The 115343-nt window shown below is 42.0% G+C and carries 95 protein-coding genes, 1 tRNA gene and 1 other RNA gene (2 of these 97 cut by a window edge); 47 read left to right on the top strand and 50 right to left on the bottom strand.

Annotation, left to right across the window (positions count from 1 at the left end):
* The 4 genes from glpT to BN3283_RS09885 form a co-directional block, all read left to right on the top strand.
* Nucleotides 1–1146, top strand: the 3' portion of a protein-coding gene (glpT, locus tag BN3283_RS09900) for a glycerol-3-phosphate transporter (protein ID WP_059026547.1). 195 nt of this gene lie to the left of the window's left edge; 1146 of the gene's 1341 nt are visible here — the last part of the coding sequence; its start codon lies beyond the left edge, outside the window; it ends in the stop codon at nucleotides 1144–1146.
* Between the two features lie 20 nt (nucleotides 1147–1166).
* Entirely contained in the window at nucleotides 1167–2657 is a 1491-nt protein-coding gene (locus BN3283_RS09895; RefSeq protein WP_041502652.1) for a glycerophosphodiester phosphodiesterase family protein, read from the top strand.
* Between the two features lie 22 nt (nucleotides 2658–2679).
* Complete coding sequence (locus tag BN3283_RS09890) at nucleotides 2680–4035, top strand: porin family protein (RefSeq protein WP_041502653.1); 1356 nt, start codon at nucleotides 2680–2682, stop codon at nucleotides 4033–4035.
* Between the two features lie 176 nt (nucleotides 4036–4211).
* Nucleotides 4212–4862, top strand: a complete 651-nt coding sequence (locus BN3283_RS09885) for a tetratricopeptide repeat protein (RefSeq protein ID WP_059026546.1) — start codon at nucleotides 4212–4214, stop codon at nucleotides 4860–4862.
* 15 nt (nucleotides 4863–4877) lie between these two features.
* Here BN3283_RS09885 and BN3283_RS09880 read toward each other — a convergent pair whose 3' ends face one another.
* A complete protein-coding gene (locus BN3283_RS09880) occupies nucleotides 4878–5477 on the bottom strand; it encodes a MarC family protein (protein ID WP_041502711.1) in 600 nt (199 codons plus the stop codon).
* 199 nt (nucleotides 5478–5676) lie between these two features.
* Between BN3283_RS09880 and BN3283_RS09875 the strand changes: the two genes are divergently transcribed.
* Together BN3283_RS09875 and BN3283_RS09870 are read left to right on the top strand one after the other, a co-directional pair.
* Nucleotides 5677–6456, top strand: a complete 780-nt coding sequence (locus BN3283_RS09875) for a short-chain-enoyl-CoA hydratase (RefSeq protein ID WP_059027233.1) — start codon at nucleotides 5677–5679, stop codon at nucleotides 6454–6456.
* 31 nt (nucleotides 6457–6487) lie between these two features.
* On the top strand, nucleotides 6488–7333 hold the full coding sequence (locus BN3283_RS09870) for a 3-hydroxybutyryl-CoA dehydrogenase (protein WP_041502655.1): 846 nt from the start codon (nucleotides 6488–6490) through the stop codon (nucleotides 7331–7333).
* A 39-nt stretch (nucleotides 7334–7372) separates the two neighbouring features.
* On the opposite strand, the gene BN3283_RS09865 is transcribed toward BN3283_RS09870, so the two are convergent.
* The 17 genes from BN3283_RS09865 to BN3283_RS09785 all read right to left on the bottom strand — a co-directional run bounded on the left by BN3283_RS09865 (nucleotide 7373) and on the right by BN3283_RS09785 (nucleotide 24834).
* Entirely contained in the window at nucleotides 7373–8371 is a 999-nt protein-coding gene (locus tag BN3283_RS09865) for an electron transfer flavoprotein subunit alpha/FixB family protein (RefSeq protein WP_041502656.1), read from the bottom strand.
* Nucleotides 8372–8415: 44 nt separating this feature from the next.
* A complete protein-coding gene (locus BN3283_RS09860) occupies nucleotides 8416–9198 on the bottom strand; it encodes an electron transfer flavoprotein subunit beta/FixA family protein (RefSeq protein WP_041502657.1) in 783 nt (260 codons plus the stop codon).
* A gap of 11 nt (nucleotides 9199–9209) precedes the next feature.
* Complete coding sequence (locus tag BN3283_RS09855; RefSeq protein WP_041502658.1) at nucleotides 9210–10349, bottom strand: acyl-CoA dehydrogenase; 1140 nt, start codon at nucleotides 10347–10349, stop codon at nucleotides 9210–9212.
* Between the two features lie 47 nt (nucleotides 10350–10396).
* Nucleotides 10397–11599 carry an acetyl-CoA C-acetyltransferase gene (locus BN3283_RS09850; RefSeq protein WP_041502659.1) on the bottom strand — a complete coding sequence of 401 codons (1203 nt, stop codon included), beginning with the start codon at nucleotides 11597–11599 and terminating at the stop codon, nucleotides 10397–10399.
* On the bottom strand, nucleotides 11600–12259 hold the full coding sequence (locus tag BN3283_RS09845) for a 3-oxoacid CoA-transferase subunit B (protein ID WP_041502660.1): 660 nt from the start codon (nucleotides 12257–12259) through the stop codon (nucleotides 11600–11602).
* A gap of 93 nt (nucleotides 12260–12352) precedes the next feature.
* Nucleotides 12353–13141: a lysine 5,6-aminomutase subunit beta gene (gene kamE / locus BN3283_RS09840; RefSeq protein ID WP_041502661.1), complete on the bottom strand. Its 789-nt coding sequence runs from the start codon at nucleotides 13139–13141 to the stop codon at nucleotides 12353–12355.
* 120 nt (nucleotides 13142–13261) lie between these two features.
* On the bottom strand, nucleotides 13262–14818 hold the full coding sequence (gene kamD, locus BN3283_RS09835; protein ID WP_059026545.1) for a lysine 5,6-aminomutase subunit alpha: 1557 nt from the start codon (nucleotides 14816–14818) through the stop codon (nucleotides 13262–13264).
* A gap of 135 nt (nucleotides 14819–14953) precedes the next feature.
* Entirely contained in the window at nucleotides 14954–16354 is a 1401-nt protein-coding gene (gene kamC / locus BN3283_RS09830) for a lysine 5,6-aminomutase reactivase ATPase KamC (protein ID WP_070807471.1), read from the bottom strand.
* A 7-nt stretch (nucleotides 16355–16361) separates the two neighbouring features.
* Entirely contained in the window at nucleotides 16362–17417 is a 1056-nt protein-coding gene (gene kamB / locus BN3283_RS09825) for a lysine 5,6-aminomutase reactivase subunit KamB (RefSeq protein ID WP_082667092.1), read from the bottom strand.
* A gap of 17 nt (nucleotides 17418–17434) precedes the next feature.
* On the bottom strand, nucleotides 17435–18676 hold the full coding sequence (kamA, locus tag BN3283_RS09820) for a lysine 2,3-aminomutase (protein WP_059026544.1): 1242 nt from the start codon (nucleotides 18674–18676) through the stop codon (nucleotides 17435–17437).
* A gap of 63 nt (nucleotides 18677–18739) precedes the next feature.
* Nucleotides 18740–19777, bottom strand: a complete 1038-nt coding sequence (kdd, locus tag BN3283_RS09815; protein WP_041502664.1) for an L-erythro-3,5-diaminohexanoate dehydrogenase — start codon at nucleotides 19775–19777, stop codon at nucleotides 18740–18742.
* Between the two features lie 75 nt (nucleotides 19778–19852).
* On the bottom strand, nucleotides 19853–20896 hold the full coding sequence (gene kdd / locus BN3283_RS09810; protein WP_041502665.1) for an L-erythro-3,5-diaminohexanoate dehydrogenase: 1044 nt from the start codon (nucleotides 20894–20896) through the stop codon (nucleotides 19853–19855).
* A 7-nt stretch (nucleotides 20897–20903) separates the two neighbouring features.
* The gene (gene kce, locus BN3283_RS09805; RefSeq protein ID WP_041502666.1) at nucleotides 20904–21731 is read right to left on the bottom strand and encodes a 3-keto-5-aminohexanoate cleavage enzyme; all 828 of its coding nucleotides are present in this window, start codon (nucleotides 21729–21731) and stop codon (nucleotides 20904–20906) included.
* A gap of 4 nt (nucleotides 21732–21735) precedes the next feature.
* The gene (kal, locus tag BN3283_RS09800; protein WP_041502667.1) at nucleotides 21736–22125 is read right to left on the bottom strand and encodes a 3-aminobutyryl-CoA ammonia lyase; all 390 of its coding nucleotides are present in this window, start codon (nucleotides 22123–22125) and stop codon (nucleotides 21736–21738) included.
* 36 nt (nucleotides 22126–22161) lie between these two features.
* The gene (locus BN3283_RS09795; protein WP_041502715.1) at nucleotides 22162–22818 is read right to left on the bottom strand and encodes a CoA transferase subunit A; all 657 of its coding nucleotides are present in this window, start codon (nucleotides 22816–22818) and stop codon (nucleotides 22162–22164) included.
* A 410-nt stretch (nucleotides 22819–23228) separates the two neighbouring features.
* Nucleotides 23229–23762 (bottom strand): CPBP family glutamic-type intramembrane protease, encoded by a 534-nt coding sequence (locus tag BN3283_RS14775; protein ID WP_350308235.1) that lies wholly within the window; start codon nucleotides 23760–23762, stop codon nucleotides 23229–23231.
* A 283-nt stretch (nucleotides 23763–24045) separates the two neighbouring features.
* Nucleotides 24046–24834, bottom strand: a complete 789-nt coding sequence (locus tag BN3283_RS09785; protein WP_147625575.1) for a hypothetical protein — start codon at nucleotides 24832–24834, stop codon at nucleotides 24046–24048.
* Between the two features lie 644 nt (nucleotides 24835–25478).
* Between BN3283_RS09785 and BN3283_RS09780 the strand changes: the two genes are divergently transcribed.
* Nucleotides 25479–26144, top strand: a complete 666-nt coding sequence (locus tag BN3283_RS09780) for an HhH-GPD family protein (protein WP_059026541.1) — start codon at nucleotides 25479–25481, stop codon at nucleotides 26142–26144.
* A 229-nt stretch (nucleotides 26145–26373) separates the two neighbouring features.
* On the top strand, nucleotides 26374–28542 hold the full coding sequence (locus BN3283_RS09775; RefSeq protein WP_059026540.1) for a M1 aminopeptidase family protein: 2169 nt from the start codon (nucleotides 26374–26376) through the stop codon (nucleotides 28540–28542).
* Nucleotides 28543–28621: 79 nt separating this feature from the next.
* Here the strand turns inward: BN3283_RS09775 and kbl are convergent, their stop codons facing one another.
* Nucleotides 28622–29812: a glycine C-acetyltransferase gene (gene kbl, locus BN3283_RS09770; protein WP_041502673.1), complete on the bottom strand. Its 1191-nt coding sequence runs from the start codon at nucleotides 29810–29812 to the stop codon at nucleotides 28622–28624.
* 366 nt (nucleotides 29813–30178) lie between these two features.
* Between kbl and BN3283_RS09765 the strand changes: the two genes are divergently transcribed.
* Nucleotides 30179–33262 (top strand): ABC transporter substrate binding protein, encoded by a 3084-nt coding sequence (locus BN3283_RS09765; RefSeq protein WP_059026539.1) that lies wholly within the window; start codon nucleotides 30179–30181, stop codon nucleotides 33260–33262.
* A gap of 91 nt (nucleotides 33263–33353) precedes the next feature.
* Here BN3283_RS09765 and BN3283_RS09760 read toward each other — a convergent pair.
* Nucleotides 33354–33430, bottom strand: a tRNA-Asn gene (locus BN3283_RS09760).
* Between the two features lie 178 nt (nucleotides 33431–33608).
* Here BN3283_RS09760 and BN3283_RS09755 point away from each other — a divergent pair.
* Nucleotides 33609–33941: a transcriptional regulator gene (locus BN3283_RS09755; RefSeq protein WP_059026538.1), complete on the top strand. Its 333-nt coding sequence runs from the start codon at nucleotides 33609–33611 to the stop codon at nucleotides 33939–33941.
* A gap of 49 nt (nucleotides 33942–33990) precedes the next feature.
* Here BN3283_RS09755 and BN3283_RS09750 read toward each other — a convergent pair whose 3' ends face one another.
* Nucleotides 33991–34374, bottom strand: a complete 384-nt coding sequence (locus BN3283_RS09750; RefSeq protein WP_041502676.1) for an MmcQ/YjbR family DNA-binding protein — start codon at nucleotides 34372–34374, stop codon at nucleotides 33991–33993.
* Between the two features lie 313 nt (nucleotides 34375–34687).
* Here BN3283_RS09750 and BN3283_RS09745 point away from each other — a divergent pair, with 313 nt between their 5' ends.
* The 6 genes from BN3283_RS09745 to BN3283_RS09720 are packed head-to-tail and all read left to right on the top strand — an operon-like array spanning nucleotide 34688 to nucleotide 42500.
* Entirely contained in the window at nucleotides 34688–35743 is a 1056-nt protein-coding gene (locus BN3283_RS09745; protein WP_059027230.1) for an efflux RND transporter periplasmic adaptor subunit, read from the top strand.
* Entirely contained in the window at nucleotides 35743–36348 is a 606-nt protein-coding gene (locus tag BN3283_RS09740) for a TetR/AcrR family transcriptional regulator (protein WP_059026537.1), read from the top strand. Before BN3283_RS09745 ends, BN3283_RS09740 begins: the two co-directional genes overlap by 1 nt.
* Nucleotides 36335–39373 (top strand): efflux RND transporter permease subunit, encoded by a 3039-nt coding sequence (locus BN3283_RS09735; protein ID WP_059026536.1) that lies wholly within the window; start codon nucleotides 36335–36337, stop codon nucleotides 39371–39373. The genes BN3283_RS09740 and BN3283_RS09735 overlap by 14 nt, the downstream gene beginning before the upstream one ends.
* Nucleotides 39370–40665, top strand: a complete 1296-nt coding sequence (locus BN3283_RS09730) for a TolC family protein (protein WP_059026535.1) — start codon at nucleotides 39370–39372, stop codon at nucleotides 40663–40665. Before BN3283_RS09735 ends, BN3283_RS09730 begins: the two co-directional genes overlap by 4 nt.
* A 37-nt stretch (nucleotides 40666–40702) precedes the next feature.
* Nucleotides 40703–41734 (top strand): sensor histidine kinase, encoded by a 1032-nt coding sequence (locus tag BN3283_RS09725; RefSeq protein ID WP_059026534.1) that lies wholly within the window; start codon nucleotides 40703–40705, stop codon nucleotides 41732–41734.
* Nucleotides 41727–42500 (top strand): LytR/AlgR family response regulator transcription factor, encoded by a 774-nt coding sequence (locus BN3283_RS09720; RefSeq protein WP_059026533.1) that lies wholly within the window; start codon nucleotides 41727–41729, stop codon nucleotides 42498–42500. Before BN3283_RS09725 ends, BN3283_RS09720 begins: the two co-directional genes overlap by 8 nt.
* 190 nt (nucleotides 42501–42690) lie before the next feature.
* On the opposite strand, the gene BN3283_RS09715 is transcribed toward BN3283_RS09720, so the two are convergent.
* The 4 genes from BN3283_RS09715 to BN3283_RS09705 form a co-directional block, all read right to left on the bottom strand.
* Complete coding sequence (locus BN3283_RS09715) at nucleotides 42691–42927, bottom strand: hypothetical protein (RefSeq protein ID WP_059026532.1); 237 nt, start codon at nucleotides 42925–42927, stop codon at nucleotides 42691–42693.
* 5 nt (nucleotides 42928–42932) lie between these two features.
* Nucleotides 42933–43544, bottom strand: coding sequence for a hypothetical protein (locus tag BN3283_RS09710; RefSeq protein ID WP_059026531.1), 612 nt, complete (start codon nucleotides 43542–43544; stop codon nucleotides 42933–42935).
* Between the two features lie 174 nt (nucleotides 43545–43718).
* Nucleotides 43719–44120: a transfer-messenger RNA gene (gene ssrA, locus BN3283_RS14200) on the bottom strand.
* 61 nt (nucleotides 44121–44181) lie between these two features.
* Nucleotides 44182–44736 (bottom strand): manganese efflux pump MntP, encoded by a 555-nt coding sequence (locus BN3283_RS09705; protein ID WP_059026530.1) that lies wholly within the window; start codon nucleotides 44734–44736, stop codon nucleotides 44182–44184.
* Between the two features lie 115 nt (nucleotides 44737–44851).
* Here BN3283_RS09705 and BN3283_RS09700 point away from each other — a divergent pair, with 115 nt between their 5' ends.
* A complete protein-coding gene (locus BN3283_RS09700) occupies nucleotides 44852–45838 on the top strand; it encodes a GSCFA domain-containing protein (RefSeq protein WP_059026529.1) in 987 nt (328 codons plus the stop codon).
* On the opposite strand, the gene BN3283_RS09695 is transcribed toward BN3283_RS09700, so the two are convergent.
* On the bottom strand, nucleotides 45828–46358 hold the full coding sequence (locus BN3283_RS09695; protein WP_059026528.1) for an SPOR domain-containing protein: 531 nt from the start codon (nucleotides 46356–46358) through the stop codon (nucleotides 45828–45830). The genes BN3283_RS09700 and BN3283_RS09695 overlap by 11 nt on opposite strands.
* Before the next feature lie 172 nt (nucleotides 46359–46530).
* Here BN3283_RS09695 and BN3283_RS09690 point away from each other — a divergent pair, with 172 nt between their 5' ends.
* The 3 genes from BN3283_RS09690 to BN3283_RS09680 are packed head-to-tail and all read left to right on the top strand — an operon-like array spanning nucleotide 46531 to nucleotide 49272.
* Complete coding sequence (locus BN3283_RS09690; protein ID WP_059026527.1) at nucleotides 46531–47820, top strand: L-cysteine desulfidase family protein; 1290 nt, start codon at nucleotides 46531–46533, stop codon at nucleotides 47818–47820.
* Between the two features lie 53 nt (nucleotides 47821–47873).
* Nucleotides 47874–48575 (top strand): TatD family hydrolase, encoded by a 702-nt coding sequence (locus tag BN3283_RS09685; RefSeq protein WP_059026526.1) that lies wholly within the window; start codon nucleotides 47874–47876, stop codon nucleotides 48573–48575.
* A complete protein-coding gene (locus BN3283_RS09680; RefSeq protein ID WP_181416516.1) occupies nucleotides 48556–49272 on the top strand; it encodes a tRNA threonylcarbamoyladenosine dehydratase in 717 nt (238 codons plus the stop codon). Before BN3283_RS09685 ends, BN3283_RS09680 begins: the two co-directional genes overlap by 20 nt.
* A 32-nt stretch (nucleotides 49273–49304) precedes the next feature.
* Here the strand turns inward: BN3283_RS09680 and clpX are convergent, their stop codons facing one another.
* Both clpX and clpP read right to left on the bottom strand, forming a co-directional pair.
* Entirely contained in the window at nucleotides 49305–50522 is a 1218-nt protein-coding gene (gene clpX, locus BN3283_RS09675) for an ATP-dependent Clp protease ATP-binding subunit ClpX (RefSeq protein ID WP_041502720.1), read from the bottom strand.
* A 3-nt stretch (nucleotides 50523–50525) separates the two neighbouring features.
* The gene (gene clpP / locus BN3283_RS09670; protein WP_041502690.1) at nucleotides 50526–51200 is read right to left on the bottom strand and encodes an ATP-dependent Clp endopeptidase proteolytic subunit ClpP; all 675 of its coding nucleotides are present in this window, start codon (nucleotides 51198–51200) and stop codon (nucleotides 50526–50528) included.
* 367 nt (nucleotides 51201–51567) lie between these two features.
* Here clpP and BN3283_RS09660 point away from each other — a divergent pair, with 367 nt between their 5' ends.
* The 6 genes from BN3283_RS09660 to BN3283_RS09635 all read left to right on the top strand — a co-directional run bounded on the left by BN3283_RS09660 (nucleotide 51568) and on the right by BN3283_RS09635 (nucleotide 59952).
* Nucleotides 51568–52107: an RNA polymerase sigma-70 factor gene (locus tag BN3283_RS09660; RefSeq protein WP_059026524.1), complete on the top strand. Its 540-nt coding sequence runs from the start codon at nucleotides 51568–51570 to the stop codon at nucleotides 52105–52107.
* Between the two features lie 79 nt (nucleotides 52108–52186).
* Nucleotides 52187–53335, top strand: coding sequence for a FecR family protein (locus tag BN3283_RS09655; protein ID WP_059026523.1), 1149 nt, complete (start codon nucleotides 52187–52189; stop codon nucleotides 53333–53335).
* Between the two features lie 119 nt (nucleotides 53336–53454).
* Entirely contained in the window at nucleotides 53455–57051 is a 3597-nt protein-coding gene (locus BN3283_RS09650) for a SusC/RagA family TonB-linked outer membrane protein (RefSeq protein ID WP_059027229.1), read from the top strand.
* 12 nt (nucleotides 57052–57063) lie between these two features.
* The gene (locus BN3283_RS09645; protein WP_059026522.1) at nucleotides 57064–58443 is read left to right on the top strand and encodes a RagB/SusD family nutrient uptake outer membrane protein; all 1380 of its coding nucleotides are present in this window, start codon (nucleotides 57064–57066) and stop codon (nucleotides 58441–58443) included.
* 31 nt (nucleotides 58444–58474) lie between these two features.
* Nucleotides 58475–58681 (top strand): hypothetical protein, encoded by a 207-nt coding sequence (locus tag BN3283_RS09640; RefSeq protein ID WP_146216442.1) that lies wholly within the window; start codon nucleotides 58475–58477, stop codon nucleotides 58679–58681.
* 35 nt (nucleotides 58682–58716) lie between these two features.
* Complete coding sequence (locus BN3283_RS09635; RefSeq protein ID WP_059026521.1) at nucleotides 58717–59952, top strand: hypothetical protein; 1236 nt, start codon at nucleotides 58717–58719, stop codon at nucleotides 59950–59952.
* A 175-nt stretch (nucleotides 59953–60127) separates the two neighbouring features.
* Here the strand turns inward: BN3283_RS09635 and BN3283_RS09630 are convergent, their stop codons facing one another.
* On the bottom strand, nucleotides 60128–61135 hold the full coding sequence (locus tag BN3283_RS09630) for an aldose epimerase family protein (RefSeq protein WP_070807500.1): 1008 nt from the start codon (nucleotides 61133–61135) through the stop codon (nucleotides 60128–60130).
* 131 nt (nucleotides 61136–61266) lie between these two features.
* Between BN3283_RS09630 and BN3283_RS09625 the strand changes: the two genes are divergently transcribed.
* The 7 genes from BN3283_RS09625 (at nucleotide 61267) to BN3283_RS09595 (ending at nucleotide 69833) form a co-directional block, all read left to right on the top strand.
* The gene (locus BN3283_RS09625; RefSeq protein WP_041502704.1) at nucleotides 61267–61641 is read left to right on the top strand and encodes a cupin domain-containing protein; all 375 of its coding nucleotides are present in this window, start codon (nucleotides 61267–61269) and stop codon (nucleotides 61639–61641) included.
* Between the two features lie 339 nt (nucleotides 61642–61980).
* A complete protein-coding gene (locus BN3283_RS09620; protein WP_286137632.1) occupies nucleotides 61981–62562 on the top strand; it encodes an RNA polymerase sigma-70 factor in 582 nt (193 codons plus the stop codon).
* 115 nt (nucleotides 62563–62677) lie between these two features.
* A complete protein-coding gene (locus tag BN3283_RS09615) occupies nucleotides 62678–64003 on the top strand; it encodes an MATE family efflux transporter (protein WP_059026518.1) in 1326 nt (441 codons plus the stop codon).
* 241 nt (nucleotides 64004–64244) lie between these two features.
* Nucleotides 64245–64556 carry an RNA-binding regulator gene (gene rbp, locus BN3283_RS09610; RefSeq protein ID WP_041502706.1) on the top strand — a complete coding sequence of 104 codons (312 nt, stop codon included), beginning with the start codon at nucleotides 64245–64247 and terminating at the stop codon, nucleotides 64554–64556.
* 528 nt (nucleotides 64557–65084) lie between these two features.
* Nucleotides 65085–65354, top strand: a complete 270-nt coding sequence (locus BN3283_RS14770; RefSeq protein WP_082667133.1) for a fibronectin type III domain-containing protein — start codon at nucleotides 65085–65087, stop codon at nucleotides 65352–65354.
* A gap of 589 nt (nucleotides 65355–65943) precedes the next feature.
* Complete coding sequence (locus BN3283_RS09600; protein WP_059026516.1) at nucleotides 65944–66330, top strand: fibronectin type III domain-containing protein; 387 nt, start codon at nucleotides 65944–65946, stop codon at nucleotides 66328–66330.
* A 248-nt stretch (nucleotides 66331–66578) separates the two neighbouring features.
* A complete protein-coding gene (locus BN3283_RS09595; protein WP_059026515.1) occupies nucleotides 66579–69833 on the top strand; it encodes a hypothetical protein in 3255 nt (1084 codons plus the stop codon).
* 427 nt (nucleotides 69834–70260) lie between these two features.
* Here the strand turns inward: BN3283_RS09595 and BN3283_RS09590 are convergent, their stop codons facing one another.
* The 7 genes from BN3283_RS09590 to BN3283_RS09560 form a co-directional block, all read right to left on the bottom strand.
* The gene (locus tag BN3283_RS09590; protein WP_059026514.1) at nucleotides 70261–72918 is read right to left on the bottom strand and encodes a zinc-dependent metalloprotease; all 2658 of its coding nucleotides are present in this window, start codon (nucleotides 72916–72918) and stop codon (nucleotides 70261–70263) included.
* Nucleotides 72919–73004: 86 nt separating this feature from the next.
* A complete protein-coding gene (locus BN3283_RS09585) occupies nucleotides 73005–74093 on the bottom strand; it encodes a thioredoxin family protein (protein ID WP_059026513.1) in 1089 nt (362 codons plus the stop codon).
* Nucleotides 74094–74116: 23 nt separating this feature from the next.
* Nucleotides 74117–75055: a hypothetical protein gene (locus tag BN3283_RS09580; protein ID WP_059026512.1), complete on the bottom strand. Its 939-nt coding sequence runs from the start codon at nucleotides 75053–75055 to the stop codon at nucleotides 74117–74119.
* A gap of 29 nt (nucleotides 75056–75084) precedes the next feature.
* Complete coding sequence (locus tag BN3283_RS09575; protein WP_059026511.1) at nucleotides 75085–76674, bottom strand: RagB/SusD family nutrient uptake outer membrane protein; 1590 nt, start codon at nucleotides 76672–76674, stop codon at nucleotides 75085–75087.
* Nucleotides 76675–76689: 15 nt separating this feature from the next.
* Nucleotides 76690–80301, bottom strand: coding sequence for a SusC/RagA family TonB-linked outer membrane protein (locus tag BN3283_RS09570; protein ID WP_286137630.1), 3612 nt, complete (start codon nucleotides 80299–80301; stop codon nucleotides 76690–76692).
* A 144-nt stretch (nucleotides 80302–80445) separates the two neighbouring features.
* Nucleotides 80446–81612 (bottom strand): FecR family protein, encoded by a 1167-nt coding sequence (locus BN3283_RS09565; protein ID WP_059026509.1) that lies wholly within the window; start codon nucleotides 81610–81612, stop codon nucleotides 80446–80448.
* A 116-nt stretch (nucleotides 81613–81728) separates the two neighbouring features.
* Nucleotides 81729–82346 (bottom strand): RNA polymerase sigma factor, encoded by a 618-nt coding sequence (locus BN3283_RS09560; RefSeq protein ID WP_286137629.1) that lies wholly within the window; start codon nucleotides 82344–82346, stop codon nucleotides 81729–81731.
* A gap of 224 nt (nucleotides 82347–82570) precedes the next feature.
* Here BN3283_RS09560 and BN3283_RS09550 point away from each other — a divergent pair, with 224 nt between their 5' ends.
* The 5 genes from BN3283_RS09550 to BN3283_RS09530 all read left to right on the top strand — a co-directional run bounded on the left by BN3283_RS09550 (nucleotide 82571) and on the right by BN3283_RS09530 (nucleotide 90671).
* On the top strand, nucleotides 82571–83734 hold the full coding sequence (locus BN3283_RS09550) for a FecR domain-containing protein (RefSeq protein WP_059026506.1): 1164 nt from the start codon (nucleotides 82571–82573) through the stop codon (nucleotides 83732–83734).
* Nucleotides 83735–83812: 78 nt separating this feature from the next.
* A complete protein-coding gene (locus tag BN3283_RS09545) occupies nucleotides 83813–87106 on the top strand; it encodes a SusC/RagA family TonB-linked outer membrane protein (protein WP_070807469.1) in 3294 nt (1097 codons plus the stop codon).
* A gap of 23 nt (nucleotides 87107–87129) precedes the next feature.
* A complete protein-coding gene (locus tag BN3283_RS09540) occupies nucleotides 87130–88584 on the top strand; it encodes a RagB/SusD family nutrient uptake outer membrane protein (RefSeq protein WP_059026505.1) in 1455 nt (484 codons plus the stop codon).
* A gap of 12 nt (nucleotides 88585–88596) precedes the next feature.
* Nucleotides 88597–89289 carry a DUF4843 domain-containing protein gene (locus tag BN3283_RS09535; RefSeq protein WP_059026504.1) on the top strand — a complete coding sequence of 231 codons (693 nt, stop codon included), beginning with the start codon at nucleotides 88597–88599 and terminating at the stop codon, nucleotides 89287–89289.
* 26 nt (nucleotides 89290–89315) lie between these two features.
* On the top strand, nucleotides 89316–90671 hold the full coding sequence (locus tag BN3283_RS09530) for a hypothetical protein (protein WP_059026503.1): 1356 nt from the start codon (nucleotides 89316–89318) through the stop codon (nucleotides 90669–90671).
* Nucleotides 90672–90762: 91 nt separating this feature from the next.
* Here the strand turns inward: BN3283_RS09530 and BN3283_RS09525 are convergent, their stop codons facing one another.
* The 5 genes from BN3283_RS09525 to BN3283_RS09505 form a co-directional block, all read right to left on the bottom strand.
* The gene (locus BN3283_RS09525; protein WP_041504130.1) at nucleotides 90763–91314 is read right to left on the bottom strand and encodes a 2-oxoacid:ferredoxin oxidoreductase subunit gamma family protein; all 552 of its coding nucleotides are present in this window, start codon (nucleotides 91312–91314) and stop codon (nucleotides 90763–90765) included.
* Nucleotides 91315–91396: 82 nt separating this feature from the next.
* Entirely contained in the window at nucleotides 91397–92164 is a 768-nt protein-coding gene (locus BN3283_RS09520) for a thiamine pyrophosphate-dependent enzyme (RefSeq protein ID WP_041504131.1), read from the bottom strand.
* Between the two features lie 3 nt (nucleotides 92165–92167).
* Nucleotides 92168–93253 carry a 3-methyl-2-oxobutanoate dehydrogenase subunit VorB gene (locus tag BN3283_RS09515; RefSeq protein WP_041504132.1) on the bottom strand — a complete coding sequence of 362 codons (1086 nt, stop codon included), beginning with the start codon at nucleotides 93251–93253 and terminating at the stop codon, nucleotides 92168–92170.
* A gap of 19 nt (nucleotides 93254–93272) precedes the next feature.
* The gene (locus BN3283_RS09510) at nucleotides 93273–93500 is read right to left on the bottom strand and encodes a 4Fe-4S binding protein (RefSeq protein WP_041504133.1); all 228 of its coding nucleotides are present in this window, start codon (nucleotides 93498–93500) and stop codon (nucleotides 93273–93275) included.
* A gap of 172 nt (nucleotides 93501–93672) precedes the next feature.
* Nucleotides 93673–94992 (bottom strand): aminotransferase class I/II-fold pyridoxal phosphate-dependent enzyme, encoded by a 1320-nt coding sequence (locus BN3283_RS09505; protein WP_059026502.1) that lies wholly within the window; start codon nucleotides 94990–94992, stop codon nucleotides 93673–93675.
* Nucleotides 94993–95245: 253 nt separating this feature from the next.
* Between BN3283_RS09505 and BN3283_RS09500 the strand changes: the two genes are divergently transcribed.
* The 9 genes from BN3283_RS09500 (at nucleotide 95246) to BN3283_RS09455 (ending at nucleotide 106896) form a co-directional block, all read left to right on the top strand.
* A complete protein-coding gene (locus BN3283_RS09500; protein ID WP_059026501.1) occupies nucleotides 95246–96463 on the top strand; it encodes an ABC transporter permease in 1218 nt (405 codons plus the stop codon).
* Nucleotides 96460–97224, top strand: a complete 765-nt coding sequence (locus tag BN3283_RS09495) for an energy transducer TonB (RefSeq protein WP_041504136.1) — start codon at nucleotides 96460–96462, stop codon at nucleotides 97222–97224. Before BN3283_RS09500 ends, BN3283_RS09495 begins: the two co-directional genes overlap by 4 nt.
* Nucleotides 97225–97288: 64 nt before the next feature.
* Nucleotides 97289–97969: a ComF family protein gene (locus tag BN3283_RS09490; protein WP_059026500.1), complete on the top strand. Its 681-nt coding sequence runs from the start codon at nucleotides 97289–97291 to the stop codon at nucleotides 97967–97969.
* A 288-nt stretch (nucleotides 97970–98257) separates the two neighbouring features.
* Nucleotides 98258–98662 (top strand): MSCRAMM family protein, encoded by a 405-nt coding sequence (locus BN3283_RS09480; protein WP_286137628.1) that lies wholly within the window; start codon nucleotides 98258–98260, stop codon nucleotides 98660–98662.
* 182 nt (nucleotides 98663–98844) lie between these two features.
* A complete protein-coding gene (locus BN3283_RS09475; protein WP_041504140.1) occupies nucleotides 98845–100770 on the top strand; it encodes an Ig-like domain-containing protein in 1926 nt (641 codons plus the stop codon).
* A complete protein-coding gene (locus tag BN3283_RS09470) occupies nucleotides 100771–101532 on the top strand; it encodes a DUF3108 domain-containing protein (protein WP_041504141.1) in 762 nt (253 codons plus the stop codon).
* 46 nt (nucleotides 101533–101578) lie between these two features.
* Complete coding sequence (locus BN3283_RS09465; RefSeq protein WP_059026497.1) at nucleotides 101579–102580, top strand: DUF4837 family protein; 1002 nt, start codon at nucleotides 101579–101581, stop codon at nucleotides 102578–102580.
* 19 nt (nucleotides 102581–102599) lie between these two features.
* A complete protein-coding gene (locus BN3283_RS09460) occupies nucleotides 102600–103742 on the top strand; it encodes an exo-beta-N-acetylmuramidase NamZ family protein (RefSeq protein WP_235375098.1) in 1143 nt (380 codons plus the stop codon).
* Between the two features lie 46 nt (nucleotides 103743–103788).
* Nucleotides 103789–106896 carry an AsmA family protein gene (locus BN3283_RS09455; protein ID WP_059026496.1) on the top strand — a complete coding sequence of 1036 codons (3108 nt, stop codon included), beginning with the start codon at nucleotides 103789–103791 and terminating at the stop codon, nucleotides 106894–106896.
* A gap of 7 nt (nucleotides 106897–106903) precedes the next feature.
* Here BN3283_RS09455 and BN3283_RS09450 read toward each other — a convergent pair whose 3' ends face one another.
* The 9 genes from BN3283_RS09450 to BN3283_RS09410 form a co-directional block, all read right to left on the bottom strand.
* Nucleotides 106904–107746 carry a hypothetical protein gene (locus tag BN3283_RS09450; protein WP_059026495.1) on the bottom strand — a complete coding sequence of 281 codons (843 nt, stop codon included), beginning with the start codon at nucleotides 107744–107746 and terminating at the stop codon, nucleotides 106904–106906.
* Nucleotides 107736–108470 carry a hypothetical protein gene (locus tag BN3283_RS09445; protein ID WP_059026494.1) on the bottom strand — a complete coding sequence of 245 codons (735 nt, stop codon included), beginning with the start codon at nucleotides 108468–108470 and terminating at the stop codon, nucleotides 107736–107738. Before BN3283_RS09445 ends, BN3283_RS09450 begins: the two co-directional genes overlap by 11 nt.
* A gap of 45 nt (nucleotides 108471–108515) precedes the next feature.
* Nucleotides 108516–109694 (bottom strand): AIR synthase related protein, encoded by a 1179-nt coding sequence (locus BN3283_RS09440; RefSeq protein WP_059026493.1) that lies wholly within the window; start codon nucleotides 109692–109694, stop codon nucleotides 108516–108518.
* Between the two features lie 171 nt (nucleotides 109695–109865).
* Nucleotides 109866–110579: a LytR/AlgR family response regulator transcription factor gene (locus BN3283_RS09435; RefSeq protein WP_059026492.1), complete on the bottom strand. Its 714-nt coding sequence runs from the start codon at nucleotides 110577–110579 to the stop codon at nucleotides 109866–109868.
* Nucleotides 110580–110591: 12 nt separating this feature from the next.
* Nucleotides 110592–111677 carry a sensor histidine kinase gene (locus BN3283_RS09430; RefSeq protein ID WP_235375099.1) on the bottom strand — a complete coding sequence of 362 codons (1086 nt, stop codon included), beginning with the start codon at nucleotides 111675–111677 and terminating at the stop codon, nucleotides 110592–110594.
* Between the two features lie 68 nt (nucleotides 111678–111745).
* Nucleotides 111746–112966 (bottom strand): ABC transporter permease, encoded by a 1221-nt coding sequence (locus tag BN3283_RS09425; protein WP_041504148.1) that lies wholly within the window; start codon nucleotides 112964–112966, stop codon nucleotides 111746–111748.
* A gap of 17 nt (nucleotides 112967–112983) precedes the next feature.
* Entirely contained in the window at nucleotides 112984–113724 is a 741-nt protein-coding gene (locus tag BN3283_RS09420) for an ABC transporter ATP-binding protein (protein WP_041504149.1), read from the bottom strand.
* 20 nt (nucleotides 113725–113744) lie between these two features.
* Entirely contained in the window at nucleotides 113745–114923 is a 1179-nt protein-coding gene (locus BN3283_RS09415; protein ID WP_059026491.1) for an efflux RND transporter periplasmic adaptor subunit, read from the bottom strand.
* A 17-nt stretch (nucleotides 114924–114940) separates the two neighbouring features.
* Nucleotides 114941–115343 carry the 3' end of a TolC family protein gene (locus tag BN3283_RS09410; RefSeq protein WP_059026490.1) on the bottom strand. Its footprint extends 923 nt past the window's final position, so only the last 403 of its 1326 coding nucleotides appear in the window; its start codon lies beyond the right edge, outside the window — the gene reads right to left on this strand; its stop codon occupies nucleotides 114941–114943.

The following is a 115343-nucleotide window of genomic DNA, read 5'->3' as shown; positions in this document are numbered from 1 at the left end:
GGTGTTGCCATCTCGGCCAACGCTATCGCGTACGGTCTTTCCAAGTTTTTGATGGGAGGTGTTTCCGATCGCAGTAGTGCCCGGAAATTTTTGCCGTTAGGATTGTTGCTTTCGGCTTTGGTGACAATCATCCTGGGAACGGGCTTGGGAATTTCTTCCATCGTGTCGATGTTTATATTGCAATTCCTGATCGGTTGGTTTCAGGGTATGGGATGGCCTCCCAGTGGACGGGTGATGACCCACTGGTTTTCTCAAAACGAGCGAGGAACTAAAATGTCTATATGGAATTGCGCTCATAATGTAGGTGGGGCCGCGATCGGTCCTATGGCCGCTGTCGGTATGGTTTGGTTCGGCTCGTGGCAAGCCGGTACCTTTTGGTTCCCCGCGATTGTCGCTCTTTTCATTGTCGTAATCAGTTTCTTGTTGATTCGGGATACTCCTCAGTCTTGCGGTTTGCCTCCTATCGAGGAGTTTCGGAACGACTATCCGAAAAATTATAGTGCCAAATCGGAAGAGGAGCTGACAACGAAGGAGATTTTCTTCAAGTATGTATTGAATAACAAAACATTGTGGTTTATTGCCATTGCCAATGCTTTTATTTATTTAGTACGTTATGGCGTATTGGATTGGGCTCCGACCTATTTGAAAGAGGCGCGGGATTTCGACATAAAGAGTATCGGATGGGCTTATTTTGCTTATGAGTTTGCGGCCATTCCCGGTACGATTGTTTGCGGTTGGTTGAGTGACCGGGTGTTTAAAGGGCGTCGTGCTTTGACCACTATGATTTATATGGTATTGGTCGCCGTGTTTATTTTCGTTTACTGGCAATTTGCCAGAACTCCGATGGCTATCAGTATTTGTTTGATTGCCATAGGATTCTTGATATACGGCCCTGTAATGCTTATTGGAGTGCATGCGTTGGATTTGGCTCCTAAGAAAGCCGCAGGAACATCGGCCGGATTAACCGGATTTTTCGGTTACTTCTTCGGAACAGCCTTGTTGGCAAATATAGGTTTAGGATATGTTGTTCAACATTTCGGCTGGAATTGGAACTTCATCGTCTTGCTCTTGGCTTGTGCATTAGCATTCCTGTTTATCGGATTTACATATAAAGAGGAACAATATCTTGTTAAAAATAATCATTAACATTCCTAAAAATCGAAATTATGATTAAAAGACTATTTCATGTCGCATGGGCATGCGGGTTAGTAGCCTCCGTGATGTCCTGTGAAGATCAAAAATTTAATGATGTGACAGTTGATGTCGACCGCGTACACGTGGCGACTTTGTCTGAAGAGATGCAAAAAGTTCGGGATTATGTTCCGGAATATGCCGTGATGGCTCATAGAGGTTCTACGTTCTGGACGCCGGAAGAGACAGAAGCCGCTTATCGTTGGGCGAGAGAGATCGGCGCCGATTATTTGGAATGCGATTTGCAGGTGTCGAAGGATGGAGTGGTATTGGCTTTGCATGATACGGATTTGAAACGTACTACTAATATTGCGGATGTTTTCGGTGAGGCTCTTCCCACGGAATTGAGAAAAGAGTATTACGAGAAATTGGGATATACCGCCGCACAAATCGATAGTTTGATGATTGTGGATACGAAAAATTTTGTTCCCAATTATCCTTCTTCTTATACTTACTATGAATTGATGCATTTGGATGCTGGAAGATGGTTCAACGAGAGCAGTTTAGAGCAGGCGCGCGCCGGCTTCGTGGAACAACATCAGTATATTTCGACTTTGGAAGATTTGGTAATGTATTCAAAAGGGTATCGTTTGAAGAGATACAAAGCGGGAGAAACGGATCCTTTTGGGCTTTGGAAGAAACCGGAAGGAGAGCGTGTCGTAACAGGAATGACGGCTACGAACAAAACCATTACCAATCCCATAAATTTTGTTACGGTTGATAAGGTTGTCAAATATGATTTCGAGTATGTCGTAGATACGAAGGCTGACGGAGGTGCACTTAGCGGAAATATTCCGGGTATCTACATCGAATTCAAGGAACCGTGGTTGAATCCGGCGGGATTTGAGCAAATGGTATATGATGAGTTATCGGAATTGCATATGAATATTATTACCGAGCCGGCAAACGAAAATGAACCTTTCTATAAAAATCATAAAGTGAATGTCGGCAATACGAACGGTAAGGTAGTTCTTCAAACTTTCTCTTTACAAAGTTTGGTACAGGTGAGTAAGGTTTTTGAAGGAAAAGTTCCGATGTGTTTCTTGTTGTGGCTGGGAAGTGGGGCTACTGATCTGACATATGACGATCCTACCGGATATGCCTCTTTCATTAATTTGGGAGTACAGTATAAAGCTCATTTCATCGGACCGTGTATCGGTGGAGCTCCCAATAACTATCCGGAATTAAACAAACCCTGGCAAAATCATTTGATTCACCGGGCAAAAATGAAGAATCATCCGTATACTTTCGATACTTATGATCAGATGGCTAAATATTTTGGTCAGTATAATTATGGAGTAGAGGGCGGAGCCGTCTTTAAGGCTCCCTATCTGGATGCGTTGTTCACTAACCACTCGGATATGTCTCTTCAATACATGATTAATTTTAATTGGAGAAGTAAAGATGCTCCTCAAACTGTACCGGATGCACGTCAATTACTGGAAGAGTTGGGTTACGAAAAATAATCACATTTAATTGCATATACAAATGAAGAAATATATATTATTCCCTCTTGTGTTAGTAGCTGCCATGCTGTCTTCTAACGTGATAAAAGCTCAGGATCAGGATGTAGAGCCTTTGTTGAAATATATTAATAAGGAAAACGGACTTAAACTTACAGCCGGTGGTCGTCTTTTTGCCGATTTCGCTTATTATCATACGGAATTTACTCCCATGAAATCGGGGGCCGCAATTACAGATGCCCGCATCCGTACCTCGCTGACTTGGAAAAATTTCTATTTTTATGCTGATTTCGATTTCTCCAAGGGAACCTTCAAGCAGAAAAATATTTTTGTAAGGTATAATTTCAAAGAGTCTGTAAATGGCATTCATAGCGTGAAAGCCGGTTATTTTAATGAACCGTCCACGATGAGTTTGAATACCAGTCTGTATAATTATCACTTTATTTCTCGTCCGGCGGGGGTGAATGCGTTGTCTCCCGGACGAGCCTTGGGTGTTACCTACAAGTACTTTGACCGGAATTTTTTTGCAGATCAGGGCTTTTTTGCCGAAAACAAATACAACGATCAGATTGCAGGATTCCAAGGATTTAGTTTAAGCGGTCGTTGGTTATACAAACCGATCAATAATGACTATATGACGTTGCAGTTCGGTATCGGCATGCGTTACGGACGGATCAACAGCGGTGAAGTTATTAATGATAACGTGTTTAAGACCAACCTGGAAATCGAGGCCAATATGCAAACTTATGTGGATGCAACTACCCGTTTCTTGAATGCAGATGTGGCTTGGGCAAAAAATACGTTGAACGTAAATCCTGAATTATTGTTCAGAACGGATCGTTTCTTCTTCCGCGGAGAATATATTTTCAAAAAAATCTGGAAAGACCGGGATGATTTGACTTTGTTCGAAAATCAATTGGGAGGTCAGCAAAGTTGGCAAACTCTGGTGTCCTGGCAGAATGGAAACCCGATTCGTGCTTCCAAGTTCGATGCCGCGTATGTCGAGTTAGGCTATTTGTTGTGCGGTAAGGCTTATACCTATGATGACGAATACGCTTTGTTGGGAGGAATGAACGATAAAGGCGGACTTGAAGTGGTCGCTCGTTATAGTTACACGAATTTGAATGATATCAATAAGGGTGATGTGTTCTTAATAGGCAATCATAAGTTCTATCCGAATGGAGAGATAAAAGATTACCCGGTGGTTTCAACCAGTATCGGCGGAGGAAGAATGCATGCCGTTACTTTGGGATTGAACTACTCGTTTAATCAATATGTCAAAGTGATGGGTGAGTACCAGTACGCTAATCTGGATAATGTTTATTTCCCCAATGATAAAAATTTCCATCAGCTGCAATTGCGCTTAATGGTTTCTTTCTAATGATAGGTAGGTTTGTAAGAAAGGGATGGCATATGTCATCCCTTTTTTTTAGGAGTAAAGCGAGTTAATTTTATATATTTTCTATATCTTTTTTTGCGTGGGTGTTTTTATTAACAATCGTTTTTTTTATTTTTGACATTGAAATGTTGATGATAAACTGTACCAATTACTGAAATATGAAAATAACCGGTTTAATTATATTGTCTTTTTGGATTGTAACTAAAGGATCTTTCGGTCAGATTGATGTACGTGAAATAAACAAGCCGATCGAATTGCTGAATGAGGCGAATGAGGATATTAAGGATGGTAAGTATAAAGAGGCTGTACCCAAATTACTGGCAGCAGCCAAATTGAATCCGAAATTGAGAGATATTTATATTTCGTTGAATCAGGCTTGTCCTCAGACGAATCAAATATCAATACTAAAGGAGTACCTGAAAAGAGCACAATCTATTTTTATTGAAGATGATGAGATTTGCTATTATTTAGGAAATGTCTATCAAATCGAGAATCGTTTCGCTGAAGCGATAAGAGAGTATACTTCAGCTATCAAATACGCTAAGAAAAATGGCGAAGAGTTTGGCTTGACTTATGCTTATTATTTGAATCGCGGAAATTGTTATTTGAAACGAAGTGAGTTTCAGAAAGCCATACAGGATTATACCTACTCCTTGTCATTGAACGATAAAAGCGGAGCACTCTATGCTAATAGAGGAATTGCTTATTTTAAAACCGGAAAGAGGACAGAAGCTTGCCGTGATTGGAAAAAGGCCAAAACTCTCGGTGTAACGAGTGTGGGGCAATATTTGAATCGCTATTGTAAATAATCGACAAAAGAAGATTTACGGATTCAAGGTCTCGATCAATGAGGTTAAATTACTGGTAAATAATTTTACAGAGATGGCCAGCAAAATGATTCCGAAGAATTTTCTCAGGATGTATACTCCTCCCTTGCCGAATATTTTTTCTACTAAAGAAACATTCTTTATCACCAAGTAGACGACAATGATGTTCAGTATTAAGGCGATAATAATATTGACGGTATGATATTCCGCTTTTAAGGCTAACAGGGTCGTTAAGGTTCCAGCTCCGGCAATAAGAGGGAAAACCAGGGGAACGATCGCCGCAGCATCGGTCGGCCCGTCGTTTTTAAAAATTTCGATTCCGAAAATCATCTCTACGGCTAAAACGAAAATAATCAGGGCTCCGGCAACGGCAAAGGAAGAGATATCCACGCTGAATAATCCTAATAAGGCATCTCCGACAAAAAGAAAACCGAAAAGGATAAGAAACGAAAACAAAGCTGCTTTGGCTGCGTTTAATTTATGATGTTTATTCTGGATGTCGATAATAATAGGAACGGAACCCGTAATGTCGATTACCGCGAATAGAACCATAAAGGCGCTGACGATTTCCTGTATGCCAAGTGTCGAAATATCCATATTGTAAATCATTTATTCACTTGATGTTTTTTATAATCTCTTTTCTTTTTGTCAGAAAAAAATGGGTTAAATGCCAAATAAAAGTATTATTTTTGTCTGGATCTCGTTCATATCTGATGGATAGATACGCTAAGACTCGGCAAAGATACTGAATCATAGGATTTTTTCAAAAAATATGAATGGTAAAGAAAAGATATTTATGGAATATACGAAGTTAATTGTTGAGAAACAGGAAAATATTTGTATTGTAAAAGTCAATAATCCGGAAGCGTTAAATGCTTTGAGTTCCGTTGTGTTGAGAGAGTTAGACGATGTTTTCACGGTAATAGGTAAGGACGAGGCTACGGATATTGTTATTTTGACCGGGGTAGGACGTTCTTTTGTCGCTGGTGCTGATATTTCGGAGATGAGTAATTTGAATGCCGCGGAGGGTAAGGCATTCGGTGAGTTGGGAGCTAAGGTTTTTAGAAAAATTGAGTTATTGAATAAGGTGGTCATCGCTGCCGTGAACGGGTTTGCTTTAGGCGGGGGATGTGAATTGGCTATGGCTTGCGATATCCGGATTGCTTCTTCGAAGGCTAAATTCGGACAACCGGAAGTGGGGCTGGGGATTACCCCCGGATTTTCCGGAACCCAACGATTGCCCAGAATCGTGGGAATGGGGAAAGCGAAGGAGTTGATCTATACGGCGGATGTGATCCATGCCGAAGAAGCTTGTCGGATCGGCTTGGTGAATAAAGTTGTTGAACCCGAAATGTTGTTGGAAGAGTGTTTGAATATGGCCAGGAAGATAGCCTCGAAAGCTCCTTTAGCCGTGCAATATTCGAAAGAAGCTATCAATCGGGGAATGGAGACGGATATAGAGACGGGTATTGCTATTGAAAACTATTTGTTTGGACTTTGTTTTTCCACGGAAGATCAAAAAGAGGGGATGAGGGCTTTCCTGGCAAAGCAAGAGGTGACTTTTCAAAAAAAATAATATATATTAACAAAGTAATTGAAGGTTTAATATGAAAATTTGTGTCGTAGGTACAGGGACGATGGGTAACGGTATTGCCCAGACGTTTGCCCAGGCTGGTCACGATGTGTTGTTGAAAGGGAGATCAGAAGCTTCTTTGGCAAAAGCACATAAAGCCATAGATAAGAGTCTTTCTAAAATGGTAGAGAAAGGCAAAATGGAAGCCGCTCAAAAAGAGGCGATTATCGCGAAGATTAAGGACACCATGGCTTATGAAGATTGTAAAGATGCTGATTTGGTCATAGAGGTGGTGGCCGAAGATATGAACACCAAGAGTGAGATATTTAAAACGTTGGATGCTGTTTGCAAACCTGAGGCAGTATTGGCTACCAACACTTCTTCTCTTTCTATAACCGAGATTGCTGCTACGACTAATCGTCCGGAAAAGGTTATAGGAATGCATTTTTTCAATCCTGTCCCCATGATGAAATTAGTGGAAGTGATAAAAGGACAATTAACTTCTCAAGAAGTACATGATAAAATCATGGCCCTTGCCGCAGAAATCGGTAAGACTCCCGTGAGTGTAAATGAAGCTCCCGGGTTTGTAGTGAACCGTATTTTAATACCGATGATTAACGAGGGGATCGGTATTTATGCCGATGGAGTGGCTTCCAAAGAGGAGATCGATGAGGCTATGAAATTAGGTGCGAATCATCCTATGGGACCTTTGGCATTGGGGGATTTGATCGGTTTGGATGTTTGTCTGGCTATTATGGAAGTTTTGTACCATGAATTCGGAGATTCCAAATACCGTCCGCATCCTTTATTACGTAAGATGGTTCGGGCGAACCTGCTGGGTAGGAAGACCGGAATCGGTTTTTATGATTACCGTAAATAACAAAAATAAAAAAACCGGGAGATTTCTCCCGGTTTTTGTTTATTCTGATTTTTTCAATTTTTCGGTAAGCAAAGGAACGATTTTCCGTACATCTCCCACGATACCCAAGTCTGCTACATTGAAAATAGGAGCATACTTGTCTTTGTTGATAGCGATGATGTATTCTGCTTCTTCCATTCCGGCCAGATGCTGGATAGCCCCGGAAATACCCATGGCGAAATAGACATCCGGACGAACTGTTTTACCGGTTTGTCCTACCTGACGTTCGTGACCGAGAACTCCCGCGTCCACCATTGCACGGGAAGCCGATACCTCGGCTCCGATGGTGTTGGCCATGGCCCGTAACAGATCAAAACCCTCCGTGTTTCCAACTCCGCGTCCCCCGGACACCAGAATATGAGCTTCGGTGATGTCGATCAGATTCTTTTGTTCTTTTACGGTTTCTAACACGCGTACACGGAACTTGGATTTGTCAAAGCGGATCGTAACATCTTCGATCGTACCTTGACGATTCGTGTCTCGCTGTCCGATGCGCATTACACCCGGACGAACGGTTGACATTTGAGGACGATGGTCTTTGCAGATGATTGTCGCCATCAGGTTTCCCCCGAATGCCGGACGCGTCATTAGCAGGTCTCTCTCCTCTGAAATTTCTAATCCGGTACAGTCTGCCGTCAAACCGGTTTCTATACGGGCAGACAGACGTGGTCCCAGGTCCCGTCCGATTGTCGTGGCACCGATTAAAACGATGCTGGGTTTATTTTCCTTCACGATCTGGTAGATAGCCTGAGCGTAAGGTTCCGTTACGTAGGTTTCCAACTCGGGAGCATCTACACGTAAAACCGTGTCGGCTCCGTAAGCAATGCACTCCTGGGCTTGAGTCGATAAGTTGTGGCCTAATAGTATGGCGTATACTTTTTCATTTAAAGCATCTGCCAATTCTCTGGCTTTACCTAATAACTCCAGAGCCACATTTTGGATTACGCCTTCTCTTTGTTCGATAAAGACATAAACGTTTTTATATTGTGATTTATCCATCTGACTATTTAATTTTGAATTTGGAGAAAAGCTCTAAATTCTTATTAGATAATAAATTTCTCTTTTAATTTATTGATAATGATATCGGCGGCTTCCGTCGGTTCTACCTCGTAGATTTGTCCGGCAGCTTTCACTCCCTTCGTGAAGGATTTGTATACCCGGGTAGGAGAACCGTTTAGACCGATCTTGTTTTCATCCACGGTGATATTCGTGTAATTCCATAATTCAATTTCACGATCGTAGGCTTCGACAATACCTCTTACGGACATATAGCGGGGTTTTACTCCCGATGCCAATGCCGTTAATACACAAGGGGCATCTACTTCTACGATTTGGTGGCCTTCCTCGGTGGATTTTTTTATGGTAAAGGTTTTATTGCCGTCGAACTTCAGGTCCTCTACATAGGTTACTTGTGGTAAGTCCAAGTGTTCTGCAATTTGAGGGCCTACTTGTGCCGTATCTCCGTCAATAGCTTGACGTCCGGTAATTACCAAATCGTAATCCAAAGCTCTCAATGCTCCGGCTATCGTGTTAGAGGTGGCTAAGGTATCCGCTCCCGCGAATTTGCGGTCGCTTAATAAAATAGCGCGATCGACTCCCATGGCGAAAGCTTCTCGCAAGATGGCTTCGGCTTGTGGCGGACCCATCGTAATAACGGTTACGTGAGCACCGTATTGATCTTTTAATTGAAGGGCAAATTCAAGACCTCCTTTGTCATCGGGGTTCATGATACTGGGAACCCCGTCTCTGATTAAGGTTCCGGTAACCGGGTCAAGTTTAATTTCCGTGGTATCCGGAACTTGTTTAATACAAACAACTATCTTCATGTCGACTTTTTTTACTTTAATAAATTGGCTGCGATGACCATTCTCTGAACTTCTGAAGTTCCCTCGTAAATTTCAGTGATTTTAGCATCTCTCATCATTCTCTCAACCGGATATTCCCGGGTATAACCGTATCCTCCGTGGAATTGTACCGCTTTGGTCGTTACTTCCATTGCTGTTTCTGCCGCAAACAGTTTAGCCATGGCCGCATCCGCGGAGTAATTCTCTTTTTGATCTTTTTTGAAGGCGGCTTTTCTGACTAACAAACGGGAGGCATTGATTTTAGCTTCTAAGTCGGCCAATTGGAATTGGGTGTTCTGGAATTGACCGAGCGCTTTACCGAATTGTTTACGCTCTTTCACGTACTTCACCGTTTCGTCCATAGCTCCTTGGGCAATACCGAGGGCTTGCGATGCGATTCCGATACGTCCTCCGTCCAATGTTTTCATGGCGATTCCGAATCCCTTGCCTTCTTGTCCCAATAAATTTTCAGCCGGAACAATGCAGTTTTCAAAAATCAATTCGCAGGTAGCCGATCCGCGGATACCCATCTTTTTCTCTTTTTTGCCGATGGAAAAACCGGGAAAATCTTTTTCCACGATAAAGGCGGAGATTCCTCTCGTGCCTTTAGACTTATCGGTCATTGCCATGACAATATATACGTGAGCATATCCGGCATTCGTGATGAATATCTTAGATCCGTTCAATACGTAATGATCTCCCTCTTTCACAGCCGTGGTTTGTTGTGCGGAGGCGTCCGTACCCGCATTGGGTTCGGTTAACCCGAAAGCGCCGATCCATTCGCCGGAGGCTAATTTGGGAAGGTATTTGGCCTTTTGTTCGGGTGTCCCGAATTCCATAATAGGAGCGCCGCATAGAGAGGTGTGAGCCGATACAATAACTCCTGTTGTGGCACATACACGGGATAGTTCTTCTACGGCCATCGTGTAAAGAACATTATTTCCACCAGCCCCGCCATACTCAACGGGGAAGGGAATACCCATAATACCTAACTTTGCCATTTTTTCTACGGTTTCCATCGGGAATCTTTCCGATTCGTCTACTTCTGCCGCTAATGGTTTTACTTCTTTTTCTGCAAACTCTCTTATCATTTGCAAGAAGAGTTGCTCTTTTTTTGATAGACTGAAATCCATTATTATTAATGTTTTTTTAATTGATTGAAGCTAACTGTAATCTTAAATCAGCATTTTTTTAGAATTAATGCCGTTCCCATACCTCCCCCTATACAAAGAGAAGCAAGACCTACTTCAGCTTCACTGTTTAGCATTTCATATACAAGTGATACGATGATGCGATTGCCTGACGCCCCTATGGGGTGGCCTAATGCAATGGCACCTCCGTTGACGTTGGTACGTTCGTTTATCCACTCTCTCGTTACGCCATGTTGTGCCATTAGTTCATGAATTACTCCCAATGATTGTGCCGCAAATGCCTCGTTGAGTTCTATCACGTCAATATCAGATAGTTTTATATCGGCATTTTTCAAAGCATTGGTAATGGCTGGTACGGGGCCCATACCCATAATGGCGGGGTCCACACCACCTTGTCCGACACCGATAATCTCGCATAGAGGGGTTAGGTTGTATTGTTTAACGGCCTCTTCCGATGCGAGCATCACGAATGACGCTCCGTCGTTGATTCCGGAAGCATTACCGGCAGTTACAGAGCCCTCTTTTTTGAAAGCGGGACGTAAGGTCGATAGTTTTTCCAGCGACGTTTTTCTATTGGGGAATTCGTCCGTATCGAATTGTAAAGTTTCTTTTTTTACTTTATACTCGATAGGCACAATTTCAGCTTTAAATTTACCGTTATCGATAGCAGCTATTGCACGCTTTTGCGATTCTAAAGCAAATTCATCCTGTTCTTCCCGGCTGATGGAATATTTTTCTGCTATATTTTCAGCCGTAATGCCCATGTGATACCCTTCAAATGCATCAGTAAGACCATCGAATACCATGTGGTCGATGACTGTTACGTCTCCCATGCGGTGTCCGTCGCGGACATGACCGGGAAGAATGTAACCGGCTTTTGACATGGATTCGGTACCTCCTGCGATAATAAGGTTAGCAAGTCCCGCTTTGATAGCGCTTACACCGTTGAGCACGGCTTTCATTCCGCTACCGCATATCATGTTGATGCCATAAGCCGGTACTTCCTGGGGAATCCCCCCTTTTATGGACGCCTGACGGGCCACTCCCTGCCCTTGTCCGGCAGATAGTACGTTACCTACGATTACTTCATCAATATGGGCAGGATTAATACCGGTTTCTGCAATGATGTTTTTAATTACTGCGGCACCGAGGTCTGCTGCTGACAATGAAAGAGTACTTCCTAAAAATTTGCCAATCGCTGTTCTTTTTGCTGCTACGATATATGCCTTCATTTATTGAGCCATTGGTTTTAAATTTTTAGAAACGAGTAATTCACAGCCCGTTGCTGCTTTGATGTCATCCAAGGTAAATTCACTGTTTAATTCTACCAATTCGATTCCGGCAGGAGTGATGTTCATAACACCCATCTCGGTGATGATCATGTCAACTTCACCCGCGGCTGTTAACGGTAGTGTACATTCTTTCAATATCTTGTGGTTCCCTTTTGCGGTATGTTCCATGGCAAGGATTACTTTTTTAGCACCGACTAAAAGATCCATGGCTCCTCCCATTCCCGGGGCTTTCTTGCCGGGGATGATCCAGTTGGCCAAATTTCCTTTCTCGTCTACCTGTAAAGCACCAAGAATAGTTACATCCACGTGTCCGCCCCGGATGATTCCGAAAGAAGTGGCACTATCAAAGCTACATGCTCCGTCGATAGCCGTGATGTATCCACCGCCGGCATCCGTCAATTCCGGATTTTCTTTACCTTCTTCCGGTTTCGGGCCCATGCCTAATAATCCGTTTTCGGATTGTAGGATCACGTGTACGTCACTCTTCAGGTAGTTGGGGACCATTGTCGGCAACCCGATGCCCAAGTTAACTACGTCGCCGTCTTTTAATTCGAGGGCAACCCGCTTGGCAATAACTTCTCTTACTTGATCTTTATCCATAACCGTTTTAATTTTAAATTGTAAATTTTAGATTGTAAATTGACGATTACCTTTGGCGTGTAATTTAGGATTTAAAATCTAAAATTCTAAATGCTATTTCGTTTTTCTTCTAACAAGTTCTTGTGCAACAAATGAAGCCACATCATCGGCATAGGTGTTCATGCCGAAACCGGCATCGTATCCCAATTCTTTCGCTAACTCATGAGATATGCGAGGACCTCCGCAAGCTAAAATAACCTTATCCCGGAGACCTTCGGCTTCCAGCATCTCTACCAATTCCGTCAGGTTTTTGATATGAATGTCTTTCTGTGTTACTGTTTGTGATACTAACAAGGCATCAGCATGCAGCTCGATAGCCTTGGCGATAAACTCTTCATTGGGAACCTGACTTCCTAAATTATGGGCCTCGATCATGTCATAACGTTCCAGTCCATAGTGTCCGGCGAATCCTTTCATGTTCATGATGGCGTCAATACCTACCGTGTGGGCATCGGTGCCGGTACTGGCTCCGACAACGACAATGGGACGTCCGATATGTTCACGGATGAATTCGTCTGTCTCGTGCATCTCCCATTTGGTCGATTCGACTTTGGGGACATGGATTGCGGTAAAATCGACCGTGGGTGTACAGCTCCCGTAACAGTTAAAAAAGGTATAACCTTCGGTCAATTCTTTACTGAATACGATTTGAGGGTTTTCGAAACCCATTTTCTTCAGCAGTTGTTTTGCAGCCTCGATGGCCTCTTCTCCGGCGGGAACGGGCAGGGTAAAACTTAATTGAGTTTTACCGTCGTTCATGGTATCGCCGTATGGTTTTATCTTTTTCAGATCTAAGGTCTGATCAAAATCATTTTTTTCCGTTGAATATAATCCACCACTCATACTAATTGAAAATTGAAAATGAAAAATTGAAATGGTTCAATAGATCATTTGTTGTTATTATTTTAGGTTACGCGTTCATTGAAACTTTGGGATTAAAATTTAGTCCTCAAATTTCAATTTTCAATTCTTTTTGAGCATAAGCTCAATGAACGGATTGTAATAGTTCGCACCTTTTTCCGCTACTCCGTCTAAACCTTTGCCTCCGTTTTTCGGACGTTTGATATCTGCAAAAATCCCCTTTTCCAGTGCGGTAAACAGCCCTTCGTGTTCGATGTTCTCCAAAAGGGCAATGGCTTTGTCTAAAACCTCTTTGGCCCGGCGTTGAATGATTCCGTCCGTTTTAAACTCTACTTCGTCCCCGATATTTCTCATATTACCGAAAATATATTTTGCATTCTCGATGGAGAGATAGCGGTCTGACATGAAAGGCGTGTGGATAGCCTCTGTCGGCATTCCCAATAATTGAATACCTTGTGAAGTCCAAATACCGATCATGTTGAAAAGAGCATCTTGAATATGACCGCGGAAAATATTTCCCGTCATAAATTTGGTCGGGGGCATGTATTTTAACGGGGCTTTCGGGAAGATTTCGCGGGTCATTTGAGCTTGTGCCAATTCGAATAAGAAACCGTTTTCTTGCATGGGATCCATTTCGAATGCATGTCCTAATCCCATTTGTTCTTCCGGAAGTCCGGCAATGAGAGCTAATTGTTCGTTGATTAAATCGGAGGCTAATACCGTATGTGCTTGTTCGATTGCGTCGGCCGTCGTTAAATAGTTGTCTTCTCCCGTGTTGATAATGACACCGGCGAATCCGTTGATGACACGGGACATGAATTGATCGACCAAGGTCCGTTGCATGTTGATGTCGCGGAAAAGAATACCGTAAAGAGCATCGTTCAGCATAACGTCCAACCCCTCTAAAGCTCCCATGGCGGCGATTTCAGGCATACATAGCCCCGAGCAGTAGTTACATAGCCGAATGTATCGACCTACTTCTTCGCCTACTTCATCCAGGGCTTTTCGCATGATTCGGAAATTCTCCTGGGTTGCAAAGGTTCCCCCGAAACCTTCCGTTGTAGCTCCGTAAGGCACGTAGTCTAAAAGACTCTGTCCTGTGGTACGGATTACGGCGATAATATCTGCTCCCTGACGGGCTGCTGCTTGAGCTTGTACCACGTCTTCATAAATGTTTCCGGTAGCGACGATGACATAAAGGTAGGGTTTGGGACCTTCGCCTATCGTTTTTAAATAGTGTTCTTTCTTTGCTCGACGATCACTGATTCGTTTGATGCTGGCTTCTACGTAAGGTTTCAAGGCCGAGCGAATCTCTTCATTGGAATGGACGGGTAGTTTCGTCATATCCAATTGGCCGTCGGCTACCTTCTCTGCAATTTCCTGGGGAGTCATTCTTGTTTCGGCGATCGTATTACCGAGAAAGAAAAGAATACCCTGATTCAATACCCCTTGTTCTTTGATTTCGTCTACCAAAACATTGGGTAGTGGAACGGTGTTCGCATCCACGCCGTCGATGCCTAAGAGACGGCAAAGAGTCCGCTCTACGGCAACAGTGGTGTAGTGTTCCACGAATTTTTGTACATCATCGGCTATTTTCTTGGACACTTTTTTCGCGTGTGCCACTTTGTCAAAATCCAGCCCTAATTTACTGTTCTGCATAGTTTTTTTGTTACGATTTTACATTCGTTTAGGGAAGAGGGGGAAAGAGGACTCTCTTGCCTTGATCCTCGTTTCTTCTCTTTATTTCCCTGCATTCGAACTTTATTTTCAATTTAATATTATTCTTTCTCTCTCTTATTCTTGGTGCAGATAGATTTCTGCCCGATCCAACAAATTCTCGTCTACTCCCAATATACGAGCAATACGCATCGCCTCCTGCGGCACGGAGGTATCGTTATCCTCGATCAGGGAATAGTCGATGTATTCGTTTATATTATGTATGGTCAACGTGCCTTTTACTTTTTCTTTCATAAATCCTTTTACCCTTAGTTTTCGGCAAGAAGCCTGAATCCCGCTGTAATGGGAGGTGATCAGGGATCGGACCTCGTTTTCCGTGAGAAAATCGAGTACCGCATTCACGATAGCTTTTCCTTCTGCCGGATTGGTCGTCCGTGCTAATTCATCGATAAGGATAAGGGCATTTTTGCCTGCTTTGATGTCTTGGACGATCCGGTTGATCCGGAGCATTTCTGATGCAAAGGAGGATAATCCGTTGAGCTCGCATTGCTCATCTCCGATACAGAGTAAAACCTCATCTACTAAAGCGATCTCGGCCTGAATCGCCGGTACGAAAAATCCGAATTGGAAAAGAGTTTGAGCTAAAGCGACGGTTTTGAGGATAACGCTTTTCCCGGCCATATTGGCTCCGGTAATCAGACAAGCTCCTTTGCCTATTTCGATATCAATCGGTTGATAGGCTTTCTGTTCGCTTTCCAGGATCTTCTTTATCTGTGGATTGAAGATACCCTGATAAGAGGTCGTGTGTGCCGCGATTTCCGGTTTGCAAAGATGCATCTCGATAGCCTGCTTGGCTTTAGCGATAAGGATATCTATTGTCGCGATTCCGGTTAAAGCTTCTGAAACGGAAAGAGCCAATCCACGCAACTGTCCGGAAAGTTTCTCCCGGATCTCGTCTTCCAGTAGAATGCTACGGAAGTATAGTTTCTCCACTTGTTTTTCATCCGCTTTTCCGGATTGTTTCAGTTTCTTTATTTCATTTCGTAAATCGGCCAACTCGGTAGAGTATGCATCGTATATGTAAAAATAAGGAATACGCATCTTGTCCGGATCGAGGATATCGATGACCGGTTCGAGATCGGGAATACGGATGATATCAATCTCTCCCGTCTCTAACAAAAGACGTATATCCATGGCCAACAAGGAGAAGTTCTTTAATTCGAATAATTCGATGTCATCTAAGTTATGATTTTCTTCTATCCGGGAAATCGTACCTCGAATGTCTTTTATTTGCGTCAGTTTTATGCTGATCCTCGAAAGAATATCGGCGTATTGAGTATCTCGAAGGTAAAGACACATTTGTTCCACTCGATTCAATTCGTTGATAATTTCATCCGGGATTTGCTGGTAGGGAGTTGCATAGAGAACCCGTTTCGCCAAACCGGATTGTATTTCCAGTTGATCGATCATAAACCTGAATCCGTTCACTTCTTCTATGGCATTCCTTACTAAAAACATATCTGTTTCAAATTCTTTTTACATTATATACCGGTATTTGTAGGCTTTCCTGCATGGCAGACCTTAATTCATCCGGATCCAAACAATAGCCTTCGGGAGATAAAGGGTTGATACATACGGCAAGCAACTTGCTTTTTTGCAAGACTTTTAACTGTCCCCCTTTTTTCACGAAAGCGTAATAGGACTCCATAGAGGCAAATACCCGGGTGAAGTCCTTGATTAGTAACGTTATTTCCTTTATTTGCTTTTGTGCCCTTAAAAATTGTAATAACTTGTCACTGATTGCCCCGGCAACGAAAAGGGTGTTCCCATGACGGAAAATATCTTCTTTATGCTGTTCCAGCATAAAAACAGAGGGTATATTCAAATCATGAACGACACCCGTTTCATCTATAGACCAAACTCCGTTTTCGATACCGGCTAATTGGTGTGCCGTCATTGCATCCGCGGTATCAAGACAGATCAGGTCGTATATGTATTTTGTTTTTCTGACCAATTGAGGGATATTACAAGAGAGAGCAGCTCCCGTTGCCAGTATCATAGCTTCCGTTACAGCCGGAGAACTGAGACTGAGACGCGATAAGGCTCCGTCTACGATCGTCGTATCCACGTTAAAACGTTTCATCCCTTCGATGAGGTATCGTAAGGAAGCGGTATCCGGAGGACCGGATAACAGCACTTTTCCTTGCGAAACGGCTTTGGCCGTGATCAGTCGGCCTAAAGAGGTTTGACGATTGCTGACATCCATGATTTCGGAAACCAATCTTTTTTCCCGGTAATGTTTTTCGGACGTGATAAAAATCATGCCTTCGTATACTTCGATTTCCGGTTTGGGAGTTTGGCAAACCTGATCCCGATCTTCACCGTCAATGCCAATGGAAGTTAGGGCAAATTGCTTTCCCGTATTCTTAACTCGATTAAGAATATAGTTTAAGCATTCTGTCTTCCCGGCATTTTTTGCCAATCCGACGATAGAAATACTGTTGTATTTTAATATCTCTTCAATAAAAGGCAAAGCGATCGTTGTTTTTAGTCGACGATGGTAAAGGATTCTCTTCACCATCGTCGATTGAAATCGTATTAATGTTTATTTCTTTCGTGACGAGCTAAAACTTTCGGTTCGATAGAGAGCTGATCTCCGTGTAAAAGAGCCGCGATACCTTCTCTGCGAGCCTTTTCACATTCGGGGCAATGACACTCTTCTTGGTAATCCGTCGGTTCCGTATAGGTCGTGATAACGCCTTCGTAATTTCTTAATACTACCCGTTTCGGAGATTGGGAAAGAACATAATTAGGCATGACCGGAGTTTTTCCGCCACCACCGGGAGCGTCCACGACAAAGGTTGGAACGGCATATCCGGAGGTATGGCCGCGTAGATTTTCTATGATCTCGATACCTTTGGATACAGGGGTCCGGAAATGTTCGATACCCATGGAGAGGTCACATTGATAAATGTAATAGGGACGAACACGCATTTTCACCAGTCCGTGCATTAATTTTTTCATCACGTAGGTACAGTCGTTGATACCTCTTAATAATACGGTTTGGTTTCCTAATGGAATTCCGGCATCAGCTAAACGGGCGCATGCTGCTGCAGATTCAGCCGTGATTTCATTCGGGTGGTTAAAATGGGTATTCAACCAAACCGGATGGTATTTTTTCAGCATATTGACCAATTCCGGAGTAATACGCTGAGGGCAAACAACCGGGGTCCGGCTACCGATACGAATAATTTCCACGTGCGGAATAGCTCTTAATTTACTAATAATGTACTCCAAACGATCGTCGCTTACCAAAAGCGCATCTCCTCCTGATAATAAAACATCTCTTACCTGCGGTGTTTTAGCGATATAGTCGATACACTTGTCTATTCTTTCTGTCGGGGATGCACAGTCGTGTTGACCGGCAAAACGTCTGCGGGTACAATGACGGCAATACATGGAACATTGGTCGGTGATCAGGAATAACACCCGGTCCGGATAACGATGGGTCAGTCCGGGAACAGGAGAATCGCTATCTTCGTGTAAAGGATCTTCCAGGTCGGCAGCGGCTTTATGTAGTTCCAAAACAGAAGGTACGGATTGTTTGCGGATCGGACAGTAAGGATCGTTTTTATCGATTAGACTCAAATAATAAGGAGTGATTGCCATTCTTAACGTCTTTAGTGACTCGCGAATACCCTCTTCCTCCTCCGGGGTTAATTCGAGATATTTCTTTAATTGATCAACAGTCTCGATTCTGTTTTTTACTTGCCATTTCCAGTCATTCCATTGCTCATCGGTAACTTCCGGAAAAAATTCTTTTCGTCTGCTTTCTGACATTACTTTTTTATTTTAATTTTAGTTTGAATCTATATAGTGGATTGAAAAAATTCACTCCTATAATTATTTCACGTACAATTTTTCAAATAATTCCCGGATGCACGCTGATTCCCGGACGATATTCAGGGTCAATTCCGCGTGTCCTTTTGCGTAACCGTTTCCCACGATTAAACTTATATCTTTGCCTACACCCTCGGCACCCAAAGCTGCTTTCGTGAAGCTCGTTGCCATAGAGAAGAAGTAAACACATCCTTGTCCTTTGGTGATTAAAATTGATGTCATTTCGGTCGAGGGAACGTTGACGTTATTGATGGTTACTTCGCATCCTCTCTCGCCGGCGATCTCTGTCACCTTTTTATATACGTCCATCACTTTAGTCGCATCTGCGACAATCACGTGAGTGGCTAAATTCATCTCTTTTATCCGTTGTGCATTTTCTTCGGAAAATTCTACAACAATGACCTTTCCGTAAGGTCCCACGTTTTTCATGGCCTGGTAGCAGCATAGGATACCTGACTTCCCGCCGCCTCCGATAATGCAGACCGTATCTCCTTCTTTTACAAGACGGGCTACTTGTGCCGGAGCTCCGGCGACATCCAGAAGAGCCAATGCCAGTTTTTCCGGAATATCATGGGGAAGTATGGCATACAACCCGCTTTCAAATAGAATGGCTTCCGCATCAACGTCTACTTGATCGGAGGCCGGATCTAATTTTTTTATCCGGTGAATTTTTAAAGGTGTCAAAGATAAGGAAACAAGAGTAGCTATTTTATCGCCGACCTTCAGGCTCTTATCCGGGAAGTTCGATCCTATCTCTTTCACGGTACCGATAAGCATCCCTCCGGAACCCGTCACCGGGTTCTGCATTTTTCCCCTCTCCTTTACGATCGCTAAAATCATCTCTTCCATACGGGAGGCATCTCCGTTGCAGGCTTGTTTGATCTGCGTGTAACTGGCAGAGTCGATGTTTAAGGTTTGAACGTCAATGAGTACTTCATTGTCGTATATCTCCATCGTGTTGTCTAACTTTATGGCCGGTTGAGGGAGAGTCCCTTCTGGAGAGATCACTCTATGTGTTCCGTATCTGCATCCTTTTTTCATCGAATAATCTGTTTTTTTGAAAAGATACTGTGACCTGCAAGGAATCTTCGTTGCAGATCACAGTAACATTATTTATTAAGCGTAAAGTTCGGTAAAGATTTTTCTTAGAGCTTCACACTCTCTTAACTCTTGAAGAGTGATCTCTGCATGTCCTTTGGTATATCCGTTTCCAACGATCATGGTTACATCGCTACCTACCCCTTCTGCTCCCAAAGCAGCTTTCGTAAAGCTGGTAGCCATAGAGAAGAAGTATACGATACCGGTATTTTTCGTGCAAAGAATACTGGTCATTTCGGTGTCGGTAATGTTTACGTTGTTGATGGTGATATCACACATCTCTCCGTTGGTCAACTCGCTGATTTTTTCCATTACCGGAACAGGCTGGGTGGCGTCGGCTGAGAACACGTAGTCACAGAATCCGAGTTTTTGTAAACGCTCCGTACTTTTTTGACTGTGGCAAAGACCGATTACCTTACCGGTTACTCCGGCACGTTTTTTAGCCTCGTAGCAGCATAACATACCTGATTTACCACCGGCTCCGATGATTAATACGGTATCTCCCGGTTTTACTAATTTGGCGGTCTGAGCGGGGGCTCCTGCTACATCCAGGGCAGAAAGTGCCAAGTTCTCAGGAAGGTCTGAAGGAATTTTAGCATAAATACCGCTCTCGAATAAAATGGCTTTACCGTCGATATCTACTTGGTCAATATCCGGACGGATATCTTTGATTTTGTCAATGCGAAGCGGGGTTAGGGAAAGAGAAACCAAGGTTGCTATTTTATCTCCCTCTTTCAAATCGATTTTACCTTTCAAAGCATCACCGATCTTCTCCACGGTGCCCAGTAACATACCGCCTGAACCGGTTACCGGATTCCGGTGTTTTCCTTGTTTTTCAACAATGCCCATCATGATTTCGGCAATTTTCTTTTTGTCACCGCCGGCTTGTTCTTCGATCTGCGTGAAGCTGGCAGAGTCGATATTTAAGGTTTGAACATCGATTAAAATCTCGTTGTCGTAGATTTCATCCATGTTGTTGTCAATTTTGTTGGCCGGTTGCGGTAAAACCCCTTTCGGTTCGATCACGCGGTGTGTACCGTATTTATTTCCTTTTTTCTGCATAAAACTTTTATTTTAATGGTTTTAAATTTAAAATTCTTCTTGCTTCTTCCGAAGTCGCGATCTCTCGGCCTAATTCTTTTGCCAAACGAACGACTTTAGCTACTAATTCGCCATTGGATTTGGCGAGCACGCCTCTTTCTAAATAAAGATTGTCTTCAAAGCCGACTCTCACGTTACCGCCCATGACAATCGCGGGAGCTGCCAGAGCAAACGCGTGGCGACCGATTCCGGTAGCCGTCCAGGTTGAACCCGCGGGAATGGCGTTTACAAGCCAGCAGAGATTCTGTACCGTGGCAGGGGTACATCCGGGAACGCCGAGGACAAAATTGAATTGCATGGGAGCACCGGGAACCTGGCCTTTTTTAGCCATGTTTAATACGGTGTCCAAGTGTCCCATTTCGAAACACTCGTATTCCGGTTTGATGTTGTTCTCTAACATCCTTTTGCCGAAATCTCTCATCATGGGCATGGTGTTTTCAAACACGTCGTCCCCGAAGTTGCAAGTACCGCAATCGAGTGTAGCCATTTCGGGGAATAGTTCCGTCGGTTGAAGACGTTCTTCCGCGGTCATACCTACGGCTCCTCCCGTGGAGGGGATGATAATGACGTCGGGGCATACCTTGTAAATGGCATCAATGCACTCTTTGAAACGTGCCTTGCTCTGGGTAGGAGTACCGTCGTCTTCGCGAACGTGAAGGTGAACAATGGCCGCACCAGCGTCTACAGCAGATTTGGCTTCTCTAACTATTTCTTCTACTGTATAAGGAACGGCGGGATTTTGTTCTTTGGTTACTTCTGCCCCGCAAATGGCTGCAGTGATAATTAATTTTTCCATGAGATTATTGATTTTTGCGTTGATCTTCTTTTTTTACCACGCAGGTTCCGCTTGCGCGACAAACTACGATCGGTTCAGCCAAAACATCCGCTGCCGAAGCAGAGATATCAGGTCTGGCAGCAACTACTTTCTTAGCCTCGAAAACCATTTTTCGGGAAGAGTTTCCTACTTTCACGATCTCTCCGGTAGCTTCGATATAATCTCCGGCATAAACGGGCGCTAAGAACTCCACGTTGTCGTAAGCCACGAACAACCCTTCGTCTCCGTCGTGCATGATTAACAATTCCGTAGCCACATCGCCGAACAAGTGTACCATATGAGCTCCATCCACTAAATTTCCACCGTAATGAGCGTCTTTTGCACTCATTCTTAAACGTATCATTGTCTTTTCCATAACTTCTTTGTTTATTATTTGTTAGAGTAAAAGCGTTTACGCTTTGTCTTGTTTTATTATAAAATCTACCATAATGGCAGGGGTCTTTACGTTTTCTGCCGCAATTGCACCTACTTCAACTAACTCCGCAACTTCGGCGATTACCAAATCGGCAGCAGCAGCCATTAACGGGTTGAAGTTTTGTGAAGTGCCTCTGTAAACAAGGTTTCCGGATTTATCTCCTAAACTTGCACCGATCAAAGCAACGTCAGCGCGTAAAGGTTTTTCCAACAGATACTCTTTCCCGTCTACCCGAATGATCTCTTTTCCCTCTGCTACGATCGTACCCAAGCCTGTCTGGGTTAAAATACCTCCTAAACCGTTGCCTCCGGCACGCACTCTCTCGGCGAGACTTCCTTGGGGACAGAACTCTATCTTCAACTCTCCGCTATTCATTTGTTCACTGGTACACGGGTTCGTCCCAATGTGAGAAACATACAGTTTGCTTACTTGTTTATTGGCAATTAACTGACCTACTCCTCTATCCGGGTATGCCGTGTCGTTGCAAATCAACGTCAAATTTTTAACTCCTGATTTTGCCAATGCATCAACAATTTTGTTGGGGGTTCCGTTGGCCAAAAAACCACCTACCATGATGGTCATACCGTCTTTTACTTTAGATACGGCTTCTTCGATTGAAATGAATTTATCCATAGGAAGCATTTTATATTGTTTTGTTAAATATTTAACACATTCGCATTGATTTGTCAAATTTATATCGTTCTAAAGTATAAATGAAATATTTTCAACAAAATCTTTTGCGAATCCCATTATACAGAATGATTATATTTAATTAAAGATATTTTTCTGCTATTCTCTCTTCTCTTCGGCGTTAAAGTTAGTAAATTTATAAACAAGAGAATCGATTTTTGTTAAATTATTTTGGAGATTTGTATTTTGGAAGTAGAAAATAACAGAGTTGATTGTTAGTAATTTGAAAATACTATGTTGAGAAGTGGGCAAAGGTATTTGAATGTTTTATCGACTTCTCGTGTATAGCCTCTTTGAGGGCTTTTTTCATTATTGAAATGCTGAATTTAGCACTTTAACCCCGTCCCCAAGTGCTATTTAAGCAAGGAGTGTGCCCAGGCTGCAAGTGCCGTTATAGAGTTCCACAGCATATGGAGTGCGATGACGTAACCGAAACCCAAACGAATCCGGGTATACCCGAAGAATAGAGCTCCTGTAAAATAGAAAAATATGAATCGGGTCGGCATATTGAAGTGGTAAATGGCGAAAATAATGGCGTATAGATAGAAAATAATAGGGAAGTATTTGTTCCACTTATTTTCAAACAATGCGATTTGTTTGTTTAATAAATTTGTGGCAAAGAAAAGGATAGTGGCAACTGAAAGCATTGTACCGTGTAAAATAAGAAAATACCAGATGTAATTTGAGCCACAAAGTTCTCTAAATTTATACACGTATAGAAAATAAGAGATATAAAACGAAATGATCAGGCTTAACGAGATTTTAATTTTATTGAGATTAAATCGACCGAGCGCATAGCGGCAACTAAATTCTTCTATGATAGGACCCAATAGGATCAATTGGAATAAATACCATCCATTGCCGGGATTAATATGATCGAGTGTCATGTCGGGTCTTGTGGGATGACCAAATAGGAAGAATTCTACTATATTAATCAGGAAATTCATTACGTACCAGATGAGTAGAAGCCATAAAAATATAACAAAGAATAGTTTTATTTTATTTCGGGATTTATCCTGAATAGGTTCAAAATCAGGTCTCTTTAAAAACTGGAAAATGTCAGTGATGGTTTTCATGTTTTAACTGCTTGTTAGTTGGAAATAAGTTCTGAATTTTAGCCGAGAAAAAGAGTGAGATTTTATTTGTGGGAGTGATTATAAATTTATTCAATTAAAGTAAATCTCTATCTCTAGTTTGATAATAACGGGATAAGCCGTGATCACGCCTATACCAGCTAAATGGCCCTTGTTCACAATATCTCACGCGAGCGATACCATTTCTTACAGCAACATATTGATGGATACCTAGAGAGGGAGATTTGCAGGGATATAGTCCATCCGGTAAGCTTGTCTGAAAAGAATCTCCGGCAAATAATATGCGCCCATTGTATGGTGTGCTTGGAGGTAATAAAGGACCTGGCCATAAAAAGGGTGAAAAAAAGTACTCGAATGCTGATATTGCTGCTATACCAATTATCCTACTAAAATAGTAAATTTGGGCATCCGATATATTGTTCCATGTGCCGATAATTTCATTCCATAGATAGTTTAATTGTCCGTATACCCATTGATCATAATCGCAAATAGGATAAGATTTTGCTGATGGTAATTTACCTTCAGTATTTTCTATGCTCATGTTTATTTTTTTATTTTTAAATCCTTCTATTTGTCCTCGATATTTTAATGATTTAGTAAGTAGGTTGAAAAGGTCTTCACTGATTCTTATATCGGAACCTTTGTTGATTGAGGTTTTGTAACCCTTATTTTCGTCTTTATAAACATGTTCATCAAAGCGCTTGCTTGCTTCAATGAAAAGCTGTAGATTAGCTTGATAATTTGAATTATTAAAATTAATTTCAATGTAATCTGGATATAGATAGTCCATTTTTTGATCTTCAGTACATCTTACTCCGAATAAGCTACAGATAATAATAGCCAGACAAAACATTTTATTTTTCATATTTAATTATTTGGGGGAGGTTAATAATTATTGTATTTGTTGGTTGAATCAGCTTTTTCGTATTGGCAATAAGTTAAATCATTAAGATTTTGTAATCACGTCATGAATTAATTCTTATCCTAAGTTTATAATGTTCCTGTATATTATGATATCGTTTTTCTTTTTTGGAAAATTGTCATTCAATCAGTATCGATTATTTGACTGGATATTCCGGTAATGATTTAATTTGTTGATATTGTTTTTATCTGTGTGTGTTAACATCCGCACTATTGCAATGTGATATACAAATATAACAATATGTTTTTATATTGAAATAAGAACGGTTAATATTTTAATAATTGTCGAATGATTGGATTTTTTTTTGATGATTCGAGTATTACTTTCTTATTTTGCTGCATCTGCTTGCAATACAGGATCGAAAGGTTTGTTTATGAGGAGTTATAAAGGTTATCGATGACTATTTGCAAATAACCAGAGTAATTTCTATCATATAACATATCCGCAGATTAAATAGTGGGCAGATTAGGGAAGTTATATTTGATCGACTCCTCTGACGGATTATCGTGTATCCAAAAGATTTTTTGTTAGCTTTGTCTTATAAATCGTTTTGTAAAATATAGGATCATTTATCGATTGAGTGAAGGATGAGAGAAGTAATGGTGCAATATTTGCAGCGAAGGCTGCTGGAGTGGTTTGACCGCAACAGGCGTTCGTTTCCTTGGCGGGAGCCGGGTGCGACCAAATACCAGCAGATACTCTCCGAGATATTGCTGCAACGAACGAAGGCTGAGACCGTTGCTGATTATTTCAATACCTTCTTTTCAAAATATCCGGATTGGAAAGCTTTGTCGGATGCAACTCTGGAAGAATTGGAGGAGATCATGCGGCCTTTGGGATTGTACCGTCACCGGGCAAAGCGGTTGTATAAGTTGGGACAGGATCTGAAACAAAAACAGGGAAAGTTGCCGGAAGATTCCAACCAGTTGGCCGATTCCGGTTTTATCGGGTTGTATGTGACAAATGCCTACGAGTTATTTGTTTTGTCGAATAGAAAACCCTTGTTGGATGTGAATATGTCCCGTTTGTTGAAGCGTTATTTTAAACCGGGAGAGTTTATCGATGTGCGTTTTGACAAAGAGATTCAGAATTTGGCAAATGATATTATCGAAGTCTGGAGGTGCAAAGAATTGAATTGGGCTATACTCGATTATGCCTCGGTGGTTTGTAGGAAAAAGAATCCCCTTTGTGAAGAGTGTGTTTTAAATAAGTACTGTACGTTTTATCAACAGGAAAACAGAGAGAGACGATAAGAGATATTCGTTGCAATTCTTGTAAATGAACATTAGTAACGATCGTTATCTGTTTGCTGTTCTCAAATCCTTCCATTCGTAATATGTGGATAGAAACCTTAAATATCTTCCTTTGTATAATAAAAGCATGTGTTAATATAGTATAAAAATGAATCATGTTGTGAGCTAACTGTCGCCCTGTTTGATCTTTTATTCGTTTTAGGGGAACTTGAACCTAAATTTTGAAAAGATGATTACAGTTTGGCTTATTGCTTTATATGAATGTAAATTGATTTTACGTCGAAAATTGTGTTGGCTTTTGGCTCTTGGCGTGATTACGGGTATTGCTGTTTTTCAATGGGATTTGCAAGGAAATGAATGGGCATCTTGGGTGAATGCGGCTATACCTTGTAGCATCCCTTTGGTTAATGCCTGGTTATTTAATGTTTCGCAGATTTTTTGGGTGGTCTGGTTAGGCATAGATTGTTGTTGGAGAGATAAAAAGTTCCGGGCGAATGAGGTTTTTACCGTTCGGCCGTTCACGAATGTGACTTATCTTTTCGGGAAGGTGTTAGGGATTGCAATCGTATGCCTCCTGTTGAATCTTATCAGTATTTTGATTACTCTGGGAATCCATTTGCTTGCGGCGAGGGGTGACGTATTTCAGCCGTTATTCTATCTGTTTTATCTCCTGACTTTGACCTTGCCGACGCTGATTTTTATGTTGGGATTTGTCATATGGCTCTCTCTCCGGGTAAGACTTCATTTCGTATTGTATTTATGGATGTCGCTTGTTTTTGTGCTGTTTTATTTTGTCGGAGATAATGGAGGATACGGCCTGTTTGACCCATGGGGACGTGCGGTGACCACGCTATTCTCGGATGTGACGGGAATGGCTCATTTCGAGCTTTATGTTTTTCATCGGTCGATCTATTTCCTGTGGGGAGTCGGATTGCTGCTTCTTTCGATTCGGAACATGAAACGATTAACGGAAATCGGGAGGATGCAGAAAATGATTCGGTGGGGAGGGGTATTTTGTCTGATTTCGGGAGTGTTGCTTGGGGGCGGTTACCTGAGATTTTTTATTCGGGACGAGATACGTCGAAATCTATACTTGCAGGTTTATGATCGATACGCGAATAAGCCTTTGGCTCATGTGATTTCTCAGGATTTGTATTTGGAACGGGCAGGAGACCGGATAGAGGTGAAAGGTGATTTGTTGTTATCGAACAAGTCAAAAAAAGAGATGAGTAAACCGATACTTTATTTAAATCCTGGCCTGCAGGTTGAAGTATTGACAAGCGACGGAATTCCGGTAAAATTTATTCGGGATCATCAAGTTATTATTTTGGAGCATACGCTTGCCGCGGGTGATTCGCTTTCCCTGCATATAGCCTATAAAGGGACAATCGACAATGCGGTTTGTTATCCTGAGGTTTCGGTCGATCGGCATCGGGATTCCCGGATAGAGACGAATGAGACCCTTACCCGGTCTGTTTTGCGGGAAGGAAATGACTATGCTGTCGTGGGGGACGAATTTACTTTCTTGTTACCGGAATGTTTGTGGTATCCGTCGGCTTTTCCCCCGATAAACGTCTCTTCTCCTTTAGCTCTTAACTATGATTATACCCGTTTTTGTTTACGGGTCAGGCCGGAAAAGGAAGAGTTCGTTTTATCGCAGGGAGTAATGAAGCGGGAGGGAAAAGAAGTTGTTTTCGAAAACGAGCAGCCTTTGTCTAAATTGTCTTTATGCATGGGACGCTATCAGAAAAAAGAGATTCGCTTAAACGAGGTAGACATAGAACTTTATTATTTTAAAAATCATGATTATTGGCAAAAAGAGTTTCATCCCCGGAAAGATGAAATGGTTGGGATGCTGGAATTGTTTTTCCCGAGCTTGGGGCGTTCGAATCAGGGAGGGTTCCCTTACCGGAAGCTTGTGATAGCAGAGGTCCCGCTTACCCTGCGTTCTTATAAACGGGTCGGCCTTCAGGCAGACGAATGGGTACAGCCGGAGATATTGTTTCTCCCGGAACGAAATTTTAAGGGGCCCTATTTCCCCATGAAACAAATTCAAAAATTTTATGGAGATAATTGGGGAGTATCTTTGGATAAAGAATATTTAAGTATGAATTGTTTTTTCAATCTCTCTCCCATGTTTAAAATTTATCCGGGAACCATCGTGTCTGAAAAATACATCGGGATAGGTAATTTGTTGGATGGTATTTTACAAGCTGATAATGCTACTGCACCGTTTACACTGATGGTGGGCGGAGATGAAAACTATCAGGCAACGAAATATTTTAGACATAGAAATCTGAACGATGTTTTCACGGATCGTACTTCTCTTGCAATGACTAAACTGGAATCAATAAGGGCTGCAATACTAAATGATAAACAAAGGATGGAACTTACTTAATTGGTTAACGTGCCTGTTTTTATAAAAAAATCTCTCTTACCTGTTTAGATAAGAGAGATTTTTCTTTATAGCAAACGTCTTATTTAATCACGTTCAGTTTTTTACCGATCTTAATAAAGGCGGCCAAAGCACGATCCAATTGTTCGCGCGTATGAGCGGCGGACAGTTGGATACGGATACGGGCTTGTCCTTTCGGTACGACCGGATAATAGAAACCGGTAACGTAGATGTTCTCTTTTTGCAGTTCGGCGGCAAATTCCTGAGAAAGAACGGCATCGTAGAGCATCAAAGCGCATATAGCGGACTCGGACGGTTTCAGGTCGAACCCGGCTTCCGTTAATTTGGCCCGGAAATAATTCGCGTTATCCATCACTTTGTCTCTTAACTCGGTGCTCTTGCTCAGCATGTCGAATACGGCGATAGAGGCACCGCAGATTGCCGGAGATAAAGAGTTGGAGAATAGATAAGGTCTGGAACGTTGACGCAACATGTCGATAATCTCTTTTTTACCGGTGGTATATCCTCCCATGGCACCACCCAAAGCTTTACCGAGGGTTCCGGTGAAAATATCTACCCGGTCCATGCAATGATGGTGTTCGGCAGAACCGCGGCCCGTTTTGCCGATAAATCCGGCCGCGTGGCTGTCGTCAACCATAACCAAAGCGTTATATTTTTCAGCTAAATCGCAGATTTCGTTCATTTTAGCGATGTCTCCATCCATGGAGAAAACACCGTCGGTAACGATGATGCGGTAGCGTTGTGCTTGTGAGATCTTCAATTGTTCTTCCAGATCAGCCATGTTGGCGTGTTTATATCTGTAGCGGACGGCTTTACACAGGCGAACGCCATCAATAATAGAGGCATGGTTCAACTCGTCGGAGATAATGGCATCCTCTTGCCCGAACAAGGGTTCGAATACACCGCCGTTAGCGTCGAAACAAGCCGCGTAAAGAATAGTGTCTTCGGTTCCGAAGAATTTGGAGATTTTGGCTTCCAGTTCCTTGTGAATATCTTGAGTCCCACAGATAAAACGAACAGATGACATTCCGTATCCGTGACTGTCTAAAGCCTTTTTCGCTCCTTCAATTACGGCAGGATGAGACGAGAGCCCCAAATAATTGTTTGCGCAAAAATTTAATACTGTCTCACCTGTGGCAAGTTTGATTTCTGCACCTTGCGGTGTAACGATAATTCTTTCGCTTTTGTATAAACCGGCATCTTTTATGGACTGGATTTCAGTCTTTAAAAAGTCTTGAAATTTTCCGTACATATAGCTAAATTTTTTGTTTGTTTTAATGACCCCAAAAGTAATTAATTTTTGATTATTATCTACTTAAAAATAAATAATCGTGATTTATTTCAATCCTGGGATTTAGATGTTTTTTTATCGTGTACTTGCTATAAACGAGTGATTATCTTTTACATGAGAAGTATGATGTTTTGAATTATTTCTTTAAAAAGAACTAAAAAATGAAATGATATAAATTATTATCTTTGATACGGGAAAAGATGAGTGTTTATAAGGATAATAATAAATTTGAGATTTAAATTATTTTTTATTAATACTTGAAGAAGGAGATTATTTTAAATAAAAGCTATATCTTTATCTCAAATTTCAGTTAAATTTTATTGTAAAGTGAAGAAAATAGCTTATTTAGTGAAAGAATGGGGAATGCTGTTCGTGTGGATGATGATTGGAATTGTCTCGGTAAAAGCAGAAACAGGAGTATTTCCTACGGCAGATTCGGTGAAGCAAGTTTTGTTTATCAGCTCTTATCACGAAGAGCAAATATGGACGAGAAATATCATTGAGACGGTAAAACGGCAGTTGAAGGATGCCGGGTTGAGGGTTGATTTGAGAATTATTCATTTGGATTCTAAAAGAACAAAAGATAAGGATAAACAGGCCGAAATCTTATTTCAGACGTTGAGTGAAATCCGGGGGAGACAGGATTTGATTATTGTCTCGGATAAGGAGGCCAATCAAATCTTTTTTTCATTGGATATTCCGATGATAAAAAAAATTCCGGTTGTTTTCTGTGCGGTGGCAGTCTCTGATGACAGAAAACAAGAGGGCTGGGAAAATGCGACGGGAGTGGTTAGTAAATTGGATTACGAGAAAGTTTTTTTACTGGGACGGAGATTATTTCCGGAAGCTCGTAAAGTATATGTTATTTCGGACAGTACGGAATCCGGAAGGATGCATAAAAAAATGGCCCAAAGCCAATTGGTTAAATATGAGCGTGTATTCCCGATAGAATACATGGGAGAAAATGAAGCGACGGTGGATGATTTAATAGGGGAAATGGAAAATTTTGATCCTCTCTCTTTTATTATTCTTTCGACTTGGCAGCGGGATCGGCAGGGAATGTATAGGTCCGCGGAAGTTTATTATCCTATTTTTTCAAAGGAGGCTCCGGCGCCGATCCTGTCTTCGATGGATTTTGCCGAGGGAAACGGTATTTTGGGCGGATATTTGTTGCGGGCGGAGGATCAAGGAACTCGGGCGGGAAAATTAGCCGTTAAGATATTGAAGGGGGAGGATGTCCGGAATGTGCCGGTTGATACGGCAGAGGGTGTCTTTATGTTTGATGACTTGCAATTAAAGCGTAGGCAGGTAGAACGGGCGATTTTGCCGGAAGGAAGCATTATCGTGAATGAACCTGATTCCCTATTTGTGACTTATCGGAATTACATATTCTTTTTTGTTGTTTTCATCGTTCTTCTTGTCATTTTATTAGGGTTATTTCTTTTTTTCTATTTACGTTACCGAACAATGTTCCACAGGAGTCAGAAACTGGAAGCGGCGGCTAAAGGAATGGCAAAAAATTTGGAGCGAAAAACAGAGGTTTTATCCCATACGCTCTCTTCGATGGAGGAGGGTATTGTTGTTGTGAATCGGGAGATGGAGGTGTTGGAAATGAATCGTATCGCCTTGGAAAATGTGGGATACGGGCAGGATGGAATAGGAAAACGTTTGAATGAGGTGTGCAACATTTGTGTGGATGGGGATGAAAAATATATGCAGCGTGTTATACGAAAAGTGATGGAAACGGGGGAGAGACAGGTGTTGAATGCGGATGCGTTGTTGGTTTCGACACGGGGAGAAGTAAAGCATGTGACGGGAAGTATATCTCCTTTATTCGATAGTTTGCGTGGTGTTGCCGGAGCCGTGTTGATTTTCAGGGATATGACGGATGAATTGCAGCAACAGAGATTCTTGAAGATTTCGATAGGGATATTACGTTTTTATACGTGGGTATTTAATATCGATAAACAGACTTTTGAATTTGGAGAAGGGTTCGGGGAGACGGGAGCTCAAAAAGAGCCTTTTGATACCTTGGAGAAATTTGCACTCTATGTTCATCCGGAAGATCGAGCCGGATTTAGTGAGTTTTTCGAAAGGGTACAAAAACAGGATAGTGGCGAATTTACGGCGGCTTATCGTGTGGATTACAAGGGAAACGGTCAGTACAGTTGGTGGGAATGCCGGGGTGTCGTTCAAACCATTGAGGTGGGTAAAGGGAAGAAAATAAAGTATTTATATGGGTTGGATATCAATATAGAACAGCATAAGCGAATAGAAGAAGAGTTGAAACACGCTATGGAAAAAGCGGAAGAATCCGATCGTTTGAAGTCCGCTTTTCTGGCAAATATCTCTCATGAAATACGGACTCCTCTCAATGGAATTGTCGGTTTTGCAAATCTAATATGTGAAAAGGATTATTCCCATGAAGAAAAGCAAACATTTTGTGCCGCGATCAATAAAAATAGTAAACTGCTTTTGTCTTTGTTGGATGATATATTGGATCTTTCTCGTATCGAATCCAATTCGGTCGGATGTCAGGTGGAAGAGTGTGACGTAAATGAGATGGTTAATTCGGTTTTTGAAACTCATCGGCTTTTGATGCCTGAACGAATTGTTTTGGTAAAAGAGGAGGTTCCAACAGGTTTACGGGTAAAAACGGATAGCGTGAAACTTACGCAGGTCTTTACGAATATTATTAATAATGCCAAGAAATTTACCTCACAAGGAAAGATTACTTTAGGAACCCGGCTCTCGGAAGATCGGGAATGGTTGGAGTTTTCAGTTGCTGATACGGGAGAAGGGATTCCGGAAAAGAGTTTGCCGCGTATTTTCGATAGGTTTTATAAAGTGGATGAGTTCAAGCCGGGGACAGGACTGGGTTTGCCTATTTGTAAGGCTATTATGGATTTGTTAGGTGGTGATATTCGCGTCGAGTCTGAATTGGGAAAAGGTACCACTTTTTATTTTCGTATACCTCTTTATCTGGATGAGGATAAGGGACATTTTGTCTTTGAGGTCTCTAACGAGCCGGAAGATTGGCCTGTGATAGCGAATGAGGATAAGAAGCATATTTTAATAGCCGAAGATACGGATAGTAATTATCTATTGTTAAAGGCATTGTTGAAGAAAGATTATATGTTGGATCGGGCTCGAGATGGAATAGAGGCCGTGGAAATGTTTAAGAAAAATAAGTACGATGCCATCCTGATGGATTTGAAAATGCCTCGTATGGATGGTTTGGAAGCAATGATAGAGATCCGTAAATTTTCGGATATCCCTATAATCATTCAAACGGCTTATGCATTCGAAGTGGATCGGGAGAAATGCTGGGAGGCAGGATGTACGGATTTTATAAGTAAACCTATAAAATCCGTGACGATACATTCTATTTTGAAAAAACACCTCTCTTGACGGGGATATTGGAATTATGGTCTGAAAGGGAATCGATTCTTCAGAAAAGAAAGGAATAAAAAAAGCCTTACAGAATCTGTAAGGCTTTTTGTGGCTCCTCAGGTAGGACTTGAACCTACGACCTACGGATTAACAGTCCGCCGCTCTAACCAACTGAGCTACTAAGGAATTTTCTCAAAAGCGATGCAAATATATGGATTTGTTTGGTTCCTGCAAAATATTTTAGAAGAAATAATTTGAAAAAATCAACAGGACCGGGAGTTACGAAAGGACTATTTTCATAATCAGGTGGATGAAATCGTATTGAAATGTTGTAGATTTGCAGTATAAATAAAAAAGAATAGCTATGGATTATATGAAAGAGTTAAACGTGGCAATCACGGTATGTGATAGCGACGGAAATATCTTGATGATGAATGATAAATCTCAAAAAACGAATCACGGTGATCTGGTGGGACAAAACGTGTTGGATTGTCATCCGGAGCCGGCCCGAACGAAATTGCTCGGCTTGATGGAAAATCATTCGACAAATGCTTACACGATTGAAAAGAACGGCGTTAAAAAACTGATCTATCAGACACCCTGGTATGAAAACGGAGAGTACCGGGGACTGGTAGAATTTTCCTTGGAGATACCTTTTGAAATGCCGCATTATATTCGAAAACCCAACAAGGTTTGACGGGATGGAAAATTTATAATGGAAAATGGGTAGCTGTTGAAAAGTTACCCTATTTCTTTCGGTTGGATTCCGTCAATGAAAACTCTTTGAAATTCTCTTTTATAAAACTCTTGGGTAGTTTTAGAATGACTTCCCGGTAAGAGTGTTCGATTAACTCCTCGATCAGTTTATCCGATAACGATCCGTGAATGTATACGGTGTTCCAGTGTTTTTTGTTGAAATGATACCCCGGGACGATTTCGCTATACTCTTCCCTTAACATAATCGCTTTTTCCGGCTGACACTTTAAAGCGATCCATTCAAAAGGTAGGATATCGGTACAGGCGAACATTTTGTTGAAGACCTTAAACACCAGCGTGGTTTCATCGAATGGAAACTCTTCTGTCGTGTGCGGAAAGGAGAGGCAAATTTCCCGAAATTCTTCGATATTCATAAATTCTTGTTTTAAGAGTTCTGACAAAAGTATAATTATTTCATTCGGAATAATGTAATGCGTGGGATAAATTCATAAATTTCTTGTACGAGTTTTATTGAATGTGGCTTTTGGTATTTTAAATGGTTGAAAAAGGGATAGAATATCTTGAATGAATTTTCGATAGCCTTTCTGTATGAATGAATATGATAGATGGTTCATGCAACTTCGTTTATCCGAATGCCGATTTCAGAATCTTATTTTCCGGTTTCGGAAAAATTTATCCGGTAGACTTGAAAGTAAGCTGCTATTTTCGTCCAAAAATAAAAAGAAGATGAAAGTAGCAATGAATTTAATAACAGTGTTGATTTTGATAATGGCACTGGTTTCGTGTGAGGATTCCATGCGAAGCAATCGAGAGCGGAAAATGGTTGTACGAACGGCCTCGGCCGTGAAGGAGCCCTTGCAGAATCGGTGGGAGTTTTCGTTTATATCTGCTCCTTTTCGGGTATCGGAACTCTCTTTTCGGGTAGGAGGACCTATCGATCGTTTTGAAGTCTTTGCCGGAAATTATTACAAAAGCGGTGACGTTATTGCTGAAATTGATGCCCGTGATTTTCGTATCCGTAAAGAACGGGCTGAAGCCGTGTATCGACAAATGCATGCCGAGTTCGAGCGGATTCGGATTCTTCATGATAAAAAAAATGTATCTGCAAGCACCTTCGAAAAGGCTAAAGCCGATTATATATCGGCAAAAACGGCTTATGAAACGGCAGTTAACGAATTGAATGATACCCGGTTGATTGCACCTTTTGATGGATATGTCGGGGAGGTGTATATTGAGAAATATCAAGAGGTGAAAGCTTCGCAACCGGTTATATCGTTTGTTGATATTAATAATCTGAAGATAGAAACATATGTTAATCAGCAGGTCCTTTTGAGCAAGTCTTTGAATCAGGAGGTAGAATTGCGTTTTGATGCGATACCAGATAGGGTATACAAGTTAAAGATCGAGAAGATATCCAAAAGTACGACACCAAATAATCTTTCTTACCTGTTAACTGCCTTATTGCCGAATCAACGAGAACAGTTACCGGCAGGCATGTCCGGAAAGCTTTCTTTCCGGCCCTCAGAGACGATTGCAGATTCAAACGTTATCATTCCGTTGAAAGCTGTTTGGCATAGTCCTGCAAAAGAAGATTTTGTGTGGATTGTTAATAAAGAAAAGGGACGTGTTAGTCGGCGGAAAATAACATTGGGAAAATTAATGCCTGAAGGAAAGGTATGTATTGAGACCGGTATGATTGAGGGAGAAGTCGTGGCGGTTAGCGGACTTCGCTTTTTATCGGAAGGAATGGAAGTACATATCGGGGATGAAGAATATATCTGATGGAACGTGAAATTCTAATTATTCAACAGGTGGTGGGCATATTTCGATTATACGGCATTCGATCACTCTCCTTGGAAGAGATAGCCAAACTTATAAATCTGACATCCCATACCCTGAGAAAGTATTTTCGAACAAAGGAACTATTATTGTTGAAGTGTGTTACATACAGGATAAATCAGGAAGAAATCTTTAACAATGCGGATGAATGTTTACCGGATATTATGGTCGATTTTGTCGAGGCTTATCCCGAATTGTGCGGAAAGTTAAGCCGTCGTTGTTGTCTGGAGATAAAAAAATATTATCATGATGTTTTTCATTTTCTGGATAATTTTTTAGATAGCTATGCTGTTGCTTGTCGGGATAAGGTGGAAGATGCGATTGTAAACGGGTATGTCCGACCCACCGTATCGCCACATCTTGTTTACACTTTTTTTAGAAAACATTGGTCGAATCTTTTTATGCCGGATGCCTGTCCATTCTCGTTATCGGAATCACTTGAAATAACCAAACGTATTCAAGCCTTCACGAGGGGAATTGTGACAATAAAAGGACAGATTTATATAAATGAAAAATTGAAAAACAGAAGTTATAATGAAGCTGATTAAATATTTTTTGCAAAAGAAGTCCGTGAGTGTCTTGCTGCTTGTTTTGGTCTTGTTTGGGGGGGGGGTCTCTTACTTGAAAATGGGGAAATTGGAAGATGCTCCTTTCACAATTAAGCAGGCCTTGGTAATTACGCCTTATTCGGGGGCTTCGCCTTCGGAGGTTCAGACACAAGTAACGGATGTATTGGAAGAGGCAATCCAATCTATGGGAGAACTCTATTATTTAAAAACGGAAAACCGGGCCGGGCTTTCTAAAATTACGGTGTATGTAAAAAAAGAAATTCGTGCCTCCGAAATGCAGCAATTATGGGATAAGCTTCGCCGAAAAGTAAGCGATGTACAAGGAAAATTACCGGTTGGGGCGGGTCCGTCCGTTGTCAATGACGATTTTGGAGATGTCCTTGGCGTTTTTTATGGTTTGACAGGATCCGGGCATAGTTACCGGGAACTGGAAGATCAGGCTAAATGGATTAAAAATGAGTTGCTAAAAGTCAAAGATGTAGCCAAAGTGGAAATTTATGGCGTACAAATGCCTACGATCGAAGTACGAATAAGCCCCTCCGTCATGTCGCAAAGTGGTATTACGACAACGGATATTATACATGCTTTCGAAGGACAAAATAGAGTGGTGGATGCCGGGGGAATAGAATCGGGAATGAATCGTATTCGTGTTGAATCCACAGGGAATTTTTATTCGCTCGATGATATTCGGAATTTGACGATCGTTTCCAGAAGTAGTGAACATTTTCGGCTGGGAGATATTGCTGAAATCAGTGAAGCTTATCAGATGCCAGCGTCGAACATTATGCGGATCAATGGAGAACCGGCTATCGGTATCGCCGTTTCGACAGTCCCTACCGGGAATGTGGTGGATATGGCAGAACTCGTGAAAGAGCGAATCGATCAATTTTCGGGGAAACTTCCGGCGGGATATCATCTTTCCTGTATTTATGATCAGGGATATGAATCGGATGTCGCCAATCGCGGGTTTATTGTCAATCTGATCGTTTCCGTGCTCACGGTTGTGGCTATTTTACTTTTCTTTATAGGGTTTAAAAATGGAATTTTGATAGGTAGTGGACTGGTATTTTCTATATTTGCTACGCTTATCGTGATGTATTCCAATGGGATTGCGCTACAACGCATGTCGCTGGCTGCGATTATTATTGCCATGGGCATGCTGGTGGATAATGCCATCGTTGTGTCCGACTCTTGTTTGGTCAATATGCAACGGGGCATGCGTAAAAGAGTAGCCTTGATGCGGGCCTGTTCTTCGACGGCCTTACCCTTGCTGGCGGCTACGGTTATTGCTATTCTGACCTTTATGCCTATTTATTATTCTCCGCATATTACAGGAGAGTTGTTATCCTCGTTGGTAATTGTTATTGGCGTGTCACTCATGTTCAGTTGGGTGTTTGCTCTTACGCAAACTCCGTTTTTTATTCAGGAATTTGTTCGCCGTCCGCATCCTGCCGAGTTGAAAGAGAATTTGTTTTCTGGGAAATGGTACGACATTTTCCGTTCCTCTTTGCATTGGGTGATCCGGCGTAAATACCTGGTTCTGTCCTGCCTGGTTGTGATGCTTTGTCTTTCTGCCTGGAGCTTTCGATTTATTCCGAAGGTTTTTGTTCCGTCACTTGATAAGCAATATTTTACCATTGATATGTGGTTGCCGGAAGGTTGCCGGATAGAGGAGACTGACCGTATCGCCGAAGATATGACAGATTATATTCGTACTTACGGGGAAACCGAGAGCGTGTCTGCATTCGTGGGCCGAACGCCTCCGCGTTATTATTTAGCAAACGTCTCTTTCGGACCGCAATCAAATTATGCACAGTTGCTGGTGAAATGTAGGACTTCGTCGATGTCCCGTCAATTACATGCTATATTGCAGGATTCTATTCCCGTAAAGTATCCGGAGGCCTTTGTTAAAGTCAATAAATTTGAACTTAGCCCGCTTACAGAAGCTTTGATTGAAGCCCGTTTCTTGGGACTTGATATGGCTGTTTTGGATTCGCTGACTGGAGTGGCTATCGAAATTATGCGGCGGAATCCAAAAGTTGCGGATGCTCGTAACGAATGGGGTAATATGACGATGGTGATCCGTCCTGTATATGATCCGGTGAAAGCTGGAATGCTGGGGATTACAAAAGCAGATATGATTCAGTCCGTGAAGTCTATTAGTGACGGATTTACGGTAGGTGTTTATCGGGATAAGGAGAAAAAAGTTCCCGTGCAACTTAAATCGGAAGTACCCAATGTCACGGATGCTGAGTCTTTGGGAAATTTCTCTATCTGGAATGGAAGTAAATCAGCTCCTCTGTCGCAAGTGACCGAACGTATTGAAACTACCTGGGAGTTTCCACAGGTCAGAACGTATAACCGACAATTATCGATGGCTGCCATGTGTGGTGTAAAGCCCGGACACACGATGGCCGAGGTACACGGAGAGATAAGGGGAGAGATTGAAAAGATCCGTTTACCTGAAGGATACTCTTTCTTTTGGGATTCGCAATATAAGGATCAGGGAGAAGGATTACAGGCACTTGCCAAGTTTTTTCCTTTGGCTTTTCTCTTGTTGGTGGTAATTCTTGTAGCTCTTTTTGGTAATTTTCGAGAACCTGTCATTATTCTTTGTGTACTCCCCTTGTCGATCATTGGTGTTGCTGTCGGCATGTTGCTTACCGGGTTCGAATTTGGCTTTTTCCCGATTGCCGGTTGGTTGGGGCTTTTAGGGATGATTATTAAAAATGTTATCGTGCTGCTTGATGAAATCAATATACAACACCGGAGCGGCATTAGCCTCTATACTTCTATTGTCGAAGCTACCGTTATTCGTACTCGTCCGGTATTAATGGCTGCAACGACGACCATTTTTGGTATGGTGCCTCTCCTGTTTGATGTCGCTTTCGGGGGAATGGCCGCTACTATTATTTTTGGACTGGCATTCGCAACCTTGTTGACACTGTTTGTTACTCCGGCTCTTTATACTGTATTTTATAACGTAAAAGAATATCAACGATGAAAAAGATTGGTTTAATGTTTGTGGCTTTAGGCTGTTTGTCGACGGTATCCGCACAACAAAGCTCATTACTCGATACTTATCGTTCTATGGCTTTGCAGTATAATCACGATCTTAAAGCTGCAGAGAAAAATATTTCAGTCAGTTTGGAACTTGAAAAATCGGTCCGTGCCGATAGAATGCCGAAGTTGGCTGCGGATGCGAGTTTCCGGTATACGGGTAATCCGATGGAATTGTCCATCGAATTGCCGGTTGCAGGAGTATCCAAAAGTTTTGAAGGACAACATATGCAATACGGCGCATCGGTTGCTTTGTTGCAACCAGTTTACACGGGAGGCCGGATTCTCGAGGCCATTCGGTTAGTCCGGCATCAACAGGCCATGGCGGTCAGCCAAGCCGAAATGGTGCGGGTTATGGTTTGTTACCAGACAGATATTCAGTATTGGAACACGGTAGCTCGTCGGGAGATCATTGATGTAGTCCAAGATTTTTATGATTCGATGGCTTCATTGGTAAAAACAATCGGGGAAAGAGTGGATGCAGGGTTGGCCGATCCTCAAGATTTATTGATGGCTGAGGTGAAGCTCAATGAGGCTGAATATCGCCTGTTGCAAGCAAAAAATGATTTCCAAACGGGATGTATGGCTCTTAATTCCATTATCGGTGTGGAATTGCAAAGTTCTACGGAAATAGAAACAGTTGTCCCAATGCTTGCCATTGGAGACTCCTTATCGTTATCGACCGGAATGAATCGTCCTGAAATTAAGATTGCTGAAGAACAGGTAAAGATAATCGAGAGTAGTTCGCGACGAAATGATTCTCAATATAAGCCTCAGTTTTATGTGGGTATGGAAGGAAATTATACCTCTCCAGGATATAATTTTCGTTCGGATATGGATCCTAATTATGCTGCTTATGCCAAATTATCAGTACCTTTATTTGAATGGGGAAAACGTCGTAGTGAAAAAAGAGCTTCTACGGAGCGGATCGGTATGGCAATCGATCGGTTGAATCGGGTGAAAGATGAAGTGGCATTGGACATACAGACGGCTAATCTGAATTTATTGCAGGCGCAGGAACGAGCGGTTTTGAGTGAAAATTCATTGGAAAAGGCTCGTGAAAACGAAATAAAAGCGTTGGAACGTTACGGGGAAGGGAAAATTTCTATTTTGGAAGTAATCGACGCCCAGACTTATCGGCAGACTTCACAACTCAATTATGTACATGCTAAAGTGGCTGCTCAAAGTTACTATTCGGGTTTAATAAAAGCTTTGAATGCGTACGGATCTTTCTAAATATAACTAACTTTGCAAAAACGGTATTGAAGATAGGATGAATACAAGACTAAACTCTTTTTTATATGTCGGATTGTTTTCCGGTCTTGGGGTATTTTCTTTTCTTTTGTTGATCAATTACTCCGGTTTCCCGTTACTATTAACCGATACGTTATCCTCAATCGGGGTATGCCTGTTTTTTATTTTGACTTTCAATATATTGGGTTATTTTACAATTCGGATCAGTTCCTGGCTAAACGATAGTTATGCTTTAAACACTCGTAGCCGATTGAGAATTGTATTCGTGTACGTGGTGGTCATGCTGATGTTTTTACTGTTAAATTACGGGTTGTTGGTTACAGCTAAACTTTTGGTAGGTTTGGCGCATCCGTTTACTTTTCCGAATGGGGGAGTGCGTCTCTTGATCCTTGTCTGGTTGGTGGAATTGGTCATTCTTGGATTACTGCTTGCTTATCGGGCCATGCAGAATATGCTTTATTTGCAGCAACGTACGTCGGCATTGCAAAAAGAGAACGATACGGCTCGTTACATGGCTTTGCAAAATCAATTGAATCCGCATTTTTTGTTTAATAGTCTCAATACCTTAATCGCCGAAATCGAATATAATCCTCAAAATGCGGTGAGTTTTACTAAAAACCTTTCGGATGTTTATCGTTATGTATTGCAATGTCAGGATAGACTTCTGGTTACCATGGGAGAAGAATTGGAATTTTTGAACTCGTATCTTTTTCTGCATGAGGTCCGGTTGGGAAATTGTATCACTTGTAACCTGATAGTTGCTGACGATTGTAAAGAGCGACTTTTACCTCCTCTGACATTGCAATTACTGGTCGAAAACGTGATAAAACACAATTCGATATCTGCAAGTCGCCCCATGGAAATCAATATAGAGGTAGAAAGGGACACGTTGGTGGTTCGTAATCTGATTAAACCCAAGATAGGAGATTCTTCGCCTGGCGTGGGACTTCAGAATCTGTCTAATCGATGCGAGTTGATTACGGGCAAGAGTATTGAGGTTTGTGATAAATTTGGAGTATTTACCGTGAAAATTCCTTTTGCAAATGAGTAGTTTGAAGGTCGGCATTATTGAAGACGAGGTCCCTGCAGCCCGTTTGTTATATATGATGATTCATCGATTACGCCCGGACTGGGAAATCATCGTGTTGTCCGGAAACGTGGAAGAGAATATACAATGGTTTACCGAAAATTCTCATCCTGATCTTTTATTTCTCGATATTCATTTGTCCGACGGTAATTCGTTCGATTTTTTAAACGCTGCTCGTCCCTCTTCCGTTATTGTTTTTACTACGGCTTACGATCAGTATGCCGTGCGGGCATTTGCGGTAAACAGTATAGATTATATTTTGAAACCTGTTGATGAAAAAAGATTATTGGAGGCCATCGTGAAATACGAATCGTTTACTGCAGGTGGTAAATTGCGGGCAGAGGATTATCTGGATACGATTCTTAATAGTTTGCAACAGAGAGAAAAGCCTTATCGGACCCGTTTTTTGATTTCCGGGGGAGATCGATTCCGCCCGCTGGAGGTAATCGATATCGCTTATTTTTATTCTGAAAATAAGATTACATTCGCTGTAACCTATTCAGGGCAGGAGCATATTGTCGATCTTTCGCTCAATAAACTGGTTGAACAACTTGATCCCGATCAGTTTTTCCGCGCTAATCGTCAGGTGCTTCTTTGTGTGAAAGCCATCATGCGTATAGAACCTTATTTCAACGGTAAAGTCGTTGTTTTTGTAAAACCGCCCTTTAAATCCCAGATTACGGTTAGCGAAGAAAAGATAACCGCCTTTAAACAATGGTTGAATTTTTAGAAATGCTATGGTTTATTTGTAATTGCCTTCGATCTATCGAATCAGGTAGACTATTTTCTAATCGATAATTCATGATTAATGACGATTTAAAACCATGTTAGTTTTACTTCGCCATGCTCGTTTATAACGAGCAAAATAAGCATAAAAGGTAACACTCACTCATGAAAGCGGGAAATATTCCCCGCTTTTATTAATTCCGAAAAATATGTTTATCTTTATCTTCAATTTTCAAACGAGCCAAATAACAAGCGGTCGCATAGGTAATTCCAATACCTACAATTAATTCAATACTGAACATGGCTGCATATGACCAAGAAAATTCCATATTTCCATACTCTCGCCATAAAAGGAGAATGCACATAAAAGGTAATATTTGCCAAAATGTTCTTTGAATAATTTTTTTCTGAATATTATTATTTTTCGTCATGATATTTATTCAAATACAATATTCCATAAAATCTTTATCCCTTGCCAAGCAGAGGCTCCAATTGCAAAACTAACGACATATCCCATTGCGGCTTGAATTGTTGCAAGACCCATACCCGGAATTAGAAGACCTTTGTAATCTATGAATATGAATGATGTTGCGAATCCTCCTATACCACCTTCAACATCAGCCCAGAAAATTTCTTCCGCCTTGCTTAAAAATGATTCAAACCAGCGATTCCAATCTCCGTCATACATCTCTTCTTCCGGAATGGCATTTGTTGTTTTTGCCTGAGATTCCATATTCTTTACTTGCTCCATCCAAAAAACAGAGCTGTATTTTGCCACGGACATACCTATTAATAATTGAGCCTGTTCTGACTCGGAAAGATCAGATTCTGCTACCTGTTTTTCTAATTTATTAATAGAAGATATAAGATCTTGTGGAGACGAATGTTTATCTTTACGTACTATATCCTTAAGATTCTTATAATACTTTCGCTGTTTATCACTATTGAATAATTGATTGTTAGAAGATTTTGCCTGTACTCGTGATTCCATTTTCTGAATGTCTTTTTCAGTTATCTTTACTCCTTCCGCAAAAGGCTTTTTATTCATAAAATCAACTATAAGTTTGCTTAATTTCTCTTTTTCATTTTGAGAAGACTTGGCCGTTGAAAATTTTGTAACGTGTTTGCTTTTAACTCGTGACGTTAAATGAACTCGACAACGGACATTTTAATAAATTAAGTGTCCGTTGTAAGTGTTGATTGTAAATAAGATTAAAAAACTTTGTGGAGCAGCAGGGAATCGAACCCTGGTCCAAACACGGAATCAATATGCTTTCTACATGCTTAGCTTTTTATTGGTTTTCGAATACAGCCCGGAAAAGAGCACCCAAACTGTACCTTAGCTTCTGAATTTCACCTGCGCCTCGAAGCATGACGCCGGCTAACCCTGTATTGCCTGCACCCCGGATGCCGGTTGGAACAAGGTGGATCCTCCGGCGGGATGTCTTGTCTCCACTATCCTTGAGCGGAGATTAAGCCTGAATCTACTGTGATTCGATTAGGCAGCAAGAGCGTAATTATTTTCGCCAATTAAAATTTTGCGTCCGGGATTAACGGGCCGGCTTCACTACGCCCGACATGCTTACATACCTATTCATCATGCTGTCAAATCCAGGTCTGCCCCATAGTTATGCAACAGCAAAGATAATGAAATATGCGGTATATTGAAGGGATCGGAAAAAAAATTATTCGGAGCAATGTTCGATAAGGATCTTTGTTCCTATGGCGATCAGGATGATTCCCCCGAGCAGTTCCACATTGATTCCTTTTATTTTTCCGAAGCGGTAACCGAAGCAAACCCCGGCGAGGGATAGAACGAATGTTGTAAAGCCGATAATAAATGAGGGGAGATATATACTGACCTTAAGAAAAGCCATGCTTATTCCGACGGCAAGAGCGTCGATACTGGTTGCTACTCCTAAGGTTAATAAGGTTTTGCTCGACAACGAGGCGAAAGAACTCTTCTCTTTCTGAAAAGACTCGTAAATCATTTTGCCTCCCAAGAAAGATAATAGAATGAAAGCAATCCAATGATCGTATGCTGTGATGTATGAACTGAAACTGACTCCCAGAGCCCACCCCGCGAGGGTCATCCCTCCTTGAAAAATCCCCATGGTTAAAGCTAACTTCATGGCTTGTTTCAGCCAAAACGGTTTCATAAAAATCCCCCCGCTGATACTTACGGCAAGGCTGTCCATCGCCAGACCAACGGCAATCATAAACATGGTGATGATTCCCATACACAGATATTTTGTACAAAAATATAAAATAGATGGAGATTGTCGGCACAAAAGAGGTAAATCTTCCGTATTTTTGTAGGAGAACTTAAAGAGTTTAAAATTAAAACAAAAGGAAATGAACTTGCAGACGAAGGTGAATATCACCCCTCCCGATTTTTTGATCGATTACCGTTCTAAACTGATGTTGCTGGGTTCTTGTTTTGCCGAAAACATGGGTAATAAGTTTACTTATTATAAATTCGATGTGGATGTGAATCCTTGCGGCATCGTGTATAATCCCCGTTCGGTAGCCAATGTGCTTCGCCTGATGTTAGACAACAAAAAGTTTCAGGAGTCGGATTTATTACGTGAGAATGGGAAATGGATAAGCCTCTATCATCATGGTTGTTTTTCGGATAGAGAACTTATGACGGTTTTGAACCGGATAAACGGAAGATTGGAAGAGGCCCGGGAGAATTTGAAAAGGACGGATTTATTAGTCGTAACATGGGGTACTGCCTGGGTTTATAAATACATGAAGACGGGGATGGTGGTGGCGAATTGTCATAAGATTCCCGCTAAGGAGTTCGAGCGTTATCGGTTGAGTGTCGGGGAGATTGCAGACGAATATATTTCGTTGATCCGTCGCTTGCGGGAGGTGAATCCCGATTTGCGGGTTATGTTTACCGTTAGTCCGATCCGTCACTGGAAAGATGGAGCCGATGGCAATCAGTTGAGTAAATCGACATTGTTACTGGCTATTGAGCAAATACGGGAGGCCGTGGAGCTGGTTTATTATTTCCCCGCTTACGAGATTGTGTTGGATGAGTTGCGGGATTATCGTTTTTACGCCGAAGATATGCTTCATTTAACCTCGTTTACGGTCGATTATATTTGGGAGCGTTTGTTGTTCAGTTATATCAGTCCGGATGTGTTGGGCGTGATGAATACGATCGGACGAATAAACAAGGGAATAACTCATCGTCCGTTCGATGCGACTTCCGATGATTATCGAAATTTAGTACGAAAACTACTGGCTGCCATTCGAGAGGTTACCCGGATTCATCCAACCGTAAATTTCGCGAAAGAGATAAAGCAGCTTGAAGCTTATCTTACCGTTTGAACGGCAACAAAGAGTCCGGACCTGAAGTCGTATCCTGTTCCTGTACCCGGTTTAATTCTTTTAAATAGATATCTGTTTTTACAGGATAACTGTTGGGATATTTCTTACGGATGCGTTTTAAAGCGGGGATTGCTTCGAGGCGGGAATGAAAATTTCCGACCCTGATTTTGAAATCGGGATCAAAGTATTGTAAATAAGCCGGAATATCGGGAAAAAGCTTTTCAAAATCTTCCGTGTATTTTTTTAAACTATCGACGTTTGAATTAAAAGAACTTGCGGATAGTATCTGGATTCGATAGCCTTTGAACGAGTATCCTTTTTTATTATTGGCTATATTTAATCTGACCAATTTTTCGATTCTGTGATCTCCGGAGATGTGAATATTTACTCCACCCAATCGATTGGGTTCCAGTAATTCGCGTATGAAATCAAATTCTTTCTCAACGGGAGGAATCGAGTCGTTTTGCCCCCGACCGTAACTCGCTATCAATAATAATACCGTGACTAAAATTGCTCTCATTTTTTATAAGATGTATTTAATCGTTCGCGTTATAACAATAGGCTACCATGGTCTTTCATGGAGTGAACAAAGATAGCATAAATTGTATTGAAATGATAGAAAAATAGATAAATAACATTATTTTTGTCGGATGGGGATATAATTAAAAGTTCACGTGTAAAAATCATATAGAATGACTCAAGTATCGAATAGCCAAATTGTTGACATATTAAGAAAAGAAGCTAAAGCAGCCTTGGGGTGTACGGAACCCGTGGCTTGTGCTCTTGCCTGTGCTAAATGCAAAGAGGTTTTAGGGAGTACTCCGGAATATTTGGAGGTGCGGGTGAGCGGGAATATATACAAAAACGGAATGGGCGTGGGGATTCCGGGAACGGGAATGGTAGGCCTTCCTATTGCTGCTGCTTTAGGTGCCGTTTGCGGCAAGAGCGAGTATGGTTTGGAAGTACTGAAAGAGGTGAACGAAGGGGATAATTTATTATTTGCAAAGGAGCTGGTATCGAAAGTCGTCGTTTCCATGAAAGAGGATGCACCCGATAAGTTATACGCGGAAGTGGATGCCCGGAGAGGGGATGATACGGCAAAAGTGATAATCATGAATGACCACACGAATATCGTGTATGTGGAGAAAAACGGGGAGATTATTTTTAAAAAAGAGTATCGGGTAGATGTCTCTAAATTATCGGAAGATAATTGTCCCGTGTTGAGTGTCAGAAGAATATGGGATTTTATTCATGAGGTGGAGTTGAAAGATATCGAATTCGTATTGGAGGGAGCCGAGATGAATAAGGAGATTGCTTCGGAAGGATTGAGAAAGGAGTATGGGTTGCAAATCGGTAAAACTTTGCAGGAAAATATCGATAAAGGAGTATTGGAAAATGATTTGTTGAACAATGCTTTGATTCAGGCTACGGCTGCTTCTGATGCTCGTATGGACGGGTGTCCGAAGCCTGTAATGACCAATTCCGGTAGCGGTAACCAAGGCATTACGGTGTATATGCCTGTTATTGTTGCGGCAGAAAAATTCGGTTCATCGAGAGAGCAGTTGGTGCGGGCTTTGGCCATGAGTAATTTGATTGCGGCTCATATTCACTCCTACATGGGGCATCTTTCGGCTCTTTGCGGTATACTGATTGCCGGGACCGGGGCTGCATCTGCCATAACTTACCTGATGGGCGGGAGTTACGAGCAAGTCGTAAATGCTATAAAAACGATGTGTTCCAATTTGACGGGAATGATGTGCGACGGAGCAAAACAGGGATGTGCTTTAAAGGTATACTCCGGGGTCTCCGCTGCCGTGCAGGCGGCTTTATTAGCCATGCGGGGAATTCAAACCCATGATGACGGGATCATAGAGGACGATATTGAAAAGACGATCCGAAATGTCGGGTTGATCGGAACGGCCGGAATGGAAGAGACGGATAAGACAATATTGAATATTATGTGTCGTAAGGGAAGTAAATAGTCTCCCTTTTTCCTATCTTTGTGTAGAAGAATTTGTCTTGCAAGCAAAGAGAAATGGTTTCCTATGTAAATATACATACGCATTGCGGAGGGGGCGGGGTCAATATATTGGACGTCGGGGAACTTTATGCCGGTTTGAAGATCGAATTGAAGAAGAGGCGTTTGGGAGGGGAGCGGTTTTTTTATTCCGTAGGCTGGCATCCGATGAAAAAACTCACGAGAAAAAGGGAAGAAATTTTGAAGGAGTTGGGGCAAATGATCGCCTTAAAAGAGGTGGTCGCCGTGGGAGAATGTGGTTTGGACCGGAGGTCCGCCGTGTTGTTTTCAGAACAGATCCCCTTGTTGATAGGACAGGTCGAGTTAGCGGAACAGGCACGAAAACCTTTGATTATTCATTGCGTTAAGGCCTATCCCGATTTGATCAGGGTTCGTAAAGGCGTGAAAACGACGGTCCCTTGGATTATTCATGGTTTTAATAATAATGAACAGATTCTTAATCAGTTATTAGAACACGGTTTTTATATTTCGGTAGGGCCTCAGTTGTTGAATCCTCGTTCGAACGCGTTTCGTTTGTTAAGAAAGATTCCGTTGTACGCTCTTTTTTTGGAGAGTGATGACCGGGATGTCCGGATCGAGGCGATATACGAATCTGCGGCTTCTGAATTGGGAATTGGAGAAGAGGAGTTGAAACGGGTTATTTGGGATAATTATCAAAAAGTGATAGAGATAAGGTATGATGACGGAATGGTTAAGTAGGACGGAATTGTTAATCGGGAAAGAGGCATTGAAGAAATTGCAGGAAGCTCACGTGTTGGTCGCGGGGTTAGGGGGGGTAGGCGCTTATGCTGCGGAACAGTTGTGTCGTGCGGGAATAGGAGAGATGACGATTATTGACGGGGATTGCGTGGAGGAGACCAATAAAAATCGTCAACTGCCTGCTTTAGATAGTAACATGGGCAAGCCTAAGGCCGAAGTTATGGCCGCTCGCTTTCGGGATATAAATCCGGAAATACGATTGCATGTTATCAATGATTATATTCGGGACGACCGGATGATTGAAGTGTTGAAGCTGGCTTCTTATGATTATATTGTGGATGCGATCGACACGTTGGCCCCTAAAATTTTTTTGATATACCACAGTTTGCAGAACGGTTACTCTATCGTGAGCTCGATGGGGTCCGGGGGAAAGTTCGACCCTACGCAAATACGGATTGCGGATATTTCTAAATCCTATAATTGTAATTTGGCAAGAATGCTGAGGAAGAGATTACATAAATTAGGTGTGTATAAAGGGGTAAAAGTCGTTTTCTCTCCGGAAGAGGTCGATCCTGAAGCGGTGGTTCTAAGTGAGGGTGAAAATAAGAAATCCAATGTGGGAACGATCTCTTATATGCCGCCTGCATTCGGTTGTTTTTGCGCCTCTGTCGTGATTCGTGATTTGATAGGGAAATAAAAGAAAAGCGGCCAATGACCGCTTTTCTATGATTAGGCCCGAAGTTTCTGGGCACTTAATTTTTGTAATTTGCTTTCGGCATACTCTTTGGTGATGGTGACGGTCTCGCATTTTTGCGAGGGAATCTCGAACATCAGGTCTGTCATGATCGCTTCGCAAATGGAACGAAGTCCGCGTGCACCCAATTTGAATTCGATCGCTTTATCGACAATGTATTCGAATACCTCTTCATCGAAATTCAATTGTATATGATCCAAATCGAACAATTTCACGTATTGCCGGATAATGGCATTTTTCGGTTCCGTGAGAATATTCCTCAGGGCTTGTCTGTCTAATGGTTCTAAATAAGTCAATACCGGCAGGCGTCCGATGATTTCTGGAATGAGCCCGAAGGATTTTAAATCTTGGGGGGCAATGTATTGAAGCATGTTGTCCCGGTCGATGGTTTCGGTTTCTTTACTGGCGGTAAAGCCTACTACCTGGGTGTTCATTCTTTGGGCTATCTTCTTCTCGATGCCATCGAAAGCTCCCCCGCAGATAAACAGAATATTTTTCGTATTTACGGGTATCAGTTTTTGTTCCGGGTGTTTTCGTCCACCCTGAGGCGGTACGTTTACGATCGAACCTTCCAATAGTTTCAATAGGCCTTGCTGAACTCCTTCTCCGCTGACATCCCGGGTAATGGAAGGGTTGTCTCCTTTACGGGCGATCTTGTCTATTTCATCGATAAACACGATTCCTTTTTCGGCGGCTTCCACGTCGTAATCGGCGGCTTGAAGCAATCGCGTCAAGATGGATTCGATATCTTCTCCCACGTAGCCGGCCTCCGTTAAAACCGTGGCGTCCACGATGGTAAAAGGAACATGCAACATTTTGGCAATGGTACGTGCTAACAGGGTTTTTCCCGTTCCTGTTCTGCCGACCATAATGATATTCGATTTCTCTATTTCGACGTCATCCTGAGTCTCTTTTTGGGCCAAACGCTTGTAATGGTTATACACGGCTACGGCTAAATGTTTTTTAGCCTCGTCTTGCCCGATCACGTATTGATCCATGAATTCCTTGATCTCGATCGGTTTTTTTACTTCGATCTGATCCAGATTTAACGAAGAGGTATGGTTTTTTTGTTCTTCCTGTACGATATCGTACGCTTGTGTTGCACACATATCACAGATGAAACCGTCCACACCCGATATAAGAAGATCCACTTCATCTCTGGATCTTCCGCAAAAAGAGCACTTGTCTTGCATCATTTATTTTTCTCTGGTTAATACCACATCGATCATGCCGTAGTTTTTAGCTTCCTCGGCAGTCATCCAGTAATCTCGATCGGAATCCTTTTCCACTTTTTTGAACGGGTTTCCGGAATGATCGGCAATAATCGTGTATAGTTCTTTTTTCAATTTGGCAATTTCACGTGCTGTGATCTCGATGTCGGATGCTTGTCCTGAGGCTCCACCCATAGGTTGGTGAATCATTACCCGGGAGTGTTGCAAGGCGGAACGTTTCCCTTTGGTTCCGGCTGTCAGGAGCACGGCTCCCATGGAAGCTGCCATTCCGGTACAGATAGTTGCCACGTCACATTTTATATATTGCATGGTGTCGTATATCCCCAAACCGGCATACACGGAACCTCCGGGCGTGTTGAAATAAATCTGGATGTCTTTTCCGGGGTCCGTGGATTCCAGAAAAAGAAGTTGAGCCATGATGATATTGGCCACATCATCGTCGATAGGTGTACCTAAAAAAATAATCCGGTCCATCATCAAACGGGAAAATACGTCCATCGTGGCGATGTTCAATTGACGCTCTTCGATGATGGTCGGAGATATATAGCTTGCCGTGGCAGATTCGAATCGGTGCAGGTTTAAGCTGCTAATGCCTTTATGTTTCGTGGCATATTTTTGAAATTCATTTTTTGGAAACATATTATTTTAATTTAATCCGCCGCTAAGTTACGAAAAAACGAAGCGAAAGACAAGTATGTAACAAAGATTAACCGGGTGGTGGCTATCCGGGGCTGATCGGGTAAAGGTGCCGGGAATCCGTACGTGTAGAGGTCGTCTATAAAGAGCTTTCGATTGGAAATTAGGTAAAGGTTTTTATAGTGATAAAAAATTTTTATTTTTGAATACAAAAAAATCATATTTGTTTTCTGTTCGGGAACGAAGGAAATCTAAATTAGATTGTAATAACGAGAAATAATATAAATAGTTGATTATTAGTGTAAATTATTGTTTGCACCAATAAAAACTTTTGGGGGATTTTAAGATAATAAGCAGCAAAATATAAAATATGGATTTGTTTGAAAGGATAAAAGCGGGCGATAGAGTGGCGTTTAAGACTCTTTTTGATCTATATTATAAAGATTTGTTGCGGGTAGCTGTTTATTACGTACGTGACTTCGAGGTGGCTAAGGACATCGTTCAGGAACTTTATGCGAAATTGTGGGAAAACCGTGATGCTTTGCAGAGGGTGGAAAATGAACGGGGGTATTTAAGAAATAGTACGCGGAATCGTTGTCTGAATTACCGGGAACACAGTTTGGTCGTGGATAAATACCAACGATCGTACGTGGAGGAAGCGTGTGAAGAAGAGCCGGAGGAGTTGATTCAAAACGTAAAACGTTTACTGGAACGTTTGCCGGAAAAGAGACGTAAAATTTTGGAATTAAGTATTGTCGAGTCCAAATCTTACGCGGAGATCGCGCAAGAACAGGGTGTTATGATAAATACGGTCAAAGATCATATTCGTAAAGCCTATGCTTTTATAAGGGAAAATACTTCAAAAGAAAAATTGAAATCCATATTGTTTTTTTTATTTCGAAAAAAATAAAAATTAACATTTTCGAGCCCCACCAGTTGGAGAGATTCCTGTCATTTATATAAAATTGTTTTAAACAAATGTATAAAAAATGACGACCGAAAAGGGAGTAGAAGGGATCATTTATGATAAGTTGTGTGGCGAATCGCTTTCCGCTGAAGAGGAGGGTTTGTTTATGGAGTGGTATGCTTTGCCCGAACATCGGAAACAATATCACGAATTGGAGCGAATAAAATTCGCTGTATATATCGCGGGGTGTGAACGCAAAATCGTTTTGGCAAGAGAGTGGCAAAAAATTCATCAGAAAATAGATGAAAAGAGAATCGTCCCGGTATGGATACGCTATGCCGCCGTGTTTATTCTTCTTTTCGGAGTGGGGATTCTATGGTGGAATCCAATGGAGAAAAACGAGTTCGTTTCGGATAATCCGGTAGTCGTGCCCGGTAAAAAGCAAGCCGTTCTGACGTTATCCAACGGTAAAAAAATAGTGCTTGGCGATTCGTTGGTAAAACCTGTCACGGAAGAGAAAGGAGTGGTCATTCGAGGACTTTCCGGAAATATGTTGGCCTATGATATCGTGGGGGAGGAGGTAAAACGGACCTATAACCGGATTGCGGTACCCCGGGGAGGCGAATACGTTCTGACTCTATCCGACGGTTCCGTCGTGTGGTTGAATTCGGAGAGTTCGCTCTATTATCCGATTGTTTTTACCGGAGACACCCGTGAGGTTACCTTGACGGGAGAGGGTTTTTTTGATGTGAAAAAAGCGGATGGAAAGCCTTTTATCGTGAATTCGGAAAAAATGAATGTTCGCGTGTTGGGGACTCAATTCAATGTAAGAGTATATCCTGGCGAGAGCCAGCATACCACTTTGGTAAAGGGGGCTGTTGAGGTAAAGGATGGAAAACGAGCGGTACAACTGATCCCCGGACAACAAGTCTCTTTGGTAAAAGATTCTATGGTCGTTCGGGAAGTAGATCCTATGGATTACGTTGCCTGGCGGTACGGGGAATTTAACTTCAGGCAATGTCGGTTGGTGGAGTTGTTTGAAGAGTTGGCCAGATGGTACGATCTGAATCTGTTCTTTGTTAATCCGGAAGTGAAGGAGTATGTTTTCACGGCTTCTTTTAAACGAAGCACTCCGGTGGATGAAGTGATATCTATTTTAGAAAAAACGAAAAACATTAAAGTCGAATTAAAAGGGAAAACATTAAAAGTCACAAAAAATTGTCGGAATTAAAAAAATCGGGAGATGTTGGCGTATCTCCCGATCGGTAAAATTCCTTGTCAGAGGAATTTTAAAGTCTAATCATTAACAACAAAACTATGAAAAATCTAAGAGAAAAACTCATTTGGATTATGATTAAATTTAAATTGTTTTGCCTCGTCATGGCTTTGGGCATTTCGGGACTGAATGCGAAAGTCTGGTCACAGCAGGAAAAATTGAGTTTAACGATGAATGGGGATCTTGTTCAGTTATTTGAAAAGATTCAGAAACAGACCGGTTTCAGATTTGTTTTTAACCATGCTGATGTGAAAGGATACCAATTGAAGGGTGAGGTCAAGGAAAAAACTGTTTCTGAAATTCTGGATTGGGCATTAGCGAATAAGCCGTTGAAATACGAGATCGTTAATGAGCATGTAATTATTTATTATGAGTCGGCTAAACCGGCACAGGATTCAGTAAAGATGGTAAATATAAAAGGGACGGTGCGTGATGAAGGCGGTTTGCTTTTGCCTGGGGTTTCGGTTATGATAAAGGGTACGTTGGTCGGTGTCGCCACGGGTAATGACGGAAAGTTTACCTTGAATGTTCCGGTGAGAGATACGGTAATACTTGTTTTCTCGTTCGTGGGGATGAAGACTTTGGAAGTAAAATTCGATCCGGACAAAACGGAGTATAACGTGGTAATGAAGGACGAGCAGGTGGCTTTGGATGATGTAGTGATCACCGGATTTCGACAAACAACGAGACAAAAAGCGACGGGCTCCGTGGCTGTCCTAACGAAAGAGAATTTTGCCAATAAAGCTCAACCGACAGTGGATAATTTGCTTCAGGGGCAGATTGCGGGCGTGAGCGTACAGGCCATATCCGGACGTCCGGGCGAGTCGGCTAAGATACGGATCAGGGGAACCAGTACATTTAGCGGGGATGCCGATCCGTTATGGGTTATAGACGGGGTTCCGTTGCAACAAACTTTTCCTAATATTTCGACAACTCAAATTAAATCCGGCGATTTCAGTACGCTTTTTTTGAACGGAATCGGGGGAGTAAACCCGAATGATATAGAGAATGTGACGGTATTGAAAGATGCCGCGGCTGCAGCTATTTACGGTTCCCGTGCGGCCGGGGGTGTTATCGTTGTGACGACCAAGAAGGGGAAAGCCGGAAAGATGCGGGTCAATTATGCGGGTAATGTTACCATTGTAGGAAAACCGCAACGGGATGGAAATCTGATGAATTCGGCCGAAAAATTGGCATGGGAACAGGAGTTGTGGGATGAATTCTCCGCGGAAAAGTACAATGAGGGCCTTCGTTATCCGGTTGTGGGTATTGTCGGTATGTTACGTTCCGGCCGGTTGGGAAAGGACGGTAAGTTCAAAGGTGATAATGGTTACGAACCGATGAGTGCGGAAGAGCAGGACGCTTACCTTCGGGAGTTGAGCGGGCACACGACGAACTGGTTTGACGAATTGTTCCGTACTACGGTTTCGACCAGCCACCATCTGTCTCTTTCGGGAGGTGCTGAGCGTTCTACTTATTATATTGCATTAGGGTATTCGAAAGATAATGGGGTGTTGAAAAAAACGGATTATGACCGATATAGTTTCAATGCCAAAATTAATTTAATGCCGATAGATCAATTAAAATTAGATTTTGGTTTTGATTTGGCCCAGCAGAAATCCGGAGGTTCTTCTTTGAACGTGGATCCTTTCAAATATGCTTATTTTGCCAATCCCTACGAACGTCCCTATAACGAAGACGGAAGTTACCGGGCGGACGTGACTTATCATTCGTTACCCAAGATGAATGATGCATCGAGTACGACGTTATTGCCGCCCAACGGATTTAATATAATGCGGGAGATCGATGAGACTTCCAGTAAGGTAAATAATTTCTCAACCACCTTGCGAATGGGAGTAGAGTATCGCTTTATCGAGAAATTGAAATTTGCAGGATTGGCTTCCTATACTTTTACCAATAATAAAACGGATAATATCAATGGAATCAATACCTATGCGGCTTACGCCGATCGGTTTAGTTTCGATCGTAAAAATCCGGACAGGGTATACGGTTCGATTACACAGACTTCCGGGAACAACAGCAGTTATTTCCTAAGGGGACATTTCATGTATGACGATCTGTACGGTGAGAATCATCGTTTGTCCGTATTGGCCGGAGCCGAGATACGGGGAACAAAGGCTAAAAGCATGTATGCCAAACGGTATGGTTACGATCCGGTAACGGGAAATTCCTCCATTCCCATCCCCTCTAAACCCGCGAGTGGAGATAATATCAGTTATTCCGATCTGGAATCTTTCGCGGCAATCGTGGACCAGCTTTCAGGAGAAAACGTGATCGAGAATCGTTTTGCTTCTTTCTATGCTTCATTGGATTACTATCTGATGGAACGTTATATCTTTAGTTTCTCGTTCAGAACGGACGGATCAAACCATTTCGGTAGCGACGAGCAATTTAATCCGACGTGGTCATTGGGAGCCGTATGGCATTTGGGAGACGAGAACTTCATGGCTCCTTTGAAGCCGGTATTGAACCGGGTGGCATTACGGGCAGCTTTCGGTTACACGGGTAACGTGAATACCTCTTATAGTCCGGAATTAATCATGAACTACGATAAGGTAAATCGTAAATTCGGTAACGGTTTAAGGATGGCTACCGTGTATAATGCTCCTAATCCGAATTTAAGATGGGAGAAAACAAAGGATATGAAGTTAGCGTTGGATTTCGGTTTATGGAATGACCGGATTTCAGGTTTGGTGGAGTGGTATTATCGATTAAGTTCCGATGTGGCGACCGACGTGAAGGTATTGACGACAACCGGATTCAATCATCAGGGGTATAATACCTCCGAGATAGAGAATAAGGGGATCGAGGGAACGCTGAACGTGAAGGTATTGGATGGAAAAGATTTTAAATTGAAAGTTTCGGCAAATGTGGCCTGGAATCAGAATAAGTTGAAAAAATATAATCCACCTGCCTCTACCTATTACTCCTACGAGGGATTCCCCCTGAGCGGTATATTCGGCGGAAGGGTAACGGGTATCGATCCTCAAAACGGGATGTACTTGTTCGAATTGCGTCCGGATGCAGAAATCAATCAGGCCACGGATTTGCATAAAGGCGATAATTACCGTTTTTATTTGGGAACGAATATCGCTCCCGTTACCGGAGGTTTCAATGTGAATTTTTCCTATAAAAATGTCAGTTTGAATGTAGGTGGCTCTTATTCGTCCGGGGCGAAAGTGATAAATAATCTTGCTTCTCCGGCCAGTTATAGCCGGGTGGGCTCTTCTTCCGGAGATTATGAACCCGTTCAGTCGGATTATAATGATCTGTATACCAATCATCTGAATGTTCAGAGAGACCGGACGAACCGGTGGACCCCGAATCGTACGACGGGAGTGAAATACGGACGCATTATCGATAGTTTCGGCGACCGTTTGTATTTGGATTACTATAATCCGACGGAGACGGTGATTACGCGGGGAATTATGCTGGAGAATATCTCTTATCTGCGTATCCAGAACATCTCGATCGCTTATAATTTGGGAACGGAGGTATTGAATAAATTGAAATTGTCTTCTATGGGCTTCATGTTGACGATGAATAATTTCTTTACCATTACGAATTATTCGGGACTTGATCCGGAAACGCCGGGAGCTACCTATCCGAAGACCCGTTCCGTGACTTTAGGTATAACTGTTGGATTCTAAAAATGACAGGATATGAAAAATTTGAAATTATATATATTATTGGTATTTAGCTTTTGCTGTTCTTGTAAAGATTACTTGGATGTCAAAGAGCAGGGTGTTGCTATTCCCAAAAGCGCCGAAGAGTTCTCGGCTATTCTCCATGCCCGACTGAACGATATGGATTACGGGAGTGAGGAGGTCGTTTTGGGAAATGCGAGGACCATTCTGAATTATGAATGTTACGGTGATAACCAGAATACGAATTTGTCGACGGCAGGAATCTCGTTGCCTATATACGTGGGTTCGAAAATCAATGATTTCCAGTCTGATTACGAGGAGTTATATGCCGTGATCCGGGATTGTAACCTGATTTTGGATAACATGGAACAACGGGACTCTGAGTTAGGAAAAAATGTGTTGGGAACAGCTTATGCTTTGAGAGCCGTTTGCTATTATAACTTGATGCGGAATTTTTGTGAGCCTTATGATCCGGAAAGGGCTGAAGATAGGTTGGGCTTACCGATAGTCAGTACTTTCGATATGGAAGCGAAGCCTGTTCGCTCCGATTTGAAAACTACGGCAAAATTTATTGAAGAAGATTTGAAAAAAGCCATTACTTATAATGTGCAGGAAGGGATGTACCGTTTTACGGCGGATGTGGCAAAGGCTTATTTAGCCCGGCTTTATTTCTGGTGTCAGGATTGGGGTAATGCTATTCCGGTAGCAAAAGAGATTTTAGAAAAATATCCCTTGCTGTCGGGGCAGGAGTATACGGATATGATTCAGAGTCAGAACACTCAAAAAGGAAATATTTTGTTAAGATCTTACGTGATTTCCGGGGATTTTTATTCAGATTCGGATTACGCGGATGCGAAGAGAGATGCTAAATACCGCCCCGCGAGAAAAGAGTTTGTGGATCTGTTTGTCGAGAAAGGAAGAGACGTGCGTTACGCTATCTCTTTCGATGAGAAAAGGTTGAATATGAAAAATATTTTTTCCGGAGTACGTAGTGCGGAGATGTGTTTGATTTTGGCCGAGTCTTACGCTCATCAAAGTAATGGGACATCGGAAGCCTTGTCGTATTTAAACCAGTTGCGGGAGAAACGGATTAGCGATTACGTCCCCTATACCCTTGAAACTTTGCCGGAGGTAAACCCGAATGCCCGGATTAAGGTGGATGCGACCGGAGCCTCTTTGACCAAATTGATGTCGGCTATTTTCGATGAACGTCGGAAAGAGTTGTATATGGAAGGAGACCGTTGGTTTGAGTTGAAACGAAACGGACGCCCGGAATTCTGGGTTGCAAGAAACGGATTGAAGTACGAGACGAGTACTTATCTGTACACGGCTCCCTTGCCTAAAAATGATATCGCCCTGTTGCCGGGACTGATTCAAAATGAAGGATATGAATAATAGTGTCAAACGAAACAAAACAGGAAGAATTATGAAAAAGCTAATATATATTTTGGTTATGGGCGGGATGTTCTCTTTTATCGGTTGCGGCGATGTCGGAGATTATCCTAAAAAGTCCGATGATTATAAAAATGTGGATCCTTATGTGTTGCCTAAAGCAAAGGTGTTGACTCAGGAGGAGCGGGATGCGGTTCAGGCGGAACGGGATGAGTATACAACGGCTACGGAAGTGGAGTAGTTCGAATGATCTTCTAATAATTAAAATGAAAGCATATGAAAAATATATTGTTTCTATTCGCTCTGTTCACTTTCGGTTGTTTGGCAACAGGGTGTAACGATGATGATGATAAAGATTCGACCCTATCTTTTGACCGGGCCGTGTATATTTTACAAGCGGAAGCTCCGTTAGAGGTTACCCTTTTAGCATCTGTTCCGGCGAGCGAGGCTTTTTCGGTCCCTTTTGATATTACGGGAACAGCTGTTTTAGATGAAGATTATACGATTTCGGCCCGTCAATTCGAATTTAAACTGGGGGAGTCGAGCGCAAAAATAGTGATTACGCCTAAAGACAATCTTAACGAGGGGCGTGAGATCAAGTTGGCCTTGAAACCGGTATCCGGATACCGGTTGTGGAATAATAAGATCGCCATGATTCCGATAGAATTGAAAGAACGATTCAGTTGTTCTTTTATGAAGGCAAAAACCGAATTGACGCAAAAATTGGATGTGGAAATACAGATTAGCGGAGAATTGAACAGTAGTAGCGTGCCTTCCGTGGATTTGCATTTACCGTTTATTTTTACCGAAGCGACAACCGCCGAATTAGGAAAACATTTTTCTATTGAAGGAGATGTGAATGAATTTGTTATTCCGGCAGGCCAGAAAAAAGCTAAAATCAGCATTGACTTTTTGGCATTGGAAGCCGGAAAAGACATAATCGAACTAGAGTTAGATCCGGATGCCCGCTTTTTTGTCGGAGACTACAATAGGCTGACGATTAAAATCGTAGGTCCTTCTTTTTATGAGCGGATGTTAGGAAAATGGGCATTCAAAGAATTTGCCAGCTACGAGTTTATCGTCGGGTGGTGCGAGTATCCTAACGATTTGGATAATATGCCGTTGGATAACCGTTCGGATGATATTTTGGAATTTGTATCTGGAGAAAAAGACGAGTTGAAAGTACATATGACCGGAGATCTGCGGAAGTATTTCCGGGATAGCGAGGTGACGTTCCTCGGGGAGATAGAGGATGAGGTGAGTGATTTGGAAGATATTATATTACTGCCTTATATGGAGTTGAGTAATGTAAACGTTACCTTCTCCGACAACCAGACGGATATACGTCCTGCCAGAGTCGGATTCCGAGTGCTCGATAACGGTAAAACGCTTGAAGTGCATATCGTGGATTTCGAACCTGTTGATTTCTTGCAGGATACTTATGCCGACTGGGGAGACGAGATTGCTTATTTCTACCGAATGAGGTATCTTTTCACGAAGGTGGAAGAGTAGAAAGAGTTTTTTACGAGTAGAGGGTGCATCTCTTGTGTATGTGTTTAAATAAGAAGGTCGTGATACTGAAAAGTATTGCGACCTTTTTTATAGTGATAAAATGCTGTCGTTAAATGTATGGTAAAAATCGATCATCTTTTAAATGTCTACAAAAAACGGGGAAAACACCCCGTTTTTACCAAATATCATCGGTTTCTTCCTTGCTGAAACAGTTTAAGGAATAAATGGTCGTGTGATGGTATTTTTCTCCCGGTCGCAAAAGAGTAGAGGGGAAAGAGGGGTGGTGCGGACTGTCCGGGAACATTTGGGCTTCCAAAGCAATACCGGAAAACGGTCCGTAATGTTTACCTTGTTTACCATTTTCGACTTGCAGAAATTTGCCCGTGTATACCTGTAAACCGGGATAATCCGAAAGAATAGTAAGTAAGATACCTGTCTGCGGAGAGCTGAGTTCCGCCATCAGTTGGATAGAACCTAAATCGGGAAATAGATAACAATCGTCTAAACCGTCTTTTTCAATAATGTCCGAAAGTCGTTTCGGAAAATGAAACGTGTGATCTCTATCTGCGGTTAGAATATTTCCCGTAGGGATGAGTTCCGGGTTGGTCTCCAGTAAGCGATTGGAGTATAATTGAAGTTCCAGTCCCGCGATGGTTTCCTGCTCCGGATTCAGGTTGAAATAGGGATGGTGGGTGATATTTACAAACGTGTCCCGGTCGGTCGTGGCATCATACGTTATTTTCAACGTGTTGTTGGCCAGTATATACTGAACGGTGACCTCCAATTTACCGGGAAAACCTCCTTCTCCGTCGTTACTGGTATAACGTAGAATTAAGTGATGGTCGTCGATTTGTTCCCCGTCCCAATATTGACGATCAAATCCTGCCGATCCGCCGTGCAGACAATTGCTACGGTCGTTTTTTTCTAAAGAGAAGATTTGCCCGTTCAATGTGATTTCTCCTCTATGGATCCGGTTAGCGTAACGGCCGATCGTGGTACCGAGATAAGGATAATTGTTCAGGTAATCGGGAGATACGTATTGCTCCGGATCATCAAATCCCAGAACGATATCAACTAATTTCCAATTGCAGTCACGCGTGTATATGTTTTTTATGATACCACCGTAATTACAAATGTGCACCTCAATATCCTCGTTCTTTAAGATATATTCTTTAATTTGCATAATCGGTTCTTGTTTTGGTTGTGGTAAAATTAAAGAAAATAGTTTTTTGTTGTTATGAATAGACATTTTTAATATCTTTCGTGTTATAAGAAAATAGAAGATAAAATATAAAAGTATTAAAGAAGAGTCATATGGATCAAAAAATGAATTATAAATTGCAGATGGACATTAAATACGATTATCTTGAAAAAATAAATGTTCCGGAAATCGTGAAAAATTGTACCGATAAATGGTTTAATCAATCCTTGTGCAATGTAAACTCTTCCGTGTTCAGATTAGGTATTTTTGAAGGAGAATTTCATATGCATAAACATGATCATGACGATGAGTTGTTTTTTGTTATCGATGGTAATATTGTCTTGGAAACGGAAAAAGGTACTTTTGAATTGGGACAATATGAAGGAGTATGTGTTCCCAAAGGGGTTATGCACAGGCCCATTGCTAAAAATAAAGCTATTGTGCTTATGATCGAGAATACGGGTATTGATCCTATTGGAGACGATTGAGCGTGCGAACGAGGTAATAACTATGGGAAGAGTAGTAATTAATATAGGATAAATATAATATTATTGCACCGAAGACAATAGCTTTTTCGGCGGATTTGTTTTAAACAGGCAAAACATTTGATCTTACTGTTTGCGTGATTTTTATTTTGTTGGCGATTATTTATGTCCTTTATAAGCGATTCTGATGGTGTAATCATCGATTTGCTTTCTTTAATGGAGGAAATATGCACAGACGTATTCAAATATTTGTTTATTGTTTGTACTTCTTTGTGAAAATAATATTTTATAAATATATTTGTAAAATATACATACGCGTAAGGAAAGATAATGATCTGGAATATGTCTGATGTTAATATCCAATCCGAAGAATTTATAAAAGGATTAGTCCATAGGGAGCCGCGGTCTTTCCGATGTTTATTCTATTTTTTTCACAAACGCTTGTGCCTTTTTGCCTTGAAGATCGTAAAAGATTCCTGTGAGGCGGAAGACATTGTTCAGGAGGTTTTTTTGGCTTTTTGGAAAACGGATATCGTAAAATTTCCGAATCTAAAAACGATCCGAATTTTTTTGTACAATAGCGTTCAGAACCGTTGTTTGAATTATCTTCGGGATCGGGAAATTCAGGAACGGAATTATAAAAAATTAGGTCGGCAAGAGTGCGATGAAGATTATATTCTCTGCCAACAGATCCGGGCCGATGTCGTGGCTGAAATTTTCGATGCCATTAACGAATTACCGGAAAAGTGCAGGGAGATCTTTACCTTGTCTTATATTAAAGAGTTGCCGGATAAGGAGATTGCCGAGTTGTTGCAAATCAGCCCGAATACGATTAAGACCCAAAAACAACGGGCCAAAACTTTTCTGCGTACCCGTCTTGGAGATATTTTTGTGTATGTTACGATGTTTTTTCCGGGTTTTTAACGTTATATTTTTAGGTACATGTATCTAAAAGAAATGCTTTCTTCTCGGTAAACAAAACGGGAACATTTGATTTTTAGATTATCTTTGTCGCCCTGACTTCAAATTTAAACCGATTATGCGATTTACCAACCGACAGATTTTACATATAGCAGGCCCGATACTGATCAGTGTGTTAATGGAACACTTGATCGGAATGACGGATACGGCCTTTTTGGGGCGTGTCGGTGAAATCGAGTTAGGGGCTTCCGCGTTGGCGGGAGTCTATTACTTAGCGATTTTCATGCTCGGGTTCGGATTTAGTACGGGGGTTCAGATTTTGATCGGCAGGCGGAACGGAGAGGGTAATTATGCTTCAATCGGATCTATTTTTAATCAAGGATTGTTGTTTCAGCTTTTTTGGGCGACGTTGATTTTTTCTATTTCCAGAATTTGTTCGGCTCCGGTACTCGATGCCATCATAGACTCTCCTAAAGTATACGAGGCTACCCTTAGTTACCTGAACTGGAGAGTGTACGGCTTCTTTTTTTCGTTTGCGGCATTGATATTCAGGGCATTCTATATCGGAATTGCGGATACGCGTACGCTTACGGCCAACTCTTTGGTCATGGTCGGAACGAATATCGTGTTGAATTACATTTTGATTTTCGGTAAATTCGGTTTTCCGGCATTGGGTATTGCGGGAGCAGCGATCGCTTCCGTGATAGCTGAAATGGTCTCGTTGCTTTTCTTTGTCTTTTACACGGGAATTAGGGTAGACCGGAATAAATATAATTTATATCGTTTCCGGCGTTTCGAAAGGCAATTACTCGGCCGTATATTGAATATTTCCGTATGGACCATGATGCAGGCATTTATATCCATTAGTACCTGGTTTTTATTTTTTATTGCCGTCGAACATTTGGGGGAGCGTCCGTTGGCTATTACCAATGTACTTCGTAATATATCCTCTCTGTTTTTTATTATTGTCAGTGCTTTTGCTACCACGGCTTCTTCGTTGGTCAGTAATTTATTAGGATCGGGGGAGCAACACCGGGTGATGGAGACTTTTAAAAAGGTGAGCCGACTTTGTTATATGTTTATTCTTCCTCTGGTCTTGTTAATGGCTTTGTTTCCGACACCGATCATGAGGATATACACGGATAATTCCTCTCTGATCGAAGCGGCGGTTCCTTCTTTTTACGTGATGATATTCGTTTATCTGATCAGTGTTCCGGCCAATATCCTTTTCAATATGGTCTCTGGGACCGGCAACACCCGTCCGGCTTTGTACATGGAACTGATTTCTCTTCTCTTTTACGTATCGTCGGTCGTTTATATTGTTATCTATTGGAAAGCGGATATTGCCGTCTGCTGGACGACGGAATACATATACCTGCTGTCGATGGGAAGTTTAGCTTACTGGTATATGAAGAAAGGAAGTTGGAAGAATAAAGAGATTTGAATATTAGAACGTTTTGTTCTTCCTAAAACGGGAGGTATTTTAAGATATTGAAAAATAAATAGAAATAAAACGATATTTATAGTGTCCGTTTCATTTATTGTGTTACCTTTGACACGTATTTGAGAAGAAATAGTTTTTGTATTCGAATTCCTGCCCGGCAGTAAATGTTATTGTTAAGTAGACTTCCTTTCAATTTTTTTTCGTCCTCATTTATTTATTATTAATCTTAAGTTTATTTATAATGAACATTTACATTTCAAATTTGAGTTACGGTATAAATGATACCGATTTAAATCAGCTATTCGCAGAGTACGGAGGTATTTCGTCCGCAAAAGTAATTATGGACCGGGAAACCGGTCGTTCAAGAGGTTTCGGTTTCGTAGAAATGAATGACGATGCTGAAGGTCAAAAAGCTATTGATGCATTGAATCAGGCTGAATACGACGGCAAAGTAATCAACGTGGCTGTTGCAAAGCCTCGTGTTGAAAGAGGTAATAACGGTGGCGGATATAATTCCAATCGCGGAGGTTATAACTCGAACAGGAGATATTGATCCGTATTTCGGAAAGTAGAAAAACTTTCCGAGTCCGATTTTAAAATAATGTAAATGGACTGTCTAACAAGTTTTAGGCAGTCCTTTTTTTTGATTAGAAAAAGGCAGTAAAATCTTTTTCTCTCTTATATTACAAATAAATGACCGGGTAAAAAATTCCAGGAGTATATAAAGAGTTGATTTCTTTATTTATGAATGCAATTTATATTTTAATTAGATATGATTATTGATTGCGTTTATGAATTTTTCAGTTTTTATATTTTAATGTTAACTATTTCCTTCCATCTTAATTTATTTATAAATATTTTTATTTTAAAAATTAAAATAATTTGCAAACATAAAGTAAATGTATAATTTTGCATATGATATATTTAATTATTAATACATAAATTAATAAAATCATGAAAAAGATAAGAAAAAAACATTTTGAAGTTATTCTTGTTCGTCTGTTTTGGCTTGGCTGTTGCTACAATTGCATTTGCTAGTACGAGAAATCCTATTGATCCCCCTGATCGTCCGGGAACGCCTATGGTTATTGATAAAAATAAAAATGGATGTACAATAGAATACACGAAGCCTAAAAAGGATGGAGGATCGCCAATAACAGGTTATATTATTGAGTGTAGAGACGGATTCTGGTCTTCTTGGAAGATCAAAGGAATATCTACGACACTTCGATATACTGCTGTGAATTTGATAGAAGGACATGAGTATAGTTTTCGTGTTAAAGCTGTCAATGCAGCTGGTCCGAGCGAGCCTTCGGATCCTAGCGATTATGAAACAATAAAAGATCGATAGTAGTTCTAATAAAATACGAAGAAATAAAAAAAGATCCCGGATAATTCAATGTCATGATTATTCGGGATTTTTTTTGTAATGTAAAATGTAGTTATAAAAATGTATTTTTATCGTTGTCTTTTAACAAAACAAAATGTGCTTTAGATGAGGTCGGATCGTCACTCTTTCAGAATGTGTAGCAATTCGTTTGCGGTCTCATTTTCGCCTAAATGGTCAGATCTGCTTTATATAGCGTGAGGCCCTCCTCGTTATACTCGCAGAAGTACACGGTGTTTCCATCGTTTGATATGCTGTAATAGCCTTTTTTTCTTTTCGGTAAATCAAATTTTTTGATCGGGTTTAAATTCCAGTCAAACACGAATATGGCTTCTCTTCGTAGTCCTGAATTTTATTTTTTTACGAAAATGCCCATCAACCGTACTATTCCTGCTGAAAAAAGAGATGTCAATTAAAAGCGATTAAAATTGAGTTTTTTTGTCACAACTGTAATCCATTGTGAAAATAATAATGATAATTATTTGCTAATATAAACAAAACAATTATTTTTGTAAAAAAAGAGTCTAATATTGATATTTAAATTAAGAAAGTTATGAAAAAGATTAGTAAAAATGTTTTGAAGCGATTTTTATTTGTTTGTTTAGGCTTGGTCTTTACAACAATTGTAGTTGCAACTGTAGTTCTTGAACCTCCTGGTCCCCCCACAGAACCTATGATAATTGAGAAAACGCCTACATCATGTACAATAACATACAAAAAACCTTTGCGTGACGGTGGATCAAAAATAGTGGCCTATTTTATTGAAAGTCAGTATAGTTATTCTGATAGGTGGGTGGATAGAGGTGGAACTAAAGAGCTTAAACATACGGTTATCAATTTGACGCCAGGGTCTAAGGTGAAATTTCGTATTATGGCTGTGAATAAAATTGGAAGAAGTGAACCGGTAGAAACTGATGAAGTAGCTCTGCCAGTGTATTAATAATTGTAATATAATACCGATAATAAAAAATCCCGGATAGTCATGATTGGGTTATACGGGATTTTTATTATAAAGGTAAAAATGGAACGGTAAAGTCTATTTTTAAAGATTAAGTTATTCTATATAAATAAACTATTCGAAAGTAGACGGCTTTGCCCTCTTCTGAAATTTTTATGCTCGAGAGGGCTTTCTGTTTTTAAGATATCATGTATTGTATAAGAGTAATTACAAAAGATAAAACCTGTACTATGGAAACGACAACCCTAAAAACCGTTATAGCTTACGAGAGCAAGTTGGTAAAAAGAAAATGGTTATTTAACCTCTTTGTCCTTGCGGCATTAGGCTATATAATAGGTGTTAGTCTCTTGGATAGTATGGTAATGCATCGCATTTCATGGGATAAATTTATATTCGCGTCTTCCTTTCCTCTACACGGGTTTTACTTTTTAAACCTGTTTCAATCGATAATCGTAGCCTTTATTACCTGCGATATCCAAAGAAAGCGGAAAAAAGCCGAAACCCGGGAGGTTCTTTCCGCCCGGCCTATCGGTAACGGACAGGCTTTTCTCGGGGAATTCTTGGGTATTTTTATCCCGTTCGCGGTGATAGACATTCTATTCATGTGTGTCTCCATGTCGATCAATCTATTTATTCCAAATTCCCCTGTTAATTTGTGGGTAAATCTTTTCTATTTTTTCACGCTCGCCTTACCGGCACTTGTTTTTATTACCGGGTTATCCTTATTCGTAAACAAGCTGGTCAGGCACTCTTTTGTCAGTTGGGTTATCCTGGTAGCTTTTCTCTATTTCGCATACTCCTACCTGACAACACCTCTTCACGGGATACTGGATTTCCGGGGGAGTTCGCTTCCGAGTTCTTTTTCCACCCTGGTCGGTTTTATGCATATGGAGAATTACCTGTTCCAGCGAGGTGCTGTCCTGTTATTCGGAATAGGTCTGCTCTATTTTGCCGCTCTCCTCACGAAGAGGCGACCCGGCATTCCCGGCCGGAAACGCTATTTAACCGTTCCCGCTTTCCTGTGTTTAGTACTGGCCCTGGGCCTTGGCACCGTATACGTTGAAAAATTTCAAACCCACCTGAAAAACAGGATGTGGTATCGCGAAACTTTCGTGAAATACCATGAATACCCCACGGCACGCGTGAGCGAGCACGATATCACCTATCGACCCGGGGGAGATAAATTCTCGGTAACAAGCCGGATGAAGATCCAAAACCGGAAAAAAGCAAAAATGGAGCAGCTTCTGCTCTTCTTAAACCCGGGATTAAAGATCGACAAGATCGAATCCGGGGGACAAAACCTTCCCTTTCGCAGGGACCGGCAGGTGATCGTCATCGAGCGTTCCCTGGCTCCCGGGGAAAATATCGAGATAGAGATGGAGTACGGGGGAACGATCGACGAGGATATTTACCAGATTAATATTCCGGATAATAAATTCTTTTCAACTGTCAGGTATAGTTTTGATTACGAAAATTACGGCAAACACACGGCTTTCGTATCGGATAGATACACCTTGCTTTTGCCGCAATTGATGTGGTACCCGATGGCGGTTCCCCCGGTCGGGTTACAGGCATCCAAAGAGACCGATTTCACGGATTATACCCTCCATGTTAAAAACCCGGGCGAGACGACCGTTTTATCGCAAGGTAGACCGACGAGAGAGGGCGATAGCGTCACGTTTAACAATTTGCAAAACCTGACCGGGTTAACCCTCTGTATCGGGAATTACGAGAAAAGAGCGATCACGGTCGATTCTCTTACTGTCGAGTTTTATACTTATCCGGGAAATAGTTTCTATATGAAATATTTCGATGAATGGGAAGCCTTGAAAAAAGATAACCCGGACCGGGAGAAAAATTTAAAAGAGATTTTTTATGAATGTAAAAATGAAATCGAATACCGTACATCCCTCCCTTACCCCTTTAAATACTTTAAACTGATCGAGGTTCCTTCCTCCTCCTATTTTCTAGGCTCAACTTCGTTTCGCGATAACATCCAACCGGAGATGGCACTTTTCAGGGAACGATTGTGCGGAGAACAAGCAAGACATCCCGGTACTCTTTCCGCGGATCCTAATCAAAACGAGAGCGTTGGGGAACAAATTCTGAACCGCGACATGCCCGCTTTTCTTAGTAGGATAGGAATAAAAAACATTTTCTCGAATTACAATAGCAGCCTCACGTCCGACAGGTACCAGGGCATAGAATTGATATTCAGGAAAATGATAAACACGAAAGGGCTTGAATATGACGTGAACCCGAAAATGCTAAATCATTTCGCGGAAAAAGGACTGAAAGGAATTATCACGGAAGGATACAGCAGGGAACAAAGTTCGGCCATTTCTTTAAAAGTGTCTCATTTATTGGGTTATCTCACGACGATTACCACCTGGGACTCCCTGACCCGCTTTATGCAGGAATTTAACGAGCGTACCCGTTTCCGGGAAGTGGACTTCGACTCGTTTGTCGAGGAGTTCGAACAGCGTTTCGGACAGAACATCAAGAGGTACATGGACGAGTGGTACACGAGTCGCCGGATGCCCCTGTTAAGGATAAAAGATCTGTCCCGCAAAACGACGGAAGAGATGCAAATCATCGATTTCAAGGTGGCCAATTTCAGCGAAACGGACGGTGTCGTTTCAATCCTTTTGTGTGATGATTACGGTTCGATAACCGGATATCGGAGTTACATCGTCAAACCCGGGGAATGTAAACGAATCGTCGTTCATGAAGACATAAAAAATGACCTGCGATTGACGACTAATTTTTCTGGAAATTTACCGAAAGACATTTTATTTTCGAACATGGACTCCCCACTCTCGGGGCTTGTGCCCAAAGAAGGAGTCACGCCGATCGATAGAAAAGAATTCTATCCCCCGGGAGAGATCATCGTCGACAACAAGGACGAAAATTTCCAGTTGATCGATTCGGCAAACAATCGAAAACGGTTGACCGACTTGGTCAAAAAAGAAGCGGACGATCAGGAATACGTTCCCCTGTTTGCGGTTAAGGCTAACACGTGGAATTTTGTTTTATCAGAGGGGATACACGGCGATCATATTCGTGACGCTTATGTAAAAAAAGCCGGCACGGGAAAGTTCAAAGCCGAGTGGACGGCAAATCTCCCGGAGGCGGGAAAGTACGAGATATTTATCCATCGGCCTCATATACTTGCTTCTTGCGAGGAAAAGAACGCTACAACCGATTACCCGGGGATGAAAAACTACTATACCGTTTACACTCCAACGGGCAAAGAGGAAATCATCTTGGAAGTTCCGGAAGGAGATCCCCGGCTGTATCTCCCGGCTGACCTAACCCTACCGGAAGAAAGCGCTTGGGTATCCTTGGGCAAATTTACCCTGCCGGCGGGAGAATCCCGTGTCGTGCTGGATGACCGGGGAGTGGCTCTCGTTCAGGATAAAACATGGGGCGATCATTTTCAGCTGGTAATAGCCGATGCGGTCAAATGGGTACAACTAAAATAATGATGAAAGCTTGATACGACACTATTAAATCTTAACCCGGGAATATTTTCAATTTGTAAAAACAAAAATATTCTATTTATAGAGATTTACATTCCCCGAAACGCTATCTGTGGTCGAAACGGAATGACCTCGTGCGTAAAAGACGAATAATTGACGTTAGTAGATAAAGGAATTGTGTGATTTTATAATTCCATGATTCGGGGATTGTCTTGTTTGACCGGAATTTATACTTGGCCGAACAAGAGTATAGCCTCCTATGGTTTTTGTTTTCTATCTTTTTTGTAAGAATATTTATTTATTGAATTTTTTATTTTGATAATAAGTTAGTTATTAAAGTAAAAAATAAATAAAACCGACCGAAAAATAAAAATTTCGGTCGGTTCTTTGTCCACACAAAATTAAAACATTGAATATAAGACTTGTTTTATCAAATTTTTGCTTCTTGGGTTAAGCGTTTCAATTCAATCAGCATGGCCTGATAATGTTCTTTGGAATCCCGGTTCGGGGCCGTGTTTATAGCTTGTTTCAATAGTTTTTCTATCTTTAAAGCCGTTGCCCACAAAGAGGTATTTGTCTCTTCGATGGTTTTCAGTTCGACTTTTCTTTGCCATCTGTAGCCTCCAGTCCCGAATGCGTCTGTGATTAATTTGGAGGCAACAGTTCCACTCCCTTGTGCTGCTTCTATCGAACGTAGCTCATCGATATACCGGTTGGTAAATCCGCTTTCATCCAAGCCATAGAGATAGATCTCTTCGAGTGAAGGCAAGAATACCTTATCGGAGGTGAGGCCCATGCTTAGTTTTTGTTTATTTTTGTCAGCCAACGTGCTTGCCAAAGAGGTTATCATCATTTTTTGCATGATTTTATCACCGGAAGTAACTTTTCGACCTTTAATTGCACTTTCCCATATGCTATGATATAGGTCGTCGAAATATTCTCTGATCGAGTAAGGGTCTTTGGAAACATGAGCGGACAATAACACGTTATTCCGGGATTTCCATAAAAGTTCGGCGGTTAGATCCTGAATTTTAGTGGAGATGGCCACTCCTAAGCCGATTTTATTGGTAATCTCTTTATTATCTAACCAATCGCAGTTTTTAATCTGGTTTAATGCCCATTTTAAGGCGGCACGCTGTGTTTTCTTCGGAACCGATTCGAAACGCTTTCCGGGGGTTCCGTCCTTTACCTCGTTGAGGTAGATTCCTCCCACGTTATACATTACGTTATTTATATAACGAAAGTATTGATTGGCGATCGAATTGTATAGTTTTGTCCGTTGAGCGACATCCGGGTCGTCCGTGATCCATTGGTTCAGGTGGGATAAAATGTATTTCAGATTTTTGATCCCGTAATCTCCCGCTTTCATGGCATCATTACCCAAATCCTCTTCTATGGCAGTCGGGTCGAATCTGGAATAAATTTGTTGTTTGCCGTAGCGATAAATCGGGTCTCCGGCCTTATCGTCAACCCATTTTTCCACTATTTTTGCCTCTTCTTCGGCATTTTTAGCTTTCGGAAAGTAAGAATATAACCATTTCACGGCGTATTCGTCATATACTCCTAAATCGGGAGGGGAGAGTGAGACTCCTTTGTCCGTGGGTTGTGCCACGTAATTGTATCGGGCGTAATCCATGATAGAAGGGGTTGTCCCGTATTTGCGCGTGAAAGAAACGGAACGTAATGAATCTACGGGATAAGCGGAAGAAGAGGCCATATTGTGCATAAAGCCGAGCGTGTGTCCTATTTCATGGGCTACCGCGTAAGCGAGCGATTCGTTTAGCACGTCATCGGGCATTTTCTTGGAGCGTACTCTCGGATCGACTTGTGCCGTCTGCGTGAAACGCCATTCGTTGATCAAACGGATCAAATCGTTGTAAATAATAACGGATGCATTGATAATTTCTCCGGTTGTCGGATCTACCCAGGAGGGCCCCATCGCGTTGGGCGTGCTGGTCGGGATATAGCGAATACAGGAGTATTTCAGGTTATCCGGGTCGAATTCGGGATCGTCTTTCGGAAAATCACGTACTTGCATCACGTTTTTAAATCCTATTTTTTCGAAAGCCTTGTTCCAGCGTAATACACCGTCTTTGACGGGTTGCCGCCAGGATTCCGGAAAAGCATCGTCCACGTACCACACGATCGGTTTTACCGGCTCAACCAGTTCCCCGCGTTCGAAAGCTGCAACATCCGAAGGCTCCAAACGCCAGCGATTGGCAAACGAGATGGCCTGCATACCGTCCTCGTTGTCCGAAAGTGATTTTTTCCCAGTTAAGAAAATACCGACTCTGGCATCCGAAATCCGGGGACGCATTTTTTGTTCCGGTAATAACAATAGGGAACGCGTGGCGTTCACGGTGAAAGGTTCGTTAGAGAGCAAACTGATAAGCCCCAACAGGCTGATCGAAACATTATAAGAGTATTGTGTTTTGATCATCACGTTGTCATCGAAAGCTTTGATTTCGCCTAATCTTATTCCTCCTGTTTTAGGAGTTGCTGTTACCGAGACAACAATACTGCCCTTGGAAACGGGAGACATGTCTGCTCCGGCGAATAACGTGGTCATATTTAAAACGACAGCCGTGCTGTCATTATTATATGCTTCGATTTTATAGCTATTCATGATCGGGTCCAAAAAATTCCGCTTCCTCATTATCTCTTCACGGGATTCGCTCGTGTTCAATTCGGTGGAAACATTTACCCTTTGCATGAATACGGTACTGTCTTTCATGGAAAACTTTATGTGCATGGGCGGTTTTTCTTTGTAACCGATCTGGCAAAACATATCGTCACTCGTTTCCGAGGCTACGGAGGCCAGTAACATATCGCGTCCCATGTACTTCACCGGGATTTCCACGTACAATTTGCCTTCAATTTTGTGTAAGGTGATGAACTTGCTTTCAGCAGTTTTGCGCCCCGGCTTTTTCATTAATTTCTCGTAGGGGGTCTCTTTCTTTTTGGGAGTTATCTGTTCGGTTTTCGCCTTCTCTTTTTTCTTTTTTCTTTTCCTGGAAGCTCCATCGGCCTCGTTAACACAGGGGAAAATCAGTAGAACTACTACAAATAATACTAACCATTTTTTCATACATCATTATTTAAAATTATACAATACGGAGGAATTCTTCTTGTTTTTATCTTTCATGCTAAAATCAGATTTTTCCTATAATTTACTTACTTGTCCAGATCGTCAATCATTTTTCCGAACTTCTCTTTGTCAGATACGGTTGAGAAAGCAGTCAAAATCTTGTTCTTTAATTTTTTTATACCCGATAGAAGGGTCTCGTTCTTATTTTGGTGCACAATTTGTAAAACCTGGGGTAATATATAGAGATTACCCTGTCCCGAGGTCATCATGGTTTCGATCGCACGAAGCATTTTGTCGGTGTCATTTAGCAGGGTCGCTTCCAGAAAGTCGAGCTGTTCTAAAAGTCCGGTTTTGTTTTTCATGTCGATCGTCGAGAGTTGACGACGCAGATCGCGTATGCTGTCTGTTGTTTTTTTCTTGTCGATAGATTCCCCTTTTGCAAGAGCATTCGTGTAGGAGTTAATGATTCCTGAGAAACATTGATACAGAAATAAATCGATGTTTAATTCTCCTACGTTTTTTTTGAATGTATCTAAGTTTTCCAACACGAATGAAAATCCGTCGTCCCCGTATTTTTGGTTCTCGAGTAAAAACCAGTAATCGGCCTGCATTCTTTCCTCTTTGCTCAAACGGGCTGTTAACTCCTTCAGTACTTCCATGCTTCGTTTTCGTTCGGCGGTTTCTTTTAAGAGAAAATAGTAGTTTTTCAGCTGTTCGTTGTTCATTCGCCCGGAGGCATGTAAATTTTCCTGATAACCGAAAGAGTTTTCTGTTATCATTCCCCGTTTTACTTTCGTGACGAAATCTTCTGCGTTAAGGCTGCTGCCTACTAATTTATGATATAATGTTCCGTCCGGATTCAAGATCAAATAGGTCGGGTATGCTTTGATGTCGAATTTTTTTCTCAGTTCGGCACCTTCTTTTTCCATATCGTACTCCACGCTGATAAACAACGGGTTGAAATAACTGCCGGCGGCGGGTTGTGTCAATATCTGTTCTCTCATTTGCTTGCAGGGACCGCACCACGAGGTGTAACAGTCGATAAAGAGATACTTTTTTTCGGCTTTAGCTTTGGTGAGGGCTTCTTTGAAACTCAGTTTTTCAAAGTTCACGCCTTGACCGAAAGCTAAAACAACAGATAATATAAATGCCGGAAGAAGAATAATTCTTTTCATAACACCTTTTATTCAGTAGTTTATTAAAATTGTTTGTTCTTTTTCAGGTACTCTTCGAACGCTTCTACCCATGTTTTTACCAGATCGAACTTGCGGAGTATTTTAGGGTAGTCTTTGTACTTTTCTTTTAATTCATCTTCTCGTCCGCGATAGACGTAAAAGTAGGTAATGTACTCGATAAGGTCTTCTTCGATCGATGGCGATCTGTAACCTTTGCCGTTTTTTAGAAGAGAAACCCACCTGAAAAAACTTTGTTGTTCGGGGCTTTCCATGGGATATAGGCCGACGTTTTTATTGTAATTCGATCCAAACCATAAACCTTCGTCCGTTATTTCTGAAAATGTTTCCACCCCTTTGTCATAATTTACCTGAATCCAACTTTTACTTTTGGCAGCTAAGATGCGACAGGCCCATATATTCAATTCCTCGTCTGTCATATCCGGAAGCTTGTGTAACTCTCCTATCGTGACACCTTTCAGACTTTCGGGGTAGATAGCGACTTCTCCCCAGATGCGCGTATTGAGATCGCTGAAACCTTTGTACAAGGTATCGACCAATAGTATGGAAGAGGGTCTGTATATTCCGCTTTTAGGTAAACGGGGAAGCACTTTTTCCTGGATAGCATGTAATGCTTTAAGCATGGCTGCGGAGTCGGAGGATAATTTTATGGATACGAATATGTCCGTGCTGAAAATATGATATCCGGGTTCAAACAGTACCAGATCTTTTATCGGATTTCCGAAATGATCCACGCGATCGCTCCCCTGATGAATAGTATCATTGACAAATATGGGCATATTGTCATTTGTATAAATGCTGTAAATTAACTGGTTGACTTCTCCTGATTTCTTTTCGATAACGAACCAGTCTAACATGTTTTCCGTGGCAAACACCTTCTCTTCCTTGTCACAAGCGGAGAATAGGAGGAGGGATAAAGTTAGATAGAATAAATATTTTAACATGTCTTTGCGTTTAAATGTTTAATAATAGATTAGTTGCGATCTTCTCTCGGCGGATTGTCGATCAATACTCCATTGTTGAAAACAAGTTCTTCCGGAGGTATGGGTAATACCCAGGCATTGTCTTCTCCGTAAGGTTTCAGCGTGTAGATTCTGTCCAACGGAGCTTTCTCGCCATAACTGGTTGCTGATCTGTATACCGCGTGGGATATGGACCTTTTCTCCGGATATTTGGAGGAGACCGCGTAACGGCGTAAATCGAACCAGCGATGTCCCTCGAAAGATAACTCTTTACGCCGTTCTTCCCGGATGAAATCGATCATGCTTTTACCGTTCAGTCCGTCGACAGACGGATATTTGTGGTCGGCATAACGTTTATCCATCAATGCTTTTAAGGTATTTGCGGCTTCCGGTTGATCCAGCATAGCTTCGGCTTCGGCTTTATTCAAGTAGACTTCGGCAGCCCGGAGAATAAACGAGTCGAAAACGGTCGGTTTCGGAAGTGTAATATTCCAGTTCGCGTATTGATTGTCCGGACTTTTTCTCATGTAGTAGTTGGAACTCTCTCCCGATGTCCTGGACTGTTCCAGAAAACATGTTTTCCGTAAGTCTTCCAATCCTTGGCTTTCGTACTTGGAGTATAAAGCGTACAATTCGTCGGAAACTCGATAGCGTACATTACCAAAGTTGTTGTCCATTAACAAACCGACGGTTGGCGAACCTTGCGTGAAAAAAACCTCCGGAGAGTCCGACGTGTTGAAGTAATCGCGCTCGGTTTCTCCCGGGACGCCGTTTCCCGGATTAAAATCATTTAAATCTCTTAGCTTGCATCCCAATTCCATGATTTTATTACACTCGTTGATCGCTAATTGCCATTCGCCCATGTATAGATAGACGCGACTTAACAGGGTACGGGCGGAAACTTCATTTGCACGGTAGATCGTGGGTTGTTGTATCCCCTCCAAATTGTTTATGGCATCTTGCAGGTCCGTCACGATTTGTTTATAAATAGTGGCTACGGATTCTCTTGCGAAATATTTTGCCTCGATGTATTCTGTTAAATTCAAAGGAACACCCGGGTCCCGATCTGCTGTTTCCCGTGAATACGGGTTCGCGTAAAGGTTTACAAGCATGAAATAGTATCCGGCCCGTAGGAATAATGCTTCGCCTTTGATGCGCCGTCTCATTTCTATAGGATCGGAAGGAAATTCTTTCACGTAAGAAATAATTACGTTCAAATAGCCGATGTGCTCGTACATTCTTTTCCAATCGACATCTTTAAAAATAGATCCGTTATACCCTATGAAAGGATTTTTCGCCCATGCATAAAAATTTCGCATGTAGTATACGGGATTACCAGCGAAATCAAGAAATACTTGTCCTGTCAGGCTCTCTTCTGAATCATCGTCCATGATATGCAGATAGGGATAATAACCGTAATCCGAACCATAATAAAATAAGGTCAGATTGTCCGATTGCTTCATATACCCGTTTCCGATCAAAATCTCGTCCAGATCGGCACAGGAGTTGGCATAGGTCAGGTCTTGCGAGTACTCGTGCAGGAAGTCGCCGCAAGAGACACATAAAAAGGCTCCTATAATTAAATTGAATATCTTTTTCATAATACCTTGTCTTACTTAAAATGTAACATTTAATTGTAATGAATAAGTGGGTCTTACGGACATGTTAATCAAGTCCGACGTTCCGGATTGCGAGGGATCCTGTCCTTTTAATTTGCGGCTGCATATCGTGAATAAATCAGTCCCGCTTATGCTGACATAGGCTGATTTGAGATATAGTTTTTTACAGAATTGATCCGGTATGACATAGCGCAATGAAGCACTTTGCAGTCTTACATAATTTCCGGATACGACCCGTGTATTTGAATTGTCGTACATATCCCAGATGTTGCGGGCGAATTTGTAGGGTTCGTTACTCCACCACGGATCGAGTGTTTTGGACCATTCGGAATGAGGTAATATCCCCGGAATATTCGTGTGTGATTCATCTTCGGAACGTTGCCAACGTTTCGTGAGCTCTTTACGAAGATTTCTTTCCGGTCCTACGATACTACCGTCTGAAGGATACATTCTGAATAGCCGGATTTTGGAACCGAAGCTGTAAGCTAAATTGAAGGAGAGACCTAAATTTCTCCAGCCGAGATAGTTGGAAACTCCCCCCTGTAAAAAAGGTTCGCGACAGCCGGAACGTTCCATCACGGTCATGTAAACCTCTTCTTTATCCATGCCCGCGTAAACCTCTTTCATGTCGATTTTTTCACCTTCACGGGTTACGAATCGATCCGCACCGTAAAAAAGGGGAGCACCGTTACGGGGATCCAATCCCTTGAATTTATAGGAATAAAACGTGTTTAGTGGCTGTCCGGAAACTTGTACACTTCCGTCTAAATAATTCGAGTAGGTTATTTCATCCTCTATTAATTTATCTTTGGGGGTAACCTTATCTATTAATTGATTGATCACCGAACCTAAATTGGGGTTGAAACGCCATATGAAACCTTTGCGACTGCCGTTTGTTCCCATCGTGTTGACCGGGGTTAAATTTAAAGTGACTTCGACTCCTTGATTGGTCAAATGCCCCGCGTTGACCGTGTAATTCTCAATTCCGTTTACGGTCGATACTTTTTTATTTAAGAAGGCATCCGACGTGTTACGGTAATAGTAACCGATAGAGCCTTGTACCTTATTTTGAAACAAGGAAAACTCTAAGTCGATATTGTATGTAGATGTTTTTTCCCATTTTAAATTCGGGTTGGGGTATCTGTTGATCGTAGAAAAATACTCGTTAAACAATATATTTGTTCCTTGTCTCTGAATGATTAATCGGGGAGAATCCTGAGCCGACATGTTTCCCTGGTAACCGAACGACATTTTAAGGGCAAGCATATTCAGCCAACTCACGTCGCTTAAAATGTTTTCATGCATGTTCCAGCGACCGGATACGGACCAGATCGGTAACAGCCGGTCGTTACTGGCATCCCCGAATTTGTTGGAAGCGTCGATTCGCATGTTGGCATTCAAAATATATGAGTTTTCGTAAGAGTAACTTACGCTTCCCACGAGTCCCACTAAGTTGGTCAGGTTGTGGCTCAAGCGTCCCAGTGCCTTGGGGGTCATCAACCATTTTTTATAGTCAGGATATTTGTTGCCTTCAATATCGATGGCATCGAATATCATTCCGCGGTCGGGGAGATAACCTCGTCTTGTAATATTGAAACCCGTGTATTTGGAAGAGCTTAATTCTCCGATGACATTTGCCGTTAGCTGATGGCGTTGGTTTTCGTCCAACATTTTGTTGAAATTCAGAGAGGCTCGCAGGCTATAACTGTTGTTTTTCGTGTTGCTGATTTGTAATTCTCCCCCCACCGGACAAGTCGAGAAATTGGATATCTCCCCGGTTTCTCTGTCTTTCCGCCGTAAATTGGAAATATACCAGGTATCCTCGCCGAAATAGATTTGCTCATTCGTGTGCGACACGTTATAGGCGAAAACAACTTCCGCTTTCAAAAAAGGAAGGACTTTGTACCCTAAATTAAGATTCAGGCCGATTTGATCCGTATCGATGTCGTCCGAGGAATTTTTGTATTCGTTGATAATATTGAACGCGTGCTCCTCGTTGTTGTTGGTCCCGCTTGTCAGCCGTTGATAATACAGTAAGCTTCCGTCTTTGTTGTAAGGGGAAACGCTTCGCGAAGTGTTGTAAGCGTAGTCGGTCATCCCGACATCTTTCGGGGTATACTCTTTTTTCTGTAAATTGGCATTTAGACCAAAATGCAAGGAGAAACGCTTGTAATCTACATTTAAGTTGACCAAACCCGAATAACGTTTATTCTGTTCTCCCCGGATGTTGCCTGATTCATCCATGTATCCCAAAGAGGCGTAATAACGTATGTTGTTCGTACCTCCGGACAGACTCAACGTGTGGTTCTGGGAGTATGTGTCTCGCATCAATGTGCCCAACCAGTCCGTGTTTGCTGTTTCCATGGCACGGACCGAATTGATGAATTCATCGTGGGTGATCACCTTATTACAATAATCATAATAAGCGGATTCATACCCGACCCAACTTTTCAAATCCGGGATGGCTAACTGGGCGTCTATCAACTCCCGGGAATAAGCGATGCGTTCTTGAGAGTTCATCACGTTTACCGAGCGGTCGGTGTAACGGGGACGAATCCGGTAGGTCCCGGACACGGAATAAGATATGGACGGTTCGCCGACCTTACCTTTTTTCGTGGTAATGACGATGACGCCGTTGGAAGCTTTGGGGCCGTAAATGGCAGTTGCCGACGCGTCTTTCAGGACGTCGATCTGGTCTACGTCGTCCGGGTTTAATCCGGAAATGGCATTTCCCAGCAAATTCACGAAATCCAAATCATTGACGGAAGCCGGATCGACATTAACCGGATCGGTTAGGATGACTCCGTCCAATACCCACAATGGAGCCGTAGATCCTAAGATCGTGGTTGTTCCCCTGATCTTTACCTTGGGTGTTGTTCCCACTTGTCCCGAATTACGTATAAAAATCATCCCCGGCACATGACCTTCCAGCATTTGGTCTACGGTGTTGATGCCTGCCACGGCAATGTCTTCTGCTTTCAAAGAAGTTACGGAGCTGGTTAAATGACGTTTGTCTACTTTGTAATAACCGTAAGACACAACTTCGTCTAATGTGGCGGTTTCCTCCTCCAGGATCACATGAAGCGGTTTTCCCTCTTTCGCCACTTTTTCTACGGACTTCATCCCGATAAATGTAAACAATAGTACTATTTTTGACGTGTCATTGGGAATCAATAGTTTGAATTCTCCTTTCGTGTCTGTAGCCGTTCCTATGGTTGTCCCTTTCAATCTTACCGTTACCCCGGGTAAGGGAATCGAATCTCTATCCGTGACTTTGCCTTGTATCGAAACGTTCTTTTTCTCCTCCTGCTGACGTTTGCGAATAACCACCGTATTGTCCATCAATTCGTAATATAGACCCGTACCTTTCAAACAAATATCCAATACTTGTGTGATCTCCATATCTTTGATATCAACCGTAATCCGTTTATTGTTTTCTACTTGTTCGTGATTATAGACAAACAGGTAATCGGACTGCTGCTCGATTAGTTTAAATACTTTTTCCAGTGAACTCTCTTTTACCTGAAGCGAGATTTTGGTATTTTGGGAATACAGGGCAGCGGATAATGGCATAAAATTAACAAATAATAGAATAGATGTTAATTTCATTATGTCCATCGTTTTTTTTAAAATACGATTCTTTAAAAATCGCATTTGTCGATTTTTCTTCATAGATTTGTTTTGCTAAAAAATTAAACACATTGTTGTTTTTTAAGCTGTTGAAAGGCCTAATTTTCAACAGCTTTTTTGTCATTATTTCGAGATTACCACGGTTCTTCCCTGCATGGTAAATTTTATCGCACCCGTTTTTTCCAAAAAATTCAACATTTCGTTGATATCACTATGGCGACGTATAGTCCCGGTAAAATGTAAATCTTTTACTTCAGGAGTTTTATAATTAATTTCGACATCATACCATCGGGACAAGATGTCCAATACTTCTTCCAGGCGTTGTTTATTGAATACAAACCATCCATCCTTCCAGGCTACGAATTCTTTTGTATCTACTTCGGATAACGTAACCTTTCCGTTTTCTTCCCGGAGCTGCATGGAAGGATGAAGCAAGTATCCCTGTTTTTTAATAACTATTTCAACCTTACCCGTCACTAACGTGGTCACGAAGCTTCCGTCGTAATTGTTGATATTGAAGCTTGTTCCTAATACCTTAATCTCGTTGTCGCCCATTTCCACGATAAAAGGTTTTTCCTTGTCTTTCACGACCTCGAAATAGGCTTCCCCGTTCAATTTGATCCGGCGTTCTTTTCCGGTGAATCGTGAAGGGAACTCCAATTCTGAAAGTGAATTCATCCATACCCGGGTACCGTCTGCGAGGATCAGTTTATATTCGCCTCCTTTCGGTACGATGATTTGGTTGTTTTGCGCTTCTCTTTCCGTGCTGCCGGAGTCCTTTGTAACGGTTACGATTCCTTGTTCTTCCGATTGAATAATCGCACCGTCTAATCGGGTATTTATTTCGGTTTGACCGTCTAATACATAGTGTTCGCCATTGGCTAATTTCAGAAATGCTTTATATCCGCCTTTTGGGGGAATAACCGTTTCCCGGGTAATCGTTGTATCTTTGGTTTGCGGTTCCATGATGAACTTATAGCCGATCCCTAAACAGACGCCAATAAGCAGAATGGCGGCATATCGCGTTAAAACTATTTTGCGTTTTGGTTTTTGATAAATCCTTTTCCGGATAGTATTCCAACTCTTCTCTTTGTTCTCTTTTTTCCGAAAATGAAACCTTTTTTGCAATGATGATTTGTCTTGTATCCGGTAGAGTAACTCGCTATGGGCAGGAGACTCCTCAATCCAGCAACGGAGTGCTTTTTCTTCTTCCGGAGTTAATGTCCCGTCCAAGTAATGTTTTATCAGTCGGATTCTTTCCTCTATGGTCTCGTTTAAATCGTTTTTCATCTCTTCGTATGGTAACGACCCTATTGGGGCATCATATTAAATACAAAGAAGTCGCCCGGGAGGACGACAGAGAATATGATTTTTTTTGAAATTTTTTTCTATAGGCGTACGGGTAATTAAAATCCCAAAATGACGGAAACGATGAAAAAATCGTTCAGTTTTGCTTTTAAGGCTTGTCGGGCCCGTGCTTTGTGGGTTCTCACCGTGTTCACGGAAACATGCATGATCTCCGCCATCTCGATGTTGTTTTTTCCTTCGAGATGCATCAGTATAACTTTACGCTGTTCTCCCGGTAATTCGTCGATCTCTTTCATCACGATACGGTATACCTCCTCTTCCACTACCATATCGGCAAACCCTTCTTCGGAGGCCAGCAGTTTATATTCGTTCTGATAATTTTCTTCTAATTTTTTGATGCGGATATAATTGAGGCAACGATGACGCATGGATTGATAGATAAACATTTTTAAATGCAATCCGGATTCGATGGTTTCTTTGGCTTTCCACAGATTGACAAAAACATCCTGGACAATATCGATAGCGACCTCTTCTTCTTTTAACATACGCGTACCGAACATGCACAGGGAGTCGTAGTACATCTCGTAGTAATAGCGAAATGTCTCTTCGTGTCCCTCTCTGAAGGAAGTCAATCTGTTTTCAGGAATAATAGTCATGTATTCTTGTTCACTATCTATAAACGAATGTCGCCTTTCCATTCGTGAACAAAAATACATATTTTTCCATTGATACCAAATTGAAATAGAATAGAAGGTGTTTATTTTCGTATTGAAATATAATGAAATATTGTTGTGTTAATATAGTTCGTTCTGTTTTTACGCTTCCGGGAAACGTTTTTTTCGGATTACCTCGATTTTTAAGAACCGTTCTCATTTTTTTTAATGGGGTTGTCACCCATTTGCGGAAGAAGTGTGTTTGTGGTGTATAAAGATGCAAAGAAATGAAAAAAGAAAAAGAGATATACGAGTTGATTGTTGCTTACCTGCGGGAGGTTATTTCAGAAGAAGAGAGGATGGAGTTGCAGGAATGGATGGATAAGCATGAAAGTCATAAACGTTTATTTGCTGAATTATGCGATAAAGAGCGAGTGAAAGAGGAGATCGGACAATACGCTTCGTTTGATACGGAAGGCCGATGGAAACAGTTTGAAAAGAATCTGGAGCAAGAGAGGAAAAGAAGCAGAAGGGGCGTCATTTGGAAGATCAGTGCCGCATCTGTTGCGGTTTTGTTGGCGGTAGGCATAGGTTTACTTTACTATCCTTCGAAAAAGGAGAGTGTTAAACGGAATGCAGAGGTCATGGCTATCGTTCCCGGGGAGACTCAGGCTGTTTTGATATTGGGCGATGGACGGGAGGTCGTTTTAAAAGGAATGAGAGACACTGCTTTGTTGACGGGAAGCGGTGAACAAATCCGGGTGGATGAAAAGGGTGAGCTGCAATATGCTTTGTCTGAAAAATCGAATATACCGGAGATGCATACTTTGCGTATTCCGCGGGGAGGGGAGTACAAAATAACTTTGGACGATAGTACGCGGATATGGTTGAATAGTGAAACCCAATTTACCTATCCTGTTCATTTCACGGGTAAGGAACGGAAAGTAAAGGTAACGGGAGAGGCTTACTTTAAGGTGACGGAAAATAAGGAAAGGCCTTTTATCGTGGAAACGGATAAAATGAATATACGCGTATTGGGAACCTCTTTCAATGTTACGACTTATTCGGACGAGGAGGAAAGCAATACCACGTTGGTGGAGGGGAGGGTCGAAGTCTCTTTACCGGGAAGTACTGAAAAGATCGTACTGAAACCGGGAGAGCAGGTTTTGATACGGAAAGAAAAGGCAGAGGTACGGAAGGTAAACACGAAATTATATACCTCCTGGATGCGGGAGCGTTTCTCGTTCGAGAGCGAAGATATGGAAGCGGTTATCCGCAAGTTATCGCGCTGGTATGACGTCAGTTTCTTTTTTACCAATCCGGAGATGAAGCAAAAGCGATTCACGGGTAGTATCCCGAAATACGAAGAGATCCACCGGGTGTTGAAAATGATGGAGATGACGACAAGTATTCGTTTCTCCGTAAAAGATAAGACCATTATTGTACGATAAAATACAGGAAGTGCAGCGAACACCTCCTGTGTGGATTGAAAAATTGATGTAGTATAAACAATTTAACCTTACAAAGGTATGAAAAAAAAGTCAAACGTAAGGGGTAGTGATGGGACTGCCCTGAGAAAAATCTGTACGATCATGAAACTTTGTATGTTTCTGTTGCTGTTTACGATGCTTTCTGCTTCTGCACGCAGTTTGGCCCAAGAAACACGGGTTTCTATGGAAAAGAAATCGATTAGTTTGCTTACCGTATTAAAAGAGCTGGGTGAAAAAACCGATTACGAATTCTTTTATAACGATGACGAGGTGATGCGCTGGAAAGTTTCCGTCTCGGCGAAGGAGGCGACAGTGACGGAGATTTTGGACCGGGTATTAAGGAGCACCTCGCTTACTTATAGTATAGTGGATAACATCATCGTTATTTCACCGAAACCTGAAGAAAAAGCAAAGCGTTGGCGAATATCCGGTACGGTAAAAGACGACAAGGGAGAACCGATGGTTGGAGTTACCGTATTCTTGAAAGGAACGACGATCGGAACGGCCACGGATCCGGCTGGTAAATTCAACTTGAACTTTTTGAAAAAAGACAGTGTAACGGTCGTATTCTCTTTTATCGGCATGAAAACCCAGGAACGTCTTATAAAAGATACACTTGTTACCGATATGGTGGTTACCATGGTGCCGGAGGTCGATGAGTTGCATGAAGTGGTTGTTACCGGTTTCGGTAATAAGTCGAAGAATAGTTATACGGGTTCCGCTACCAGTATCAGCAGGGAACAGTTGATGAGTGCCGGTTCCAAAAATTTGTTGACCAGTTTGGCGGCTTTTGTTCCGGGAATGCAGGTCGTGGCGAACAATGAACGGGGATCGGATCCCAATACCCGTCCGGAGATTTTGATTCGCGGAAGGAGTAGTTTCGAAGGCTCATCCAATGTTCCGACCTTTATCGTGGACGGGGCGGAGGTAAATTTGGATTACGTGTTCGATATGGATATCAATGATGTGGAGAATGTTACCGTGTTGAAAGATGCTTCTGCTTCTGCCCTGTATGGTGCGAAGGCATCGAAAGGAGTAGTCGTGATTACCACGAAACCGTTGAAGGAAGGAAAGATGAGAGTTTCTTATAGCGGGACATTTCGCGCTTCTATCCCGGATTTAAGTGATTATCATTTGTTGAATGCCGCGGAAAAATTGGAATACGAACGGCGGGCTCGTTTATACATCGATACGGAAAAGGAACAATATAAATTGGACGAATTGTACAACGAGAAATTCCAGCGGGTGAAAGAGGGAGTAAATACGGATTGGAAATCCAAGCCTTTACGTAATGCCTTTACGCAGAATCATAATATTAGTATTGCCGGGGGAAACGAATATGTAAGATATAGTATGACCGCCCGTTACGGTAGCGATCAGGGCGTTATGAAAGAGTCCAAGAGGGATCGCTATTCTTTCGGTTTTAAATTATCTTATAACAAGCAGGATAAGGTATACGTGTCTAATATCATGACGATTACTTCGGTTAATAACGTGGAGTCCCCTTACGGTTCATTTAGTCAGTGGACGGCTTTGAATCCTTATGACCGGGCCTATTTGCCGGATGGTTCGATAAATCTGGATTTATCCTATATTGATCCTAATGCACCGATACCTCTTCACGAGGTTTCTTTGGGAAGCTATAATAAAGGTGAACAGTTTTATCTGAATAATGTGTTGGATATAAAGATAGAATTACTGAAGGATTTTCGAATAGAAGGTCAGTTATCGTTGAATAAGAGTAAAAACGATACGGAGGTATTTGTCTCCCCGTTGTCAAATCGGTTTAAAGGCAAATCGGCTTCGGAGTCTGGCTCGATTGAGATTTCCAATACCAAATCTATGGATTATTCCGGAAGGTTGATGTTATCGTACAATAAGATGTTTGGTCCTGGTACTTTACTGAGTTTATTGGCAGGGGGAACCATTCAATCCACCGAAAGTAATTCGAACGGGTACAGGGGCATAGGAATTTTTTCAGACAAATTGGCACATCCTGCTTTTGCTACCAAATACCCGGAGGGGGAAGCGCCGTCGGGATCTCAGGATATTTCCCGTACGATGGGTGTTTTTATGAATGCCAATATGATTTATGACGACCGTTATTTTTTAGATGCTTCCATTCGTTATGAAGGAAATTCGAAATTCGGCTCGGAACAACGTTACGCTCCTTTCTGGAGCGTGGGAGCGGGATGGAACATTCATAAGGAAAAGTTTATGCAGTCTTTGCGGGCGGAACGCTTGAAATTGCGGGGAAGTATCGGATATACCGGTAATGCTTCGTTCTCTCCTTACCAGGCGATGACGACTTATAAGTACGATTCGCAATTGGATTATGGCGAAGGTATTGGAGCGGTACCGATGGCGATCGGTAATCCCGATTTGAAATGGGAACGGACGTTAACCTACAATGCCGGATTAGATGTTGTGTTTTTTTCACGTCGATTGGATATGAGCGTGGATTACTATTATAAACTGACGGACGATCTGTTGTTGGATGTGGCGAAAGCGCCTTCCGTAGGAACCATCACGGCGAAGGAGAATTTGGGAAAAATAGCCAATACCGGTATCGAAGTACAAGCCAGGGTTGAAGTATTGAGAAATAAAAATTGGAATTGGGCACTTTCTGTGACGATGCAACATAACCGGAATAAGATTAAAAAGATCAGTAATGCCTTGAATGTAATGAACGACTCCCTGAATGCAAAAAAAACGGTGATGCCGCCTCCGGTTTACGAAGAGGGACAATCCACGTCGGCCGTAAAGGCCGTAAAATCGGGAGGGATCGATCCGGCGACGGGAATGGAGATCTATATCGATAAGCAAGGAAATCCGACTTTCGTGTATGATTATTGGGACAAGCGGGTCTATGGAGATTCGGATCCGGATGTGTCCGGAACGTTCAATTCCTATCTTAATTGGAAGGGAGTTTCATTGAATATGCTGTTTCAATACTCTTTGGGTGCGACGATATATAATCGGACACTTGTGACGCGGGTAGAGGGGGCTAATCCTAAAAAGAATGCTGATCGCCGGGTATTGGAGAGTAGATGGAGTAAAGTGGGGGATAGAGTGAAATACAAGGATATAGCCGATGCTTCTATTCCTGAGATTACCAGTCGTTTCATTCGGGATGAATATTATCTGAATATGTCGAGTTTAAGTGTTGCTTATGATTTTACATCCCGGTTTTGTTCTAAATTGTATTTGAGTCGGTTAAGGGTGGAATTTTTGATGAATGATCTGTTCCGGATTTCGACTATAAAACAAGAACGGGGATTGGACTATCCTTTTGCCCGGAGCTTTGAATTCTCGATTAGTGCAGCATTTTAGTATTAACGGTAAAAATAAGAGTTATGAAAGAAGGAATATGCAATATCATATGGGTAATATGCTGTGCCGTAATGTTGTTAAGCGGATGCGACAGCTTTTTAGATGTACAACCCAAAGGTATAGTGGAACAGAAAAAACAGTTTGAAGATATTCAGGGATATCGGGATGCCATGTATGGTATTTATGCTTCTATGGCTAAACCGGAATTGTACGGGAAGGCGATGAGTTACGGTTTTATGGATCAGATCGGGCAGCTTTTTTACGCCAAATATCTCGGTTCTTATCAGGATGTCGAGGCTGCTTCGAAGTTTGATTATAAAAGTCAGTTTATAGAGGGAACCATCCGGAATATCTGGGAAAAGGCTTACGAGGTAATTTCCTATGTAAATAATGTTATTGAAAACGTGGAGAAAGAAGATATCACTAAAGACGGAGATTATGTTCTGATAAAGGGAGAAGCCTATGCTTTGCGCGCTTTTCTGCATTTCGATATCATGCGATTATTCAGCGATAATATTTTGCGTCATCCCGATGCGGGAGGTATTCCCTATGCTGCAATTTTCGGATTGGAAAATAAACCTGTTTATTCGTTGAAGAAGTGTTATGACCTTGTCCTGAGTGATTTGCAAAAAGCCCAGGAGGCATTGGTCGGCGATAATACCATCCGGAATAGCAAGGCGAATTCTGTTTATCAACAGAATCGTCGTTCCCATTGTAATCAATATGCGGTTTGGGGATTGAAAGCCCGGGTTTTTCATTACAAAGGCGATTTGGACAGTGCGGCGTTTTATGCCGAAAAGGTAATCGGGGCTCGGACAGAATTGGCTTTAACGGATGCAGCTCAATACGAGGGTGTAAAACGGTATGATAAAGATAATAAAGAACTGATGTGGGGGTTATATACTTCCCGATTGTATCAGATCTACTATGATCTTTTTTTGCAGAGCGATCTGGGGCAAGGAAGTGTTTTGTGGGTAAAAGCAGGTGTTTATGATTTTTATGAGATCGGATCCGTTTCCGCGGATAATAAGGATAAACGTTTTAATGCTTTTTTCACTTCGGATAAAGGATTTTCGAACGAGTATGTTTTTACGAGGTTATTAAATAAAGAAGAGAAAGCTTATTACTTTACGGGTATATCTTTATTACGTTTACCCGAGATGTATTATATTTTGGCTGAAGCGACTTATGCTAAAGATAAAGATAAGGCATTGGAATATTTGAATGCGGTTCGAAGGACCCGAGGATTGAAAGATATGATTTTGTCTCAGGTACCTTCGTTCAAAGAGTTCCGGACTGCCCTCGTAAAGGAGAGATGTAAGGAATTCTGGGGAGAAGGTCAGGTATTTTTCTTTTATAAACGAGAGCATATGCCTTTTATGAATGCGACCAACGCGTTTGAGATAGAACCTTCTTCTGCTATTTTTAATTTGCCTTGGCCGAAGAACGAACAGGAATACGGGACTAAAAATCAATAATACGGATAAGCGATGAAAACAATATTATGTATTTTGGGGATTGCATTGGGCCTGATCGTCGTCGGATGCAATGAAAACGGAGATAGCGGTTTTTACGATAACGTGTACCGTGTTTATTTTCCGAAAGACAGTATACGCTATAATTTTGGAGATAAGCCCGTGGAGCTGACCTCCTATACGGTAAACGTTCCCGTGGAGGTATTGGGATTACCCGCGGATAAAGAGATGAGTATAAAGGTTTCGGTTGACGGAAAGGCGACGACCGCTCCCGAAGGGGCGTATGTTGCTGTTCCCACGGAGATCCTGATAAAAAAAGATTCTGTATTGGCTTATATACCGGTGGAGTTGATACGGGCTGATATTCCTTCGGAGAAAGATACTACTTTTCATATTGTGTTAAGATTGGAGCCTAACGATAATTTCGAATTAGGAGTAAAAGAAAGTTTACAAAGTGTGGTCGTGTTCAGCAATTTTCTGGCAAAACCGGATTGGTGGATCGGATTGCAGGACTATTGTCTGGGTATTTTCCAAAAAGAAAAATACCAGAAGATGATTGAATTGTGGGGAGGTCCGATTACGTTGGATGACTTTTTTTTCCGAAGTGCAAAAATCATAAGTGTAGCCCAAGAGATGTATTATTATTTCCAGGAGCATCCCGAATACGGTATGGTATTTCCTCCTGAAATAGTTTGGCCTTACGAATAGTAATTACCTGTTAAAATAGATGACTTATGAAGAAATTTATATATATCATATTGGGTGTGTTTGCAATGGTTTCTTGTATACATGACGAATCGAATTTGGGAGAAGAGCCCATTTCCCGCTTGTCTTTTGTGAAAACATTGCCGAAAGAGTATCCTGTTGAAAAAATGAGCCGGTTTGTGCTGGAAGCCCCTGAAGTAAAGCAGGAGAATCAGGAGAAGCCTTTGTCCTATGAGTGGCAGATTGATTACGAAATCGTCTCCACGGAAAAGACGTTGTCGTATGATTGTAATGTTGCCGGAGAGTTTCCGTGTCGTTTGAAAATTTATAACGAAGACGGAGCTGTTTTTTACGAATTCGTGTTAAAAGTTCCTTATCCTTACGAGGAGGGAATCGCTCTTTTAAGTGCATATGGAGGAGAATCGATGGTTTCTTTCCGTAACGTAATGCAAGAGGGTGAGGTTTTTCAAAAGCATGTCTATCGTTTGAACAGTCCGAATGTCTCTTTGGGGAAAGAACCGAAGTCTATCCTCTATAATGCCAATTATGCGTCCGTTTATATCGCTGCCGAGAATCCGGTGAAAGTGGTAAGAGTGGATGCCAAAACGATGGAGGTTCAGAATGTTTTAAAATATCCGGAACCCCGGTTGGATCGGATGATTGAACGCGGTAAATACGGAATCTTTTTTGTAGGAGGAGGCCGTTTTCTGAATATGGATTGTAAAACGGAAAATTATATCAATACTTTTCAACAGGCGTTGACGGGTAAGTGGGGATCAATGCCTGATGCCTATGTGGATGACCATATTATCTATTACGAGGGAACTTGGTCCTCCAAAACGGTTATTTTCGATAGGACCAGTAAATTGTTTCTCGTCGAGGGATATATGGGACCTGAGCGGGTTTATGAGGATATCTTATGTGATGTTTTATTGGCTGCATTACCGGCACAAAATTCTAAAAACTACGTTCTTGTTTTTAAAGATAATGCGGGGCAGATAAAGGTTGCTCACGTCGGAGTGGATAATGTTCAGGTTTTGTCCCAGTATTCCGATACGAAAGGGAGCATAACGGAGAGTAGTTGTTTCCTAACCAGTAAAAAGGAGACTCTGCTTTATTATTCCAAAGGAAATGAAATATATCGTTATGACTATCAATCGGCAGGGAATTTTCCGGTAAGTTCGGACTATACCGTGGGAGAAACCGGGGATGTGATTAAAGAGATGGTATTCGATCCCGAGGAAGAGAAACTTTATGTGGCATTGGATGCCGCTTCGGGAGATTACAAAGGATGTGTTTATTGTTACGACTTGAATACCAAGGCGCTTCTCTGGCATGAAAGAGGGGTCGCGGGAGAGGTTGTCCGGATGATTTACAAAAAGTAAGTTGAAAACGGTAAGGAAGGTTTGCCGATAAAGCATTTCTTCGATGGTTTCAAATGATTGAAAAACCTCGCCGACCGGCGAGGTTTTTTATTTACAGTTGATTTACGACTTCAACGTGTTGCATTCCCGTTTGGATAGCCTCGATATTCATCGGGATCATCTTGTGATGACGGGGAGGAAGCGATTTTTGTAACCCTTTTTCAACATTGTCTAACTTCACGATGGGTTTTACTTTTAAGAAACCGCCTAAGACGATCATGTTGAAGATTTTCGGATTACCGGCTTCAACGGCAAGAGCAGTACCTTCGATTTTGTAGATGTTGATGTCTTTTCTTGTCGGTTCGTGAGTAATTCCGTTCGGGTCATAAATCAGGGTTCCGCCGGGTTTTACCATCGCCTCGAACTTATCCATGGATTGTTGGTTAAGAACGATGGCGGTATCGTATTTGGTCAAGATCGGAGAACTGATGCGCTCGTCGCTCAGGATCACGGTCACGTTGGCGGTACCTCCGCGCATTTCCGGACCATAAGAAGGCATCCAGGCAACTTCCTGATCTTGCATAATTCCGGAGTAAGCTAAAATCTTTCCCATGGAAAGAACTCCCTGACCTCCGAATCCTGCTATAATAATTTCTTCTGTCATAGTTTTAAAATTTACGATTTGCGATTTATGATTTGCGATTCAGACAAGTAATCTACAACCGTCAATCTAAAATCTACAATTATTAAATGTCTTTCATGTCTCCTAACGGATATTTGGGGAACATGTTCTCCACCATCCATTTGTTAGCCTGAATCGGATCCATCTTCCAACCGGAGTTACAAGTACTTACTACTTCCACGAAAGAAGTTCCTTTGTCCTTCTTCGTGTTTTCGAAGGCTTTTCGGATGGCAGCTTTTGCTTTTCTAACAGCAGCAGGAGTATGAACAGCCTGACGAGTTACATAGCAGGTTCCGTCTAATTGAGCGATCAATTCGGTAATTTTCAAGGGGAAACCGTTCAATTTGGCATCGCGTCCGTAAGGAGTGGTAGCGGTTACCTGACCCAATAGCGTCGTGGGAGCCATTTGTCCTCCGGTCATACCGTAAATGGCATTGTTGATAAAGATAACGACGATATTTTCTCCCCGGTTACAAGCGTGCATAATTTCACCGCAACCGATGGAAGCCAAGTCTCCGTCTCCCTGATAGGTGAACACGTATTTTTCAGGGTGAACGCGGCTGATCCCGGTAGCAACAGCCGGAGCGCGTCCGTGAGCAGCTTCAGCCCAATCGATATCCAAATAGTTGTACGCGAGTACCGAACAGCCTACCGGGGACACACCGATGGTTTTGTCCTGAATACCCATTTCCTCGATTACCTCCGCAACAAGCTTATGAACTACCCCGTGTAAACAACCCGGGCAGTAGTGCATAATGTTATCGGTAAGTACAGGAGTCTTCTTGTAAACAAGATTCTCTTCCTTAATTATATCTTTTAATTCTATTGACATGGCTTATGCTCCTATAATTTGTTTTTCAAGTGCTTCAACGATCTCTTCAGGTGTCGGGATCACTCCACCGAAACGGCCGAAGTGTTCAACCGGGATTAATCCGTTCACGGCCAAACGAACGTCTTCTACCATTTGTCCGGCGCTCATCTCGACCGTAAGAATTCCTTTCACTTGTTTTGCCAGTCTGGCAATCTCTTTCGTCGGGAAAGGATACAGGGTGATCGGGCGTAGAATACCTACTTTAATACCTTTGGCTCTGGCCAATTGAACGGCCTTCTGACAGATACGGGAACTGGAACCGTAGGCCACGAACAGATATTCTGCATCTTCGGTGCTGATCTCTTCGAAACGTACCTCGTTTTCTTCCATCTCTCTGTATTTAGCCTGGAGTTTGTGGTTGAATACCTCTTGTTTGTAAGAATCCAGCTCCAAAGAAGTGATGATGTTATGCTTGCGATTCGGTTTTTTACCGGTCAAAGCCCATCCTTCAGACATTTTGGAAATTTCTTCTTCGGTCCAACGGGGTTTATATTCGCTTAATTCGACTTTTTCCATCATCTGACCGATAACACCGTCAGCAAGGATCATGGCCGGGTTGCGATATTTGAATGCCAAGTCAAAGCCGAGTCCTACGAAATCGTTCATCTCCTGTACGGATGCCGGAGCCAATACGATGAGACGATAGTCTCCGTGTCCACCGCCCTTGGTTGCTTGGAAATAGTCACTTTGTGCTGGTTGGATGGTTCCCAATCCTGGGCCTCCGCGTACAACATCCACAAGAAGGCAAGGAATTTCAGCTCCTGCCAGATAGGTTACACCTTCTTGCATTAACGATACTCCGGGGCTGGATGATGAAGTCATCGCTTTTTTACCGCACGCTGCGGCTCCGTATACCATGTTGATAGAGGCCAATTCACTTTCGGCCTGCAATACGACCATTCCTGTCTCCTCCCATGGTTTTCTTAACATGAGAGTCTCCATGACTTCGGATTGCGGGGTAATAGGGTATCCATAATAAGCGTCACATCCGCAACGAATGGCTGCTTCGGCTATTACCTCATTACCTTTCATTAATTTTACTTCTGCCATTTTCGGTAGTTTTTATTCTTTATTGTACATTCATTTTGTAAACGGTGATTACTGCATCAGGACATACCATACCACAACTGGCACAACCGATACATGCTTCCGGGTTTACCATCTCAGAGTAATGGTATCCTTTACCATTCACTTCTTTGGCAAGTCCAAGTGTCTTCGTGGGGCACGCCTCCACGCATAGGCCACATCCCTTGCATTTTTCTGTATCTACGACTACAGCGCCTCTAAATTTTGCCATAACTGAATAGATTATGATTTATAAATTATTTCGGTGTTTATCTTTGATTTTGTAACAAATTTTCGGGTATAAAATTAAAAACTAAAATCGAATAGTAAAAATAGTTTGCCATAAATTTAACTTTGTTTTGAGTTTATTTAATGAATGTCTTTTATACCTGATTCTCTGGGGGCTATTTTATCGCGTGATCGGCTTGAAAAGCCTTTAAACGTTCTTCCAATGCCAGCATTCTGTCCAAAGCTGTTTGAGAAACACATGCTCTTAGTCCTTGTTTTTTTGAACCCGTGTCTCTTAAAGGAATAGCCGATATCCCGTAGTACAGAATCTCTTTGGTTAATTCGGCTCCGGTCATCCCCGGATAGATGATGGTGAAATAGAAGCCGTCGGCGATAGGTTGATCAATATCTTTGTCATAAACGATTTCGAATCCGTATCGGGTGAAGAGGGTTTTCATGGCATGCGCCCGCTCCGCGTATTCGCGAACCCCGTCCAAGATATTTATTCGGCCTTCATTGGCGGCTTTTAGGATGGCACTCATGGCGTATTGACAGGAGTGCGTCGTCCCGGAAGAGAGGGTATAGATAATCCGGTTGACAAGAGTATAACCTAACGTTCCCAGACCTCCGAAACGCTGTTGTAAGTTTTCGAATTTACGATTGTAAAGTGCATTGGATATACACATGATTCCCAAACGTTGTCCGGCGTAACTGAATAACTTCGAGCCTGAGATCATGACGATATAGTTCGAGGTATATTTCGCGACGGTAGCCTGGAACGGCGGAACGCCCGGTTTGGAAAGATCCTTGCGGAAGTCCATGGCAAAATAGGCTAAATCTTCCAAAACGATTACATCGTATTTATCGGCTAATTGTCCGATGATCTGCAACTCTTTTTCCGTAAAACAGATCCAGGCGGGATTGTTCGGGTTGCTGTATAGGATGGCTGCGATATTGCCTTTTGAAAGATGTTCCTCTAATTTATCCCGTAATTTATCCCCTCTGTAATTATAGACATCAAACGATTCGAACGGTTTACCGATTACTTGCATCTGCGTTTTCTGAACAGGAAATCCCGGATCGATAAATAATACGGTATCTTTGCCTTTTTGGCATTCGGTCACCGCCATGAATGACGCGTAGCACGCTTGCATGGATCCTACGGTGGGAACAATACCTTCCGGTTTGATCTCTATATCCATGAAATTTTTCACGAATTTGGAACCCTCTTCTTTGAATTCTTTATGCCCTTCGAGCATGGGATAGAATTGGGCTACACCTTGCCGGAGAGCGTCGATTTCGGCTTGAATGCCGATTGACGAGGGAGGAAGACCCGGTACTCCCATCTCCATGCGAATGAATTTTTCCCCGCTTTCGGCTTCGATCATATTTACTACTTTTACGATATCCCGGATCGTTGCGTCTTCCATGTCCCGGATTCCGCAGAGCTCCAGTTTCTGGTCGACAATTTTCGTGTCTATTAGATTGTTCTGCATACGATATTCGATATTTATCTGGATTTTATTTTCATCTTTTCGCGTAGGTGCAAGTTTAATAAAAATTTATCAGGATAACTCTCGAAATCGTTTTAAATTTGAAGTGAGAATGACTAAAATAATTTGATTTTAAATTATAGATTCTGTTAAGGTGTCGACGCGACAAATAGGAGGATGTTCGGGGAAAGCTTCTCTTTCTTTTGTAGGCCGTGGAAATTTGTTTACTTTTGTCTGAACGTTAAAACGATATTTCGTGAATATAGAGTGGTTTATTGCACGCAGGTTATTAAAAGGAGACGCGGAGAAATCCGTGTCCGTTCCCATCGTTAAGATCGCGATCGGCGGGATTGCCTTGGGGTTGTGCGTGATGTTGCTTTCTGTATTTATCATCATCGGCTTCAAGCATGAAATAACGTGGAAGTTATCCGGTTTTACGTCGCATTTGAATATCGTGCCTTATGAAACGTCGGACGGGGCTATCTTGCGGGTTGATTCCCTGATGGCAAGATTGAAGCGGATGGACGGGGTAAAAGAGGTGTACGGTTATATCGAGAAACCCGCGATATTGAAAAGCAAATCGGAAATTCACGGAGTGGTCTTGAAAGGTGTGGATTCTACCTACGACCAAAGTTTTTTTCAACGGAATTTGAAAGTGGGTAAAATGCCTGATTTTTCAACGCCTAAGGCTTCTGAGGAAATATTGATCTCGGCTTTCGTTGCGGATTATTTGAACGTGAGTGCCGGGGATAAGATTATCGCTCATTTTGTGCAGGAACCTCCTCGCGCCAGGGCTTTTAGGGTGTCGGGAATTTATGATACCGGGTTTAAGGAATACGACGACGTATCGGTATTGGCGGATCGGAGGCATCTTGCTAAATTGAATGGCTGGGAGCCGGGGCAGTTGGGGGGAGTTGCGGTGGAGTTATTCGATGTGGAGAGGGTTAACGAGTATGGGGACCGGGTGGACGATTTGCTTTATGATATGCACGAGAGTTGTGAGGTGAAAACATTAGGAGATATTGCACCGCAGATATTCGATTGGCTGAGCCTGTTGAATGTGAATGTTTGGGTTATTTTGATTCTGCTCGTGACCGTGGCGGGGTTTAATATGGTATCCGGCTTGTTGATTTTGATTTTGGATAAGACAACCTTAATCGGCATATTGAAAGCTCTCGGTTGTAAAAATATATCCTTGAGGCGTTTATTTTTATACATTTCTGCCGGATTGATCGTGAAAGGTATGATTTGGGGAAATTTGCTGGCTTTTTTATTGGCGGGCATACAATATTATTTTGAAGTGGTGGAATTGGATCCGGTCACGTACTACATGAGTACCGTGCCGATCTATTTTAACGGATGGTATATCCTGTTTTTGAATATAGGTGTAATTGTGGTAACATTGCTTATGTTGGTTGTTCCGACGATGCTGATATCTAAGATTAATCCGATAAAATCAATCCGGTTCGAATGAAAATAGAAAGTTGGGATACATATTTAGGAAAATGGAAAGAGTTTATTTATATCCATAAACACGGTTTAATGGGGACTCTTATTTTCCATTTGTTGCTGGCGATCGGGCTGTTGAGCATGGGAATATCTAAAATGAACGTGCATAAGGAGGTCGAGATTGTACTGGAGATGCCGGAACCGGAAGTCGTTCAACAGATGATAGAAGAGAAAAAAGAGCTCGTTCGTCAACGGGCTAATGATGAAGTGGAGGAGATGTTGCGTTCGATTGCCGTAAACGAGGACGTGAAAAATGAAAAGCGATCCGGTAGCGATCCGGTAGAAAACGTGCAGGAGTATATCAAAGAGATACAGGAGGAGTTGAAAGGAAGCTACGGTAATCGTTATAAGGCTAAAAAAGATAAACATTATAAGACGGATAGCTTGCAACATGCGAAAGACGAACAACAACGAAAATTGGATTCCTTGCAATCGATCGTCTATGTGGGAAAGAGCAGTGTTTCGTATAAGTTGGAAAAACGATATAAAGTTTTCTTACCCATACCCATTTTTAAATGCGAATACGGGGGAAAGGTGGTTGTGGCTATTGTCGTTAACCGAAAGGGTCGCGTGGTGAAGGCGGAAATCATAGACAAGGAGTCTAAACAAGATGATTGCCTGAGGGAAGTTGCCGCGGATGCTGCTTTGCGCTCCCGGTTTAATCAAGATGACAAAGCTCCTGAACATCAGTCGGGAACAATCACGTATAATTTTGTAAAACAATAGTACGGATAAAACCAAGAGGAAACCGGAGGGGAAGATTAAAAATGTGATTTAATAGAATTAAAGTATGACTCTCGTTTCCTATTTTTCAGCTTTCGTGGATCTGTTTTATCCCCGGATGTGCGAAGTTTGTAAAGAGGTGTTGGTTTCAGGGGAAAAACATATTTGCTCCGCGTGTCTGTATGATTTCCCGTACAGTTACGGTTTGCATGACGACCTGTTTCTGCAATTCGATCAGGTATGCCGGATGAAATCGGTCTACTCTTTGTTTTATTATAGCCGATACAGCGACTACCGGAATTTGATTTTTGCCGTAAAATATCGTTCCAAGCGAGAGATCGGGTGTTTTCTGGGAGCCATGTTGGGAGAACGTATCGTCGGAGGGGAGGAGTTCGACGGGATTATTCCTTTACCTCTTCATCCGAAACGGGAAAAGAGGCGAGGTTTTAATCAGGCCAGGGAGATTGCGGTCGGAATTGCGGAGGTGTTACGTGTACCCGTGATGGATCATGTCGTTTCCCGGGTTGTCAATAACCCGTCCCAAACGGGTTTGACGGTTGAGCAACGGGCTGAAAACGTGAAACGGATTTTCCGGTTGAACGAAGTAGACCTGTTGCGCGGGAAGCATATTTTAGTAGTCGATGATGTGATCACGACAGGATCAACCTTAATCTCGTTTCTTAAAGTGTTAAATGAAATCCCCGGTTTGACGGTAAGTGTAGCCTGTCTCGCCGTGGCAAAGGAGTAATTGTGTTAATTTTTTATATTTATTGTTTTGATTTCAGGAATTAATTTTTTATTTTTGAATAGTTGATAAATCGAAGGGGGATAATTTATTGTCTGTGGAGGCAAGTTTTTTATCTCTCCTGATAAATAGGAAGCATGCGGGCGGTGTCCTGATTCGAGAAGGTATACGCGTGTGATGGGAAGGGCGAGACCCGTGCGGATCGTGTTCATTGACGTTTATTTTTATGGGGATGTGATAAAATAGAAATATAATATGGAATCTTATTTTATTAATCTAAATTTTACAGCCATGAGAACGATGATTTTGAAAGCAACTTGTATCTTATTTTTTCTTTCCGTTTTCGGACTTTATACTTTAGCGAATAATACAGTAGAGAAAAAAGGTGTAATCGTGGTGGAGGTGATGGATAGTAATTTGAAATTTCCAATATCTGGAGCGGAAGTGAAGCTCTATGAACATACGGATAAGGGTTGGGTTGAAGTCGGTAAAATGACGACCGGGCGGGGCGGCGATGTTGTGTTCGCTAATTTGAAGGTTGGAGGTAAATACAAGGTGGAAGTCTCTAATGCCGGTTATAATTCGCAGGCTCATGAATTCTCGCGATTAAGTGAAAAGGAGAATGTCTATTTCTTTTTGACAGAAAGAAGTAACGAGTTCTGTTTGGGAAATTTGATTGTTTTATCTATTTTTTAAAGAGACTCGGTGGGGGCATATCGTAAGTAGTACTGGAGGGGGGAAAGGAGCGGGATATCTTCTGTTTTCTTAAATAGAAATACCATGTCGTAAAAAAAGCGATTAATTTTAAGGTTTATAGGAATGGAGGAAAGGTAGTCCGAACTTTTTTATAAATTTGTAGAATTAATTTTAGGAGGATTATGAGTAAGTTTTTTTGGAATGCTTTTTGTATTGCGGCTATTGTCGTATCGTTAATCATATATGCTTGTGCTAACAGGGGTTATCCGGAAGGAGGAATAAAGGATGAAATTCCTCCCAAGGTGATTAAAGAAGAACCTGCCTCTTTTACTGTCGATTTTAAAGCGAAGCGGGTAAGTATTTACTTCGATGAATTTGTACAACTGAAGGAGATCAATAACAAGTTTGTAATGTCTCCCCCTGCCAAAAAGAATCCAAAGGTTAGTTTACGCGGAAAGTATATTGTCGTGGATCTGAGTGCCGACACGCTGAAGCCGAATACTACTTATACATTGGACTTTGCAGATGCCATCGTGGATAATAATGAAGGAAACCCGTTAGGGTATTATCGTTATGTTTTTTCCACGGGTAGTACCATTGATTCTATGGAATTAAGCGGAAAGGTGATCGATGCTCAGACTCAGCTGCCTTTGCTCAATGCCATGGTGTTGTTTTATGAAAACCATGCCGATTCCGCGGCTATATTGGAATTACCCAGTTATTTGGCGCGTACGGATAGTGCCGGAATGTTCCGGGTAACGAATATAAAGGATACCGTGTACCGGGTATTGGCTATCGAGGATGCCAATCGGGATAATAAATTTACGCCGGAGAATGACCGGGTCGCTTTTGTGGATACATTGGTAAGACCCGTGATGAGCCGGGTGATGAGGTGGGATACGATACGGCCCGATACGACCAAAATAGAAGTAAGGCATTCGAGAAAAGGCGAGCTGAGTGTTAAACCGTTGACCAGGGATACGGTCGTGCAACGGGAATACATATTGTATGGCCCTTCTAATTTGTTTATGAGCATGTTCGAGGAGGAACCTACCCAATTGTATTTGGATAACGAACTTCGGGAGGAACGGGAGCGATTGGAGTTTTTGTTTAGTATTCCGGGGGATAATCGGTTAAAAGCTAAATTATTGGGCTTGCATTTGCTGGATGGAGTGGATGAGGATTGGTATATTACGGAACGTTCGGCAGGTAACGATACCTTAAAGTTATGGATAAAGGATTCCTCTGTTTATAAAATCGATTCATTGGTGGTGGAGTTGACCTACATGAGGACGGATTCTTTGCGTCGTATGGCCTGGACAAAAGATACGGTCAAATTGAACTATAAGGATAAGGTATTACCCAAGAAAAAGAAGAAAAAAGACGATGAGGAGGAAGATAAACCGGAGTTGAAATTTATAGAATTTACTTCGAATATAGCTCCGGTCTTCGATTTGAACCGAAATATCGTGTTGGATTTTGATAAGCCGATTCGGCCTTCCGAAATGGATAAAATAAAACTTTTTGAAAAAGTGGATTCGAATTGGGTGGCTATTCCTTTTGAGGTAAGACAGGATAGTTTGAAAATCCGTCGGTTTTATTTGGATCATAAGTGGAAGCCGGAGACGGAATATCAGCTGGCAATCGATTCCATGGCCATGTATAACATGTACGGTTTGTATAACAAAAAATTTGAAAAGACGTTTAAGACAAAAGCAGAAGAGGATTATGGAAAGATCTTTTTGAATGTTACGGGAGTTGAGATGCCTGTCGTTGTACAACTTTATCAAGGAAGCGATAAAGATTTGAAGATATTGCAGGAGAGGCAGGTCTTTAGAGACGGTAGAGTGACGTTCGATTATTTAAACGAGGGAACCTATATGATTCGGGCGATCATGGATAGAAATGGAAATGGAAAATGGGATACCGGAAATTATTTAAAGCGAATTCAGCCTGAGGAGATAAAATATTTCCCCTTGGACTTTAAGATAAAACGGAATTTTGACGTGGAGCAGGAGTTCGATGTAAAGAAGACCTACGTGAGGGAGGACCCGAGCAAGAAGAACAATGAAGATGAAAAAAATAACAAGAGAGGTAGGAACAGATAAATGAAGACAACATTATTGATCGGTGTATTATTCTTTAGTTTGTCTCTTTTTTCACAGGAGAAGGATAAGCCATTGGAAAAACTGACTTATACCGGGTATTATAATTGGGGGTTCGTATGGATTAAGGCCGGTTCTGTCGAGTTTACTCTGACTCCTTCCGATAAGTATCCCAATGCCCAACGACTGTTTGCCGTGGGAAGTTCCAATCCTTCTTGGGATTGGGTTTTCAGATTACGGGATACGTTGGTCTCTTATCACGATAGTCTTACTTTTATGCCCTATGAATTTTCGAGGAAGGCGCATGAAGGAAATTACCATAAAACATTCGATTATGTTTGGAATTATGACAATGATGTTATCTATTCGGAGATAGAACGGATCGGAAAATATGTCCGGAAGGATACGATCCCCTTACAGGAAGGAACCTATGATATGCTTTCCGTAGCTTGGTTGGCCCGTAACTTGGATTTTGCGAAGTATAAAAAAAACGACATGATCCCGATACGTATTTTGATCGATGAAAAAATTTATGAACTTTATGTGCGTTATTTGGGACGGGATAAGGTAAAGACAGGAAAGGGAAAGCGGTCGTGTCATGTTTTTTCTCCTTTGTTGGTGGAAGGAGAAGTATTTAAAGGGGGAGAAAATATGAAAATTTGGGTGAGTGACGATGAGTATCGGGTACCGGTAATGGTAGAGGCGAAGATTTTGGTCGGTTCGGTGAAAGGAATTTTAGATGAAGCGAATAGTGTTTATTGGTAACTGGCGTTTTTTGTTTTGGAAGAATCGGAAATTAACAATTTGACATATGAAGAAATTTATAATTATTCTGGTATCTGTCGTACTTTTTGCAAGTTGTAAAAACGCGATGAAGAACATGTCTCCTGCGGTCTCCGGAAAGGTAAACGAGATCTTGGTAATAGCTGATAAAAACGTTTGGGATGGACAGGTAGGGGATTCCATTCGCGCATGGTTTCAACAGGATCAGGAAGGATTACCGCAAGTAGAACCGCTTTTTGATATGCTGAATTTACCGGAATTGCATTTTGATAAAAATATAAAAGGACATCGTAATATCCTGAAAGTAGAGATTTCTCCTTCTGTTGATTCTGCTTCTATTCAGTATATGAATAGTCCGTGGGCCAAAAGTCAGGTGTATTTTAAGATAAAAGCACCTAATAATAAGGAGTTCATGGAGATATTTGAAGCGAATAAGAGTAGAATGTTAGGCGTATATACGAAGGCGGAAAAGGATCGGCTGGTGTCTATATACAAGCGGACGGCCGATTCCCGTATATTCAATCTTTTTAAAAAGAAGTACGATATTTTATTGTATTGCCCTACCGGATACTATGTCAATAAGGATACTACCGGATTTGTCTGGATATCCAGTGAGACGACCCGGGATAGTAAGGGAATTTGTTTCTTTACCGAGGAGTATAGAGATCAGAATCAGTTCAACGACCGTGTGATTATCGAAACGGTAAATGAAAAATTGAAGCAATTTATACCCGGCCCCCTGAAAGGTTCTTATATGGCAATTGATACGGATATACGTTATACCGCGGTACAGTACGATTATCAGGGGAATTACGCGATAATGATTCGGGGATTGTGGACTGTGGTAAATGATTTTATGGCAGGGCCTTTCGTGTTAAATGTTGTTTTGGACCAGGAGCATAACCGCATTATCTATCTGATGGGATACGTATATTATCCTAATGAGAATAAGCGGAACATGGTTAAACAGGTTGAAGCTATTCTGAATACGATGGAGATTAACTACGAAGAACCGAAAAAAGAGAAATAAGCACATGAAATTCTTGATTATGTTGTTAGTGATAGCATCCGTACCGACGGATGCTATTTGCGTAAATATTCGAAACGGGATAGAGCGGTATGAACTCTATCGTGAAACCTTAGAAGGAAAGCGGGTAGGGATCGTGGCCAATCACACTTCCATGGTAAAAGGACAACATAGTGTTGACTTTTTGCGGGATAAAGGGGTTGAATTGGTACGGATCTTTTCGCCGGAACACGGTTTTCGGGGGGAGGCGGAAGCGGGTCGACTGACGGGGGATTATACGGATGCTAAAAGTCATCTGAAGGTTATATCGTTATATGGTAAAAAGAAAAAACCTACCGCAAAAGATCTGCAAGGAGTAGATTTGATGGTATTTGACATTCAGGACGTGGGTGTCCGTTTTTATACTTATATCTCTACGCTTCATTACGTTATGGAGGCTTGTGCCGAGAATGGAATACCTTTGCTCGTAATGGATCGACCGAACCCGAATGCTTTTTACGTGGATGGCCCGGTATTGCAAGAGTCGTATGCTTCTTTCGTGGGTATGCATCCGGTTCCTGTCGTGTACGGGATGACGATAGGGGAGTATGCGCTTATGATTAATGGGGAGGGGTGGTTGAACGGAAAACGAAATTGTCGGTTGACGGTTGTGCCTTGTGAAAATTGGAACCGGGAAGAGGCGGTGGCTCTATCGCAAAAACCTTCTCCGAATTTGCCGGATTCTGTTTCTGTTATCTTGTATCCTTCGATCTGTTTTTTTGAAGGTACGGTTGTGAATGAGGGCAGGGGAACTCTGACCCCTTTTCAGGTTTTCGGGCATCCGGATTTGAAAAACATGTCATATTCTTATATTCCTCGCTCCATAAAAGGAATGAGTGAATCTCCTAAGTGTGAAGGACAATTGTGTTATGGTATGGATTTGAGAAATGAGTATCGTACTATTTGGAAACAAAAAAAGATAAATTTGGCTTGGTTGTTGTTAGCCTACCGGAATTACGAAGGAGAAGAGTCTTTTTTTACGTCGTTTTTTGATAAATTGGCAGGAAACGATTCGCTCCGAAAAGCGATATTATCGGGAGAGAGCGAAGAGGAGATTCGGGATTCTTGGCAGACGGATTTGCAAGCATTCCGTGAGATACGGGTAAAATATTTACTTTATAGATGATTGAAATAGTTGTAAAGGTCATTGTATATTAAGTTAGTGGAAGGTCATGAAAGAGAAAAAGAGAAAGAGTATCGTATGGCGTTTGGTAAAATGGACGGTTATTACCTTGTTTTCTTTGTTGATTTTAGTAGGTATCGGAGTAGGAATACTTATTCATTTTATTTTCACTCCGCAAAAATTGACTCCTGTTGTCGAGAGGATTGCTAATGACATGTTAAACGCGAAGGTACATTTCGATTCGATCGAACTTACTTTTTTCTCTACGTTTCCCAATTTTGGTTTGGATGTTCGGCATGGAGAGGTGGTGACGAAGGTTTTTCAAGATAGTGTATCGATTTATGTCTCTACTGATTCGTTGATGAGCTTTCAACGTTGTTTGATGACGGTAGATCCTATGGCTTATCTGTCTCGTAAGGATGTTGTGATAAAAGAGCTATTGATCGAGAAACCCCGGATATACGCTTTCGTGAATGAAGAGGGTGTACCCGGTTGGGATGTAATGAAAATAGCGAATACTGATTCTTTACCGGAAGTGACTCCCGATACCTCTTCCGTGAAGACGATAAATTCCATTGATATAAAGAACGTACGTATTAAGGAAGGGGTATTGATATTCGACGATCGGGCGAATCAGCTATACGCGAGGATGGAGAATCTCGGGGTCGGGATAGACGGCGCCTTTGCCCGCCGTAAGTCTCGTCTGGATGTCGAGATACAAATGGAGAACCTTTTGTTCTGGCAACAGGGAGAACTGTTGGTCAAGAACGTTACTTTGGGTCTCAAGAGCGGAATGAGTATTGACAGGGATTCATTGTTGTACACGTTGGATCGGGCTGTTATGGATATCAACGGATTGAAGTTCGGTTTGGGAGGTGAATGCCGGGGAGATTCCGTTACCCGCACGTTAGATGTGGATATGAAATTCGGTATGCAGGTCCCTTCTCTGAAAACGGTACTGGATCTGGTCCCTCCCGCGATCTTAAAGCGGGATAAAAAAGCGGAGGTCGAAGGAAGCGTGTTGTGCAACGGAACGATAAAGGGAATATACGGGAAGGATCGGATTCCTATTATTACGAGCCGTATAAGAATTAATAATGGAGCGGTTCGCTACGAGGGAATGCCTTATGCCTTAGAGAAGTTGGAGTTAGATGTGGAGGGGCAGGTGGATTTGCAACGTCAGCAACCTTCGTATGTCAAATTGAGCCGGCTCTATTTGAAAGGTGCTTCCACTGAAGTGGATTTGAGCGCGGAGATACAGGACTTGATTACGGCGCCCCGGTTGCTGTCGAACATGAATGCCGTGGTTGATTTTACTTCTTTGACTCAGATATTTCCGTTAGAGGAAGGAGTCTCTATGAAAGGAGAATTGAATTCGGTATTGAAGGTGAATATACTGTTATCGGATATAAAATCCGCAAATTACGGAAGAATGGATATTCGGGGAGGATGTCGCTTGAAGGATGTGGTGTTGAAAAGTGAGAGGGATAGTTTTCTGTTCCGTTCGAAATCCATCGGGTTGGGTTTCGGTACGAACATGAAAGACGATACGATATGGCAGGGAAAAAATCTGCTTAACGGTATCTTCGGCTTTGATAGTGTGGACATCAATATGAAAGAGCGGTTGGTGTTTCATATGGATACTTCTTACGTGCACGTGAAAACCTCTCCCTTGCGAGATACGACGGCGGTAGCTTCCATGTCTGCGAACATACGTTTCGGCCGGATCAGACTTACGGTGGATGATACGCTTTCCCTGATGATGGGTAACAGCAAGGCGAAGCTCTCTTTAGGTCCTTCTCCGTCGGATAAAAAGGTTCCTCAGGCAAAGGCGAGTGTGGAGATGGATAGTTTGCGAATTCGGGCGTTAGGCAATCGCTTGAGGATGGAGAAGGCCGGTTTCGATTTGACGAGCGTTATGAATAAAGATGATAAGCGGATCTGGAAGACTTCCGGTATAATCGGCTTTCGAAATTTAGGCGTGTATACGCCCGTTTTTCCGTTACGGATGAGAATGCCCGCTACGAAAATCACTCTGGCTCCCGGTCGTATCGAATTGAATGGAGCCAAATTGAGAATAGGACATTCGGATGTTTTGCTGACAGGAGCCGTCTATAATCTTGCCGATGCTTTTTTGCATAAAGGTGAATTAAAGGCTGAGCTGGCCGTAAGATCAAAAATGATAGACTGTAATCAATTGATGAAAGCGATGGAGGTCGGAGAGGCGAATCGATCTAAAATCTGGGGGATGAACGAGGAAGAGATGAGTGAGGAAGAGTTGGAGGAGTTGGATCTCTCGGCCGACGCTACTTACGTGGCTGATAGTACGATGGCTGTTTTTGTCGTTCCTCCCGGTATCGATTTTAAGTTCGAAACGCGGATCAATAAGGTTTTGTATGGTAAATTGGAGTTGGACAGTATCCATGGAGAGATGATTATGCGCAATCAGTGTATTGAATTGTCCGACCTGAGTTTGCGTTCTATGGCGGCTGATATGAAGACGACGATGTTGTATAAAGCTTCCACTCCGGAACGGGCTTATGCCGGTTTTGATTTGCGGATGGATGATATTCATGTCGCTTCGTTGATTAACTTCATGCCTTCTCTGGATACCTTATTCCCGATGTTGCGATCTTTCGAGGGAATGGTTGATTTTCATATCGCGGCGGAAGCGGATTTGGACTCCACGATGATGATCGATCTGCCTACTTTGCGGGCAGCGGCTTATTTGGATGGAAAAGATTTGGTGTTGTTGGATGGTGAAACTTTTGCCGAAATATCCAAAATGTTGATGTTTAAGAATAAAAATCGGAATATGATCGATAGTGTTTCGGTCGATTTTTTGATTAAGAACGGGGTCATAGAGATATTCCCTTTTATGATAGAGATGGACCGATATAAGGTGGCTGTCGGAGGGGAGCATCATATTGACATGAATTTTAAATATCATGTTTCACTATTGAAATCTCCCATACCTTTCAGGGCGGGGGTCGATATTTCCGGTTCTTTGGAAAAGATGAAGTTCCGGATTACGAAAGCGAAATACAAAGATATTTTTATTCCTTCACGAAGGGCGAAAGTGGACAGTACGCAACTTAACCTGCGTAAACAGATCCGGCAATTGCTACAATCCGTCAAACAGGCGGCTGACGAATAAACAGTTGCTAAGGGAGTCTTTCAATCTTAACATAGGCTCTGTCGTCGAAGGAATTATTCCCTTTTTTCAGTCCTTTGGTGGACTTGAAGAGATGGTAGCATAGCGGATCGTTTTTCAGGATGTATTCCAGGTATGCTTCCGATTCGGATAAGGAGGGAAAGAGTTTGGGGTAGCCGTCTGTGGCCAAAACCAAGTATGGGGAGTTCGAACCGGTCAAAGAGATGTTTTCCACTTGCGTGGGAGCAATAGGAGAACCGTCCAGAACACCATAAGAATACATGCTGTCGGGGAAATGGTTTTGAAACAGGGTTTGCTCTTTTAAATATTCGAGAATCTTTTCGCGTCCTATATCTTTAATCAGGAGCTCTTCCGTACTCATGCCTTGCCTGATACAACTTTCTGTTATGAAAGCTCTTAAGTCGGAAAGGATCGTATCGATGATTTTAGTTTTTCTGAAAAAGGCATTATCAATGATGGCCTGACAATCGCCGACAGACCATACTTCGTTATGGTGATCCGAATAGATAATGAGGGAGGCGTTGAGTTTATCTACCGGATGTTTTTCCATGTGGTCCGTCATGCCGACTCCGGCGTAGAAAGAGTGAAATTGCTTATTGATTTCAGAAATAAAAGAAGGGAGTGTGATATCGTTCGGCATGGAGCGAACGACTTTTTCGATCAATTCTCCGGCAATTACGCCTTGGGTTTTAGAGTCGAAATCGATATCGGATTTACTGGTTGCGCCGTCGATCAAGCATGCGAAATGATCGGTGACGACTATTCTGTCTTCACATTTTGAGATATCCCGTGATTTCCCAAGTATAAATTTTTCGATTACTTTAAAACTCATATTCCTTAATCTTTTTAATACAAACGGGGAATCCGTCCAATACGTCGCATTCGACTAAAAGTACAATGTTTTTTTTGCCTTTCGATATTATTTTTTGTGAGTTGACGTGTATCTCGGTAAAATAATTGGCAGCGGCAATTGTGCCATAGGTATGACATCCCGTGAACAGGCAGAAGGTACTTTTTGAGGCCGGGGAAGAGAACGGATTGATACCCCGGATAACTACCCCGTAGTCTTTGATAACTTTTTGATCTTCTTCTATACCGTTGTATTCCTCTACTCCCTGATCGGTTTTCCAAGAGATCGTATTTTCTGTTTGATAAACGATATCTTTTGCCTCCCGGAACTTATCCAAAAACAGTTTGGAGATGATGTTGTTTTTGGGACCGCCTAAGATAATGATGTCTTTTTCTATTTTCTTTTGAACCTGATCGTCGGAGAAAAGGATATTGTCTATTTTGATGTTATAGGCTTTACTTAAGGATTCGACAGCGTGTCCCAATGCCCTGACTTGTCCGATACCGGTCGCCGGTCTGAGGTATTTTCCCGTGTTCGTTTTGGTGGATGTTGCCGTACAAATAATCAGCTCTTGCGGATGCGAGATCCGCCAGAGTTTTTTAACGGGTCTGACGGTGTTGACCGTACGATATACCCAGGAAGCAAGGCTTCCCAAAAAAACAAATGCAATGCTTGAACCGAAGTTGACCAAAAAATCTTCTATCATTACGCGTCGGTTTTATGATACAAGATCACGTCCTATTCCCCGTGTTTATAAACCATCATAGTAAAATTTTCCGAATTCACTGATAATGGTGAGCTCATTCTTTTCACTGTCGTAGCAACGTCCTACGATTTGTGCGTCGATATTGAAGCTTTGGGAAATAGCGATGATTTCATCCGCGATCTCTTCATTTACATATATTTCCATCCGGTGACCCATGTTGAATACCTTGTACATCTCCTCCCATGGCGTGCCGGATTGTTCCTGTATCAATTTGAATAGAGGCGGAACGGGGAAAAGATGATCTTTTACGATATGCATTTTTTCGACAAAGTTCATCACTTTGGTCTGGGCTCCGCCGGAACAATGCACCATGCCGTGTATCTCTTTCCGGTATTTATCCAATACCTGCTTTATGACCGGAATATAAGTCCGCGTCGGGGATAATACCAGTTTTCCGGCATCTATTCCTAACTCTGCTATTTTATCCGTTAGTTTGCATTTTCCGGCGTATACCAACTCCTCGGGAACGGCATTGTCATAACTTTCCGGGTACTTGATCGCTAAGTATTTGGCAAAAACATCGTGTCGGGCGGAAGTAAGTCCGTTAGATCCCATGCCGCCATTGTACTCGCTTTCGTAAGTCGCTTGGCCGTAAGAGGAGAGGCCTATAATGACATCTCCGGCTTTTATCCGGTCATTCGAAATAACATCTTTCCGCTTCATCCGGCAGGTAACCGTGGAATCCACGATGATAGTCCGTACGAGATCTCCCACATCGGCGGTCTCTCCTCCCGTGGAGTAAATATTTACTCCTAATTTTCGATACTCTTCGATTAATTCTTCCGTTCCGTTGATGATAGCGGCGATGACTTCACCGGGGATCCGGTTTTTATTTCTTCCGATGGTAGAGGATAACAAGATATTGTCCACGGCACCCACGCAGAGAAGATCATCAATATTCATGATTAAAGCATCCTGCGCGATACCTTTCCATACCGAAATATCTCCGGTCTCCTTCCAATAGAGGTAAGCCAAAGAGGATTTCGTACCGGCTCCGTCCGCATGCATGATATTGCAATAGCTTTTTAAACCGCCTAAATAGTCGGGGACAATTTTACAGAATGCCTTTGGAAATAGGCCTTTATCCAAATTTTTGATAGCATTATGAACATCTTCCTTAGAAGCTGAAACTCCCCTCTTATTGTATCTTTCGTCTTTTCTCATAACGGACAGAATCGATAATTTATGATGTTAATGATATTATTATCAGGAAATTAATTCTCCTTACTTGCACGTGCGTACACTCTTTTTGTCTTTTGCAAAGTTAGGATAATTTTCAATAATAATCGAAACTATGTTTAGAATTTACTCGATGGATACTTCCGGGAATTGCTCTTAATTTAAGGCTCTTCGTTCCAATAATTCCGTAAAATGGTCTTTATATGAATCCGATACGGGAATATAGAGTTTACCGAAAACGATCCGATTGCGTTCGATTGTTTTGATCTTGTTTATATTGACGATATAAGAGCGATGTACCCGGATAAAAATATCGGAGGGAAGATATTCTTCGATTGTTTTCATGCTCATCAGGGTAAGAATACCTTTTTCCGAATCGTCGGTTTGTATTTTAATGTAGTCTTTCACTCCCTCGATGTACAAAATGTGTTGTAGTTCTATTTGGATGAGTTTATAGTCGCTTTTTACAAATATACTTTCCGGATTTTTGCGGGGTGCGGATCCTCGAGTCATTTCATACCAGTGCAATGCTTTCGTGGCGGCTTTTAAAAACTCGGCATAATTGAAAGGTTTTAACAGGTAATCCAACGCGTCGACCTTGAAGCCTTCTATGGCATATTGCTCGAAGGCGGTAGTGAAAATGACTTTTGTTTTATTTCCGATAATACGGGAGAGCTCCAGGCCGTTCAAGTCGGGCATCTGTATATCCAAAAAGGCTACTTCTATCGATTCTTTCTCCAGTAGAGAGATGACATCCAAAGCATTATCGTATCGTCCGACAAGGTGCAGGAAAGGGGTTCTCCGGACATAACTTTCCAACAGATCCAAAGCTAAAGGTTCATCGTCTACGATAATACAATTTAATGTCATATCAGTTGAATATTAGAAGTTAATAATGAGTCGGGCCATGAAACGGTCGTCTGCCCTTTCGATTTTTAAAATGTATTTTCCCGGATAGAGTAGTTGCAAACGTCGTTGTAAATTTTGGATTCCGATTCCGGAACCGCTTCTGTCTTCGTCATTTTTAGGAAAATAACTGTTTTCCACGATGCAGCTTACTCTTTGTGACTCCTGCAATTCCATTCGTATACGGATAAAAGAATCTTGAGTATTGCTTATCCCGTGTTTGAAGGCATTCTCGATCAATGTGATAAAAAGTAACGGGGCAATCATGACGCCTTTCCCCTCTTCCGGTATGTTTACTTCCAGCCGGGTGTGTTTGGGGAGGCGCAGGCTCATCAGTTCGATATAGCTTTTCATGAATATGAATTCCCGGTCTATGGAGACGAGATTTTGGTTGTTATCATACAACACGTGACGTAACAATCGGCTCAGATCGTGAACCGCGAGCTGGGCCCGTTCCGGGTCGATGGCAATCAACGAGTAGATGTTATTAAGCGTATTGAATAAAAAATGAGGATTTAATTGACTCTTCAGGTTTTTTAATTCCGCTTCTGCCTTTGCTTTTTCCAACTCTCTTTTTTCACCCTCCGTTTTATACCAGTTACTGGTCATTTTGATGGCCATGCTTAGGGCAACCGTGAGCCCCATTAATAGCATGTCCCGACTTAAAAAGAGGAAACGGGGTGGTTTGGGGAGTACTTTTCGTAAGGCTACCACTTCTTCCGGTTCGGGAGGGCTGATGTAGGTACGGTAAAACTCTTGCCAAAAATGTAAAAGTAGTCCGAGTAGTATGATAACTAACAGGTTGATCACGATAAAACGGAAAATCTTTTTAGGGAAAAGAATATTATCGATAAAGTAGAAATAGTTGGTATAGAAAACGATCATGCAGGATAGCGGTAAAAGAAAATATCCTAAATACCATCTTAACGTGACGATGAACTGATGATCGTTTCTGGTAAAGAATAAGGGAAAAGCGAAGAAGATTCCCCAGCCGATCACGTGAATGGCTGCTAATAAATGCTTCCGGTTACCGATTTTCTGCATATCGTCTTTATTGAACATAAGCAAAGCTACTGATTTTACGCTATATGTTTTGCTATTTACGGTTAAAAACTTTCGTTTTGCCCTTATTATTCGTATCGAATGGCATCTATGGGATCCAAGTTAGAAGCTTTCTCTGCCGGATACCATCCGAAAAATATTCCGGTGGCCGTACAAACCAAAAAGGATAAGACGACCGAATAGATTTGAATGTAAACGGGCCATCCGATAACGTATTTAATGACCATGGAAGAGCCGATACCGAGGATGACACCGATAATTCCTCCGGTAACGCTAATGATAACTGCTTCTATGAGGAATTGAAAAAGGATATGTCGTCCTTTGGCCCCTATGGACATCCGGAGACCGATCTCCCGCGTGCGTTCGGTAACGGAGACGTACATGATATTCATAATGCCGATACCTCCCACTAACAGGGATATTCCCGCGATACAGGCCAGAAGTACGGTCATTAAATCGGTCGTCGTGCTAAGCATGGAGCTGAGTTCTTCCTGTGAACGGACATGAAAATCCTCCTCTTCTCCGGCAGGAATCTTGTGATTTTGACGGAGAACTGCCGAGATCTCTTCTATGGCTTCTTCCGAGTCTTCTTCCGTAAGTGCGGAGGCGAATATACCGTGTATGTATGTAATGGCCAACAGTCGTTTTTGAATGGTGGTATAGGGGGCTATAATCATGTCGTCCTGGTCTTGTCCCATGGAGTTATAACCTTTGGGTGTCAATACTCCGATGATCCTGAACGGTGTTTTATTGAAACGGATGGTCTTGCCTAACGGGTCTTCTCCTTTCGTGAAAAGATTATTGACAACCGTTTTTCCTACGATACATACTTTTGCCGAGGTTTTAATGTCATGGTCGGTAAACATCTCTCCTTCACCGATAGAAAATTTCCGGATATCTAAATAGTCCTGGTTGACCCCGTATATGGTTGTCGGTGCATTGTTCGCACCGTAGATAACTTGTCCGCCGGTATTGACCGTAGGAGTACATTTGTTGATGAGATCGACGTCTCTTACGATGCTTTGATAGTCTTCCAGCTTTAAGGTTTGCATATCGCTGGCACTTTGGCGTACACCTCCGAATTTTCCGTTACCCGGATGAATCATGATCATGTTGGAGCCCATTTCGGATATTTGGGCGCGGATACTGCGTTTGGAACCTTGGCCGATGGCCAGCATGGAGATCACCGAGGCAACCCCGATGATGATTCCCAACATGGTTAAGAATCCTCTGAATTTGTTGTTATTCAGAGCTCGGAGGGCAATTTGTATCAGATTACCGTAATTCATTGTGAGCTGTTATTAAATTAGTCGTTTTCTTTAGGAAGAGCTTCCAATGCTTCTTTGGCGGAAGCAACATGTCGGTTTGTTTTGTCTTCGATGATATGACCGTCACGCAATACGATGTTTCTACTGCTGAATTGGGCAATTTCGGGGTTGTGGGTGACGAAGATGATCGTTCTCCCTTCCGAGTGAAGTCGTTGAAACAGGGTCAATATCTCGTAAGAAGTCCTGCTGTCCAAATTTCCGGTCGCTTCGTCGGCCAGCAAAATGACCGGATCGTTTACGATGGCGCGTGCGATGGCGACACGTTGTTGCTGACCTCCGGACATTTGATTGGAACGGTGATTGAGACGATCCGACAATCCTACGTCTTCCAATGCTTTGATCGCTTTTTCCTTACGCGCTTTAGAGGATACGGCCGGATTGTACAGGAGCGGAAGTTCCACGTTTTCCAATGCCGTGGTTTTGGGTAATAAGTTGTAAGATTGAAAAACGAATCCGATTTTACGGTTTCGTAATGTGGCCCGTTCGTTTTTGCCCATTTCGCGAGCAGATATGCCGTCTAAAAAATAGTTTCCCGAGGTGGGAGTGTCGAGGCATCCCAAGATATTGAGTAGAGTGGATTTCCCCGAACCGCTCGTTCCCATTATCGTGACGAATTCCCCTTCCTGGATGGAAAATGAAATTCCCCGTAAAGCGTGTACCGTTTCCGATCCTACTTTAAAATCCCTCCTCAGGTCTTCTATTTTTATTATTGTATTCATGAGATCCTATTTTGTTGTATTTATTTCTTTTTACTGCCTGGGCGTTGTGGCATGAACGGATTGGAAGAGTTATCCCCGGGTGCACCCATGGCGGTTTTGTCTCGGTTTATTCCGACAACTACTTTATCGCCCTCTTGTATACCCTCTTTGATTTCCATGTTGATGCCATCCGAAACACCGGTTTTAACGACTTTGGGAATGATCCCTCCGGCCGTTTGTATCCATACCTTTTTTTCTCCTCCTTTGGCTACAGCCGGGGCGGCAGTCATCGGGGCGGCAGCGGCCGGGTTAGCCGTCTCGGGAGTAAAACGGAAGGCTTTTAAAGGGACGAGCATAACATCGTGTTTCTCCATCGTGTAGACCGTAATATTGGCTGTTAGGCCCGGTTTCAGTTTTAAATCCGGATTCGGCGCATCGATAACGACTTCGTAGGTAACAACGTTGTTGGTCGTGGTAGATTGTAGCCGGACCTGGGTGACGTCCCCTTCGAATATATCGTCCGGAAAGGCATCTACGGTAAAAGTTACGCGTTGCCCCTCTTCGACCTGGCCGATATCGGCTTCATCTACATCCGCGATCACTTGCATCTTGCGTAGATCGTTGGCAATGGTAAACATGGTGGGTGTTTCGAAACTTGCGGCAACGGTTTGTCCTTCTTCTACTTCTCTGGAAAGAACGACGCCGTCGATCGGGGAATAGATGGTTGCATAACTTAAGTTGGATTTTGCTTTGACAAGATCGGCGATGGCTTTCTCGTAGGATAGTTTTGCTTTTTCATACTCGTACTGGGCTGTTTCGAATTCCGTATCACTGATCAATCTCTTTTCATGCAAACCGGATAGTCTGGCGAAATTCTTTTTCTGGTATTCGTATTCGCTCTTGCTGGATTCCATGTTGGCCGAGTCGGAAGCCATGGCCGCTTCCAGTAACGTACGATCGAGCTCTGCAATCAGTTGTCCTTTTTTTACGACGGAATTATAATCCACGTAAAGGCGGGAAATCGTGCCGGATACCTGCGTACCTACATCTACTTTCGTAATGGGTTCGATGGTTCCGGTAGCTGTTACTGTCGTGTTGATGGAACCCTTTTTTATCGTGGTCGTTTCGTATGTGACTGTTTTATTCTCTCCTGAACGGAAGATAAAGAAAAGGCCCGCGATAACAGCCAAGACAATGATGATGATCGCTATTTTTTTCATTCTATTTCGGTTTTACGTTATAATTCAATCGGTTGATTTTGGTAGAAATTCAGTAATTTAATGGATAATATCGCATCGTATTTAGCCTGTATCTGTTCCTGTATTGCTGATAAAAAATTATTTTTTTCCGTTAATAATTCAACGGTATTTTTCATTCCTGCATCGAATTGCGCTTGTACCAGACGGTAACTTTCAGAAGCTGATTTTACGCTATTCGTTGCCGCTATGTACCGGCTTTGTGCCGAAATAGCATTTTGGTATAAAGTTTCGATGGTTTTCAGTAGTGTTTTACGGGTATTTATCTCCTCTAACTGGGCCGTTTCTGTTTGGAGTTTTGCTTTTTCTACGGCTGATTTTACCTGTCGGTTTTGCGCAATCGGAATGCTGATGTTGATTCCGATATTTTCATTTAACCGGTTA

Source organism: Gabonibacter massiliensis (assembly GCA_001487125.1).
GTDB classification, from domain to species: Bacteria; Bacteroidota; Bacteroidia; order Bacteroidales; family Marinifilaceae; genus Gabonibacter; species Gabonibacter massiliensis.
This window is presented reverse-complemented; position numbering and strand designations above follow the sequence as displayed.

Coding starts and splice junctions, on each gene's coding strand:
- BN3283_RS09655 (WP_059026523.1), top strand. CDS start 52,187: ATGACGACCGAAAAGGGAGTAGAAGGGATCATTTATGATAAGTTGTGT.
- kamA (WP_059026544.1), bottom strand. CDS start 18,676: ATGTCAGAAAGCAGACGAAAAGAATTTTTTCCGGAAGTTACCGATGAG.
- BN3283_RS09570 (WP_286137630.1), bottom strand. CDS start 80,301: ATGAAATTAACATCTATTCTATTATTTGTTAATTTTATGCCATTATCC.
- BN3283_RS09850 (WP_041502659.1), bottom strand. CDS start 11,599: ATGAAGGCATATATCGTAGCAGCAAAAAGAACAGCGATTGGCAAATTT.
- BN3283_RS09660 (WP_059026524.1), top strand. CDS start 51,568: ATGGATTTGTTTGAAAGGATAAAAGCGGGCGATAGAGTGGCGTTTAAG.
- BN3283_RS09435 (WP_059026492.1), bottom strand. CDS start 110,579: ATGACATTAAATTGTATTATCGTAGACGATGAACCTTTAGCTTTGGAT.
- BN3283_RS09600 (WP_059026516.1), top strand. CDS start 65,944: ATGAAAAAGATTAGTAAAAATGTTTTGAAGCGATTTTTATTTGTTTGT.
- BN3283_RS09480 (WP_286137628.1), top strand. CDS start 98,258: ATGAGAACGATGATTTTGAAAGCAACTTGTATCTTATTTTTTCTTTCC.
- BN3283_RS09585 (WP_059026513.1), bottom strand. CDS start 74,093: ATGAAAAGAATTATTCTTCTTCCGGCATTTATATTATCTGTTGTTTTA.
- BN3283_RS09880 (WP_041502711.1), bottom strand. CDS start 5,477: ATGGATATTTCGACACTTGGCATACAGGAAATCGTCAGCGCCTTTATG.
- BN3283_RS09740 (WP_059026537.1), top strand. CDS start 35,743: ATGGAACGTGAAATTCTAATTATTCAACAGGTGGTGGGCATATTTCGA.
- BN3283_RS09750 (WP_041502676.1), bottom strand. CDS start 34,374: ATGAATATCGAAGAATTTCGGGAAATTTGCCTCTCCTTTCCGCACACG.
- BN3283_RS09575 (WP_059026511.1), bottom strand. CDS start 76,674: ATGAAAAAGATATTCAATTTAATTATAGGAGCCTTTTTATGTGTCTCT.
- BN3283_RS09630 (WP_070807500.1), bottom strand. CDS start 61,135: ATGCAAATTAAAGAATATATCTTAAAGAACGAGGATATTGAGGTGCAC.
- BN3283_RS09885 (WP_059026546.1), top strand. CDS start 4,212: ATGAAAATAACCGGTTTAATTATATTGTCTTTTTGGATTGTAACTAAA.
- BN3283_RS09690 (WP_059026527.1), top strand. CDS start 46,531: ATGACTCAAGTATCGAATAGCCAAATTGTTGACATATTAAGAAAAGAA.
- BN3283_RS09860 (WP_041502657.1), bottom strand. CDS start 9,198: ATGAAGATAGTTGTTTGTATTAAACAAGTTCCGGATACCACGGAAATT.
- BN3283_RS09695 (WP_059026528.1), bottom strand. CDS start 46,358: ATGAGAGCAATTTTAGTCACGGTATTATTATTGATAGCGAGTTACGGT.
- BN3283_RS09720 (WP_059026533.1), top strand. CDS start 41,727: ATGAGTAGTTTGAAGGTCGGCATTATTGAAGACGAGGTCCCTGCAGCC.
- BN3283_RS09620 (WP_286137632.1), top strand. CDS start 61,981: ATGTCTGATGTTAATATCCAATCCGAAGAATTTATAAAAGGATTAGTC.
- BN3283_RS09490 (WP_059026500.1), top strand. CDS start 97,289: ATGACTCTCGTTTCCTATTTTTCAGCTTTCGTGGATCTGTTTTATCCC.
- BN3283_RS09795 (WP_041502715.1), bottom strand. CDS start 22,818: ATGGATAAATTCATTTCAATCGAAGAAGCCGTATCTAAAGTAAAAGAC.
- kdd (WP_041502664.1), bottom strand. CDS start 19,777: ATGAAAAAAGGATGCAGATACGGAACACATAGAGTGATCTCTCCAGAA.
- BN3283_RS09730 (WP_059026535.1), top strand. CDS start 39,370: ATGAAAAAGATTGGTTTAATGTTTGTGGCTTTAGGCTGTTTGTCGACG.
- clpP (WP_041502690.1), bottom strand. CDS start 51,200: ATGTTTCCAAAAAATGAATTTCAAAAATATGCCACGAAACATAAAGGC.
- BN3283_RS09780 (WP_059026541.1), top strand. CDS start 25,479: ATGAGAGAAGTAATGGTGCAATATTTGCAGCGAAGGCTGCTGGAGTGG.
- BN3283_RS09505 (WP_059026502.1), bottom strand. CDS start 94,992: ATGCAGAACAATCTAATAGACACGAAAATTGTCGACCAGAAACTGGAG.
- kamB (WP_082667092.1), bottom strand. CDS start 17,417: ATGGTGAAGAGAATCCTTTACCATCGTCGACTAAAAACAACGATCGCT.
- BN3283_RS09645 (WP_059026522.1), top strand. CDS start 57,064: ATGAAAAATTTGAAATTATATATATTATTGGTATTTAGCTTTTGCTGT.
- BN3283_RS09550 (WP_059026506.1), top strand. CDS start 82,571: ATGAAAAAAGAAAAAGAGATATACGAGTTGATTGTTGCTTACCTGCGG.
- kal (WP_041502667.1), bottom strand. CDS start 22,125: ATGGAAAAGACAATGATACGTTTAAGAATGAGTGCAAAAGACGCTCAT.
- BN3283_RS09560 (WP_286137629.1), bottom strand. CDS start 82,346: ATGTATTTTTGTTCACGAATGGAAAGGCGACATTCGTTTATAGATAGT.
- BN3283_RS09710 (WP_059026531.1), bottom strand. CDS start 43,544: ATGAATAAAAAGCCTTTTGCGGAAGGAGTAAAGATAACTGAAAAAGAC.
- BN3283_RS09590 (WP_059026514.1), bottom strand. CDS start 72,918: ATGAAAAAATGGTTAGTATTATTTGTAGTAGTTCTACTGATTTTCCCC.
- BN3283_RS09640 (WP_146216442.1), top strand. CDS start 58,475: ATGAAAAAGCTAATATATATTTTGGTTATGGGCGGGATGTTCTCTTTT.
- BN3283_RS09465 (WP_059026497.1), top strand. CDS start 101,579: ATGAAGAAATTTATAATTATTCTGGTATCTGTCGTACTTTTTGCAAGT.
- BN3283_RS09845 (WP_041502660.1), bottom strand. CDS start 12,259: ATGGATAAAGATCAAGTAAGAGAAGTTATTGCCAAGCGGGTTGCCCTC.
- BN3283_RS14775 (WP_350308235.1), bottom strand. CDS start 23,762: ATGACACTCGATCATATTAATCCCGGCAATGGATGGTATTTATTCCAA.
- BN3283_RS09635 (WP_059026521.1), top strand. CDS start 58,717: ATGAAAAATATATTGTTTCTATTCGCTCTGTTCACTTTCGGTTGTTTG.
- BN3283_RS09510 (WP_041504133.1), bottom strand. CDS start 93,500: ATGGCAAAATTTAGAGGCGCTGTAGTCGTAGATACAGAAAAATGCAAG.
- kdd (WP_041502665.1), bottom strand. CDS start 20,896: ATGCAGAAAAAAGGAAATAAATACGGTACACACCGCGTGATCGAACCG.
- BN3283_RS09450 (WP_059026495.1), bottom strand. CDS start 107,746: ATGAGTTTTAAAGTAATCGAAAAATTTATACTTGGGAAATCACGGGAT.
- BN3283_RS09535 (WP_059026504.1), top strand. CDS start 88,597: ATGAAAACAATATTATGTATTTTGGGGATTGCATTGGGCCTGATCGTC.
- BN3283_RS09430 (WP_235375099.1), bottom strand. CDS start 111,677: ATGTTCAATAAAGACGATATGCAGAAAATCGGTAACCGGAAGCATTTA.
- BN3283_RS09520 (WP_041504131.1), bottom strand. CDS start 92,164: ATGTCAATAGAATTAAAAGATATAATTAAGGAAGAGAATCTTGTTTAC.
- BN3283_RS09700 (WP_059026529.1), top strand. CDS start 44,852: ATGAACTTGCAGACGAAGGTGAATATCACCCCTCCCGATTTTTTGATC.
- BN3283_RS09890 (WP_041502653.1), top strand. CDS start 2,680: ATGAAGAAATATATATTATTCCCTCTTGTGTTAGTAGCTGCCATGCTG.
- BN3283_RS09475 (WP_041504140.1), top strand. CDS start 98,845: ATGAGTAAGTTTTTTTGGAATGCTTTTTGTATTGCGGCTATTGTCGTA.
- BN3283_RS09650 (WP_059027229.1), top strand. CDS start 53,455: ATGATTAAATTTAAATTGTTTTGCCTCGTCATGGCTTTGGGCATTTCG.
- BN3283_RS09420 (WP_041504149.1), bottom strand. CDS start 113,724: ATGAATACAATAATAAAAATAGAAGACCTGAGGAGGGATTTTAAAGTA.
- BN3283_RS09725 (WP_059026534.1), top strand. CDS start 40,703: ATGAATACAAGACTAAACTCTTTTTTATATGTCGGATTGTTTTCCGGT.
- rbp (WP_041502706.1), top strand. CDS start 64,245: ATGAACATTTACATTTCAAATTTGAGTTACGGTATAAATGATACCGAT.
- BN3283_RS09685 (WP_059026526.1), top strand. CDS start 47,874: ATGGTTTCCTATGTAAATATACATACGCATTGCGGAGGGGGCGGGGTC.
- kamC (WP_070807471.1), bottom strand. CDS start 16,354: ATGTTTTTAGTAAGGAATGCCATAGAAGAAGTGAACGGATTCAGGTTT.
- BN3283_RS09680 (WP_181416516.1), top strand. CDS start 48,556: ATGACGGAATGGTTAAGTAGGACGGAATTGTTAATCGGGAAAGAGGCA.
- BN3283_RS09425 (WP_041504148.1), bottom strand. CDS start 112,966: ATGAATTACGGTAATCTGATACAAATTGCCCTCCGAGCTCTGAATAAC.
- BN3283_RS09615 (WP_059026518.1), top strand. CDS start 62,678: ATGCGATTTACCAACCGACAGATTTTACATATAGCAGGCCCGATACTG.
- BN3283_RS09415 (WP_059026491.1), bottom strand. CDS start 114,923: ATGAAAAAAATAGCGATCATCATCATTGTCTTGGCTGTTATCGCGGGC.
- BN3283_RS09445 (WP_059026494.1), bottom strand. CDS start 108,470: ATGATAGAAGATTTTTTGGTCAACTTCGGTTCAAGCATTGCATTTGTT.
- kbl (WP_041502673.1), bottom strand. CDS start 29,812: ATGTACGGAAAATTTCAAGACTTTTTAAAGACTGAAATCCAGTCCATA.
- BN3283_RS09875 (WP_059027233.1), top strand. CDS start 5,677: ATGGAATATACGAAGTTAATTGTTGAGAAACAGGAAAATATTTGTATT.
- BN3283_RS09705 (WP_059026530.1), bottom strand. CDS start 44,736: ATGGGAATCATCACCATGTTTATGATTGCCGTTGGTCTGGCGATGGAC.
- clpX (WP_041502720.1), bottom strand. CDS start 50,522: ATGCAAGACAAGTGCTCTTTTTGCGGAAGATCCAGAGATGAAGTGGAT.
- BN3283_RS09580 (WP_059026512.1), bottom strand. CDS start 75,055: ATGTTAAAATATTTATTCTATCTAACTTTATCCCTCCTCCTATTCTCC.
- BN3283_RS09715 (WP_059026532.1), bottom strand. CDS start 42,927: ATGACGAAAAATAATAATATTCAGAAAAAAATTATTCAAAGAACATTT.
- kamD (WP_059026545.1), bottom strand. CDS start 14,818: ATGCAGAACAGTAAATTAGGGCTGGATTTTGACAAAGTGGCACACGCG.
- BN3283_RS09525 (WP_041504130.1), bottom strand. CDS start 91,314: ATGACAGAAGAAATTATTATAGCAGGATTCGGAGGTCAGGGAGTTCTT.
- BN3283_RS09855 (WP_041502658.1), bottom strand. CDS start 10,349: ATGGATTTCAGTCTATCAAAAAAAGAGCAACTCTTCTTGCAAATGATA.
- BN3283_RS09545 (WP_070807469.1), top strand. CDS start 83,813: ATGAAAAAAAAGTCAAACGTAAGGGGTAGTGATGGGACTGCCCTGAGA.
- BN3283_RS09515 (WP_041504132.1), bottom strand. CDS start 93,253: ATGGCAGAAGTAAAATTAATGAAAGGTAATGAGGTAATAGCCGAAGCA.
- kamE (WP_041502661.1), bottom strand. CDS start 13,141: ATGAGTGGTGGATTATATTCAACGGAAAAAAATGATTTTGATCAGACC.
- BN3283_RS14770 (WP_082667133.1), top strand. CDS start 65,085: ATGGTTATTGATAAAAATAAAAATGGATGTACAATAGAATACACGAAG.
- BN3283_RS09870 (WP_041502655.1), top strand. CDS start 6,488: ATGAAAATTTGTGTCGTAGGTACAGGGACGATGGGTAACGGTATTGCC.
- BN3283_RS09460 (WP_235375098.1), top strand. CDS start 102,600: ATGTTGTTAGTGATAGCATCCGTACCGACGGATGCTATTTGCGTAAAT.
- BN3283_RS09775 (WP_059026540.1), top strand. CDS start 26,374: ATGATTACAGTTTGGCTTATTGCTTTATATGAATGTAAATTGATTTTA.
- BN3283_RS09595 (WP_059026515.1), top strand. CDS start 66,579: ATGGAAACGACAACCCTAAAAACCGTTATAGCTTACGAGAGCAAGTTG.
- BN3283_RS09785 (WP_147625575.1), bottom strand. CDS start 24,834: ATGAAAAATAAAATGTTTTGTCTGGCTATTATTATCTGTAGCTTATTC.
- BN3283_RS09745 (WP_059027230.1), top strand. CDS start 34,688: ATGAAAGTAGCAATGAATTTAATAACAGTGTTGATTTTGATAATGGCA.
- BN3283_RS09565 (WP_059026509.1), bottom strand. CDS start 81,612: ATGAAAAACGATTTAAACGAGACCATAGAGGAAAGAATCCGACTGATA.
- BN3283_RS09530 (WP_059026503.1), top strand. CDS start 89,316: ATGAAGAAATTTATATATATCATATTGGGTGTGTTTGCAATGGTTTCT.
- BN3283_RS09495 (WP_041504136.1), top strand. CDS start 96,460: ATGAAAATAGAAAGTTGGGATACATATTTAGGAAAATGGAAAGAGTTT.
- BN3283_RS09625 (WP_041502704.1), top strand. CDS start 61,267: ATGGATCAAAAAATGAATTATAAATTGCAGATGGACATTAAATACGAT.
- BN3283_RS09455 (WP_059026496.1), top strand. CDS start 103,789: ATGAAAGAGAAAAAGAGAAAGAGTATCGTATGGCGTTTGGTAAAATGG.
- BN3283_RS09865 (WP_041502656.1), bottom strand. CDS start 8,371: ATGGATAAATCACAATATAAAAACGTTTATGTCTTTATCGAACAAAGA.
- BN3283_RS09440 (WP_059026493.1), bottom strand. CDS start 109,694: ATGAGAAAAGACGAAAGATACAATAAGAGGGGAGTTTCAGCTTCTAAG.
- BN3283_RS09470 (WP_041504141.1), top strand. CDS start 100,771: ATGAAGACAACATTATTGATCGGTGTATTATTCTTTAGTTTGTCTCTT.
- BN3283_RS09735 (WP_059026536.1), top strand. CDS start 36,335: ATGAAGCTGATTAAATATTTTTTGCAAAAGAAGTCCGTGAGTGTCTTG.
- BN3283_RS09755 (WP_059026538.1), top strand. CDS start 33,609: ATGGATTATATGAAAGAGTTAAACGTGGCAATCACGGTATGTGATAGC.
- kce (WP_041502666.1), bottom strand. CDS start 21,731: ATGGAAAAATTAATTATCACTGCAGCCATTTGCGGGGCAGAAGTAACC.
- BN3283_RS09895 (WP_041502652.1), top strand. CDS start 1,167: ATGATTAAAAGACTATTTCATGTCGCATGGGCATGCGGGTTAGTAGCC.
- BN3283_RS09540 (WP_059026505.1), top strand. CDS start 87,130: ATGAAAGAAGGAATATGCAATATCATATGGGTAATATGCTGTGCCGTA.